The sequence below is a fragment of the Aeromonas sp. FDAARGOS 1418 genome (genome assembly GCF_019048585.1).
GTDB classification, from domain to species: Bacteria; Pseudomonadota; Gammaproteobacteria; order Enterobacterales; family Aeromonadaceae; genus Aeromonas; species Aeromonas caviae.
The window spans coordinates 72,624-185,234 of record NZ_CP077387.1; the positions used below are offsets into that span (position 1 = coordinate 72,624).

General features: G+C 63.1%; 109 protein-coding genes and 1 tRNA gene (2 of these 110 running past the window's edge). 43 read left to right on the forward strand and 67 right to left on the reverse strand.

The features are described from left to right. On the forward strand, positions 1-431 hold the 3' portion of the coding sequence (gene hemW / locus I6L48_RS00365; RefSeq protein ID WP_216987681.1) for a radical SAM family heme chaperone HemW. The gene continues 715 nt to the left of window position 1, outside the view; only the last 431 of its 1,146 coding nucleotides appear in the window; the start codon falls outside the window, past its left edge; its stop codon occupies positions 429-431. 116 nt (positions 432-547) lie between these two features. Here hemW and I6L48_RS00370 read toward each other — a convergent pair whose 3' ends face one another. The 3 genes from I6L48_RS00370 to zntR form a co-directional block, all read right to left on the reverse strand. Continuing rightward, positions 548-766: an alternative ribosome-rescue factor A gene (locus tag I6L48_RS00370; protein ID WP_010675607.1), complete on the reverse strand. Its 219-nt coding sequence runs from the start codon at positions 764-766 to the stop codon at positions 548-550. A 107-nt stretch (positions 767-873) separates the two neighbouring features. After that, a complete protein-coding gene (locus I6L48_RS00375) occupies positions 874-1,410 on the reverse strand; it encodes a dihydrofolate reductase family protein (protein WP_113068956.1) in 537 nt (178 codons plus the stop codon). Continuing rightward, positions 1,400-1,837, reverse strand: a complete 438-nt coding sequence (gene zntR / locus I6L48_RS00380; RefSeq protein WP_113068957.1) for a Zn(2+)-responsive transcriptional regulator — start codon at positions 1,835-1,837, stop codon at positions 1,400-1,402. Before zntR ends, I6L48_RS00375 begins: the two co-directional genes overlap by 11 nt. A 432-nt stretch (positions 1,838-2,269) precedes the next feature. Here zntR and purH point away from each other — a divergent pair, with 432 nt between their 5' ends. The 6 genes from purH to I6L48_RS00410 all read left to right on the forward strand — a co-directional run bounded on the left by purH (position 2,270) and on the right by I6L48_RS00410 (position 10,022). Beyond that, complete coding sequence (purH, locus tag I6L48_RS00385; protein ID WP_113068958.1) at positions 2,270-3,862, forward strand: bifunctional phosphoribosylaminoimidazolecarboxamide formyltransferase/IMP cyclohydrolase; 1,593 nt, start codon at positions 2,270-2,272, stop codon at positions 3,860-3,862. A gap of 104 nt (positions 3,863-3,966) precedes the next feature. Further along, entirely contained in the window at positions 3,967-5,256 is a 1,290-nt protein-coding gene (gene purD, locus I6L48_RS00390; RefSeq protein WP_041211074.1) for a phosphoribosylamine--glycine ligase, read from the forward strand. A 405-nt stretch (positions 5,257-5,661) separates the two neighbouring features. Further along, positions 5,662-6,036 carry a cytochrome b562 gene (locus I6L48_RS00395; protein ID WP_039040825.1) on the forward strand — a complete coding sequence of 125 codons (375 nt, stop codon included), beginning with the start codon at positions 5,662-5,664 and terminating at the stop codon, positions 6,034-6,036. Continuing rightward, positions 6,017-6,571: a cytochrome b/b6 domain-containing protein gene (locus I6L48_RS00400; protein ID WP_113068959.1), complete on the forward strand. Its 555-nt coding sequence runs from the start codon at positions 6,017-6,019 to the stop codon at positions 6,569-6,571. Before I6L48_RS00395 ends, I6L48_RS00400 begins: the two co-directional genes overlap by 20 nt. 256 nt (positions 6,572-6,827) lie before the next feature. Further along, positions 6,828-9,404, forward strand: coding sequence for an alpha amylase C-terminal domain-containing protein (locus tag I6L48_RS00405; RefSeq protein ID WP_113068960.1), 2,577 nt, complete (start codon positions 6,828-6,830; stop codon positions 9,402-9,404). A 147-nt stretch (positions 9,405-9,551) separates the two neighbouring features. Continuing rightward, the gene (locus I6L48_RS00410; RefSeq protein ID WP_113068961.1) at positions 9,552-10,022 is read left to right on the forward strand and encodes a tetratricopeptide repeat protein; all 471 of its coding nucleotides are present in this window, start codon (positions 9,552-9,554) and stop codon (positions 10,020-10,022) included. A gap of 47 nt (positions 10,023-10,069) precedes the next feature. Here I6L48_RS00410 and I6L48_RS00415 read toward each other — a convergent pair. The 5 genes from I6L48_RS00415 to rpsU form a co-directional block, all read right to left on the reverse strand. After that, a tRNA-Ile gene (locus I6L48_RS00415) sits at positions 10,070-10,146 on the reverse strand. A gap of 194 nt (positions 10,147-10,340) precedes the next feature. Then, positions 10,341-12,197 carry an RNA polymerase sigma factor RpoD gene (gene rpoD, locus I6L48_RS00420; protein ID WP_010675616.1) on the reverse strand — a complete coding sequence of 619 codons (1,857 nt, stop codon included), beginning with the start codon at positions 12,195-12,197 and terminating at the stop codon, positions 10,341-10,343. 222 nt (positions 12,198-12,419) lie between these two features. Beyond that, positions 12,420-14,207 carry a DNA primase gene (gene dnaG, locus I6L48_RS00425; protein ID WP_113068962.1) on the reverse strand — a complete coding sequence of 596 codons (1,788 nt, stop codon included), beginning with the start codon at positions 14,205-14,207 and terminating at the stop codon, positions 12,420-12,422. 89 nt (positions 14,208-14,296) lie between these two features. Further along, positions 14,297-14,740, reverse strand: coding sequence for a GatB/YqeY domain-containing protein (locus I6L48_RS00430; protein ID WP_010675618.1), 444 nt, complete (start codon positions 14,738-14,740; stop codon positions 14,297-14,299). A 15-nt stretch (positions 14,741-14,755) separates the two neighbouring features. After that, entirely contained in the window at positions 14,756-14,971 is a 216-nt protein-coding gene (rpsU, locus tag I6L48_RS00435; RefSeq protein WP_005309452.1) for a 30S ribosomal protein S21, read from the reverse strand. A 179-nt stretch (positions 14,972-15,150) separates the two neighbouring features. On the opposite strand from rpsU, the gene tsaD reads away from it, so the two are divergent. Next, positions 15,151-16,164, forward strand: coding sequence for a tRNA (adenosine(37)-N6)-threonylcarbamoyltransferase complex transferase subunit TsaD (gene tsaD / locus I6L48_RS00440; RefSeq protein WP_010675619.1), 1,014 nt, complete (start codon positions 15,151-15,153; stop codon positions 16,162-16,164). A gap of 73 nt (positions 16,165-16,237) precedes the next feature. Here tsaD and rpoS read toward each other — a convergent pair whose 3' ends face one another. The 14 genes from rpoS to rlmD all read right to left on the reverse strand — a co-directional run bounded on the left by rpoS (position 16,238) and on the right by rlmD (position 31,122). Beyond that, a complete protein-coding gene (rpoS, locus tag I6L48_RS00445) occupies positions 16,238-17,221 on the reverse strand; it encodes an RNA polymerase sigma factor RpoS (protein ID WP_010675620.1) in 984 nt (327 codons plus the stop codon). Positions 17,222-17,267: 46 nt separating this feature from the next. Further along, a complete protein-coding gene (locus I6L48_RS00450; protein ID WP_010675621.1) occupies positions 17,268-18,338 on the reverse strand; it encodes a LysM peptidoglycan-binding domain-containing protein in 1,071 nt (356 codons plus the stop codon). A gap of 9 nt (positions 18,339-18,347) precedes the next feature. Further along, positions 18,348-18,929 (reverse strand): YqaA family protein, encoded by a 582-nt coding sequence (locus I6L48_RS00455; RefSeq protein ID WP_162726112.1) that lies wholly within the window; start codon positions 18,927-18,929, stop codon positions 18,348-18,350. Then, positions 18,926-19,543 carry a protein-L-isoaspartate(D-aspartate) O-methyltransferase gene (locus tag I6L48_RS00460; RefSeq protein WP_010675623.1) on the reverse strand — a complete coding sequence of 206 codons (618 nt, stop codon included), beginning with the start codon at positions 19,541-19,543 and terminating at the stop codon, positions 18,926-18,928. The genes I6L48_RS00455 and I6L48_RS00460 overlap by 4 nt, the downstream gene beginning before the upstream one ends. 4 nt (positions 19,544-19,547) lie before the next feature. Continuing rightward, positions 19,548-20,309: a 5'/3'-nucleotidase SurE gene (gene surE, locus I6L48_RS00465; protein WP_113068963.1), complete on the reverse strand. Its 762-nt coding sequence runs from the start codon at positions 20,307-20,309 to the stop codon at positions 19,548-19,550. Then, positions 20,290-21,348, reverse strand: a complete 1,059-nt coding sequence (gene truD, locus I6L48_RS00470) for a tRNA pseudouridine(13) synthase TruD (RefSeq protein ID WP_216987682.1) — start codon at positions 21,346-21,348, stop codon at positions 20,290-20,292. The genes surE and truD overlap by 20 nt, the downstream gene beginning before the upstream one ends. Then, positions 21,348-21,824, reverse strand: coding sequence for a 2-C-methyl-D-erythritol 2,4-cyclodiphosphate synthase (ispF, locus tag I6L48_RS00475; RefSeq protein WP_113068964.1), 477 nt, complete (start codon positions 21,822-21,824; stop codon positions 21,348-21,350). Before ispF ends, truD begins: the two co-directional genes overlap by 1 nt. A gap of 58 nt (positions 21,825-21,882) precedes the next feature. Continuing rightward, positions 21,883-22,614, reverse strand: a complete 732-nt coding sequence (gene ispD / locus I6L48_RS00480; RefSeq protein ID WP_042881527.1) for a 2-C-methyl-D-erythritol 4-phosphate cytidylyltransferase — start codon at positions 22,612-22,614, stop codon at positions 21,883-21,885. Continuing rightward, entirely contained in the window at positions 22,607-22,924 is a 318-nt protein-coding gene (ftsB, locus tag I6L48_RS00485; protein ID WP_010675628.1) for a cell division protein FtsB, read from the reverse strand. Before ftsB ends, ispD begins: the two co-directional genes overlap by 8 nt. Positions 22,925-23,101: 177 nt before the next feature. Continuing rightward, positions 23,102-24,403: a phosphopyruvate hydratase gene (gene eno, locus I6L48_RS00490; protein WP_005335583.1), complete on the reverse strand. Its 1,302-nt coding sequence runs from the start codon at positions 24,401-24,403 to the stop codon at positions 23,102-23,104. An 89-nt stretch (positions 24,404-24,492) separates the two neighbouring features. After that, the gene (gene pyrG / locus I6L48_RS00495; protein ID WP_039041042.1) at positions 24,493-26,130 is read right to left on the reverse strand and encodes a glutamine hydrolyzing CTP synthase; all 1,638 of its coding nucleotides are present in this window, start codon (positions 26,128-26,130) and stop codon (positions 24,493-24,495) included. 141 nt (positions 26,131-26,271) lie between these two features. Beyond that, on the reverse strand, positions 26,272-27,069 hold the full coding sequence (gene mazG / locus I6L48_RS00500) for a nucleoside triphosphate pyrophosphohydrolase (protein ID WP_103259552.1): 798 nt from the start codon (positions 27,067-27,069) through the stop codon (positions 26,272-26,274). Between the two features lie 170 nt (positions 27,070-27,239). Beyond that, a complete protein-coding gene (gene relA / locus I6L48_RS00505) occupies positions 27,240-29,450 on the reverse strand; it encodes a GTP diphosphokinase (RefSeq protein WP_216987683.1) in 2,211 nt (736 codons plus the stop codon). A gap of 349 nt (positions 29,451-29,799) precedes the next feature. Continuing rightward, the gene (gene rlmD / locus I6L48_RS00510; RefSeq protein ID WP_216987684.1) at positions 29,800-31,122 is read right to left on the reverse strand and encodes a 23S rRNA (uracil(1939)-C(5))-methyltransferase RlmD; all 1,323 of its coding nucleotides are present in this window, start codon (positions 31,120-31,122) and stop codon (positions 29,800-29,802) included. Positions 31,123-31,391: 269 nt separating this feature from the next. On the opposite strand from rlmD, the gene barA reads away from it, so the two are divergent. The 3 genes from barA to I6L48_RS00525 all read left to right on the forward strand — a co-directional run bounded on the left by barA (position 31,392) and on the right by I6L48_RS00525 (position 35,585). Then, positions 31,392-34,112, forward strand: a complete 2,721-nt coding sequence (gene barA / locus I6L48_RS00515; protein WP_216987685.1) for a two-component sensor histidine kinase BarA — start codon at positions 31,392-31,394, stop codon at positions 34,110-34,112. A gap of 64 nt (positions 34,113-34,176) precedes the next feature. Continuing rightward, a complete protein-coding gene (locus I6L48_RS00520; RefSeq protein ID WP_010675634.1) occupies positions 34,177-34,662 on the forward strand; it encodes a DUF1456 family protein in 486 nt (161 codons plus the stop codon). Positions 34,663-34,694: 32 nt separating this feature from the next. Continuing rightward, entirely contained in the window at positions 34,695-35,585 is an 891-nt protein-coding gene (locus I6L48_RS00525; RefSeq protein ID WP_216987686.1) for an N-acetylmuramoyl-L-alanine amidase, read from the forward strand. Positions 35,586-35,726: 141 nt separating this feature from the next. Here the strand turns inward: I6L48_RS00525 and pdxJ are convergent, their stop codons facing one another. The 10 genes from pdxJ to rpoE form a co-directional block, all read right to left on the reverse strand. Beyond that, positions 35,727-36,464, reverse strand: coding sequence for a pyridoxine 5'-phosphate synthase (gene pdxJ, locus I6L48_RS00530; RefSeq protein ID WP_010675636.1), 738 nt, complete (start codon positions 36,462-36,464; stop codon positions 35,727-35,729). Positions 36,465-36,621: 157 nt separating this feature from the next. Then, positions 36,622-37,332, reverse strand: coding sequence for a DNA repair protein RecO (gene recO, locus I6L48_RS00535; protein ID WP_039040537.1), 711 nt, complete (start codon positions 37,330-37,332; stop codon positions 36,622-36,624). Then, on the reverse strand, positions 37,333-38,232 hold the full coding sequence (gene era, locus I6L48_RS00540) for a GTPase Era (RefSeq protein ID WP_010675638.1): 900 nt from the start codon (positions 38,230-38,232) through the stop codon (positions 37,333-37,335). A 61-nt stretch (positions 38,233-38,293) separates the two neighbouring features. Further along, positions 38,294-38,965: a ribonuclease III gene (gene rnc / locus I6L48_RS00545; protein ID WP_010675639.1), complete on the reverse strand. Its 672-nt coding sequence runs from the start codon at positions 38,963-38,965 to the stop codon at positions 38,294-38,296. Beyond that, a complete protein-coding gene (gene lepB, locus I6L48_RS00550; RefSeq protein WP_010675640.1) occupies positions 38,966-39,889 on the reverse strand; it encodes a signal peptidase I in 924 nt (307 codons plus the stop codon). Positions 39,890-39,892: 3 nt separating this feature from the next. Further along, complete coding sequence (gene lepA / locus I6L48_RS00555) at positions 39,893-41,686, reverse strand: translation elongation factor 4 (RefSeq protein ID WP_010675641.1); 1,794 nt, start codon at positions 41,684-41,686, stop codon at positions 39,893-39,895. Positions 41,687-41,845: 159 nt separating this feature from the next. Next, positions 41,846-42,307 carry a SoxR reducing system RseC family protein gene (locus I6L48_RS00560; RefSeq protein ID WP_039040538.1) on the reverse strand — a complete coding sequence of 154 codons (462 nt, stop codon included), beginning with the start codon at positions 42,305-42,307 and terminating at the stop codon, positions 41,846-41,848. Between the two features lie 90 nt (positions 42,308-42,397). Beyond that, complete coding sequence (locus I6L48_RS00565) at positions 42,398-43,378, reverse strand: MucB/RseB C-terminal domain-containing protein (RefSeq protein ID WP_113068969.1); 981 nt, start codon at positions 43,376-43,378, stop codon at positions 42,398-42,400. Positions 43,379-43,399: 21 nt separating this feature from the next. Next, positions 43,400-43,987, reverse strand: coding sequence for a sigma-E factor negative regulatory protein (locus I6L48_RS00570; RefSeq protein ID WP_041211670.1), 588 nt, complete (start codon positions 43,985-43,987; stop codon positions 43,400-43,402). 22 nt (positions 43,988-44,009) lie between these two features. Beyond that, on the reverse strand, positions 44,010-44,591 hold the full coding sequence (gene rpoE, locus I6L48_RS00575; RefSeq protein ID WP_010675645.1) for an RNA polymerase sigma factor RpoE: 582 nt from the start codon (positions 44,589-44,591) through the stop codon (positions 44,010-44,012). Between the two features lie 181 nt (positions 44,592-44,772). On the opposite strand from rpoE, the gene nadB reads away from it, so the two are divergent. After that, positions 44,773-46,380 (forward strand): L-aspartate oxidase, encoded by a 1,608-nt coding sequence (gene nadB / locus I6L48_RS00580; protein ID WP_048208412.1) that lies wholly within the window; start codon positions 44,773-44,775, stop codon positions 46,378-46,380. A gap of 103 nt (positions 46,381-46,483) precedes the next feature. Here the strand turns inward: nadB and I6L48_RS00585 are convergent, their stop codons facing one another. Both I6L48_RS00585 and I6L48_RS00590 read right to left on the reverse strand, forming a co-directional pair. Further along, complete coding sequence (locus I6L48_RS00585) at positions 46,484-46,855, reverse strand: protein YgfX (RefSeq protein ID WP_109112035.1); 372 nt, start codon at positions 46,853-46,855, stop codon at positions 46,484-46,486. A gap of 58 nt (positions 46,856-46,913) precedes the next feature. Then, entirely contained in the window at positions 46,914-47,183 is a 270-nt protein-coding gene (locus tag I6L48_RS00590; RefSeq protein WP_010675648.1) for a succinate dehydrogenase assembly factor 2, read from the reverse strand. 113 nt (positions 47,184-47,296) lie between these two features. Here I6L48_RS00590 and ygfZ point away from each other — a divergent pair, with 113 nt between their 5' ends. Then, on the forward strand, positions 47,297-48,208 hold the full coding sequence (ygfZ, locus tag I6L48_RS00595; RefSeq protein WP_162726113.1) for a tRNA-modifying protein YgfZ: 912 nt from the start codon (positions 47,297-47,299) through the stop codon (positions 48,206-48,208). Between the two features lie 7 nt (positions 48,209-48,215). Here ygfZ and I6L48_RS00600 read toward each other — a convergent pair whose 3' ends face one another. Beyond that, positions 48,216-49,097 carry a LysR family transcriptional regulator gene (locus tag I6L48_RS00600; RefSeq protein WP_113068971.1) on the reverse strand — a complete coding sequence of 294 codons (882 nt, stop codon included), beginning with the start codon at positions 49,095-49,097 and terminating at the stop codon, positions 48,216-48,218. A gap of 124 nt (positions 49,098-49,221) precedes the next feature. Between I6L48_RS00600 and I6L48_RS00605 the strand changes: the two genes are divergently transcribed. Further along, on the forward strand, positions 49,222-49,659 hold the full coding sequence (locus tag I6L48_RS00605) for a PACE efflux transporter (protein WP_039040541.1): 438 nt from the start codon (positions 49,222-49,224) through the stop codon (positions 49,657-49,659). Between the two features lie 70 nt (positions 49,660-49,729). Here I6L48_RS00605 and I6L48_RS00610 read toward each other — a convergent pair whose 3' ends face one another. Continuing rightward, complete coding sequence (locus tag I6L48_RS00610; protein ID WP_162726114.1) at positions 49,730-50,071, reverse strand: hypothetical protein; 342 nt, start codon at positions 50,069-50,071, stop codon at positions 49,730-49,732. 183 nt (positions 50,072-50,254) lie between these two features. On the opposite strand from I6L48_RS00610, the gene cutA reads away from it, so the two are divergent. The 4 genes from cutA (at position 50,255) to I6L48_RS00630 (ending at position 53,375) form a co-directional block, all read left to right on the forward strand. Continuing rightward, the gene (cutA, locus tag I6L48_RS00615) at positions 50,255-50,572 is read left to right on the forward strand and encodes a divalent-cation tolerance protein CutA (protein WP_113068973.1); all 318 of its coding nucleotides are present in this window, start codon (positions 50,255-50,257) and stop codon (positions 50,570-50,572) included. Continuing rightward, positions 50,569-52,347: a protein-disulfide reductase DsbD gene (locus tag I6L48_RS00620; protein WP_113068974.1), complete on the forward strand. Its 1,779-nt coding sequence runs from the start codon at positions 50,569-50,571 to the stop codon at positions 52,345-52,347. The genes cutA and I6L48_RS00620 overlap by 4 nt, the downstream gene beginning before the upstream one ends. A 63-nt stretch (positions 52,348-52,410) precedes the next feature. Beyond that, complete coding sequence (locus tag I6L48_RS00625; RefSeq protein ID WP_050498250.1) at positions 52,411-52,863, forward strand: GNAT family N-acetyltransferase; 453 nt, start codon at positions 52,411-52,413, stop codon at positions 52,861-52,863. Positions 52,864-52,949: 86 nt separating this feature from the next. Beyond that, positions 52,950-53,375, forward strand: coding sequence for a hypothetical protein (locus I6L48_RS00630; protein WP_039040544.1), 426 nt, complete (start codon positions 52,950-52,952; stop codon positions 53,373-53,375). Positions 53,376-53,393: 18 nt separating this feature from the next. Here the strand turns inward: I6L48_RS00630 and I6L48_RS00635 are convergent, their stop codons facing one another. From I6L48_RS00635 to I6L48_RS00675, 9 genes are all read right to left on the reverse strand, one after another. Further along, the gene (locus tag I6L48_RS00635) at positions 53,394-54,695 is read right to left on the reverse strand and encodes an FAD-binding oxidoreductase (RefSeq protein WP_113068975.1); all 1,302 of its coding nucleotides are present in this window, start codon (positions 54,693-54,695) and stop codon (positions 53,394-53,396) included. A 153-nt stretch (positions 54,696-54,848) separates the two neighbouring features. Continuing rightward, positions 54,849-55,928 (reverse strand): class II fructose-bisphosphate aldolase, encoded by a 1,080-nt coding sequence (gene fbaA / locus I6L48_RS00640; RefSeq protein ID WP_010675658.1) that lies wholly within the window; start codon positions 55,926-55,928, stop codon positions 54,849-54,851. Positions 55,929-56,043: 115 nt separating this feature from the next. Then, positions 56,044-57,207: a phosphoglycerate kinase gene (locus I6L48_RS00645; protein WP_039040546.1), complete on the reverse strand. Its 1,164-nt coding sequence runs from the start codon at positions 57,205-57,207 to the stop codon at positions 56,044-56,046. A 66-nt stretch (positions 57,208-57,273) separates the two neighbouring features. Continuing rightward, on the reverse strand, positions 57,274-58,284 hold the full coding sequence (gene epd, locus I6L48_RS00650; RefSeq protein ID WP_041211676.1) for an erythrose-4-phosphate dehydrogenase: 1,011 nt from the start codon (positions 58,282-58,284) through the stop codon (positions 57,274-57,276). 50 nt (positions 58,285-58,334) lie between these two features. Next, entirely contained in the window at positions 58,335-59,264 is a 930-nt protein-coding gene (locus tag I6L48_RS00655) for an ROK family protein (RefSeq protein WP_113068976.1), read from the reverse strand. 151 nt (positions 59,265-59,415) lie between these two features. Beyond that, a complete protein-coding gene (hemE, locus tag I6L48_RS00660; protein ID WP_113068977.1) occupies positions 59,416-60,483 on the reverse strand; it encodes a uroporphyrinogen decarboxylase in 1,068 nt (355 codons plus the stop codon). A 139-nt stretch (positions 60,484-60,622) separates the two neighbouring features. Next, a complete protein-coding gene (gene nudC / locus I6L48_RS00665; RefSeq protein ID WP_113068978.1) occupies positions 60,623-61,402 on the reverse strand; it encodes an NAD(+) diphosphatase in 780 nt (259 codons plus the stop codon). Between the two features lie 165 nt (positions 61,403-61,567). Next, a complete protein-coding gene (locus I6L48_RS00670) occupies positions 61,568-62,173 on the reverse strand; it encodes a TIGR04211 family SH3 domain-containing protein (protein ID WP_010675664.1) in 606 nt (201 codons plus the stop codon). Between the two features lie 152 nt (positions 62,174-62,325). Continuing rightward, positions 62,326-63,078: a potassium channel family protein gene (locus I6L48_RS00675; RefSeq protein ID WP_029314808.1), complete on the reverse strand. Its 753-nt coding sequence runs from the start codon at positions 63,076-63,078 to the stop codon at positions 62,326-62,328. Positions 63,079-63,178: 100 nt separating this feature from the next. On the opposite strand from I6L48_RS00675, the gene I6L48_RS00680 reads away from it, so the two are divergent. From I6L48_RS00680 to glnE, 3 genes are all read left to right on the forward strand, one after another. Further along, entirely contained in the window at positions 63,179-64,429 is a 1,251-nt protein-coding gene (locus tag I6L48_RS00680) for a methyl-accepting chemotaxis protein (RefSeq protein ID WP_010675666.1), read from the forward strand. A gap of 118 nt (positions 64,430-64,547) precedes the next feature. Next, a complete protein-coding gene (locus I6L48_RS00685) occupies positions 64,548-64,988 on the forward strand; it encodes a GNAT family N-acetyltransferase (RefSeq protein ID WP_113068979.1) in 441 nt (146 codons plus the stop codon). Positions 64,989-65,123: 135 nt separating this feature from the next. Then, positions 65,124-67,997: a bifunctional [glutamate--ammonia ligase]-adenylyl-L-tyrosine phosphorylase/[glutamate--ammonia-ligase] adenylyltransferase gene (glnE, locus tag I6L48_RS00690; protein ID WP_225159571.1), complete on the forward strand. Its 2,874-nt coding sequence runs from the start codon at positions 65,124-65,126 to the stop codon at positions 67,995-67,997. Between the two features lie 56 nt (positions 67,998-68,053). On the opposite strand, the gene I6L48_RS00695 is transcribed toward glnE, so the two are convergent. The 3 genes from I6L48_RS00695 to I6L48_RS00705 all read right to left on the reverse strand — a co-directional run bounded on the left by I6L48_RS00695 (position 68,054) and on the right by I6L48_RS00705 (position 73,429). After that, a complete protein-coding gene (locus tag I6L48_RS00695; RefSeq protein WP_113068981.1) occupies positions 68,054-68,788 on the reverse strand; it encodes an SDR family oxidoreductase in 735 nt (244 codons plus the stop codon). A gap of 139 nt (positions 68,789-68,927) precedes the next feature. Beyond that, complete coding sequence (locus tag I6L48_RS00700) at positions 68,928-71,078, reverse strand: AsmA family protein (RefSeq protein WP_113068982.1); 2,151 nt, start codon at positions 71,076-71,078, stop codon at positions 68,928-68,930. Positions 71,079-71,281: 203 nt separating this feature from the next. Next, positions 71,282-73,429, reverse strand: coding sequence for a prolyl oligopeptidase family protein (locus I6L48_RS00705; protein WP_113068983.1), 2,148 nt, complete (start codon positions 73,427-73,429; stop codon positions 71,282-71,284). A 215-nt stretch (positions 73,430-73,644) separates the two neighbouring features. Here I6L48_RS00705 and I6L48_RS00710 point away from each other — a divergent pair, with 215 nt between their 5' ends. The 10 genes from I6L48_RS00710 to I6L48_RS00755 all read left to right on the forward strand — a co-directional run bounded on the left by I6L48_RS00710 (position 73,645) and on the right by I6L48_RS00755 (position 81,323). Further along, positions 73,645-74,856 (forward strand): threonine synthase, encoded by a 1,212-nt coding sequence (locus tag I6L48_RS00710; RefSeq protein ID WP_048208437.1) that lies wholly within the window; start codon positions 73,645-73,647, stop codon positions 74,854-74,856. Beyond that, entirely contained in the window at positions 74,853-75,518 is a 666-nt protein-coding gene (locus I6L48_RS00715; RefSeq protein WP_113068984.1) for an amino acid ABC transporter permease, read from the forward strand. Before I6L48_RS00710 ends, I6L48_RS00715 begins: the two co-directional genes overlap by 4 nt. Before the next feature lie 74 nt (positions 75,519-75,592). After that, on the forward strand, positions 75,593-76,255 hold the full coding sequence (locus tag I6L48_RS00720; protein ID WP_113068985.1) for an amino acid ABC transporter permease: 663 nt from the start codon (positions 75,593-75,595) through the stop codon (positions 76,253-76,255). Continuing rightward, entirely contained in the window at positions 76,252-77,013 is a 762-nt protein-coding gene (locus I6L48_RS00725) for an amino acid ABC transporter ATP-binding protein (RefSeq protein ID WP_113068986.1), read from the forward strand. Before I6L48_RS00720 ends, I6L48_RS00725 begins: the two co-directional genes overlap by 4 nt. Further along, positions 77,010-77,846 (forward strand): transporter substrate-binding domain-containing protein, encoded by an 837-nt coding sequence (locus I6L48_RS00730; protein WP_039040560.1) that lies wholly within the window; start codon positions 77,010-77,012, stop codon positions 77,844-77,846. The genes I6L48_RS00725 and I6L48_RS00730 overlap by 4 nt, the downstream gene beginning before the upstream one ends. Before the next feature lie 220 nt (positions 77,847-78,066). After that, positions 78,067-79,326, forward strand: a complete 1,260-nt coding sequence (locus I6L48_RS00735) for an MgtC/SapB family protein (RefSeq protein WP_113068987.1) — start codon at positions 78,067-78,069, stop codon at positions 79,324-79,326. A gap of 89 nt (positions 79,327-79,415) precedes the next feature. Then, complete coding sequence (locus I6L48_RS00740) at positions 79,416-80,006, forward strand: sugar O-acetyltransferase (RefSeq protein ID WP_104453223.1); 591 nt, start codon at positions 79,416-79,418, stop codon at positions 80,004-80,006. After that, positions 80,003-80,332, forward strand: coding sequence for a DUF1294 domain-containing protein (locus I6L48_RS00745; protein WP_113068988.1), 330 nt, complete (start codon positions 80,003-80,005; stop codon positions 80,330-80,332). Before I6L48_RS00740 ends, I6L48_RS00745 begins: the two co-directional genes overlap by 4 nt. 94 nt (positions 80,333-80,426) lie before the next feature. Next, entirely contained in the window at positions 80,427-80,639 is a 213-nt protein-coding gene (locus tag I6L48_RS00750; protein ID WP_041211694.1) for a hypothetical protein, read from the forward strand. Positions 80,640-80,861: 222 nt separating this feature from the next. Then, entirely contained in the window at positions 80,862-81,323 is a 462-nt protein-coding gene (locus tag I6L48_RS00755; protein WP_113070584.1) for a hypothetical protein, read from the forward strand. 73 nt (positions 81,324-81,396) lie between these two features. Here I6L48_RS00755 and I6L48_RS00760 read toward each other — a convergent pair whose 3' ends face one another. From I6L48_RS00760 to I6L48_RS00775, 4 genes are all read right to left on the reverse strand, one after another. Next, positions 81,397-82,032, reverse strand: a complete 636-nt coding sequence (locus I6L48_RS00760; RefSeq protein WP_113068989.1) for an FMN-binding negative transcriptional regulator — start codon at positions 82,030-82,032, stop codon at positions 81,397-81,399. A 234-nt stretch (positions 82,033-82,266) separates the two neighbouring features. Next, on the reverse strand, positions 82,267-82,791 hold the full coding sequence (locus I6L48_RS00765) for a DUF4865 family protein (RefSeq protein ID WP_113068990.1): 525 nt from the start codon (positions 82,789-82,791) through the stop codon (positions 82,267-82,269). After that, a complete protein-coding gene (locus tag I6L48_RS00770; protein ID WP_010675683.1) occupies positions 82,788-83,180 on the reverse strand; it encodes a tautomerase family protein in 393 nt (130 codons plus the stop codon). Before I6L48_RS00770 ends, I6L48_RS00765 begins: the two co-directional genes overlap by 4 nt. Next, positions 83,171-83,497 (reverse strand): carboxymuconolactone decarboxylase family protein, encoded by a 327-nt coding sequence (locus I6L48_RS00775; RefSeq protein WP_113068992.1) that lies wholly within the window; start codon positions 83,495-83,497, stop codon positions 83,171-83,173. Before I6L48_RS00775 ends, I6L48_RS00770 begins: the two co-directional genes overlap by 10 nt. Positions 83,498-83,593: 96 nt before the next feature. Here I6L48_RS00775 and I6L48_RS00780 point away from each other — a divergent pair, with 96 nt between their 5' ends. Further along, positions 83,594-84,487: a LysR substrate-binding domain-containing protein gene (locus I6L48_RS00780; protein WP_113068993.1), complete on the forward strand. Its 894-nt coding sequence runs from the start codon at positions 83,594-83,596 to the stop codon at positions 84,485-84,487. Between the two features lie 107 nt (positions 84,488-84,594). Here the strand turns inward: I6L48_RS00780 and argH are convergent, their stop codons facing one another. The 5 genes from argH to argC all read right to left on the reverse strand — a co-directional run bounded on the left by argH (position 84,595) and on the right by argC (position 90,228). Continuing rightward, on the reverse strand, positions 84,595-85,980 hold the full coding sequence (argH, locus tag I6L48_RS00785) for an argininosuccinate lyase (protein WP_113068994.1): 1,386 nt from the start codon (positions 85,978-85,980) through the stop codon (positions 84,595-84,597). A 202-nt stretch (positions 85,981-86,182) separates the two neighbouring features. Continuing rightward, on the reverse strand, positions 86,183-87,418 hold the full coding sequence (locus I6L48_RS00790) for an argininosuccinate synthase (RefSeq protein WP_010675687.1): 1,236 nt from the start codon (positions 87,416-87,418) through the stop codon (positions 86,183-86,185). A gap of 56 nt (positions 87,419-87,474) precedes the next feature. Further along, on the reverse strand, positions 87,475-88,392 hold the full coding sequence (locus I6L48_RS00795; RefSeq protein ID WP_010675688.1) for an ornithine carbamoyltransferase: 918 nt from the start codon (positions 88,390-88,392) through the stop codon (positions 87,475-87,477). Between the two features lie 25 nt (positions 88,393-88,417). Next, positions 88,418-89,197, reverse strand: coding sequence for an acetylglutamate kinase (gene argB, locus I6L48_RS00800; protein ID WP_010675689.1), 780 nt, complete (start codon positions 89,195-89,197; stop codon positions 88,418-88,420). A gap of 23 nt (positions 89,198-89,220) precedes the next feature. Then, positions 89,221-90,228, reverse strand: a complete 1,008-nt coding sequence (gene argC / locus I6L48_RS00805; protein ID WP_113068996.1) for an N-acetyl-gamma-glutamyl-phosphate reductase — start codon at positions 90,226-90,228, stop codon at positions 89,221-89,223. Between the two features lie 261 nt (positions 90,229-90,489). On the opposite strand from argC, the gene argE reads away from it, so the two are divergent. Together argE and ppc are read left to right on the forward strand one after the other, a co-directional pair. Then, positions 90,490-91,635, forward strand: a complete 1,146-nt coding sequence (argE, locus tag I6L48_RS00810; protein ID WP_113068997.1) for an acetylornithine deacetylase — start codon at positions 90,490-90,492, stop codon at positions 91,633-91,635. A gap of 213 nt (positions 91,636-91,848) precedes the next feature. Then, positions 91,849-94,482, forward strand: a complete 2,634-nt coding sequence (gene ppc / locus I6L48_RS00815) for a phosphoenolpyruvate carboxylase (RefSeq protein ID WP_010675692.1) — start codon at positions 91,849-91,851, stop codon at positions 94,480-94,482. 166 nt (positions 94,483-94,648) lie between these two features. Here the strand turns inward: ppc and I6L48_RS00820 are convergent, their stop codons facing one another. Next, the gene (locus tag I6L48_RS00820) at positions 94,649-96,130 is read right to left on the reverse strand and encodes a sensor domain-containing diguanylate cyclase (protein ID WP_113068998.1); all 1,482 of its coding nucleotides are present in this window, start codon (positions 96,128-96,130) and stop codon (positions 94,649-94,651) included. A gap of 181 nt (positions 96,131-96,311) precedes the next feature. On the opposite strand from I6L48_RS00820, the gene ybaK reads away from it, so the two are divergent. Beyond that, entirely contained in the window at positions 96,312-96,782 is a 471-nt protein-coding gene (gene ybaK / locus I6L48_RS00825) for a Cys-tRNA(Pro) deacylase (RefSeq protein ID WP_010675694.1), read from the forward strand. 125 nt (positions 96,783-96,907) lie between these two features. On the opposite strand, the gene I6L48_RS00830 is transcribed toward ybaK, so the two are convergent. Genes I6L48_RS00830 through I6L48_RS00840 form a run of 3 tightly spaced genes read right to left on the reverse strand, consistent with a single transcriptional unit; the run spans position 96,908 to position 98,588 of the window. Further along, entirely contained in the window at positions 96,908-97,675 is a 768-nt protein-coding gene (locus I6L48_RS00830; protein WP_225159573.1) for a GNAT family N-acetyltransferase, read from the reverse strand. Next, entirely contained in the window at positions 97,665-98,102 is a 438-nt protein-coding gene (locus I6L48_RS00835; RefSeq protein ID WP_042878345.1) for a rhodanese-like domain-containing protein, read from the reverse strand. Before I6L48_RS00835 ends, I6L48_RS00830 begins: the two co-directional genes overlap by 11 nt. A gap of 18 nt (positions 98,103-98,120) precedes the next feature. Beyond that, complete coding sequence (locus I6L48_RS00840; RefSeq protein WP_113068999.1) at positions 98,121-98,588, reverse strand: OsmC family protein; 468 nt, start codon at positions 98,586-98,588, stop codon at positions 98,121-98,123. 252 nt (positions 98,589-98,840) lie between these two features. On the opposite strand from I6L48_RS00840, the gene I6L48_RS00845 reads away from it, so the two are divergent. From I6L48_RS00845 to I6L48_RS00855, 3 genes are all read left to right on the forward strand, one after another. Beyond that, positions 98,841-100,268 carry a PLP-dependent aminotransferase family protein gene (locus I6L48_RS00845; RefSeq protein ID WP_113069000.1) on the forward strand — a complete coding sequence of 476 codons (1,428 nt, stop codon included), beginning with the start codon at positions 98,841-98,843 and terminating at the stop codon, positions 100,266-100,268. A 153-nt stretch (positions 100,269-100,421) separates the two neighbouring features. Then, complete coding sequence (locus tag I6L48_RS00850) at positions 100,422-101,255, forward strand: hypothetical protein (protein ID WP_080767875.1); 834 nt, start codon at positions 100,422-100,424, stop codon at positions 101,253-101,255. Next, positions 101,239-102,069, forward strand: a complete 831-nt coding sequence (locus tag I6L48_RS00855; protein WP_225159575.1) for a transporter substrate-binding domain-containing protein — start codon at positions 101,239-101,241, stop codon at positions 102,067-102,069. Before I6L48_RS00850 ends, I6L48_RS00855 begins: the two co-directional genes overlap by 17 nt. Positions 102,070-102,084: 15 nt before the next feature. On the opposite strand, the gene I6L48_RS00860 is transcribed toward I6L48_RS00855, so the two are convergent. Next, the gene (locus tag I6L48_RS00860; protein ID WP_113069002.1) at positions 102,085-102,960 is read right to left on the reverse strand and encodes a LysR family transcriptional regulator; all 876 of its coding nucleotides are present in this window, start codon (positions 102,958-102,960) and stop codon (positions 102,085-102,087) included. Positions 102,961-103,088: 128 nt separating this feature from the next. Between I6L48_RS00860 and I6L48_RS00865 the strand changes: the two genes are divergently transcribed. After that, positions 103,089-103,490 (forward strand): CidA/LrgA family protein, encoded by a 402-nt coding sequence (locus I6L48_RS00865; protein ID WP_039040574.1) that lies wholly within the window; start codon positions 103,089-103,091, stop codon positions 103,488-103,490. Next, on the forward strand, positions 103,483-104,172 hold the full coding sequence (locus tag I6L48_RS00870) for an LrgB family protein (protein ID WP_010675703.1): 690 nt from the start codon (positions 103,483-103,485) through the stop codon (positions 104,170-104,172). Before I6L48_RS00865 ends, I6L48_RS00870 begins: the two co-directional genes overlap by 8 nt. Before the next feature lie 67 nt (positions 104,173-104,239). On the opposite strand, the gene I6L48_RS00875 is transcribed toward I6L48_RS00870, so the two are convergent. After that, positions 104,240-106,693, reverse strand: coding sequence for a bifunctional aspartate kinase/homoserine dehydrogenase II (locus tag I6L48_RS00875; RefSeq protein WP_113069003.1), 2,454 nt, complete (start codon positions 106,691-106,693; stop codon positions 104,240-104,242). Beyond that, the gene (gene metB / locus I6L48_RS00880) at positions 106,693-107,871 is read right to left on the reverse strand and encodes a cystathionine gamma-synthase (RefSeq protein ID WP_010675705.1); all 1,179 of its coding nucleotides are present in this window, start codon (positions 107,869-107,871) and stop codon (positions 106,693-106,695) included. Before metB ends, I6L48_RS00875 begins: the two co-directional genes overlap by 1 nt. Positions 107,872-108,094: 223 nt before the next feature. Between metB and metJ the strand changes: the two genes are divergently transcribed. The 3 genes from metJ (at position 108,095) to I6L48_RS00895 (ending at position 109,635) form a co-directional block, all read left to right on the forward strand. Beyond that, positions 108,095-108,418: a met regulon transcriptional regulator MetJ gene (gene metJ, locus I6L48_RS00885; RefSeq protein WP_005327165.1), complete on the forward strand. Its 324-nt coding sequence runs from the start codon at positions 108,095-108,097 to the stop codon at positions 108,416-108,418. A gap of 35 nt (positions 108,419-108,453) precedes the next feature. Further along, positions 108,454-109,212 (forward strand): AraC family transcriptional regulator, encoded by a 759-nt coding sequence (locus I6L48_RS00890; RefSeq protein WP_052815545.1) that lies wholly within the window; start codon positions 108,454-108,456, stop codon positions 109,210-109,212. 84 nt (positions 109,213-109,296) lie between these two features. Next, complete coding sequence (locus I6L48_RS00895; protein WP_010675707.1) at positions 109,297-109,635, forward strand: tRNA-binding protein; 339 nt, start codon at positions 109,297-109,299, stop codon at positions 109,633-109,635. 84 nt (positions 109,636-109,719) lie between these two features. Here the strand turns inward: I6L48_RS00895 and I6L48_RS00900 are convergent, their stop codons facing one another. From I6L48_RS00900 to nudE, 3 genes are all read right to left on the reverse strand, one after another. Next, positions 109,720-110,988 carry an aromatic amino acid transport family protein gene (locus tag I6L48_RS00900; protein WP_180898658.1) on the reverse strand — a complete coding sequence of 423 codons (1,269 nt, stop codon included), beginning with the start codon at positions 110,986-110,988 and terminating at the stop codon, positions 109,720-109,722. Positions 110,989-111,399: 411 nt separating this feature from the next. Continuing rightward, positions 111,400-112,212, reverse strand: a complete 813-nt coding sequence (cysQ, locus tag I6L48_RS00905) for a 3'(2'),5'-bisphosphate nucleotidase CysQ (protein ID WP_010675709.1) — start codon at positions 112,210-112,212, stop codon at positions 111,400-111,402. A 44-nt stretch (positions 112,213-112,256) separates the two neighbouring features. After that, on the reverse strand, positions 112,257-112,611 hold the 3' portion of the coding sequence (gene nudE, locus I6L48_RS00910) for an ADP compounds hydrolase NudE (RefSeq protein ID WP_039040577.1). Its footprint extends 254 nt past the window's final position; only the last 355 of its 609 coding nucleotides appear in the window; its start codon lies beyond the right edge, outside the window; its stop codon occupies positions 112,257-112,259.

The window sequence follows — 112,611 nt, forward strand, 5'->3', positions numbered from 1 at the left end:
CGGCCTATGCCAAAGAGGGGTATCAGTGCCGCCACAACCTCAACTACTGGCGCTTTGGCGACTATCTGGGGATCGGCTGCGGCGCCCACGGCAAGGTGACGGATCTCGCGAGCCAGCAGATCCTGCGCACCGCCAAGGTGAAGCATCCGAAAGGTTATCTGGATCCGAGCCGCCCCTATCTGGACAGCCAATGGCAGGTGAGCGCGGACGATTTGCCGCTCGAGTACTTCATGAACCGGTTCAGATTGTTTGAACCCGCCCCCAAGGCGGAGTTCGAGGCCTTCACGGGGCTACCGCTGGAGCGGGTAGAGACCATGCTCGCCATCGCCCGGACCAAGGAGCTTATCGAGGATCTCGGCGACAGCTGGCAGCTCACGTCCCTGGGGCATCGCTACCTCAACGTGCTGCTCGAACTCTTTATGGACGAGTGAGCACGGGTTCACTCTCTTGCGTCAAGACCGCAAGTCAGCACCAGCGAATAGAAAAACAATCAGGGCGCCATTGGCGCCCTGATTGTGTTAGCTGATGCCTTGCGGCAGAAACCCGCTCAGCAGCAGACGCTTGCCATCTGCTGTTGGCCGGGCTCCCACCGCTTGCCGTGCTTGGCCTTGCGCTGATAGCTGCCCTTGCCCTTCTTGCTCGGCTCGACCCGGGCCTGGAACAGGGGGGAGGTCACCAGTGCCTTGAGGTGGTTGTCCTGAATGATGCCGCGCTGATGTTCGCAGGCGGGTTCGGCGGTGACACAGGTCACCTTCTTCTTGGCCATATGGGCTCCTTGATGGGGTTGTCGTGTTTGCCTGTCGTCCCTGTCTGGAAGGGCAGGTGGCGAAAAACGCGCCGATTGTGCACCTCTTGCCTCCCCCGTGCAAGCAGTCAGGCGGGGTGATAGATAACCCGCACCAGGCCGCTTGGCAGCACGGCGCTCGACACCGGTCTCAGCGCGCCGGGCAGGGATCCTGCAAAGAGCGGCACCCCGCGTCCCAAAGTGACCGGCACCCAGAACAGGGTCAGCTCGTCCACCAGGGCACCCTGCAGACCCTGCCTCACCAGCTCTCCGCCATCCAGATAGAGGTGACGGCTTCCCCCCTGCCACAACTCGTCCAGCACCTGCGCCAGCGCCCCCTGCCGAAAGGAGACCCGAGGACGGGGGTCGGCGGGCCTGTGGGTCAGTACCACCAGCGGCTTGTCCCCGTAGGGCCACTCGGGAAAGGCGCTTACGATATCGTAGGTGTTGCGCCCCATCAGCAGGGTGTCCGCGCTCGCCATCAGGGCGCTGTAGCCTGTCTCCTCCGGCCCGTCGCCACCATAGGGGGCCAGCCATGCCAGATCGCCCCCCTCCCCGGCGATGAAACCGTCGAGGGAGAGGGCGAGAAAGGCGGAGACCCGGGGCCGGCGCAGCTCAGTGCTCATGGTCGTGGTGCTCGTGGCGGAAAGGGGCGCCGGACTCCAGGGTCTCGAGGATGGCGCAGTGCTCCGCCGAGCGCGGGCCGCCGCAGCAGATGTCGGAGAGAGCCTTCAGGTTCTCGCGAAAACGGGTCAGCTCCAGGAGCTTCTGCTCCACCTGTTCGAGCTTGGTGTCGGCCACGGCCTTCACCTCCTGGCAGGTGACCTTGGCCTTGTTGGTGTCGAGGGCGAGCAGCTCGCCGATGTCCGCGAGGGAGAACCCCACCGACTTGGCGCGGATGATGAACTCCAGCCGCCGCTTGTCCTGCTCGCCGTAGAGGCGATAGCCGGATTCGTTGCGAATGCCCGGCGAGATGAGGCCGTTCTTCTCATAAAAGCGCAGGGTGTCGGCCTTCACTCCGCACGCCTTGGCCAGTTCACCGATCCGATACATGGTCCTCTCCCCCCGCATGACATTCCCGACATGGTACTCAATATAAACCGGCCTCCACTATCACCCCTTTGCCCGGCGATTGCCAGTCAAAGGCAGGAAAGCAGCAGCTAACCCTTCACTTGCCGGCCATTTATCCCCAAAACACTGAAAAGACAAACGTTTCACAAAAATTCACCAGAAAACGTTTAACGCCGCATCCCACAAGGGTTTGTCTCTTTAAAAAATCCACCACAGGTCACATTTTTTGTGTAGAATACGCGCCCACAAGAGAGCGTCGCGTCAAGCGGGCATTTCCTAAAACGCTTTTGCCAACGGCCGCCCCGGGCGAGAGTGGTTTGCGAAATCCCCCACTTCCATTTATTTGGGGACTCTCTGTGTGTTGAGCCTCGCCTCCCATGGAACGGTCCCCGTTATGCTGAGGACGATAGTGTGATGGAACAAGCTCGACCCATTCGCCGTGCACTGCTGAGTGTGTCTGACAAGACTGGCATCTTGGAATTTGCCAAGGCACTCGACGCGCGTGGTGTGGCCCTGCTCTCCACCGGTGGTACCGCCAAGCTGCTGGCCGATGCGGGCCTGCCGGTGACCGAGGTGTCCGACTACACCGGATTCCCCGAGATGATGGACGGCCGGGTCAAGACCCTGCATCCCAAGGTACACGGCGGCATTCTCGGCCGTCGCGACCGGGATGACGCCATCATGGCCGAGCACGCTATCTCCCCCATCGACATGGTCGTCGTCAACCTCTATCCCTTCGCCGCCACCGTGGCCAAGCCCGGCTGCACCCTGGAAGACGCCGTCGAGAACATCGACATCGGCGGCCCGACCATGGTCCGCTCCGCTGCCAAGAACCACAAGGACGTCACCATCGTCGTCAAGGCCTCCGACTATGACCGCGTCATCGCCGAGATGGATGGCAACGGCAACAGCCTGACCCTCTCCACCCGCTTCGATCTGGCCATCGCCGCCTTCGAGCACACCGCCGCCTACGACGGCATGATCGCCAACTACTTCGGCACCCTAGTGCCCTCCTACGGCGAAAACAAGGAAGGCGACGAAGAGTCCCGCTTCCCCCGCACCTTCAACAGCCAGTTCATCAAGAAGCAGGACATGCGCTACGGCGAGAACAGCCACCAGGCTGCCGCCTTCTACGCCGAAGAGCAGGCCGCGCCGGGCTCGGTGGCAAGCGCCATCCAGCTGCAGGGCAAGGCCCTCTCCTACAACAACATCGCCGACACCGATGCGGCGCTGGAGTGTGTGAAGGAGTTCAGCGAACCGGCCTGCGTCATCGTCAAGCATGCCAACCCCTGCGGTGTCGCCATCGGTGACGACCTGCTGGCTGCCTACGATCGCGCCTACCAGACCGACCCCACCTCGGCCTTTGGCGGCATCATCGCCTTCAACCGCGAACTGGACGGCGAGACCGCCGCGGCCATCGTCGCCCGCCAGTTCGTGGAAGTGATCATCGCCCCCAGCATCAGCCAGGCAGCCCGCGAGGCGGTCGCCGCCAAGCAGAACGTGCGCCTGCTGGAGTGCGGCCAGTGGACTGCCCCGGCGCAAGGCTTTGACTTCAAGCGCGTCAACGGCGGCCTGCTGGTGCAGGAGCGCGATCTGGGCATGGTGACGCTCGGGGATTTGACCGTGGTCAGCAAACGTCAGCCCACCGAGGCCGAGCTGCAGGATCTGCTGTTCTGCTGGAAGGTCGCCAAGTTCGTCAAATCCAACGCCATCGTCTACGCCAAGAACGGCCAGACCATCGGCGTCGGCGCCGGCCAGATGAGCCGCGTCTACTCTGCCAAGATCGCCGGCATCAAGGCCGAGGATGAAGGGCTGACCGTGGCGGGCTCCGTCATGGCCTCCGACGCCTTCTTCCCGTTCCGCGATGGCATCGATGCCGCCGCTGCCGCGGGCATCTCCTGCGTCATCCAGCCAGGTGGCTCGATGCGCGACCAGGAGGTGATCGACGCCGCCAACGAACACGGCATGTGCATGGTGTTCACCAACATGCGTCATTTCCGTCACTGACAGCCCAGGGCCGCCGATGGCGGCCCTGCCTCTTTAGCACCGGACCCTTTCCACTGGCAGTGCCACCGCAGCGCCAGTGAACTCAGACAGAAGCGAGCGAGACGATGAAAGTACTGATCATTGGCAATGGCGGCCGTGAACACGCCCTGGCCTGGAAGGCCAAACACTCCCCCCTGGTGACCCAGGTCTTCGTGGCACCGGGCAATGCGGGCACCCAGCTTGAGCCGGGCATCGAGAACGTCGCCATCCAGGCCACCGACATCGAGGGCCTGCTGGCCTTCGCCAAGGCGAACCAGATCGGCCTCACCATCGTCGGACCGGAAGCCCCCCTGGTGAAAGGGGTGGTCGATGCCTTCCGCGCCGCCGATCAGACCATCTTCGGCCCGACCGCCGCCGCCGCCCAGCTGGAAGGCTCCAAGGCCTTCACCAAGGACTTCCTGGCCCGCCACGCCATCCCCACCGCCGATTACCAGAACTTCACCGAGGTGGAGCCGGCGCTGGCCTATCTGCGCGAGAAGGGCGCCCCCATCGTCATCAAGGCCGACGGTCTGGCCGCCGGCAAAGGGGTGATCGTCGCCATGACCCTCGACGAGGCGGAAGCGGCGGTGCGTGACATGCTCTCCGGCAATGCCTTCGGCGATGCCGGCGCCCGGGTGGTGATCGAGGAGTTCCTGGACGGGGAAGAGGCGAGCTTCATCGTCATGGTGGACGGCGAGCACGTGCTGCCTATGGCCACCAGCCAGGATCACAAGCGCGCCTTCGACGGTGACACCGGCCCCAACACCGGCGGCATGGGGGCTTACTCCCCGGCGCCCGTGGTGACCGACGAAGTGCACCAGCGCGTGATGGAACGGGTGATCATGCCGACCGTGCGCGGCATGGCGGCCGAGGGCAACGTCTACACCGGCTTCCTCTACGCCGGCCTGATGATCGATGCCGAGGGCAACCCCAAGGTGATCGAGTTCAACTGCCGCTTCGGCGACCCCGAAACCCAGCCCATCATGCTGCGGATGCAGTCCGATCTGGTGGATCTCTGCCTCGCCGCCTGTGCCGGCCAGCTGGATCAGAAGGAAGCCGTCTATGACCCCCGTGCCGCCATCGGCGTGGTGCTGGCGGCGGGTGGCTATCCCGGCGACTACACCAGCAACCACCCCATCAGCGGCCTGCCGGTGGACGAAGTGGCAGGGGAGAAGGTGTTCCATGCAGGCACCCGCCTGGAAGGGCACACCAGCCTGACCCAGGGTGGCCGCGTGCTGTGCGCCACCGCCCTCGGCCACACGGTGCAGGAAGCCCAGCAGCGGGCCTATGCCCTGGCTGGTCGCATCCAGTGGGACGGCATCTTCTATCGCAAGGACATCGGCTGGCGTGCCATCGAGCGCGAGCAGGCCGAATAAGGGCCGGATCCCGATCACTCAAAGGGCCTGCGGGCCCTTTTTTTGTTGCACGGCGTCTGTACGGGCAGTGAAATCGTCCACGGGATGTGGCTTTCAAAAACAAAAACACCTGAAAAACTCACCTGACTTTAAAAAACCGATGTGTGATAAAAAATGGCAGCATGATTCACTGCCTGCGGGCTCCTTCCCGGGCCAGATGCGCGCCCTTGTATCCCTGCCGGAGGCGAGATCCGGTGGCCGTTCTCTTTCGGCTACATTCCCACAGCAATCCCCTGCACAATTCGTCACAATTGGTCGCACTTTCTTCATACAATGATCGTCCTTTCATGGCATCATGATGCGTGAAACCGCACTCAAATGAGTGCTATAACAACCTGCAATCTCGTCGTCTCATAAGGAAATCCCATGCTGAAAACTGTGCGTCCCCTGCTGCTGCCCCTGATGTTCGGCCTGATGGCCCTGCCTGCCATGGCCGGCGATCTGGAGCAGCCGATGAAGAAGATCGGCTTCAACTACAAGCAGGCCGTCAAGGCCGACGACGCGGCCACCATGGAGAAATACATCAAGGAGATGAAGGCCCAGCTGGACGTCGCCAAGGGCAAGAACATGCCCGCCGCCAAGAAGGAGAAGTTCCTGGAAGGCATGACCGAAGTGCAGACCGAGCTGGATGCCAGCCTGGCAGCCCTCCAGGCCGGTGACGAGGCCAAGGCGCGCGAGCACCTGGCCAAGGTCAACGACCTGAAGAAGGAGTACCACAAATATGCCAAGCAAAAAGGCTGATCCCTTCCACTGGGATGCTCTGGTGCGCCTAACCCACTGGGGTGTGGCGGCCATCTGTATCGGCAACCTCTGGCTCAACGAGGCGGGCGAGGAGTGGCACGAGCGGATGGGATACGCCGTCATGGTGCTCATCGGCATACGCCTGCTGTGGGGGCTCACCTTCGCTCGCGGCCACGCCCGCCTGCGCGCCCTCCTCCCGAGCCGGGAGGATTTTCGCCATCAGGCCGACGCCCTGCGCGAACGGACCCCGCCCACCCCGGGCCATCACGGCAGCGGCAAGCTGGCGGTCTGGGCACTCTGGCTGCTGGTACTCGCCACCGCAGGGACCGGCTGGTTCCAGAACACCGAGACTGGCTTCGATCTGGGGGCGGACGACTGGCACGAGTGGTGCACCTGGGCACTCCAGGGCATGATCGCCCTGCACCTGTGCGCCATCGCCTACACCTCCTGGCGCCAGCGCAGCAACCTGGTCACCCGCATGCTGCCAGGGCGTCGTGCCCGGGCCAGTACCGGGCAGCAGGAACCCAACGTCTGAACGTTCACGGGGCCCTGCGGGGCCCCTGTTCATCCCCTTCGCTACCCGCTTGACGGGATCTCGCACCGATCTGCCCCCTCCTGCTGCCACCGAATGGCATGAAAGCATTTTCATTCACATTTCTTAATTAATTCAGCTTGTTCGATTTTCAACCACGTCGATTTCATGAATGCTACGGAGCTGAACGAGGTTGTTTGTTGTCCGTTCGACTACACGACAGTGATACGTCAATAACAAGATCGAAGGGAAAATCGTCATGCACAACACACTGTTTCGAACCGCCCTGCTGGCGGCGGCACTCGGCTCTTTCAGCCACACTGCCAGCGCCGAAGGAGTCATGGTTCACCTGTTCCAATGGAAGTTCAACGACATCGCCAACGAGTGCGAGACCGTGCTCGGGCCCAAGGGGTTCGGTGGCGTCCAGATCACCCCACCCGCCGAGCACAAGCAGGGTAGCCAGGTCTGGTGGACCGTCTATCAACCGGTCAGCTTCAAGAATTTCAACAGCTTCGGCGGTAGCGAGGCAGAGCTCAGGAGCATGATCGCCCGCTGCAACGCGGCCGGGGTCAAGGTCTATGCCGACGCCGTCTTCAACCAGCTGGCATCGGGTTCGGGCACCGCCACCGGCGGCGGCAGCTACAACTCGGGGCAATACCAATATCCCCAGTTCGGCTACAACGACTTCCATCACAGCGGCGACATCACCAACTACGGTGACAGCAACAACGTCTGGAACGGCGCCCTCTACGGTATGCCGGACCTCAACACCGGCTCATCCTACGTCCAGGATCAGATCGCCACCTACATGAAGACCCTGCTCGGCTGGGGCGTGGCGGGCTTTCGCATCGATGCGGCCAAGCACATGGCGCCGGCCGATGTGAAGGCCATCCTCGACAAGGCGGGCAGCCCCAGGGCCTACCTGGAGGTGATCGGCGCAGGCGGGGAGTCCCCCGACATCCAGCCGGGCCGCTACACCTATATCGACACCGTCACCGACTTCAAATACGGCACCGATCTCGCCGCCAACTTCAACGGCCAGATCAAGAACCTCAAGACCCTGGGCGAGAGCTGGGGCCTGCTCCCCTCCAACAAGGCCTTCGTCTTCGTGGTCAACCACGACCGCGAACGCGGCCACGGCGGTGGCGGCATGCTCACCTTCATGAGCGGTGCCCGCTACGATCTGGCCAACACCTTCATGATGGCCTGGCCCTATGGCTGGAAACAGGTGATGTCGGGCTATCGCTTCGAAAACATGGGCACCTATGAAACCGACAAGGGGGCGCCGGGTAGCACGCCCTGCACGGACAGCCAGTGGAACTGCGAACAGCGCCGACCGACCATCATGAACATGGCCCTGTTCCACAACCGGACCGAAGGCCAGCCCGTCAGCAACTGGTGGGACAACGGCAACAACCAGATCGCCTTCAGCCGCGGTAACAAGGGCTTCGTCGCCATCAACAACGAAAGCGGCAGCCTGGTGGCCTCGGTGCAGACCGGTCTGCCGGCCGGCGAGTACTGCAACCTCCTGGGGGGCAATGACTACTGCAGCGGCGGTTATGTCACCGTCGACGGCAGCGGCAAGGCCAGCCTGAACGTCCCCGGCATGAAGGCGGCCGCCATCATCGCCGGTTGCACCAAGGCCAGCCCCTGCGGCGGTTCCGTCCTGCCGGGCAACAAGTTCAGCAGCATGAACCTGCGCGGCACCCACAACGCCTGGGGCAACACCCCCATGACCGTCGATGCCAACCGTGTCTGGTCCGCCACCCTCACCCTGACCGGCAACGGTGACGCCACCGGTGCCCAGCGCTTCAAGTTCGACGTCTTCGGCAACTGGGCCGAGAACTACGGCGACAACGAAGGGGATGGCATCGCCGACAAGGGCAGCAGCAAGGATATCCTGGTCAGCGGGGCGGGCACCTACCGCATCACCCTGAGCGAGAGCGATCTGCGCTACACGGTCACACCCCTCACCAGCAACCAGGCACCGGTCGCTACCCTCTCCCCCAAAACCCTCAGCGTCAAGGCGGGGGAGAGCGTGGTGTTCGACGCCTCCGCTTCCAGCGATGACGGCGGCGTGGTGAGCTACAGCTGGTCCAGCGGGGGCACCGCCGCCACGGAGACAGTCCGGTTCGATACCCCGGGTACCCATACCGTGACGGTCACCGTGACCGATGCGGAAGGGTTGACCGCCAGTGCCAGCGCCACCGTGACCGTCACCGATGACAACGGCACCTACGCCAGCGTATTGCCCACCCTGAACTTCCGCGGCACCCCCAATGCCTGGGGCTCCCTTGCCATGACACTGGTCGCCGACAATCAGTGGGAAGCCCTGGTCACCTTCAACGGTCAGACCAACCAGCGCTTCAAGTTCGACGTCAAGGGGGACTGGACCCAGAACTACGGCGACACCAACAAGGACGGCGTGGCCGAACTGACCGGCAGTGACATCCTCACCCCGGTCATCGGCCAGTACCGGGTACGTTTCAACGATCAGACCCTGCAATACAGCCTGACTCCGGTGAGCGTCATCTATGCCAAGAATGTCGCCAGCCTCAACATTCGCGGCACCACCAACAACTGGGGCACCACCCCCATGTCCCTGGTCGGGGATCACCTCTGGCAGGCCAGCGTCACCTTCACCGGCAGCGGTGATGGCAACGGCAGCCAGCGCTTCAAGTTCGACGTCAAGGGGGACTGGACCCAGAACTACGGCGACACTAACAAGGATGGCGTGGCCGAGCTGGCCGGGGCAGACATCACCACGGCAGTGGTCGGTGCCTATGTGGTGCGCTTCAACGACCAGACCCTGGCCTACAGCCTGAGCGCCCAGTAGGGCTGGACACACGCCAGGGCCATTGCGCCCCGGCGCCGAACCAGGCCTCCCGCCATCGGCGGGAGGCCTTTTTCATGGCCCCATGACCCGTTCCCCGCCAGCCTGCCGGCAGGCATACTGATCCTTCATCCCCATGCAGGAGCGCATATGAAACAGTTGAACACCCTCAAGGCCGAGGGACGGCTCGAGGAAGCCCGTCAGCACGGTCTGCTGCAACTCATCGCGCACCCAACCCACGCCGAGCTGCATTACGAAGTGGCCGGACTGCACGACATGCTGGGGCGAGAGGCCGAGGCCATTCCGCTCTATCAGAAGGCCGTGTCGCTGGGGCTTGGCGAGGCGTCGCTGCGCGGGGCCCTGCTTGGACTAGGCAGCTCCTATCGCACCACGGGCCGTCATGCCGAGGCGCTGGTCACCTTTGACGAGGCCCTGTCCCGCTTCCCCGATGCCATGGAGTTCAAGGTGTTTCGTGCCATGACCTGCTACAACCTGGGGCGCAGCAAGGAGGGGATGGAGACGCTGCTGGGGATCCTCGCGACCACCACCACGGATCCCGCCCTGCTTCCCTACCGGCGCGCGATGGCACTCTATGCCGAGGATCTGGACAGACGCTGGTGAGCGCCAGAAACGACAAAGCCGCTCAAAAGAGCGGCTTTTTCTGAAAATGGTGGCCCCTGGGGGACTTGAACCCACGACCAATCGATTATGAGTCGACTGCTCTGACCAACTGAGCTAAGGGGCCATTGATGCTGGTTAGCGGCGTGGATTATAGGGGATGGCGGATACCCCGTCCATAGTCAGATCAACCACTTGGCGAGATTTCATCCATATTCAAGCGGTTCCATGACCCCTCTTCACGCCCATGCCTGCACGGATAAAACAAAGCCCCGCATGGCGGGGCTTTTTGTTGCTATGTCAGGCTGACAAAACCCGGGACTACTCGTCCAGGAAACTGCGCAGCACTTCCGAGCGGCTCGGATGGCGCAGTTTGCGCAGGGCCTTGGCTTCGATCTGACGGATACGCTCACGGGTGACGTCGAACTGCTTGCCCACTTCCTCGAGGGTGTGGTCAGTGTTCATGTCGATACCGAAGCGCATGCGCAGTACCTTGGCTTCCCGTGCGGTCAGACCGGCCAGCACTTCACGGGTCGCGTTGCGCAGGCTCTCGCTGGTGGCCGCATCCGCTGGCAGAGCCAGGGTGGTATCTTCGATGAAGTCACCCAAGTGGGAGTCTTCATCATCACCGATGGGCGTCTCCATGGAGATGGGCTCCTTGGCGATTTTCAGTACCTTACGGATCTTGTCTTCCGGCATGCCCATGCGCATGGCCAGCTCTTCCGGGTTCGGTTCACGACCCATCTCCTGCAGCATCTGGCGGGAGATACGGTTGAGCTTGTTGATGGTCTCGATCATGTGCACCGGGATACGGATGGTACGGGCCTGATCCGCGATGGAGCGGGTAATGGCCTGACGGATCCACCAGGTGGCATAGGTCGAGAACTTGTAGCCGCGACGATATTCGAACTTGTCGACCGCCTTCATCAGACCGATGTTGCCCTCCTGGATCAGATCCAGGAACTGCAGACCGCGGTTGGTGTACTTCTTGGCGATGGAGATAACCAGACGCAGGTTGGCCTCGACCATCTCTTTCTTGGCACGACGGGCTTTGGCCTCACCAATGCTCATGCGGCGGTTGATGTCCTTGATCTGGGCGATGGACAGACCGGTCTCTTCTTCGATCTGCTGCAGCTTGCCGATGGAACGCAGTACTTCTTCGTCCATCTCGAGCAGGCGGGGAGACCACGCCTTGCCGGCCTGCTTCTGGTATTCGAACCAGGCAGTTTCGCACTCGTTGTTGGTGAAGGCCGCGACGAAGGTCTTCTTCGGCATCTTGGCCTGCTCAACGCAGAGCTTCATGATGATGCGTTCCTGCACGCGGACACGCTCCATCATCTCCCGCATGTTGTTGACCAAGCGATCGAACTGCTTGGGCATCAGGCGGAATTGACGGAAGACATCGGCCAGCTGGGCGATGGCATTCTGGGTGTCGTCGTGGGCACGGCCATTCTGCTGAATGGAGAGACGAGTCACCTCGTACTGGGCACGCAGTTCGCCGAATTTCTCGCGAGCGACTTCCGGATCCGGGCCACCGTCGCCATCATCGTCGGAGTTGTCGCCGTCTTCGTCTTCGTCTTCGTCCTCATCTTCATCTTCGTCGGCGAGGTCGTCCTCGCTGAGTTCGGAGCCGATATGAGTGGCGGTCGGCGCCACATCATCCACTTCGTTCGGATCGATGAAGCCGGAGATGATGTCGGACAGGCGAAGCTGCTCGGCTTCGTACTTGTCGTACTGTTCGAGCAGATAGGTGATGGCTTCAGGGTACTCGGCGACGGAGCTTTGTACCTGGTTGATACCGTCTTCAATCCGCTTGGCGATGTCGATCTCGCCTTCGCGGGTCAGCAGTTCGACGGTACCCATTTCCCGCATGTACATGCGGACGGGATCGGTCGTGCGACCAATCTCAGATTCAACAGATGCCAGAGCCTGGGCCGCTGCTTCGGCAGCGTCCTCATCGGCGGTACCACCTTCAGCCATGATAAGGTCATCGGCATCCGGAGCGTTTTCAACCACTTGAATGCCCATATCGTTGATCATCTGAATGATGTCTTCGATCTGGTCTGAATCGACAATGTCTTGCGGGAGGTGATCGTTCACCTCGGCATAGGTCAGGTAGCCCTGTTCTTTACCTTTGGCAACGAGGAGTTTAAGCTGAGACTGCGGGGTTTGCTCCATAGAACTCATCCGGTTGGTGTTGCTAGGTTGCGCGTACAGTGCGCTGCTGCGCAAATAGCCAATTCTAATAGAAAACCGCCAGACATGCTATGTCTGGTTGCGGCGTCGGTCATGAGAAACCCCTGCCCGCAGTGTTGTCGGGGCCAGGTGGTTATAAAGTGTTTGCTTTCAATCCCGTCTATTCGGGCAACGCTATTCATATTGGGACTGCTCACTCAAATATCAAGCCCCACTCTCATTTCTTTTCTCAATCTGCACCTCTCTGATCAGCATCATCAGCTCCTGAGTTTCCTCAGAGCTTAGCCCTTCCTGCGCCACCTTGGCCTGCAATTCTTCGATCCGTTGCTTCAGGAAAAGGTTGATGAAACCGACAAAGGTATCCTGCAATTCTCCCAGAATATCGGGCTCCTGGTCGAGCTTTACCTCTTCAAACAGGTCATGCATCGCCAGTTGGGCAAGTATTTCTCCCTCTTTTGTGCCACGCCAATGCTCCAGCAGGATACCCGTTGTCACTCCCGGCTGGATCAGGATCTGCTGGTGCAGTTGCAGCAGGAAAGGGATCCCCTGCAGGCGCAGCCCGGCCAACTCGGGCATGGCCGGCAGCTCGGCGGTGATCGCCGGATACTGCACCATCAGGGCCAGAGCCCTGCGGATCGGCGTCAGCTTGGTCGCCTTGGGTTTGTTGACTTCCACCTTGGGCTGGCTGTTGCGGGCAAACAGCTCGGTAATCCGCTGCTTGTTTTCTCCCCAGCGCATCATGCTGGAGAGTCGGGTAATCAACCCCTCGCGCGTGAAACCTTCCGGTACCCGACGAATCAGCTCAGCGGCCTTGTTTGCCACTTCAAACTTGCCTGCCTCACCGGAAAGAGCCGCATCGCGCCCGAGGCGTTCGAACATGAAATCCGCAAACGACTGGGCCTTGTCGAGCAGCGCTTCGAACCCCTCCTTGCCGATCTGGCGTACCAGCGAGTCGGGATCCTCGCCATCCGGCAAAAAGACGAACTTGAGTTCACGGCCGTCCTGCAGGTGGGAGAGCGCGTTATCCAGCGCCCGCCAGGCCGCTTCCCGACCGGCGTTGTCGCCGTCGTAGCAACAGACCACCTCTGCCGTGGTACGGAACAGGGTGTGGATGTGATCGCTGGTGGTCGCAGTCCCCAGTGCCGCCACCGCATAGTCGATGTCGTACTGGCCGAGCGCCACCACATCCATGTAGCCTTCCACCACCAGGATCCGGCGCGGATCCTTGTGTGCCTGCTTGACCTCATAAAGGCCGAACAGCTCTCGCCCCTTGTGGAAGATGGGGGTTTCGGGGGAGTTCAGGTACTTGGGCGTGCCATCCCCCAGCACTCGGCCACCGAAGCCGATGACCCGGCCGCGTTTGTCCCGGATCGGAAACATGATGCGATCGCGGAAACGATCGTAGCTGCCCGGGCCGCTGTCACGGGGGATCAGCATACCGCCCGAAATCAGCAGTTGTTCGTGATCCCTACTGGCGCCAAAGCGGCGACGCACCTGATCCCAGTCCCCAGGGGCATAACCGATGTTGAAGCGCTTGACCACCTCGCCAGTCAGGCCCCGGCCTTTCAGATACTCCACCGCCTGAGGCGCGTTCTTGAGATTGCTCTCGTAGAAGCGCGCAATCTGGTTCATCAGCTCGAACAGATCCTTGCTGACGGCTGGTTGGCTATGGCTTGATCCACCCGCCGTTTGCTCACGGGGGACCTGCATACCGTGCAGGCTTGCCAGCTCTTCGATGGCATCGGGGAATTCCAGGCCGTCGTACTCCATGACAAAGCCGATGGCATTGCCGTGGGCACCACAACCGAAACAGTGATAGAACTGCTTCTCCTGGCTGACGGTAAAGGAGGGGCTTTTTTCGTTATGAAAAGGGCAGCAAGCCTGGTAGTTCTTACCGGCTTTCTTCAACCGCACACGGGAGTCGATCAACTCGACTATGTCCGTGCGTACAAGCAGATCATCGATAAAGGATTGCGGGATCCTGCCAGCCATAACCGTCCTGTTTCATTGCATAGGAAATAAAAAAGCCGCGCATTCCAATGGGAAGCACGGCTTCTTCGACCAAACAAGAGAGTTGCCTGTTACGCCAAGCGGGTTTTCACCTGAGCACTGACGGCGCCGACATCGGCACGCCCCTGAATTTTTGGCTTCAAGACAGCCATGACTTTACCCATGTCAGCCATGACGGCAGCACCACTTTCAGTGATGGCTTGCTCGATCAGGGCGGCAATTTCGTCTGCGGTCAGCTGTTGTGGCAGGAACTCCTGCAGCACAACGATCTCGGCGGACTCTTTGTCGGCAAGATCCTGGCGACCGGCAGCTTCAAACTGGCTGATGGAATCGCGACGCTGTTTGACCATTTTGGTCACGACAGCGAGGATCTCTTCATCATTGAGCTCGACACGGGTATCGACTTCACGCTGCTTGATTTCTGCCATCAACAAGCGGATAGCACCCAACCGAGGCTTGTCTTTGGCAAGCATGGCGAGCTTTTGCTGATCCTTGAGTTGATCCTTCAGAGACACGGCATGATCCCTTGATTAGTACAGGCGGATACGACGTGCGTTTTCGCGGGACAGCTTCTTGGCGTGACGCTTGACAGCGGACGCTTTGGCGCGCTTGCGAATGGTAGTCGGCTTCTCGTAGAACTCACGGCTACGAACTTCGGACAGGATACCGGCCTTTTCGCAAGAACGCTTGAAGCGACGCAGAGCAACGTCAAACGGCTCATTTTCACGGACTTTGATTACTGGCATGTGCCTTTCACCTCAGTGATAAATTGTTAGCTGACCTTCAATCGATCAGCATGTCTTAAAATGGTGCGAAATTATACTCTGGACAGGGAATGAAAGTAAACCCGCAGAGATCGCTCTGGTTTAAAAAACCCGCGAAGGTTACCATAGCCGTCTCATTTTAGCAGTGAAATTTTTTAGCAATGCGTGTATTGGGCATAGAGACATCCTGTGACGAAACCGGGATCGCGATCTTCGATGATCAAAAAGGGATCCTTTCCCACCAGTTGTACAGCCAGGTCAAGCTGCATGCGGACTACGGCGGCGTTGTTCCCGAGCTCGCCAGCCGGGACCATGTACGCAAGACGATCCCCTTGATCCAGGCCGCCTTGAAAGAGGCCGGACTTGGCAAGGATGACATCGATGGCATCGCCTATACCGCGGGGCCAGGTCTGGTTGGCGCCATCCTGGTCGGGGCGACCATAGGCCGCTCGCTGGCCATGGCTTGGGACAAGCCAGCCATCGCCGTGCACCACATGGAAGGTCACCTGCTGGCCCCCATGCTGGAAGAGCGAGCCCCCGAGTTTCCCTTCGTGGCGCTGCTGGTCTCCGGCGGCCACTCCATGCTGGTCCGGGTCGATGGCATCGGCAGCTACCAGCTGCTGGGCGAATCGATCGACGATGCCGCCGGTGAGGCGTTCGACAAGACCGCCAAGCTGATGGGTCTGGACTACCCCGGTGGTCCGCTGCTCTCCCGGCTGGCGGAGAAGGGCACCACTGGACGCTTTACCTTCCCCCGTCCCATGACCGACCGTCCCGGGCTCGACATGAGCTTCTCCGGTCTCAAGACCTTCGCCGCCAACACCATTGCCGCCAACGGTGATGATGAACAGACCCGTGCCGACATCGCCCGGGCGTTTGAGGATGCGGTGGTCGACACCCTGGCCATCAAGTGCCGCCGTGCCCTGAAGGAGACCGGTCTCAATCGTCTGGTCGTGGCAGGCGGCGTCAGTGCCAACCGTCATCTGCGCGCCCAGCTGGCCGAGCTGATGGAGAGCCTCAAAGGTGAAGTCTTCTACCCGCGCACCGAATACTGCACCGACAACGGCGCCATGATCGCCTATGCCGGCATGCAACGCCTTAAGGCGGGAGTCTTCGAACCCCTGGTCGTCAAGGCCGTGCCGCGCTGGCCGCTGGATACCCTGGATCCGGTGTGATCCTGACGATCCACGACAAAAAGAAAGGGGCCTGTGGCCCCTTTTTCATCTTGATGACGGTATTCATACCCGTTTAGTTGGTGCGGAACAGCGCCTCAATGGACAGCCCCTGCCCCAGCAGGATTTCCCGCAGACGGCGCAACCCTTCCACCTGGATCTGGCGCACCCGCTCGCGGGTCAGACCAATCTCGGCGCCCACGTCTTCCAGGGTGGCCGGTTCATAGCCGAGCAGACCGAAACGGCGGGCCAGCACTTCACGCTGCTTGGGATTCAGCTCCTCCAGCCAGTGCACTATGCTGCTGCGCATGTCATCTTCCTGGGACTCCAGCTCGGGTCCCATGCCGCGCTCGTCGGAAAGCACGTCCAGCAGCGCCTTGTCGCGATCGCCACCAATGGGAGTATCCACCGAGGTGATCTTCTCGTTGAGCTTGAGCATGCGATTCACATCGTCCACAGAGCGATCCAGTGCAGAGGCGATATCCTCGGCGGTCGGCTCATGGTCGAGACGATGGGAAAGCTCGCGCGCAGTGCGCAGATAGACGTTCAGCTCCTTGACCACATGGATGGGCAGACGAATGGTGCGGGTCTGGTTCATGATGGCCCGCTCTATGGTCTGGCGGATCCACCAGGTGGCATAGGTGGAGAAACGGAAGCCTCGCTCGGGGTCGAACTTCTCGACGGCGCGGATAAGGCCGAGGTTGCCCTCTTCGATGAGATCCAGCAGCACCAGGCCGCGGTTGTTGTAGCGCCGGGCAATCTTGACCACCAGGCGCAGGTTGGATTCGATCATGCGCTTGCGCGCCGCTTTGTCGCCACGCAGGGCACGGCGGGCGTAGTAGACTTCCTCTTCGGCCGTGAGCAAAGGGGAGAAGCCTATCTCCCCCAGATAGAGCTGGGTGGCGTCCATTACCTTGTTCAGCTCGGGCGCCATCAGTTCATCGGAAATGGTCTCTTCGGCTTCGGCCGCCACTTCCTGAACCTCTTCTTCCTCCTGAACCTCCAGCTCCTCGTCGAACTCTAACTCTGCATCCTGCATTACCAGTTGTTCTTGGCTCATGATATCTCTCCCTGACCTACACCAGAGTAAGACTCAGCTCTCTGAGTTAACGCTTTGGCAAATAGCCCATCGGGTTGATCGACTTGCCTTTGTACCGGATTTCAAAGTGCAAGCGCACATCCGGCGCATCCGTGCTACCCATATTGGCGATAACCGCTCCGCCCTTCACGGTGTCTCCCTCCTTGACCCTCAACTCATCGTTGTGAGCGTAGGCGGAGAGGTAGTCATCGTTGTGCTTGAGAATTATCAGCTTGCCATAACCTCGCAGTGCACTGCCCGCATAGACCACTTTGCCGCTGCTCGCAGCGTAAATGGGTTGGCCCTTCTGGCCGGAAATGTCGATGCCCTTGTTGCCTTGTTCCGCAACGGAGAAGCCTTCAACGATCCGCCCTTTGGTCGGCCAATGCCAGGAGAGTGTTGACGAGGAACTGACGGTTTTTTGTTCTTTCGCCTGAGCGTATGCTGTTGACGAGGCAGGAGCAATCGTTTTCTGAGCAATAAATGGTGTGGTCGTACCTGCCGGAGCCGTGGCCAGGGGTTTGGGCCCCGTGCTGGTCACCACCGGTGTGGTTGCTGCAACCATCTGACCACCCGAGGAACCCGCGCCCCCCACATTGAGCACCTGACCCACGTGCAATGCATAAGGAGCCTGGAGGTTGTTGCGCTGGGCCAAGGCCTGGTTGGAAAGACCGAACTGGCGACCGATGCTGCTCAAGGTATCGCCACGGCGCACCTCGTAACTGCCAGACCCCGTCACGCTGCCACGACTGACAGGGCTGCCGACGGTTGCCACCGCCATGGGGGCGGAAGCGCCATCGAGCCTGAGCTGCTGGCCGGGATAAATGTTATAGGGGGGAGTGATGCCATTGATGCTGATAAGCGAAGCCACATCCATGCCAGAACGAAATGCAATGGAGTAGAGAGTGTCTCCTTTGACCACGGTGTACCCGTTGCCTGCAATGCCGGGCTTGGTCATACCTTGACGCACGGGGATGGTCGAAGCGACCTGATCATTGCCCAGGCTGTGCACCGGAGCCGCAGTCTTGCTGGAGGAACAGGCAAGCAGCAGCCATGACAACACGACGACACCGCTACCTTGCCAAACACGCGAACACATAGTGGATCCTTAACGACTAAACCAGAAATAGGCCGCAACGGCCAAACCAATACAGAGCCAGCCCAGCACATCCACATAGTGCATCAGCTTGCGCTCCATCTTCTCGCCGCCCCAGCGCATCAGACCTGCAACCAGGAAGAAGCGCATGCCACGACCGATCAGCGAGGTCAGGATGAAAGGCAACAGTGCCATGTGGAGCAAGCCAGCCGTGACGGTAAACACCTTGTAGGGGATCGGCGTGAAGCTGGCAATAAAAATAACCCAGATGCCCCACTGCGCGAACCACTGCTGGGCCAGGGCAATCTTGTCCTCATAGCCAACCGAGGTCACCAGCGGCTGCACCACTGGCTCCCACAGGGCATAGCCGAGCAGATAACCAAACAGGGCGCCCAGCACAGAAAAGAGAGTGGCCAGCGCGGCATAGTGCCAGGCGCGATGAGGTTTGCCGAGCGCCATGGGCGCCAGCATCACATCCACCGGGATGGGCCAGAAGATGGATTCAATAAAGGCGGTGATGGCCAGATACCAGGGGGCATACTTGTGGCGTGCCCACTGCATCACCAGAACATAAAGGCGGGAAAACAACTTCACTCGACATCTCCGTCAATCAGAGGAACGAAACGTACCGGCTCCAGGATCCGGCTGGTGAGCTGGGAGCCCGATCGCTCGATGAGCTGCAGGGTCTGCTGGCCATCACCCACCGGCAACACCAGACGACCACCGTCAGCCAGCTGATCGGTCAGGGCCTTGGGGACCTCACTGGCCGCCGCCGTCACCAGAATGGCGTCGAAAGGGCCCTTGTTGGGCCAACCTAGCCACCCATTGCCGTGCTTGGCCGACACATTGTGCAGATCGAGCTGGCGCAATCTGCGCCGGGCCTGAAACTGCAGCGACTTGATCCGCTCCATGGTGTAGACATGCTCCACCAGGTGGGCCAGTACCGCCGTCTGGTAGCCCGATCCCGTCCCGATCTCCAGCACATGGGCCGGATCGTTCTGGATCAGCAGCTCGGTCATGCGCGCCACGATGTAAGGCTGGGAGATGGTCTGCCCATGGCCGATGGGCAGGGCAGTATTGTCCCAGGCCTTGTGGGCCATGGCCTCATCCACGAACAGCTGGCGCGGCACCTTCGCAATCGCCGCCAATACGCGGAAATCGCGGACATCCTGGGCAATCAGTTGATTCAACAGGCGCTGTACTATCACAACGTCATCCCTGCAGATCCAGCCACGCGCCCAGGGTCGACAGACTGCCGTAGGCCGTCATGTCGATGGTCAGGGGAGTGATGGAGACATAACCCTGCTCGATGGCGGCAAAGTCCGTTCCCTCTCCTGCATCCTGCTGGTTGCCGGGGGGGCCAATCCAGTAGACGGGCTGACCACGGGGATCCTCGGTGCGGATCACCGACTCCGCCCGGTGGCGATTGCCAAGACGCGTCACCCTGATCCCCTTGATCTGCTCGAGCGGCAGATCCGGCACATTCACGTTGAGGATCTGATCCGCAGGCAACGGATGCACCATCAGCCCCCGCACCAGCTTGGCGGCGTAGTGGGCCGCACTGGCGAAATGGGTCTTGCCCACCAGCGATACGGCGATGGAGGGGAAACCAAGATGACGCCCTTCCGTCGCGGCCGCCACCGTCCCCGAGTAGATGACGTCATCCCCCAGGTTGGCCCCGTGATTGATACCGGCCACCACCATGTCGGGCTCAGGGCGCAGCAGTTCGTTGACCGCCAGATGAACGCTGTCGGTCGGCGTCCCCTTGACCGCATAACTCTTGATGCCGTGAAAACTGGACGCATCGAGGCGGGTGACCCGCAGCGGCACTTCCAGCGTCAGGGAGTGGCTGGCACCGCTGCGGTTGCGATCCGGCGCCACCACCACGACCTCGCCACAGGCACGCAACGCCTCGCTGAGGGCGCGAATGCCCTCGGCGTGTACCCCATCGTCATTACTGACCAGAATTCGCATCGGTTGAGTTCCTGAAACCGTGATCGGCCTCTTCGGCCTGCATTAATTCTCGTACCACGCTGGTGGCAAAGGCGCCGGCCGACAGGAAGAACGACAGGGTCAGCACCTCGTCCTCCCGTTGCCAGCTCATCTGCTCCGGCTTGAGCAGCAGCGGGCGCCTGTCCTGATCCAGCCCGGCTTTTTCCAGTCCTTCGCACCAGTCGCCATAAGAGGCCAGCACTCCTTGCTCGAACTCGGCGGCTGCCCCCTGGCTCGCCAGACGGCCACGGCCCCACTGGGGAGCGGTCAGTTGCACGTCTCCGGAGGCAAGGCGCGCCTCGAGCTCGGGCGTCACGCTCTCTTCGCTGAAGATGGAGTGGCTGCCCTTGAGCATCACGCAGTCGCCAGCCAGCAGCTGATGGGCCAGCCCCTGCTCGATGCGGGCGCTGACGATGGCATTGAACAGCATGCTGCGGGCGGCGGACAGATAGAGGGAGCGCTTGTTGCGATCCTTGACCCGCTTGCCGGCGAACATCGCCTTGGCGGCCTCCAGGTTGTTGCCACCGCGGCCGAAACGCTGCTCGCCGTAGTAGTTGGGCACCCCCTGGGTTGCAATCGCCTGCAGACGGGATTCCAGTCCGTCGGCCTGCTCCAGCCCGGTGAGGCGCAGGGTGAAGTGGTTGCCCTTGAGATAGCCGACCCGCAGCTTCTTGTTGTGGCGCTTGACCTCAAGGATCCGGATGTTGTCGTTCTCGATGACCGAGAGATCCGGCTCGCCCTTGCCCGGCAGATGGATGCCGAACCACTGTTCGGTCACCGCATGGCGATCTTTCAGACCAGCCCAGGTCACCGCATTGCGGGCAACCCCGGCCGCATCGGCCAGCAGGCCAGCCACCCAGGCGGTATTCTCGCCGGTTTTGCGTACCCGGACGAAGATGTGTTCCCCCTCGCCGCAAGGTGCAAACCCGAGATCTTCATTGACCACGAAGTCGGCGGCCTCGGCCTTGAGGATGCCGCGAGCAGTGGGCGTCCCGTGCAGATAGGCAAGTTGTTCAAGCATCATTGTTTCACCAGCAAGACAACGGCTTCGGTGGCGATCCCTTCCTTGCGCCCCGTGAATCCAAGTTGTTCGGTGGTGGTCGCCTTGACGTTCACCCGGTCCAAGTCACATTGCAGATCCGCGGCCAGCACGGCGCACATGGCGTCGATATGGGGGGCCATCTTGGGGGCCTGGGCGATGATGGTCACATCCAGGTTGCCGATGGCATAACCTGCGAGCTGCACGCGGGCAAAGACATCCCGCAGCAGGGTGCGGCTGTCGATGCCCTTGAATTCGGCGGCGGTATCGGGGAAGTGGCGGCCGATGTCGCCGGCGCCGATGGCCCCCAGCAGGGCATCGCTCACCGCATGCAACACCACGTCGCCATCGGAGTGGGCCAGCAGGCCCTGTTCATAGGGCACCGCCACCCCGCCCAGCATGCAGGGGCCGACCCCGCCAAACTTGTGAACATCAAAACCATGTCCGATCCGCATCATGCCTGCGCCCTCCTCAATACACGGAAATCTGTCTCATCAAAACCATGTCCGGTGCGGATCATGCCTGCTCCTCTGGGGATGAATCGGGTCGTGCCGACCGGCACGCACGTTGTTGCTGTAAATAGAGCCCGGCCAGGGAGAGATCTTCCGGCCGGGTCACCTTGATGTTGTCGGCCCGCCCTTCCACCATGCGCACGGGGAAACCGGCGCGCTCCATGGCGGAGGCTTCATCGGTGATGGCGGCGCCGAGCGCCAGCCCCTCCTCCAGCGCCCGCTTGAGGGGGCGGACCAAAAACATCTGGGGCGTCAGGGCATGCCAGAGCTGCTCGCGATCCACGGTGGCGAGGATATTGCCGGCCGCATCGGTGCGCTTCATGGTATCGCGCACCCGGCTGCCGAGGATGGCACCGCCAGAGGCCATGGCGGCAGCAATGAGCGCATCGAGATCCTCGTGGGTCAGACAGGGCCGGGCGGCGTCGTGCACCAGTGCCCACTCCCCTTCTGCCATGTGCAACGCATTGAGCACGGAGAAGGCGCGCTCGCTTCCCCCTTCCACTCGCAACACCCGCGGATCGGTTGCCACGGTCAAGGTCTCAAACCAGCTGTCGTGGGGCGCCAGCGCCACGATCACACGGGCGATGGCGGGATGGGAGAGCAAACGCTCCAGGGTGTGCTCCAGAATGCATTTCCCTGCCAGGGACAGGTACTGCTTGGGGCAACTTGCCCCCATGCGACTGCCAATACCGGCAGCCGGGACGATGGCGGTCAGGCCGCTCAGGCTATCAGTCATCGTAGGGGGCACCATCAGGCTCCGTCACCTGATCCTTTTCTTTGGGAATGATTCGGTAGAAGGTCTCGCCCTGCTTGATGTAGCCAAGATCGTTGCGCGACAACTCCTCGATAGCCTCAAGGCCAGAAGTAAGATCGTCGATTTCCCGGTAAATCAGACTGTTGCGATCCTTGAGTACCAGGTTGTCCTGTTGCTGCCGCTCGATGGCGGTGGAGAGTTCCCGATAGTCGGAGAGGCCGTTTTTCCCCAGCCAGAGGTCATATTGCAGCCCTCCCAACAGGAGGAGCAGGATAAGAGTGAGTAGCCGCATGCACTGAGTCTCCTTCAAGCGGCCTAGTTTCCCATATTCGCAGGCAAGACAAAAGAAAGCCTGTGTGCCGGATGGGTTGGTCGGAATAAAAAATGCAGGTCGCACACGCCCATAAGCGCAGAACGAAAAAGCCCCGCCAGATGGCGGGGCTTTGTGAAGCATGAACGCAGGCGAAAATTAAGCCTGGTTCTTCACTTCTTTCAGACCACGGAACGGAGCCTTGGCACCCAGGGCTTCTTCGATACGGATCAGCTGGTTGTACTTGGCAACACGGTCAGAACGGCTCATGGAACCGGTCTTGATCTGGCCAGCAGCGGTACCCACAGCCAGGTCGGCGATGGTCGCGTCTTCGGTCTCACCGGAGCGGTGGGAGATGACGGCAGTGTAGCCAGCGTCTTTGGCCATCTTGATGGCAGCCAGAGTTTCGGTCAGGGAACCGATCTGGTTGAACTTGATCAGGATGGAGTTGGCGATGCCGTTGTCGATACCGCGCTTCAGGATCTTGGTGTTGGTTACGAACAGGTCGTCACCAACGATCTGGATTTTCTTGCCCAGTTCAGCAGTCTGGTAGGCGAAACCTTCCCAGTCAGATTCGTCCAGGCCATCTTCGATGGAGACGATCGGGAACTTGGTGGTCAGGTCAGCCAGGAAGTCGGAGAAACCGTTGGAGGTGAAGACACGACCTTCGCCTTTCAGGTTGTACTCTTTCTTCTCTGCGTCGTAGAACTCGGAAGCAGCGCAGTCCATGGCCAGGGTGATGTCGGTGCCCAGTTTGTAACCAGCAGCGGCAACGGCTTCAGCGATAACTTCCAGCGCTTCGGCGTTGGATTTCAGGTTCGGAGCGAAACCACCTTCGTCACCAACTGCAGTGTTGTAGCCCTTGGACTTCAGCACTTTGGCCAGGTTGTGGAACACTTCTGCGCCCATGCGAACGGCTTCTTTCAGGGTCTTGGCGCCAACCGGCTGGATCATGAACTCCTGGATGTCGACGTTGTTGTCGGCGTGCTCACCACCGTTGATGATGTTCATCATCGGCAGCGGCATGGAGTAAACACCCGGGGTGCCGTTCAGCTCGGCGATGTGGGCGTACAGCGGCATGCCTTTGGCAGCAGCGGCAGCTTTGGCGTTGGCCAGGGAAACAGCCAGGATGGCGTTGGCGCCGAACTTGGATTTGTTCTCGGTACCGTCGAGGTCGATCATGATCTGGTCGACAGTGGCCTGGTCCTTGGCATCTTTACCCAGCAGAGCCTGAGCGATCGGGCCGTTGACGGCTTCGATGGCTTTCAGCACGCCTTTACCCAGGAAACGGCTCTTGTCGCCGTCACGCAGTTCCAGCGCTTCGCGGGAACCGGTGGACGCGCCAGACGGAGCGGCTGCCATACCAACAAAACCACCTTCCAGGTGAACTTCGGCCTCAACGGTCGGGTTACCACGGGAGTCGATGATTTCACGACCGATCACTTTAACGATCTTGGACATGTGTATTTCCTCAGGTTTCGTAAAAAAACAACAAAAATATGCCAAAAAAAGCGGCTGTGGCACAGAGCCCCAACCGCATTTATTTTCAATTACTTCAAATTACGCTTCTGATACTCGCCCGCCGCCTTCACAAAACCGGCGAACAGGGCGTGGCCATCACGGGGAGTCGAGGTGAACTCCGGGTGGAACTGCGCGGCCACGAACCAGGGGTGATCCGGGATCTCGATGATTTCCACCAGCTTCTTGTCGGCGGAGAGACCGGTCACCTTCAGACCTGCCGCTTCAATCTGCGGCAGCAGCTTGTTGTTCACTTCATAACGGTGACGGTGGCGCTCGTAAATGGTCGGGCTGCCGTACATCTGACGCACCTTGGAATCTTCCACCAGGTGGCAGAGCTGGGAGCCCAGACGCATGGTACCGCCCAGATCGGACTTCTCGGTCCGGGTCTCGACGTTGCCTTCGTCATCCACCCACTCGGTGATGAGACCGACCACGGGGTACGGGCTGTCTTTCTTGAACTCGGAGGAGTGAGCCCCTTCCATGCCCGCAACGTTGCGGGCGTATTCGATCAAGGCAACCTGCATGCCCAGGCAGATACCGAGGTACGGGATCTTGTTCTCGCGGGCATATTTGGCGGCCAGGATTTTGCCTTCCACACCGCGCTCGCCGAAGCCACCCGGCACCAGAATCGCATCCAGACCTTCCAGCAGCTCGGCGCCACGGGTCTCGATGTCCTGGGAGTCGATGTACTTGATGTTGACGGAGAGACGGGTCTTCAGGCCACCGTGCTTGAGCGCTTCGTTGACGGACTTGTAGGCGTCCGGCAGGGAGACATACTTGCCCACCATGCCGATGGTGACTTCGGCAGTCGGGTTGGCCTCTTCATAGATGACCTGTTCCCACTCGGCCAGGTCGGCTTCTTTGCACTCGATGCCGAAGCGCTCGGTGATGTAGCCGTCCAGACCCTGGGATTTCAGCAGCGCCGGGATCTTGTAGATGGAGTCGACATCCTTCATGGAGATGACGGCGCGCTCGGGCACATTGCAGAACAGGGCGATCTTGGCACGCTCGTTGGCCGGAATGGCGCGGTCGGAGCGGCAGATCAGCACATCCGGCTGGATACCGATGGAGAGCAGCTCCTTCACGGAGTGCTGGGTCGGCTTGGTCTTCACCTCGCCGGCGGCGGCCAGGTAAGGAACCAGGGTCAGGTGCATGAACATGGCATTGTTGCGACCCACGATGGCCGCCAGCTGACGAATGGCTTCAAGGAACGGCAGGGACTCGATGTCGCCCACGGTACCGCCCACTTCGACGATGGCAACCTGATGACCTTCGGCGCCGGCAATCACCCGCTCCTTGATGGCGTTGGTGATGTGCGGGATCACCTGGATGGTGGCGCCCAGATAGTCACCACGACGCTCCTTGCGCAGCACGTCTGCATAGATGCGGCCGGTGGTGAAGTTGTTGCGGCGGGTCATCTTGGTGCGGATGAAACGCTCGTAGTGGCCCAAATCCAGATCGGTTTCGGCCCCGTCCTCGGTTACGAACACTTCACCATGCTGGGTCGGGCTCATGGTGCCCGGATCCACGTTGATGTACGGGTCCAGTTTCATGATGGTCACATCCAGACCACGGGCTTCCAGAATGGCTGCCAGAGAAGCTGCGGCAATGCCTTTGCCGAGGGATGAAACAACGCCACCAGTCACAAAAATATATTTGGTCGTCATGCTGAACCTGAAAGAAGTTTAGGGAATTTTAAGGGGTGCTTCGGGGATGAAGCAGGACGGGGAAACAGTATACCAAAACCCCCACTCCCAAACAATGAACAAAAATCTATCAGGCTCCCCGCCGCCCCGTCTTGCGCCAAATCAACTTTGTTCGGTTTCCTTGGCCTTGTTCCAGGCCTCGTCCAGCCTCTCCAGGGAGCAATCCGTCATTTTCAGACCTTCTGCGGCAATAAAGTGTTCAACCTGACGAAAACGACGCTCAAACTTGGTGTTGGCAGCCCGCAGCACCTGCTCGGGATCCTTGCCCAGATGACGCACCAGATTGACAGTGGCAAACAAGAGATCGCCGAGCTCGTCGCTCACCCGAGCCTCGTCCACGTCGACCATCAGCGCCTCTTCCATCACCTCCTCGATCTCCTCGTGGATCTTGTCCACCACAGGCCCCAGCGTCTTCCAGTCGAAACCGACGGTGGCGCAGCGCTTCTGGATCTTGGCTGCCCGGGTCAGGGCAGGCAGGGAGAGGGGGATATCGTCCAGCACGCTCTCCTTGTCGAGCGCCGCACGCTCTTTGGCCTTTTCCGCCTCCCAGTTCGCTTTGACCGCCTGCTCGTCACCCAGGTCGGCATCGGAGAAGACATGGGGGTGGCGGCGAATGAGCTTCTCGCTCACGGTATCGACGATGTCGGCAAAGTCGAACAACCCCTGCTCCTTGCCGAGCTGGGCATAGAACACCACCTGGAACAGCAGATCACCGAGCTCCCCCTTCAGCCCTTGCCAATCTTCGCTCTCGATGGCATCCGCCACCTCGTAGGCCTCCTCCAGGGTGTGCGGCACTATGGTCTGGAAGCTCTGCTTGAGATCCCAGGGACAGCCCCCGTTCGGGTCACGCAATCTGGCCATGATGTCGAGCAGTTGGGGAAGGTCGTAGCGTTGGGACATGGGCAACTCACTTTCGATTCAGTAAATGGGTTCATGAATATCCGCTCACGCCACTGCTCCACATGATGTGGCGCCATGGCGGCCGGAGATGGGGCGCGTGATATCCGTCTTCAATGCTCTACAAGGAGGGAGAAAATGCAGACCGGCCACTGGGGCCGGTCGGTTGAGCATTACAGCCGCTTGGCGCTGATCACGTCGTTGAGCTGACTGAGCTTGGCCAACGCCCGGTTGAAGGCGTTGATGTTGTAAATCTCCAGCTCCATGTCTATTTCGGCGGTCTGCTCGCGCACGTTGGAGCGCGAACGCACTCCCATCACGTTGATCTTCTCGTTGGCGAGCACGGTGGTGATGTCGCGCAGCAGGCCGGATCTGTCGTTGGAGAGAATGCGGATGGTGAGACCGTAACCGCCGGAGTAGTTCTCCCCCCAGACCGCATCGATCAGACGCTCCGGGTTGCGACGCGACAGCTCCTTGAGCTGATCGCAATCCTCCCGGTGGATGGAAACCCCCCGTCCCATGGTGATGAAGCCCTGGATGGCGTCCCCCGGGATGGGCTGGCAGCAGCGGGCGATGTGAGTCATCAGGTTGCCCACCCCTTCCACTACGATGTGATCCTTGGGTTTGGGGCGGAAGGGCACATTGGCCTTCTGCTCCAGCTTCTCCAGCAGACGGCGATCTTCTTCTTCCGCCGTCGGCTTGTTGTAGCGGGTGTCGAGGTAGTTGAGCAGCTGGTTGATGCGGATGTCGCCGCTGCCGATACCGGCCAGCAAATCTTCCAGCTCCTCCGCATGGAAACGCTCCAGCACCACCTTGTCCACCTTCGAGAGAGTGAGGTTGTGTCTGTCCAGCTCTTTCTCCAGCAGCTCCTTGCCAGCGGCGATGTTCTTGTCCCGGTCCAGCTTTCTGAACCAGGTGGCCACCTTGGCCCGCGCCCGGCTGGAGCGCAGGAAGCCGGCGTTCGGGTTCATCCAGTCGCGGCTCGGGTTCGGCTCCTTCTGGGTGATCACCTCCACCTGGTCGCCGGTCTGCAGCGTATAGGTGAAGGGCACGATACGACCGTCGATCTTGGTGCCTATGCAGCGGTGACCGATCATGCTGTGCACGTGATAGGCGAAGTCGAGCGGCGTCGCCCCTGCCGGCAGGTCGATGACATCGCCCTTGGGAGTGAAGACATAAACCCTGTCCTCGAACACCTGACTGCGCAGATCGTCCAGCAAGGAGCCGCTCTCCGAGAGATCCTCCTGCCAGGCGAGGAGTTTGCGCAGCCATTCGATCTTGTCTTCGAAGGTGCTGGTCTTGGCAGCGGCCTGGGCCCCTTCCTTGTAGCGCCAGTGCGCAGCGACACCGAGCTCCGCATCCTGATGCATCTGCTCGGTACGGATCTGGATCTCCACCGTCTTGCCCTCCTCCCCCACCACCACGGTGTGGATGGACTGGTAGCCATTGGGCTTGGGGTTGGCGACATAGTCGTCAAATTCGCGGGGAATATGGTGGAAATGAGTGTGAACGATACCGAGCGCCGCGTAGCAATCCTGCAGCCGCTTGGTGATCACCCGCACCGCGCGCACATCGAACAGCTCGTTGAATTCGAGGTGCTTCTTCTGCATCTTGCGCCAGATGCTGTAGATGTGTTTCGGTCGGCCATAGACCTCGGCCTCGACGCCGGCCTCGGCCAGGGCATCGCGCAGAGACTGCACGAATTCACGGATGTAGCGCTCGCGGTCGAGCCGTTTCTCGTCCAGTTGCTTGGCGATCTGCTTGTAGGTGTCCGGGTGCAGGTAGCGGAAGGCGAGATCCTCGAGCTCCCACTTGAGCTGACCGATACCGAGGCGGTTCGCAAGGGGGGCATAGATGTTGGTGATCTCCTGGGCCATCAGCACCCGGGTCTCCTCATCCGCCTTCTTCGCCTCACGCAGGCAGGCGATGCGCTCCGCCAGCTTGATGACCACGGCGCGCACGTCCTCGACCATGGCGAGCAGCATGCGGCGCACGTTGTCCACCTGCTCTGGCGAGGTTTCGCTGCGGTGAAGGGTTTGCAGGGAGCGGATGGCCTCCATCTCCAGCACCCCTTCCACCAGCTTGGCGATCTTGGGGCCGAAGTCCTCGTTCACCTTTTCCTGGCTGATGAGACCGGCTTCGACGAAGGGATAGAGAATGGCGGCCTTGAGGGTGGCGAGATCCATGCTGAGCATCAGCAGGATGCCCACCATCTCAACCCCGCGTACCAGCAGGCGGTTGGTGAGCGCTTCGTCACCCAGGGTCAGGCAATACTGGTAGACGGTTCGCAGCTGATTCTTGTCACTTTCACTCAGGGTAAGGGAACTGACCCACTCATCCAGAGTGAAATTGTCTTTCAAATGAATATCGCGCACCGCAACCATGGTATCAATCCTTAAAAGTGTGGGGTCGAAAGCCAATGCTCTCCTTATCCCCTCATCAACTGATGACTGCCTCAAATGGGGATGCATGAAAGAGTTTTCAAGGCATGTCACCGCGCAAGGTGACAGGGCTCTTCCCCGCATCCGATCCACTATCGACGACCTAGATTACCCTAATCACTCCCGCTCAAACAGCGCTGCCGCCGCTGGAAAACCAAGATAACCGCATGCTGCCCTGCCCGTTGAAGGCAGCGAGAAACACCTGTTTTACCTCACTCTGGCAGCATCATGCACATCGAAAAATCATCACGACCGCATCTTGATTCATCCAGAATAATGCGGTCGCCTCGACTCAGCCCCGTTCGAACAGCGCCATGGACTCCAGATGACCGGTGTGGGGGAACATGTCCAGCATCCCCAGACGGGTCAGCTTGTAGCCCCCCTGCACCAGCACCTGACTGTCACGGGCCAGGGTGACCGGGTTACAGGAAACATAGACCACCCGTTTGGGGGAAAGTGCCACCACGTGGCTCATCACCTCCAGCGCCCCGGGTCTGGCCGGATCCAGCAGTACCAGATCGAACCCTTCCCGGGCCCAGGACATGCCCACGATGTCGCCGCTCAAGTCCGCCTTGTAGAAGCGGGCGTTGTCGATGCCGTTGCGGCGGGCATTCTCCTGTGCACGCGTCACCATGGCGAGCTCCCCTTCCACCCCCACCACTTCGCGGGCCTGACGGGCCAGCGGCAGGGTGAAGTTGCCGATGCCGCAGAAGAGGTCCAGCACCTTGTCATCCTTGCCCGCGTCGAGCCAGCTCAATGCCTGCTCCACCATGCGCTGGTTGACGGGCCCGTTGACCTGGATGAAGTCGCCGGGAGCGAATGCAAGAGACAGGCCATCAAGCGTGTAACTTGGCTGAGACTGTTGACGCAGAGGTTCGATCTGCTCGTCCGCCGCCTGCAGATAGAGGTCTATCCCCTGGGCGGTGGCAAACTCGGTCAAGTGCGCCCGATCTGCCTCGGTGGGGCGACCGGTGTGGCGCAGCAGCATCAGAATGCCCTGCTCCCCCTGAATGAGTTCCGCATGGCCCAGTTCGCGCTGGCTCTTCAGCCGATTGAGGCATTCGCGCAGAGGGGCGATAAGGGCGGAGAGGGGCTCGGCCAGCACAGGACAGCCAGCAATCTCTACCAGATCGTTCGACTGGCGACGACGAAAGCCCACCCGGGTGCAGCGACCGTTCTTGTCAAACTTGATGGCCAGACGGCAGACCCGGCGGTAGGCGCGGGACTCCCCCGTCAGCGCAGGTGCCAGCGCCGGCGCCTGGATGTTGCCAAGGCGCTCGAACAGGCTGACCAGTCCCGCCTCCTTGGCCGCCAGCTGATCTCCCTCTCCCAGGTGCTGGGCACTGCAACCGCCACACTCGCGATAGTGGTCGCAGAAGGGGGCTACCCGGTTGGCCGCCGGGGTCACCACCTGTTGCAGGGCGGCGTGGGCATAGTGCTTCTTGTCGTCGATGATGCGGGCCTTGATGGCCTCGCCGGGCAGCGCCCCTTCGATGAAGATGGCCTTGCCCTGATGACGGCCGACGCCGACACAGTGGTGATCCAGACTGTCTACCGTAAATTCAATACGTTGGGGCTGGGTGGATTTCTTTTGGGGCTTGAAAAACTGGGCCATAAAACTTGGTGCCTATAGGTGGCTATGTCATGATTGTGGAATCTGCGGCAGACCATTGTCCCACAAGAATAATCGTATGACCAAATACGGCCTGAGGACCCCAGCCGCGGCATCCGCCCCATCGTCCATTCTGACCAAAAGTGGCCCATTGATATGACCGGATACGGCCTGAGACCCCGTACAGCGACAGTGACTGTATTGCCTGCCCGACCCCGGTGCCTGCATGCGCCCCGGATCATGGCTTCTCTTGCGAAAGGCGGGTCGGCGGCATGACCAAGTACGGTCTCAGGGCCCGGGTGCTGGCCTTCACCATCTTGCCGACCCTCATCATCGGCGGCCTCATCGCTGGCTATTTCACCTTCCACCGCTATCAGCAGCTGGAAAACAACCTCATCGATCAGGGCATCAACATCATCGAGCCCCTGGCCATCGCCAGCGAATACGGCATGACACAGCACAGCCGAGAATCCCTCAAGCGGCTGATCGGGCTCACCCATCGCAAGAACTCGCCCTTCATCAAGTCCATCGCCGTCTTCACCCAGGAGAACCAGCTGTTCGTGACGTCCAACTACCACAGGGACTTCAGCCAGCTTCGTCTGCCGGACGGCAGCGTCATCCCGGCCCTGACCAGCGTCTCCGTCAACGGCGATGACATCATACTGCGCACCCCCATCCAGGCAGAGACCAGCCTGGACGGCTTCCCGCTGCCAAGCGATCTGGAGCCGCCGGTCATCGGCTACATCTCCATGCAGCTCGCCACGGACAGGGCCATCGTCCTTCAGTACCGCGACGCCTTCTTCGCGGTCATCATCGTGCTCATCGGGCTGGCCATCAGCGCCCTGTTCGGCTTCCGTCTGGTCAAGAGCGTGACCCAGCCCATCACCGACATGGTGCAGGCGGTGCACCGGATCAGGGAGGGGCGACTCGATACCCGGGTCAGCGGCCAGCTCACCGGCGAGCTGGACATGCTGAAAAACGGCATCAACGCCATGGCCAAGGCGCTCTCCGAATATCACGAGGAGATGCAACAGAACATCGATCAGGCGACGTCGGATCTGCGGGAGACCCTCGAGCAGATCGAGATCCAGAACGTCGAGCTCGACATGGCGAAGAAGCGCGCCCAGGAGGCGGCCAGGGTCAAGTCCGAGTTCCTCGCCAACATGTCCCACGAGCTGCGCACCCCTCTCAACGGGGTCATCGGCTTCACCCGCCAGCTGCTCAAGACCAGCCTGACCCCGAGCCAGACCGACTACATGCAGACCATCGAGAAGTCGGCACGCAACCTCCTTGGGATCATCAACGACATCCTCGACTTCTCCAAGCTGGAAGCGGGCAAGCTGCAGCTCGAGCACATCCCCTTCAGCCTGCGGGACACCCTCAACGAGACCATGCACCTGCTGGGGCCGAGCGCCCACGACAAGCAGCTCGAACTCTCCCTCCAGGTGGATGCCGCCGTGCCGGACTACCTCACCGGCGACCCCATGCGCCTGCAGCAGGTGCTCACCAACCTCACCGGCAACGCCATCAAGTTCACCGAGCGCGGCAACGTGGACGTGCGTGTCGAGCAGACCGGGGAATCCAGCGGCAACAAGGTGCGCCTGCGGGTACTGATTCGCGATACCGGCATCGGCATCTCGGAAGAGCAGCAGCGCCAGTTGTTCCAGGCCTTCAACCAGGCAGACTCCTCCATCTCTCGCCGCTATGGGGGCACCGGGCTCGGGCTCGTCATCACCCAGAAGCTGGTGCAGCAGATGGGGGGCCAGATCCGCTTCGAATCCGAACTCGGCAAGGGGTCGGTCTTCTCGTTCCACCTGGATCTGGATGTCTCTCCCCTGCCACAGAGCGAGCGGCTTCCGCTGGATCGCATCCAGGGCAAGCGGGTCTGGCTGCTGGAGCCGGATCCCTTTACTCACGCCTCCCTGCTCGCCCTCCTGGGAGAGTGGCACCTGGATGTGCACTCCCTGACGGTGGACGAGGAGTGGCCCCCGATGAGCAGCCAGGACATGGTGCTCATCGGCAGCAGCACCCTGCACAGCCCACAGCAGGTGATTGCCCGTCTCGACGGACTGGACGGCCAGCAGAACACCATAGTACTGCTCAGCAGCCACGAGCCGGCCCTCTACGACGCCATGCTGGCCCACGGCGCCGTCCACTGCCTCTCCAAGCCCATCAACCATCGCAAGTTGCTGCACGCCCTGCTCTCCCCCGAGGCGGTACGCCGTGCCCCCCTGCCCGCGCCGACGCCGCGCAGCGTGCAGGCGGTCAAGGTGCTGGCGGTGGATGACAACGCCGCCAACCTCAAGCTCATCGCCGCCATGCTCAAGGAGATGGTGACCGAGGTGGTGGTGTGCAAGAACGGCAAGGAGGCGGTCAACCTGGCCCAGAGCCAGCCGTTCGACATCATCTTCATGGATATCCAGATGCCCGTCATGGACGGCATCAGCGCCACCCAGGCGATCCGCCACCACTCCCTCAACACCGAGACCCCCATCGTCGCGGTCACCGCCCATGCCATTCCCGGTGAGCGGGAGCGCCTCATTCGCCAGGGCATGGACGACTACCTGGCCAAACCTATTGACGAGGGGATGCTGGCACAGCTCATCACCGACTTCGCCCACCGGCGGCACCAGAATCACGGGGATCAGCAGATAGACTGGCCCCTTGCCGTGCGTCAGGCCGCCGGCAAGCCGGCCCTCGCCCGGGAGATGCTGACCATGCTGCTGGCCAGCTTCGACGAGGTGGAGCCCATTCTGGCGGCGGCGCTGGAAGGGAGTGCCGACGATGCAGACGTGCTGGCCCAGCTCCACCGCCTCAACGGTGGCTGCGCCTACTCCGGGGTGCCGGGTCTGCAACGCCTGCTCTCCCAGCTCGAGCAGCAGCTGCGCGACGGGGTCGCCGTGAGCGATCTGGAACCCGAATTGCTGGAGCTGCAGGATGCCCTGGCGCAGGTGAGGCAGGAGGCTCCCCGCTACCTGGCCCTGACCGACTGAGGCGCTTTTTCTGACTGGACAGGCGGCAGGTGGTAACATCTGCGCCGTTTCCACAGGAGTCAACATGACCAACAACGATATTCTACGCCGCCTGCGCTATGCCCTCAGCATCAGCAACGACCAGATGGTCGAGATCTTTGCCAAGGGCAATCTGGCCATCACCCATGCCCAGTTGCACGGCTGGCTGATGAAAGAGGCCGAAGAGGGCGAGGCACAGGAAGCGGGCTTCGCCGCCTGCCCGGACTCGGCACTGAGCCAGTTCCTCGACGGCTTCATCGCCCTGCGCCGCGGTGTGCGGGAAGATGCCCCGCCCCAGGTGATCCCGAACCGGATCAACAACAACCTGATCCTGCGCAAGCTGCGCATCGGCCTCAACTACAAGGAAGAGGAGATGCTGGGCACCCTCAAGCTCGCGAACTTCAACCTCTCCAAGTCCGAGCTGAGCGCCCTGTTCCGCGCCAGGGATCACAAGCACTATCAGGATTGCGGGGATCAGATCCTGCGCAACTTCCTGATTGGCCTCACCGCCAAATACAGGCCCGGGCCCTGATGACCGCCTCCGGCCAGGTGCGAGGCTAGACCATGGCCTGGCGCCGCCTGCTGACTCCACGCCCGTCGGCGAGCGGCGGTGCGTGTCGGTTCGCGGCGCGCTGGTTCTGGTCACTGCCCCTCATCCTGCTGCTCGGCGCCTGCCAGCCTGCACCCTATCGGCTCAATCAGGAGCATCAGAGCGCCAGCCAGAACGAGCGCATCGCCTTTCTCATCCTGCACTACACGGATGAAGAGGATGCCCGCTCCCTGCGCCTGCTGACCGAGCCGGAGCACAAGGTGAGCGCCCACTACCTGATCCCCCGCGACACCGACGAGCAACCGTTCCCGGTCTACCAGCTGGTGCCCGACAGCCAGCGGGCCTGGCACGCCGGACGCAGTCGCTGGCATCACTACGCCGGGCTCAACGCCAGTTCGCTCGGCATCGAGATAGTGAATCTCGGGTATGACGAGAAAGACGCGGCCCTGCCAGCCCATCTGAGACACTGGCAACCCTATCCCTCTGCCCAGATCGCCGCCCTCGGCGCACTCGCCCGGGATCTGGTCGAACGCTACCAGATCCCCCCCACCCAGGTGCTGGCCCACAGCGACGTCGCCCCCGAGCGCAAGCAGGATCCCGGCCCCCGGTTCCCCTGGCGCGAGCTAGCCCTGCGCTACGGTGTCGGCGCCTGGCCCGACGAGGCCCGGGTGGCCGAGCTGCGCCAGACGCAGCTCAATCCCTGGGATGCGCTGCAATGGCAGCAACAGCTTGCCCGTTACGGCTACGGCCTCCCCCAGCACGGCGCCTGGGATGAGCAGAGCCGCGCCGCCCTGCGCGCCTTCCAGCTTCACTTTCGCCCCGCCCTGGTCACCGGCGAGCCGGATGCCGAGTGCCAGGCCATCCTCACCGCCCTGCTGGAGCGCTACTTCCCGGAACCAGGCTGAGACGCCCCTTCCCTTTCGCCTTCTGCACACGGATGCCCGGCCCCATGCCAGATGAGCACGGGGTTCACCCCGCCTTCCACTCCTGAAAACCACAAGGGACGCCGAAGCGTCCCTTGTGGTTGCGATACCTGCGAAGCGGCATCAGATCCCCTGACGGGCTTCCTGCATCAGCGCACGCATGTCGCTGACCGCCTTGGCCAGACCGTCGAAGGCGGCGCGACCGATGATGGCGTGACCGATGTTGAGCTCATAAAGCTCGGGGATGGCGGCGATAGCCTTGACGTTGTGGTAGTGCAGGCCGTGGCCCGCATTGACCTTCAAGCCCTTGCCAGCGGCGTAGGAAGCACCGGCGGCGATGCGCTTGAACTCGGCGTTGCGCTCGGCATCCGTGGTGGCATCTGCGTAGCGGCCGGTGTGGATCTCGATGAAGGGAGCACCGCTCGCGGCGGCCGCATCGATCTGCAACGGATCCGCATCGATAAAGAGCGACACCTGGGCGCCCACGGCGGCCAGGCGGGTCACCGCATCGGTCACCTTGTCCAGCTGGCCCGCCACGTCCAGACCACCCTCGGTAGTCACCTCGGTGCGCTTCTCCGGCACTAGGCAGACGAAGTGGGGCTTGATGCGGCAGGCGATGCCGATCATCTCCTCGGTCACCGCCATCTCCAGGTTCATCCTGGTCTGGATGGTCTGGCGCAGGATCTCCACGTCCCGGTCGGTGATGTGGCGGCGATCTTCCCGCAGGTGGACCGTGATGCCATCGGCACCGGCCTGCTCGGCCACGAAGGCGGCCTGTACCGGATCCGGATACTGGGTGCCGCGGGCGTTGCGCAGGGTGGCGATATGGTCGATGTTCACACCCAGGTAGATCTCGCTCATTGCTTACTCCTTGATACAGGTCATCTGTGAATGCCGGGACGGGTGGAGCCCGCCCCTCTGTCCATGTGCCGCCGCAGGCCGGTTCTGGCCACGGCGACAGCATTATTGTTCATGAAAGGCGATGTCATAAACACAAAACATCACCAGATAATAAAAATCAGCTTGAAACACTGCCTTTTCGCTTCAAAAAGAGCTCCCTGCTCTTCAGTTGACGCTTGCCGAGATAGGGCTGCAGCGCCAGCCGGCTGAAACGCTTGGCCGCCTGCAGCAAGGGAGGCGTGTCGAAACGCCCCTCGGCGAAGGCCAGCAGGTGGGCGCCGAGGAACAGGGTACGGGGATCCGGCGCCCGCTCGCAAGCGACAAAGCCGAGCTCCCGCTCGAAGCCGTAAAGCAGGGTGGGGTCGATGGGGGAGTCGTCGTCTGCGGCATATTCGAAGTCCACCGCGTAGCCCAGGGCCTGCAGCAGCAGGAACTCGAAGCGGCGCAGGGGCAGCTCCGGGGTCTCGCCGTCCGCCAGGGCCATGATGGCGCGGGCATAGGCGTCGAACACCTCGGGGAAGGGGGTGTGCGCTTCCAGCAGGTAGTAGACCAGCTCGTTGAGATAGAGGCCGTAGAAGAGACGATCCCCGCCGAGGCGCAACGAGTGATCCGGGCACTCCACCTGGGTGAGGTTCTTGAGATCCCCCTTGCCGCGCCAGGCAATGGTGAGCAGGGTAAAGGGCTGAAGCAGCCCCTTCAGAGAGGAGCGTGGCCCGCGGGAACCGCGAGCCACCAGGGTGAATCGACCGCTATCCTGGGTGAAGACCTCGACCAGCTGGCTGGTCTCCCGATAGGGCCGACTGTGGATGACGAAAGCCGGGGTCAGCAATCAGTCGTCGCCATACCCGAGGCTGCGCAGGGCCCGCTCGTCGTCGGCCCAGCCGGACTTGACCTTGACCCACAGCTCGAGATGCACCTTGTTCTGGAACAGCCGTTCCATGTCGATGCGCGCCTCTGTGCCGATGGTCTTGATCTTCTCGCCCTTGTTGCCGATGACCATCTTTTTCTGGCCTTCGCGCTCCACCAGGATGAGCCCGTGGATGTGGTAGAGACCGTTTTCCTCGACCTTGAAACGCTCGATCTCCACCGTCACCGAATAGGGCAGCTCCTCGCCGGTGAAGCGCATCAGCTTCTCGCGGATGATCTCGGAGGCCATGAAGCGGGAAGAGCGGTCGGTCACGTAATCTTCCGGGAAGAAGTGGACGTTCTCCGGCAGCAGATCCTTGGCCCACTCGCGGATCTTCTCCACGTTGGTGCCCTTCTCGGCGCTGATGGGCAGGATGTGGGCAAAGTTCATCTGCTGACCCAGCCACTCGAGGTGCGGCAGCAGATCCTCTTTTTCCTTGACGTTGTCGATCTTGTTGACCGCCAGCACCACGGGGCACTTGAGGTGGCGCAGCTTGCCCAGCACCATCTCGTCATCCTTGGTCCAGTGGGTGCCGTCCACCACGAACACCACCATGGCCACGTCCCCGAGGGAACTGGTGGCGGCGCGGTTCATCAGGCGGTTGATGGCCCGCTTCTCCTCGATGTGCAGACCCGGGGTATCCACATAGATGGTCTGATGGTTCTCCTCGGTGTCGATCCCCAGGATCCGGTGACGGGTAGTCTGGGGCTTCTTCGAGGTGATGCTGACCTTCTGGCCGAGCAACTTGTTGAGCAGGGTGGACTTGCCCACGTTGGGGCGGCCCACGATGGCGACAAAGCCGCAATAGGTGGTATCTGTCATGACCGCGTTCCCAATGCTGATGGAGTGAAAAGAGCGCACAGTGCCGGATCCGTCATGGTGCTCATGACAGCCGTTCCAGTGCTTGCTGCGCCGCGGCCTGTTCGGCCTTGCGGCGGCTGGAGCCGATCCCGACCAGGGGGCCATCCAGCCCATCCACTTCGCACTGGACGGTGAACTCCTGGTTGTGGGCCTCGCCCTTGACGTTGGTCACCGTGTAGGTCGGCAGGGATTTGCGGCTGCCCTGCAGGATCTCTTGCAGACGGGTCTTGGGATCCTTCTGTTCGATCCCGGGCTTGATCTCGCCAAGGCGGCTGGCATACCAGCCGAGCAGGAGGCTGCGCACCCGCTCCAGATCCGTGTCCAGATAGATGGCGCCGATCACCGCCTCGACGGTGTCGGCCAGGATGGACTCGCGGCGAAAACCACCGCTTTTCAGCTCCCCCGGCCCCAGGATCAGGTGATCCCCGAGGTCGAATTCCCGGCCCAGCTCGGCCAGCGTCTTCTCGCGCACCAGAGTGGCGCGCATCCGGCTGAGATCCCCTTCCGCCGCCTGCGGGAAGCGGTGGAAGAGATCATCGGCAATCACCAGACTCAGGATGGAGTCCCCCAGAAATTCCAGGCGCTCGTTGTGACGAGACCCTGCGCTGCGATGGGTCAGAGCCCGGGTCAGCAGCTCAGGATCCTGAAAGACATGCCCGAGACGGGACTGCAGTCTGTTCATCTTGATATTCATTTACTTGATTCCGCCAATGCGGTTGAAGCGCACACCGGTCGGCACCCAGCTCGGCAAGCTGGACCCTTCCTCGCGCTCGAATTCGAAACTGATCCAGATGGCGACCGCCTTGCCCACCAGGTTCTGCTCGGGCACGAAGCCCCAGAAACGACTGTCGGTGCTGTTGTCGCGGTTGTCACCCATCACGAAATAGTGGCCTTCCGGCACCACCCACTCGTCGGGGTAGGTGCCGGGCTGGCGATAGTAGCGGTCCACCAGGTCCGGCATCAGCGGGTTGCGCAAGGTCTCGTGGGAGACATCGCCCAGCTGTTCGGTGTAGCGATCCAGCGGGATCCCCATCTGGCTGAACTCGCCGCGCTGCTCGAACTTGACGTCCAGCTTCTGGAAGCCAGGGCACGTTTTCCCTTCCTGCTCATCGCACTTGGGCCGGATCATCAGCTCCTTGTTGCGATAGATGACCCGATCGCCGGGCATGCCGACCACCCGCTTGATGTAGTCCACCCGGGTATCCAGCGGATACTTGAAGACCACCACATCACCGCGCTTCGGCTCACCGGTCTCGAGGAACTTGGTGTTGGTCACCGGGTCCTTGAGGCCGTAGGCAAACTTCTCCACCAGGATGAAGTCGCCCACCAGCAGGGTCGGCATCATGGAGCCGGACGGGATCTGGAACGGCTCGAAGATGAAGGAGCGCAGGATCAGCACCAGCGCGATCACCGGGAAAACCCCGCCGGTCTGTTCGATCCAGACCGGCATGGGGGCCACCTTGGCCAGTGTCTTCTCGTCCACATCCGGACCGGCATTGGCACGGGCGGCGGCAATCTTGGCCGCCCGCTGCTTGGCCCAGACCAGCTTGTCGAGCGTCCAGATGATGCCGGTCAGCAGGGTGACGACGACGAGGATCAGGGAAAAGGTGCTTGCCATCGATTAATCCTTTCCGACGTGGAGAATGGCGAGGAAGGCCTCTTGCGGCACGTCCACACGGCCCAGAGACTTCATCCGCTTCTTGCCTTCTTTCTGCTTGTTCAACAGCTTCTTCTTCCGGCTCACGTCACCACCGTAGCACTTGGCGGTGACGTCTTTACGCAATGCCTTGACGGTGCTGCGGGCGATGATCTGGTTGCCGATGGCGGCCTGGATGGCGATGTCGAACATCTGGCGCGGGATCAGCTCGCGCATCTTCTCCACCACCTGGCGACCGCGATACTGGGCGTTCTCCTTGTGGGTGATGATGGCCAGGGCGTCGACCCGCTCGCCGTTGATCATGATGTCCAGACGGACCATGTCGGAGGTTTCGAAACGCTTGAAGCCGTAGTCCAGGGAGGCGTAGCCGCGACTGGTGGACTTCAGACGGTCGAAGAAGTCGAGCACCACTTCCGCCATCGGGATCTCGTAGGTCAGCGCCACCTGCTTGCCGTGGTAGACCATGTTGGTCTGTACGCCGCGCTTCTCGATGCAGAGGGTGATGACGTTGCCCATGTACTCCTGCGGCAGCAGGATGTGGCACTCGGCGATGGGCTCGCGCATCTCCTTGATGTTGTTGATGGCGGGCATCTGGGCCGGGCTGTCGATGTGGATGGTGGAGCCATCGTTCAGCTCGATCTCGTAGACCACGGTCGGTGCGGTGGTGATGAGATCCAGATCGTATTCACGCTCCAGACGCTCCTGGATGATCTCCATGTGCAGCATCCCGAGGAAGCCGCAGCGGAAGCCGAAGCCCAGCGCCGTGGAGCTCTCCGGTTCGTAGAACAGGGAGGCATCGTTGAGGGAGAGCTTCTCCAGCGCATCGCGGAAGGACTCGTAGTCATCGCTGGAGATGGGGAACAGGCCCGCATAGACCTGGGGCTTCACCTTCTTGAAGCCGGCCAGCGCCTTCTCGGCACCGTGCTTGGCCAGGGTCAGGGTATCCCCCACCGGCGCACCGTGGATGTCCTTGATGCCGCAGACGACCCAACCTACCTCGCCACAACCCAGGCCGTCGGTGTCCACCTGCTTCGGCGTGAAGATACCGATGCGATCCACACCCCACACCTGACCGGTGCTCATCACCTTGATCTTGTCGTTCTTCTTCAGGGAACCGTTCTTGATCCGCACGAGCGACACGACCCCGAGGTAGGAGTCGAACCAGGAGTCGATGATCAGCGCCTGCAGCGGCGCCTCCGGATCCCCTTCCGGGGACGGGATCTTGGCGACGATCTCTTCCAGCACCAGATCGACACCGAGGCCGGTCTTGGCGGAGCAGCGCACCGCGTCCACCGCGTCGATGCCGACAATGTCCTCGATCTCCTCGGCAACCCGCTCGGGCTCTGCGGCCGGCAGGTCAATCTTGTTCAGCACCGGCACCACTTCCAGATCCATTTCCATGGCGGTGTAGCAGTTGGCCAGAGTCTGTGCCTCAACCCCCTGACCGGCATCCACCACCAGCAGTGCCCCTTCACAGGCAGCCAGGGAGCGAGAAACCTCGTAGGAGAAATCCACGTGGCCCGGGGTGTCGATAAAGTTCAGCTGATAGGTGTTACCGTCTTGTGCCTGGTAGTTCAGGGTCACACTCTGTGCCTTGATGGTAATGCCGCGCTCGCGCTCCAGATCCATGGAGTCCAGCACCTGGGCCTGCATCTCGCGATCGGACAGGCCGCCGCAAGTCTGGATCAGACGGTCCGACAGGGTCGACTTACCGTGGTCGATGTGCGCAATAATCGAAAAGTTACGAATGTGTTTCATCGAGCAAGAATCACTCAAAATTAAGTTAGGGTCGGATATGAGGGCAGGATTTTACTGGATAACCCGGTCGACGGCCAATCTTTAGTCGGCGGGCCCCACAAATAGCGCCTTGTCTGGCGGGCGTTGGGCACCTGGATGCCCTCCGCCAGACCCGGCCCCTCAGGAGAGATGACGGGTATTGAGCACCACCCCGAGCATGCGGGGACCGTATTCCCCCTGCTCGAGCCGGTCAGAAAAGTAACGAACCAGTAAAAATCCGATGGCGCCGCCCAGCAGACAGCAGAGGATGGTCACCCCCTCTCCCGCCGACAAGAGCGGCACCAGCCAGAGCTGGCCGAGCAGGGCGCCCAGCAGCAGACAAAAGAGCGGCAGCACGTACACCAGAGCCGCACCGCGCAGGATGCTGGCCTGAGGGATGCCCAGGCGGATCTGCTGGCCCACCGCCACATCACCGGTGAGGGCGACCCGCAGCCGCTGCGCCTTCATGGGAAAGGCCTTGGCGACGGTGCCGGTCCCGCAGCTGGATTGTTGGTGGCAACCGCTGCAGGCGGATCGCCGCTCGCACTCCACCCAGGCGTGATTGCCGTCGATGGCCACTACTGTGGCCAGCTCTTCACTCATGTTACTCACCTGATGACTCCTCACAGGGGGCGGTGGATGCTCCGAATCTCAGCACGGCGGCACCCTCAGGGCAAGTCTCACGGCAAAGACTCACTGCACCGCCTCGTTGCGGGCCAGGGGCTGCACTGCCTCGGCGATGCGCTTGGCGGTTTCGGCGGGCACCTCGCCCACCACGGTGATCTCCACCCCGACCTCGTTGACGAAACTCACCAGCGAGGTGGCCCCCTGGCGAATCAACTGCTGGCGCACCGCCTGCTTGGGATCGACCCGGGAGACGTAGACGGAGAGATCCACCAGCCCGTCGGAGAGCATCATGTAATCCACCGGCAGACTGGTGCTGACCAGCTGATGCCGATCCTGAGAGAGCACCTTGAAGCCATCGGGCAACCAGGTCAGGTGCCAGTTGAGGGTCTGCTGGGGAGCGGGATAGGCATCTTCCAGCGCCAGCGCATCCGGCAGCTTGCTGCGTGCCAGGGTGACCAGCCAGGGGGCTGGCGCAGATTGCCTGTCCAGATCCACCCCCAGCACCTGCTCCACCAGATTGCCCTCTCGATCCACCATGTCCACCCGTAGCAGCAGATGGCTCTGTTCATCAATCCAGAGCACGAAGCCGTACTTGTCCGCCTCCTTGGGCACCAGCCGCACCACTTGTGCCACCAGGCCGGCCACCCGGCTGCGGCCCGCCAGCACGGGGTCATAACTCTCCATCACCCGGGGCAGCGGCATCCTTACCAGGCTCGACCACACCCCGGGGAAACGCGCCCCCTTGAGGGTGTAGGGTTCATGGGTGTTTTCGAAGAAGGTGTATTCGTTCTGGCGTTGCAGGAACTCCACGGCCTTGCCGTCGAGATAGCTCAGGTGAGCCACCTCCTTGCCATCGATGATCCCGTGGCTGAAACGGATAGGCTCGAGGCGCCCCTGGCGGGCCTTGACCATGGACAATTCGAAGTTTTGTTGCGAAACGGCACTCTGCATCTGCTGCAACAAGGCCTCGGCCGACAGATCGTCGGCCGAGGCCTTGGCACAAATCAACAGGAGAGAGGCCAGCAGGATAAGGCTGGACTGGCGCACGATCTGATCCCTAAAAATGCGTTATTCCTGAATCTGCTTGTCTTGCAGCAGACGCTGTTGCAGTTGATGGTCGCGCAGGAAGGCATTGATGCGCTCGCGCTGCTCCTGCATCTGCTGCTCGCTCAGACCTTGCTGACGCACACCGGTCCGGCTGCCATCCTGGGGATAGTGCACGCTCACCGGCGCAGCACTGCCACCCACGGGTATGGTATTGAGCACCGGGCTGGTCGGTACACCATCCTTGCCCTGGTACTGCTGCACGCCGAAGATGACGGCGGCAGCCACGGAGGCGGCAATGGCATACTGCCCCACTTGCTGGCCAAAGCGGCGAACGAAGGGGATCACCTTGCCGGCGGGCTGCACCTGGGGCGCAGCAGGCTGAGCCGGCTTGGGCGCCAGTATGGCGGGTTCATCCTCCAGCGCCAGCATGATGCTGTCGCTGAGATCCAGTTGCAGATTGACCGGCAGGTCACCCCGCATGGCATCACCGATCAGATGGTAACGCGACCAGGTATCCTGCAGAGCGGGATCCGTTCCCAGCTCGTTCAGTACCTCGATTTCGCTGAGGTCGCCATCCATCAGGGCTGAAAGTTGCTCTTTATTTGCCATAAGTTTGCCTGTCTTTCCCCAGTTAATGCTCGATCAGAGGTTGCAGCTTTTTATCGATTGCTTCCCTCGCCCGGAAGATGCGGGATCTCACCGTACCCACAGGGCAATCCATGATCTCCGCAATCTCCTCGTAGCTCAGCCCTTCCATTTCACGAAGGGTGATCGCCGTTCTCAAATCTTCTGGCAAGGCTTCTATGGCGGTAAACACGGTTCGCTTGATCTCGTCGGTCAGCGCCAGGTTTTCCGGGGTGGCCACCTCTTGCAGGGCTTCACCACCACCATAATATTCAGCCTCGTCCGCTTCGACATCACTGCTGGGCGGTCTGCGCCCCTGTGACGTCAGGTAGTTTTTGGCCGTGTTGACGGCGATCCGGTACAACCAGGTGTAAAACGCGCTCTCGCCACGGAATGTCGGCAACGCACGGTAGGCCTTGATGAATGCCTCCTGCGCCACATCCGGTACATCGCCCGGATTGTTGACATACCTGGCCACCAGGTTGACCACCTTGTGCTGGTACTTGCGTACCAACAGGTTGAATGCATTTTTATCGCCACGCTGGACCCGTTCAACCAGCTGTTCGTCCAGTAGATTCTGGTCGCTCATCAGAGCCGTAAAACCCCCATCAGGTTATCGTTTTTCTTTTCCGGCCCCTTCTAAGCGCACAAGTTCAGACAGGAGGAATCAGGGAAAGTTCGCTTGCATTGAAAAAAATGTGATGCGGGCTGCATCACAACCCCCCTTGGGCTACCATGGGGCCAGTTCTTAATCCAGGCCAATGATACTTATGAAAGCAAGTGTTGAATACCTTTGCGACGTACTCATCATTGGCAGCGGTGCCGCCGGTCTGTCCCTCGCGTTGCGATTGGCAGACCAGGCCAAAGTCCTGGTTCTGAGCAAGGGGCCCATCAGTGAGGGGGCCACTCTCTATGCGCAAGGAGGCATCGCTGCCGTGTTCGACGAGACCGACAGCATCGAATCCCACGTGAGCGACACGCTCAACGCCGGCGCCGGGTTGTGCGACCCGGCGGTGGTGGAGTTCACCGCCCGCAACGCCCGCGACTCCATCCAGTGGCTCATTCAGCAGGGGGTCCCCTTCGATCAGGAAGAGGATGCCGAGGGGGAATCCCACTATCACCTGACCCGGGAAGGGGGCCACAGCCATCGCCGCATCTTCCACGCGGCCGACGCCACCGGCAAGGCGGTGCAGCTCACCCTGATCGACCAGGTGCGCGCCCACCCCAACATCCAGCTGATGGAGCGCTTCAACGCGGTCGATCTCATCACCACCCGCAAGCTGGGTCTGCCGGGCAACAAGGTACTGGGAGCCTATGTCTGGAATCGCAACGCCGAGCAGGTCGAGGTGATCCGCGCCCGCTTCGTGGCGCTGGCCACCGGCGGGGCCTCCAAGGTGTACCAGTACACCTCCAACCCCGATGTAAGCTCCGGCGATGGCATTGCCATGGCGTGGCGCGCCGGCTGCCGGGTGGCGAACTTGGAGTTCAACCAGTTCCACCCCACCAGCCTGTTCCACCCGGACGACCCCAACTTCCTGCTGACCGAAGCGCTGCGTGGCGAGGGGGCCTATCTGCGCCGCCCGGACGGCAGCCGCTTCATGCCGGAGTTTGACGAGCGGGCCGAGCTGGCCCCGCGGGACATCGTCGCCCGCGCCATCGACCACGAGATGAAGCGCCTCGGGGCGGATTGCATGTATCTGGACATCAGCCACAAGCCGGCGGATTTCATCATCAAGCACTTCCCGACCATTTATGAGCGCTGCCTCGCGGTCGGTATCGACATCACCAAGGAGGCGATGCCCATCGTCCCGGCGGCCCACTACACCTGTGGCGGCGTGATGATCGACAACAACGGCCAGACCGACATCCCCGGCCTCTATGCCATCGGCGAGGTGACCTATACCGGGTTGCACGGCGCCAATCGCATGGCCTCCAACTCCCTGCTCGAATGTGTGGTCTATGCCCACCAGGCGGGGGCCGACATCCTGGCCAAGCTACCCACCAGCGTGGCGCCCCCCAGCCTGCCGGCCTGGGACGAGAGCCAGGTGGATGACTCGGACGAGCAGGTGGTGATCCAGCACAACTGGCACGAGCTGCGGCTGATGATGTGGGACTACGTGGGCATAGTGCGCACCAACAAGCGCCTGGCCCGGGCCAAGCGTCGCATCGATCTGCTCAAGCAGGAGGTGCAGGAGTACTACGCCAACTTCCGGGTCTCCAACAACCTGCTGGAGCTGCGCAACCTGTTGCAGGTGGCCGAGCTCATCGTCAACTGCGCCCTGGAGCGCAAGGAGTCTCGCGGTCTGCACTACAACCTGGATTATCCGGACATGCAGCCGGACTCCAAGCCGACCGTGCTGACCCCGGATCGGGAATAAGGCCGTTGCGTTCGATTCGGGCGTATGCCCTCTCCCAGATGACCCCGCCCAGGCGGGGTCATCTGCTATGAGCGGCAGATGTGGCAGGTAGAGAGAGACGCTCCTAGCGGACAGCGAGGTGGATGGCGCGGGCCAGGGCGCGGTAGTGTGCAGGGGCCAGGGCATCGGAGAAGAGCCAGAGCTGCCCCTCGGAGCCCTCCACCGTCTTCAGCCGCAACCAGAGCACCCCGGGCAGGATGCGGCTGCGGGGATCCAGCCGATGGCGCCCCCCTTGCCACTCGAGCCACTCCCCGTCCCAGACGAGCACGCCGCTCGCCGCCGGATGGCGACGCAACGCGCGCCACAGGCCCAGCCCCCAGACAGGGAGGAACAGCCCCCATTGCCAGCCCTGGATCAGGCTGGCGACGGGCAAGAGCAGCAACAGAAACAGGATGCACAGCAGCAGACGCTGCTGGCGGGAGGCGATCACGGGCATCACTACCCGCTGGGGAGACGCGAGGCTGGCCATGAGGGGTGGCGGTCGCGAGTCGGGCTCAGCGCAGGCTGTCGTGACGGGCCTGGTTGCGCTCGAGGATCAGGGGGATCATGGCGGCAAAAGCGGGATCCTCGGGCACGCCGTGACCCATGCACCAGCGGAACAGCTCGGGATCCTCGCACTCCAGCAGGCGGATGAAGGTGCGCTGTTCGGCCTCGCCGAGGCCATCGAACTCGTGCTCAAAGAAGGGCATAAAGATCACATCCAGCTCGAGCATGCCGCGACGGCAGGCCCACTTCAGGCGGGACTTCTCACTTGGGTTCAACATGGAACTCTCCTTACAAAGACCGGGGAATGGTAGCAGCAGGATTTTCCGGCTGACAAACATTCCTTACGTCTTTACCATGCAGGTCACATACTTTCTGTCTCTGGAATCCCATCGTGAGCCTGCCGACCCCTCTTCTTCCTGCCGAGCCGACCCTGTTTTCCCTGACCAATCTGGCCATCACCCGCCTCGGCGGCCCGGATCGCGCCAAGTATCTGCAAGGTCAGGTCACCTGCGACGTCAACGCCCTGCAACCGGGCCAGAGCACCCTCGGCGGCCACTGCGATCCCAAGGGCAAGCTGTGGAGCGATTTTCGCCTGCTCTGCCTGGAAGACAGCCTGCTGATGCTGACCAAGCCCTCGGTGCTGGCCCGCCAGCTGCCGGAGCTCAAGAAGTTTGCGATCTTTGCCAAGGTCGAGATCGGCGAGTTTCAGGGCAGCCTGACCGGACTGGCCGGTCAGGGGACGGACGACTGGATGGCACAGCACTTCGCGCTGACCGGCACCGGTCTGGTGGAGGGCGGCATGGCAGTCAGGGTGGAGGCGGACCGCTGGCTGCTGGCGAACGCATCCCCGCTGGCCCTGAACCTGCCGGTGGGCGACGAAGGACTCTGGTGGGGGCTGGAAATCAAAGCCGGTCTCCCTCATCTGGAAGCGGTCCATCAGGGGGAATACATCCCCCAGATGCTGAACCTGCAAGCCCTTGATGGCATCAGCTTCAACAAGGGCTGCTACATGGGGCAGGAGACGGTGGCGCGCGCCAAGTATCGCGGCGCCAACAACCGCGCCCTCTTCGTGCTGAGCGGCACTGCCGCAACGCAGGTGGCCAGCGGTGACACCCTGGAGATCCAGCTCGGTGACAACTGGCGCCGCAGCGGTCTGGTGCTCAACGCCTGGCAGCAGCAGGGTCAGGTGTGGCTCACCGCAGTGCTGCCCAAGGACACCGAGGCCGACGCCCGCTTCCGCCTCAAGCTGGAAGAGGGCTCCAGCCTCGGTCTGCAACCCCTGCCCTATGCGTTGATCGACTGAATCCCCCCTAACGAGGCACCCGCGCCAGCAGTGCCTCCTGCAACCAGCGCCCCGCCTGCCCGAGCGGGCGGGCGCGATACCACTGCAACTCCAGCGCCAGTTCCGCCTCGGCGATGAAGTCTGGCTTGAGCACCACCAGCTCCCCCCGCGCCAGGGGCCGGTGCAGCAGAAACTCGGGCACCGCCGCCCATCCCAGCCCCAGTTTCACCAGCTCCAGGATCCCGAGATCCCCCTCCACCCACCACACTTGCGCCGAGAGGCGGAAGCGATGGCGCTCCGTCCCCTCCCGCCGTCCGGTCACCATCAACTGGCGAGCCCCTTGCAGGTCACTCTCCTTCAACGGCGTCTTGTGGGCCAGGGGGTGATCCGGAGAGACCACCAGGGGCATGGTGACCGTCCCCAGGGAGCGGGAGACCAGCTCCCGCTCGGGGTGCGCCTTCTGATAGCTGATGCCGAGCTGGGCGCGGCCGCTCTTGAGCAGCTCGGTCACGTCCTCCATCAGCGGGAACAACAGCTCCAGCTCCACCGCCGGGTAGCGGCTGGCGAACTCCTCCAGCAGGGAACCAAGCCAGGGCAGGTGGGAGTCATCGTCGATGGCCAGGGTGAGGCGCGACTCGACGCCGTTGGCCAGCTCGCCGGCGATGGCCTGCAGTCGCTCGCTCTGGGCCAGCAGCACCCCCACCTCCTGACAGATGCGGGCCCCCGCCTCGGTCAGCACGGGATAGCGGCCGCTGCGATCGAACAGCGCAAGGCCGAGATCGATCTCCAGGTTGGCGATGGCGGCACTCACCACCGACTGGGCCTTTCCCAGCCTGCGCGCCGCCGCCGAGAACGACCCGGTCTCGGCCGTCGCCAGCAATGCCTTGAAGTGTTCCAGTGAAGGGGTCATGAGCCTGCTCCGCCGTGCTGTTGTGTCGTCACATCTATCTATTTTAGCGATAGATACCAACGTGAATCTATCCGCTTTTGGCGATACATTGCCGCCATTCCCTGACCAAAGAGAGAGACAGACCATGCGTACGACCCGTGACCGCCTGCGCCACGCCATCGGATTCGAATTGATTGGCCTGCTGATCGCCGCCCCGCTGGCCAGCTGGGTGACCGGCGTCGGGCTCAACCACATGGGCCCCCTGGCCCTGTTCTTCTCGGTGGTCGCCACCGTCTGGAACTATGTCTACAACATCGGGGTGGACAAACTGCTGCTGCGCTATCAGGGCCACACCCACAAGGCGCTGTGGCAGCGGGTGCTGCACACCCTGGGGTTCGAGGGGGGCCTGCTGATCGTGGCCCTGCCGGTGATGTCCTGGTGGCTCGACATCGGCCTGCTGGAGGCGCTGGTGCTGGATATGGGCTTCGTGCTCTTCTACCTGGTCTATGCCTTCGTCTACAACTGGAGCTACGACAAGGTGTTCCCCATTCCCATGGGACAGGTGCAGAAGGCGCTGGGATAAGCGATTCGAGGGGTAAGGGCGAGGCACCATCATGCGATGGCATGATGGTGCTGAAGAGGGCCTCGCGGGGTCAGGCCTGGGCCTTGACCTCTTCCGGCGGGGTGTCGTCCTGCCTGGCTTCCTGGCGCATCATGGCTTCGAGGTCGCTCTGGTACTGGTTCAGCATGCGCTGGGCCGCCACCATGTCCCCCTTGTGCAGGCGCTCGAACAGATGATGCTGCACCACGCCGTTGAGGTACTCCACCGTGATGGGTTGCTCCAACGCCGACAACAGCTCCTCTTTTTCCAGCTCCGCATTGATCTCGTCGACACTGGTACGCAGCAGACCGGCCAGTTGCACCAGCATGCGGCGCTCCCCTTCACGCAACAGGCTCAACATGCGGTTTCTCTGCTGCTCATTCTGTTGGGTCATACATTTCCTTACGTAGAATTGGAACAAGCCCGCTCATTCTGCCCTGTCCTTTTCACAGCGTCCATCTCGGGCGCATGACTTATTCCGGGTGCGGGGGGCCGGGTGCTATTTGCCCCCCGGCCCGGTATAGTAACGGCTGATCCAGGGGGCCCGTGCGCCCCGTTGCCGAGACCGTCCATCCCCATGACCGACGCCATTCTGGTGCTCTGCACCTGCCCCGACGAGACCAGTGCAGACCACCTCTGCGAGCAGCTGCTCGACCAGCGCCTCGCCGCCTGCATCAACCAGCTGCCCGGGGTCACCTCCGTCTATCGCTGGCAGGGCAAGACGGAACGAACCCGGGAGATCCAGCTCGTCATCAAGAGTCGGGCCGCTCTGTTCGAACCCCTGCGCCAGTGCATTCTCGCCCACCATCCCTACGAGGTACCGGAGATCCTGGCGCTCCCGGCAAGCCAGGGCCACCCTGCCTATCTCGACTGGTTGACACAGGAGACCTCATGACCGCCTCTCGCCCCCTCTCCTTCCTGCTGATGCTGCTGGGCCTGCTCTGCGTCCTGACGACGGCCCCTGCCCGGGCCAGCAGCCAGGATCTGCTCGGCAGCCTCGGCATCGAGACCCAGCCCAGATTCCTCAAGGTGGATCAGGCCTTCGCCCTTGAGAGCGAACAACAGGGTGATCGGCTGCTGCTCCGGATACGCATCGCCGACGGCTACTACCTCTATCGCCACAGCATCCGTGTGAAGGGAGAGAACCTCGCCTTTGACGAGCCCGTCCTGCCCCCCGGCACCGAGCACGAGGATGACTTCTTCGGCAATAGCCGGGTCTATTACCAGGAGGTGCAGATCCCCGTGGCGCTGACCCGGGTCGGGGACGCGGCCAGCCTCACTCTGAGTTACCAGGGCTGTACCGAGGGACTCTGCTACCCACCGACCGACAAGCGGATCGCCGTCGAGCCCCTCGCCGCCCCCGCCCGGGCGGAAGCGGCGGCCAGCCTTCAGGGCACAGACGTGCCGGGCAGCCAGCAGGACAGGCTGGCGGCCGCCCTCGGCAGCCAGGGGTTCTGGATCAGCGTCGCCGCCTTCTTCGCCCTGGGTCTCGGCCTCGCCTTCACCCCCTGCGTCTTCCCCATGTATCCCATCCTGACCGGGATCATCGCCGGGGCCGGGCATCGCCTCTCCACCCGTCGCGCCTTCCTGCTCTCCTTTGTCTATGTGCAGGGGATGGCGGTCACCTATACCCTGCTCGGGCTCGTCGTCGCCTCGGCGGGCCTGCAATTCCAGGCGGCCCTGCAGCACCCCTATGTGCTCATCGGCCTCTCGGTGATGTTCGTGCTGCTCGCCCTCTCCATGTTCGGGCTCTACACCCTGCAACTGCCGAGCAGCCTGCAAACCCGTCTCTCGGGCTTCTCCAACCGCCAGCAGGGCGGATCCGTGGCCGGCGTCGCCATCATGGGCATGATCTCGGGACTGGTCTGCTCCCCCTGCACCACGGCGCCGCTCTCCGGGGCCCTTATCTACGTGGCCCAGAGTGGCGATCTCTGGCTCGGCGGTGCGGCCCTCTATGCCCTCTCCCTGGGCATGGGGCTGCCGCTGCTCTTGCTCGGCACCTCTGGCGGCAAGCTGCTGCCCAGGGCCGGCGCCTGGATGGATGTGATCAAGCAACTCTTCGGTTTTGCGCTGCTGGCGGTACCCATCCTGCTGCTCTCAAGGCTCCTGAGCGACCTCGTCGCCACCCTGCTCTGGCTCGGCTGGGGGCTGGTGCTGTGCGGTTATCTCTATCACCACAACCAGCATCGCGCCCATTCGGTGGGCAAGAGCCTCGGCGGCTTCGTCCTGCTGCTGGCGATGATGGGTCTGGTGGTGGTGGGCAAGGATCTGCTGCTGCCACCCGAGGGGGCCAATGCCGCCGCCCAGACCCAGGCCCCCCGCTTCATTCGCATCAAGACCCTGGACGATCTCAAGGTGCAGCTTGTCGCCGCCCGCGGCAAGCCGGTGTTGCTAGACCTCTACGCCGACTGGTGCGTGGCCTGCAAGGAGTTCGAGCACAAGACCTTCAGCAACCCCGATGTGCAGGCGCGCTTCAGCGAGATGGTGCTGCTGCAGGCGGACGTCACCGCCAACGACGACGCCGACGTGGATCTGCTCAACGGCCTCAACGTGCTGGGATTGCCGACCCTCATCTTCTTCGATCGCGATGGCAACGAGGTGAACGGCCAGCGGGTGACCGGCTTCATGGGGCCTGCCGAATTTCTCGGCCAGCTGGACAAGCTGCGCTAGATGGAGCTTCGGCGACTGTCAGCGTTTCACCCAGAGCACAGGGGCTGGCTGGAGGAAGTTGTCATGGCAGCCCCAGCCTACAGCTGGCTGACCGAAAGCAAGGGGCCTGCCCCTGCGGATGCCGAAGAGATACTCAAGGTCTGTCCACCGGGGATGGGGCAAGAGGACAAGTTTGTGCTGGCCGTGCTGGAGGGGGAAGAATTGCTTGGCTGCGTCGATCTCATCCGTGGCTATCCCACACCGGATACCGCCTATCTCGGTCTGCTGCTGTTGAAGGAGTGCAGGCAAGGCCGTGGCATCGGCAGCCAAGTCGTCCTACGGCTCATGGAGATGGCGGCAAACTGGGGTTGCACCAACATGCGGCTCGGGGTCATAGAAACCAACCTGCCAGCCCTGCATTTTTGGACCAAGCACGGCTTCCAGCAAGTAGATCGCAAACAGATCGCCGGGTTCAGCGGCGATACCCTGGTCATGACCTGCATCGTTCGCCGTCCCCTTCCCTCGGACCTGCCATAGACTGCTGATTTTTCTGGCTATCCCTTGTATCTGGCCCGTACCGTGGCAAACTTTGCCCCTCCTGTCTCGCATCATCCGGAGTTTTGATGAAAAAGTGGTTCATCCCCCTGCTGGCCCTCTGGCTTTATGGCTGCAACGCAGGTCCCGGTGAAGAGACCATCCAGAGCCAGGTCACCGCCAGGTTGCAGGCGGGCACAGATGCTGACCTGTTCGACATCCGCGACTTCGCCGTGCTCGGCAAGGAGGAGCGGATGGAGGGGGTCTATCTGGTCAAGGTGAGCTACCAGCTCCACTTCAAGCAGGGACTGGATCAGTTGCAGGTGCTGCACGACGAGGATCTGGTCTATGACAGGGTCGGCCCCTTCCAGCAGGAGATGGGACTGATGGAGCTCGAGCGCAAATATGGCGACTTCGAGGCAGGCCAGGCCCTGGCGCAGGAGACCCAGGTCTGGATGATGAAGACGGAGCAGGGCTGGCGCCTGGCCGAGCCAGACGCGACGCAGCAGGGATAATCCCGAGCCCCCCTCCCCCTAGAGCAGATCCTTCAGCCGATACCAGAGCATCCCGAGCGCCAGCAGCGGAGAGCGCAACGCCGGGCCACCCGGGAAAGTCATGTGAGGGACGCGGCTGAAGAGATCGAAGCCCCGGCTCTCCCCCTTGATCGCCTCCGCCACCAGCTTGCCCGCCATGTGGGTGGCATTGAGGCCATGGCCCGAATAGGCCTGGGCATAGAAGACGTTGGGATGCTGCTCGAGGCGGCCTATCTGGGGCAGCCTGTTGGCGCCTATGCCTATCATGCCCCCCCACTGGAACTCGATGGCGGTACCCGCGAGCTCGGGGAAGACCCGCAGCAGCTTGGGCAGCATGAAGGCCTTGATGTCGCGGGGGTCACGGCCCGAGTAGTTGCAGGCCCCGCCAAACAGCAGGCGACCGTCCGCCGACAGCCGATAGTAGTCGAGCGCCACATTCTGATCGCACACCGCCATGTTCTGTGGCAGCAAGCGCTGGCGCAGGCGCTTCTCCAGCACCTGGGTGGCGAGAATGTAGGAGCCCGCCGGCAGCACCTTGCCCCCGAGATCGGGCTGGAGGTCGCCCAAGTAAGCGTTGCAGCCGATCACCAGGTAGTCCGCGCTGACCCGGCCGTGGGCCGTGGTCACCTCGACCCGCTCGCCGTATTCGATGTGGGTCACCCTTGAGTGTTCGAACAGGGAGGCCCCGAGACTGGCTGCCGCACGCGCTTCGCCGAGGGCCAGGTTGAGAGGATGCAGGTGACCGGAGCCCATGTCGATCATCCCGCCGATATAGCGATCCGATCCGACCACGGTGTGCATCTCCTCCCGCGCCACCATTTTCAGTGCGTGCCGGTAACCCAGGCTCGCCAGGTGCTCGGCATCCTCCTCGAACCCCTTCAGGTGGCGCGCCTTGGTGGCGAGATCGCAATAGCCCCAGGTGAGATCGCACTCGATATTGAAACGCTCGACCCGCTCGCGCACCAGTTGCACCGCTTCGATCCCCATGAGATCCAGCTCCCGCACGCCCGCCTCGCCAATCCAGCGGGCGAACTGGCTGGTATCGTGGCCGATGCCGCGGATCAGCTGGCCTCCGTTGCGCCCCGACGCTCCCCAGCCGATGCGGTTGGCCTCCAGCAGCACCACCTTGTAACCGGCATCGGCCAGGTTGATGGCGGTGTTGAGGCCGGTGAAACCACCACCGATGACGCAGACGTCCGCATCCAGCTCACCACTGAGCTCGGGCCACTGCCGATGGTCGTTGCGAGTGGCCGCGTAATAGGAGGCCGTGTGTTCCTGATGTCCCTGTCTTCCTGTCTGCATGCTCAGCATCCTGCCTGGTTGCATTCGTTTACTAAATTAAACGGGTGTCATCGATAATACCCAGCCCCCCATCCCCAATCCAGCCCGTCAGGATCACAGAAATGCAAAAGGCGCCCCGAAGGGCGCCTTTTCATGCAATCAAGGTGCTGCGAATTACAGTACGTCGATGGCGTTCAGGTCGGAGAAGGCCTTCTCCAGACGTGCGATCATGGAAGTCTGACCGGCACGCAGCCATACGCGCGGATCGTAGAACTTCTTGTTCGGCTTGTCGGCACCTTCCGGGTTGCCCAGCTGGCCTTGCAGGTAGGCTTCGTTGGACTTGTAGAAGTTCAGCACGCCTTCCCAGGTCGCCCACTGGGTGTCGGTGTCGATGTTCATCTTCACCACGCCGTAGGAGATGGATTCGCGGATCTCTTCCAGGGTAGAGCCGGAGCCACCGTGGAACACGAAGTCCAGGGACTTGGCAGGCAGACCGAACTTCTCGGAGACGTACTTCTGGGAGTTGTCCAGGATCTTCGGAGTCAGCTTGACGTTACCCGGCTTGTACACACCGTGCACGTTGCCGAAGGAGGCAGCGATGGTGAAGCGCGGGCTGATCTTGGACAGACGCTCGTAGGCGTAGGCCACGTCTTCCGGCTGGGTGTACAGGGAGGATTGGTCCAGATGGCTGTTGTCCACGCCGTCTTCTTCACCGCCGGTGCAGCCCAGTTCCAGTTCCAGAGTCATGTTCATCTTGGCCATGCGAGTCAGGTACTCGCAGCAGATGTCGATGTTCTCTTCCAGAGACTCTTCGGACAGATCCAGCATGTGGGAGGAGAACAGCGGCTTGCCGGTTTCGGCAAAGTGCTTCTCACCGGCATCCAGCAGACCGTCGATCCACGGCAGCAGCTTCTTGGCGGCGTGGTCGGTGTGCAGGATCACCGGTACACCGTAGGCTTCGGCAACGGCGTGCACGTGCTTGGCACCGGAGATGGCACCCAGGATGGCAGCTTGCTGGCCTTCCAGCTTCAGACCCTTGCCGGCGGTGAACACGGCACCACCGTTGGAGAACTGCACGATAACCGGGGCTTTGACCTTGGCAGCAGCTTCCAGCACGGCGTTCACGGAGTCGGTACCGACGCAGTTGACGGCCGGCAGAGCGAAGCCGTTTTCCTTGGCGATGGCGAACACTTTCTGAACGTCATCACCAGTGATCACGCCGGGTTTTACGAAGTCGAAAATTTTCTTAGACATGTTTAATCGTCCTGTCTCGTATGCCGTTAATAAAAAGTGGGGGGTTCATCATGAACCGGCACAGCGGCCACATGATAAACGAAACGGGAGGCTTTTGCCCCCCGTCCCGGGTCAATTAGGCTTTGGCGCGCTCTTCGAGAATCGCGACAGCCGGCAGTACCTTGCCTTCTACGAACTCCAGGAAGGCGCCGCCGCCGGTGGAGATGTAGGAGACCTTGTCGGCGATGCCGAACTTGTCGATGGCCGCCAGGGTGTCACCACCGCCAGCGATGGAGAAGGCCGGGGAAGCGGCGATGGCTTCGGCGATCACCTTGGTGCCTTCAGCGAACTGGTCGAACTCGAACACGCCGACCGGGCCGTTCCACAGGATGGTCTTGGCGTTCATGATGATGTCGGCCAGGGCCTTGGCGGAATCCGGACCGATGTCGAAGATCATGTCGCCGTCAGTCACGTCGGACACGGACTTGATGGTGGCCGGGGTGGATTCGGAGAATTCGCTACCCACAACCACGTCGGTGGTCACCGGAATGTTGGTCTCGGCAGCCAGTTTCTTGGCGGTGTCGATCAGGTCGTGCTCGCACAGGGACTTGCCGACGTTGTGACCGGCAGCAGCGATGAAGGTGTTGGCGATGCCACCACCGACCACCAGCTGGTCAGCGATCTTGGAGAGGGATTCCAGTACGGTCAGCTTGGTGGAGACCTTGGAGCCGCCAACGATGGCAACCATGGGGCGCTCGGGCTTCAGCATGGCTTTGCCCAGGGCTTCCAGTTCACCGGCCAGCAGGGGGCCTGCACAGGCAACCGGTGCGAACTGGGCCACACCGTAGGTGGAACCTTCGGCGCGGTGAGCAGTACCGAACGCATCCATTACAAAGACGTCACACAGGGCGGCGTATTTTTTGGCCAGCTCTTCGGTGTTCTTCTTCTCGCCTTTGTTGAAGCGGCAGTTTTCCAGCACAACCAGCTCACCGGCGGCGACGTCTACGCCATCCAGGTAGTCTTTGGCCAGACGAACCGGGCAGGACAGTGCGTCTTTCAGATAGTTGACAACCGGAGCCAGGGAGAATTCTTCGTTGTATTCACCCTCGGTCGGACGACCCAGGTGGGAGGTGATCATCAGCTTGGCGCCCTTTTCCAGAGCCAGCTTGATGGTCGGCAGAGTCGCAACGATACGTGCATCGGAAGTGACCTTGCCGTCTTTTACCGGCACGTTCAGGTCAGCACGGATCAGAACGCGTTTGCCCGCCAGATCCAGGTCGGTCATCTTGATAACAGACATATTCAGTCCTCTATATATTTTCAGGTAATGTTAAAAAAACAGTAACCTTGCGCCCGGTGCAGACTTTCAGCCTGCGGCCATCATGGCCCGGGTGGTATCCAGCATGCGGTTGGCGAAGCCCCATTCGTTATCGCACCACATCAACATCTTGACGAGGTTGGCATCGCTGACCCGGGTCTGGGTACCATCAATGATGCAGGAGTGTGCATCATGATTAAAGTCTACGGAGACCAGTGGCTCTTCCGTGTAGTCCAGAATACCGTGTAATGTACCTCTGGATGCCCGTTGCAGGGCTTGATTTACGTCACTAACTGTCACTTTTTTACGAACAGTAATGCTCAGATCCATGGCGGTTACATTGATGGTGGGTACCCGCACCGCGATCGCCTCGAACTTGCCGGCGAAGTGGGGAAGGATACGTTCCAACCCCTTTGCCAGCTTGGTGTCCACCGGGATGATGGACTGGCTGGCTGCCCGGGTTCTGCGCAAGTCGCCGTGATAGGCATCGATGACTTGCTGATCGTGCATGGCCGAATGAATTGTCGTAATAGTACCACAATTTATCTCGAATTCTCGATGCAATGTTTCGATAACGGGGACCACGCAGTTGGTAGTGCAGGAGGCGTTGGAGACGATCCGCTCGCGCCCCGTCAGCACCTGGTGGTTGACCCCGTAGACAATGGTGGCGTCCACGTCCGCGTCCGCCGGATGGGAGAAGAGCACCTTGCCCGCTCCCGCCCCCAGATGCAGCTCGGCATCGGCCCGGGAGCCGAACACCCCAGTGCAGTCCAGCACCACGTCCACCCCCAGCGCCCGCCACGGCAAGTTCGACGGATCCCGCTCGGCAAACAGGGCGATGAGATCCTCCCCCACCTGCATGCTGTTGCCCGCCAGTTGCACCGGATAGCGGAACCGGCCGTGACTGGTGTCGAAGCGGGTCAGGTGCACCATGGCCTCGGGGGCCGCCAGCTCGTTGATGGCCACTATCTTGATGGTCTTGTCGCGGCCGCTCTCGTAGAGGGCCCGCAGCACGTTGCGGCCGATGCGGCCATAGCCGTTGATGGCAATCTTGATCATGGAAACGTTGTGTCCTTAGCTGCGACAAAGGGATGGGAGGAAGGGTCGACTCACGAGAGCAGTGCCTCGCGAAAGACGCCGCGGGCCAGCAGTGCGGCACCGAATACCCCGGCGCTGTCCCCCAGGGCCGGCGCTATCATGGGGGTGGCGAAACGGGGGTTGAACAGAAAGGGCAATACCGTTTCGCGCCCGGCGCGATAGAGGCTCTGCACATTGCCCACGCCACCACCGATGACGATGACGTCCGGATCGAGAATATTGATCACGTTGGCGAGGGCCTGGCCGAACAACAGGTGCAACCGGTCCATGGTGAGCCTGGCGACATGATCATGGGCACTGGCCGCAGCAATCTGGGCGAGCGAGAGACGGCGTTTGGTCCTGGCCTCGTACCAGGCCTCCAGCGCCGGGCCGCTGATGAGGGTTTCGACGCAGCCGCGCTTGCCGCAGTAGCACTCTGGCCCCTCCGGCAACAGGACGTTGTGCCCCCACTCCCCGGCGATGCCGTGGTGACCGTTGAGGATCTGGCCGTTGATGACGATGCCGGCCCCGACTCCGGTGCCCATGATGATGCCGAACACCACGCGTGCAGAGGGGTGATGCTGGCGCACCGCCCCCAGATGGGTTTCCGCCAGGGCGAAACAGTTGGCGTCGTTGGCGATGAGCACGGGGACGCCCAGCCTGCGCTCCAGATCTTCCTTGAGCGGCTTGCCGTTGAACTCGGTGGTATTGCTGTTTTTCAGCAGCCCGGTCTGGGGGTCCCGGGCCCCCGGCGTCCCCATGCCGATGAGTACAGGACGCTGACCGAGTTTGGCGGCACACTCGTCCACCAGTTTGGCGATCTGGCCCAGCATGTGCTGGTAGCCGCCGTGCCGTTCAGTGGGAATGCGGTGGCGCAGCAGCACCTCGTCGCCATCGAGCACCACGCACTCGCACTTGGTCCCGCCAAGGTCGATCCCCCAATCCCACACCCGCTTCTCCATCCAGCCTCCTGCCCCTCAACGACCCCATCCCGGCCACGACTGCCAACATGGGGGTGCAGTGTAACCCGAGCCGCGACCAGGATGCAGCCCCCTGTGTCACGGACAGCAAAACGGGGCCCGCAGGCCCCGTTCATCACGCTGTATGCCGCCCTCAGCGACCGTGGTATCGGGCGGAGAGCTCATGCACCGCGTTGACGAACACGCCGGCATGTTCCGGGTCCACATCCTGATGGATGCCGTGCCCCAGGTTGAAGATATGACCGTTGCCATGACCGAAACCGGCCAGAATGGTGGCGACCTCTTCGCGGATCCGCTCCGGGGTGGCGTAGAGCATGGAGGGGTCCATGTTGCCTTGCAGCGCCACCTTGTCGCCGACCCGGCGTTTGGCGTCCGCGATGTCGGTGGTCCAGTCCAGCCCCAGGGCATCACAGCCGGTGGCGGCGATCTGCTCCAGCCACTGGCCGCCGTTCTTGGTGAACAGGGTGACCGGCACACGGCGGCCCTCATGTTCACGGATCAGGCCATCGACGATCTTGTGCATGTACTGCAGGGAGAAGTCGCGGTAATCCCGCGGGGTGAGCACGCCGCCCCAGGTGTCGAATACCATGACCGCCTGGGCACCCGCCCTGATCTGGGCGTTGAGATAGCTAATCACGCTGTCCGCCAGCTTGTCGAGCAGCAGATGCAGGGTCTGCGGCTCTGCATACATCATCTTCTTGATCTTGGTGAAGGCCTTGGAGCTGCCCCCCTCCACCATGTAGGTGGCCAGGGTCCAGGGGCTGCCGGAGAAGCCGATGAGCGGCACGTCGCCCTTGAGCTCGCGGCGGATGGTGCGCACCGCATTCATCACGTAGCCGAGCTCGTCTTCCGGATCCGGGATGGGCAGGGCCTGCACGTCGGCCATGGAGGTGATCGGGCGCTCGAAGCGCGGGCCTTCCCCCTGTTCGAAGTAGAGGCCCAGCCCCATGGCATCGGGCACGGTCAGGATGTCGGAGAAGAGAATGGCGGCATCGAGTGGATAGCGGCGCAGGGGCTGCAAGGTGACTTCACAGGCCAGCTCGGCGTTGCGACACAGGGACATGAAATCCCCCGCAACGGCGCGGGTCGCCTTGTATTCCGGCAGATAACGGCCAGCCTGACGCATCATCCATACCGGGGTCATGTCCACTTCCTGGCGCAGCAGGGCACGCAGGTATCGATCGTTTTTCAGCTCTTTCATCCCAGTTCCTGAGTCATGTCACGCATAAAATGGCGGACATGATACCACTTTGTGCAAGGCTGAGGGCGACCCTGACGCCGCACATCGCCGCAGGAGTGCAAAGATGTGAGGGGGCGCATACAAGCGCCCCCGTTTTCCCTCAACGCGCCTCGGCGAGACACTGTTCGATGAGCCGGCGCGCTATGGTGCCATGAGGGGGCAAGCGCGGCAGCCGGTCAGCCTCAAAGAAGCCTGCCGCCACCAGTTCGTCATCCTGCACCCGGATCTCGCCGTTCTCGTAGTCGGCGGTGAAGCCCATCATCAGGCTGTGGGGGAAGGGCCAGGGCTGGCTCGCCACATAACGCACATTGGTCACCCGGATGCCGCTCTCCTCGAACACCTCCCGCGCCACGCACTGCTCCAGATTCTCCCCTGCCTCCACGAAGCCGGCTAGCACGGTATACATGGGATCATCCGCCTGATAGTGACGGCGGTGGGCTGCCAGCAAGATGGCCGGTCCCTTGCGCACCGCGACGATGATGCAGGGGGAGATGCGCGGATAGACGACATGGCCGTGATGACACCCCTGGGCCCACTCCCCTTCCCTCGGGGTCATGGGGGCGCCGCACTCACCGCAGAAACGATGGGTACGGCGAAAAGTGGCGAGCTGCCAGGCCCGCCCTGCGAGGCGAAAGCCCTCTTCGTCCCCCGCCACCATAAGCTGGCGCAGCGGGGCCATGGCCTCGGTCTCCGCCTCCGCCCCCAGATCCAGCAGATGGCAAGGCAGGCCGTCCCACTCGTCGAAGCGCTCGAAGGAGGCGGTGTGCAGATGGGTGGGCAAAACGGCGCGGGGCCCTTGTGGAATGCGCCCCTGTTCATCCAGCAGGACGAGGTGATCGCCCCCCAGCACGAACCAGAAGGCCTGTTCAGTTGATGACATATGATGAAGGCTCTTGTTGAGAATGCGCGCGGCACAGGATCGTTCGCCTCATCTTACGAGCGGGAAGGGCCGATGGCGACCCCCGACATGGCCCTCTTCTCGCCAGACACACCATGAAAAAAGGCCGCCTCTGGCGACCTTTCATCCTGTTGACCGCCCGGGCGATCAGTTCATCCAGCGCTCGCTGCTCTTGCGACGGCGCGGGAGCATGGGCAGAAGGATCCCGAGCAGGATGCCGCCCCCCACCATGGCACCACCGCGGATGAACCAGTCCATCTGCATGTCGTGCTCACGGTTGTCATAGCTCTGGGTCAGGGCGTCGTTCTGTTCCTTGAGGCTGCTCATCTCGGCGCTCTGGCTGTCCAGACGGGCTTTGAGGCTGGCGATCTCCTTGCTCTGCTCGGCGATCTTGCCATCCTTCTCGGCGAAGCGTTTCTCGTTGTCGCCATTGAGGTTCAGCAGACGGGCCTTGGCTTCGTCCAGCTCTTTCTGAACCTGGGGAAGGCGTTCACGCAGGCTGATCTCCCCCTGCAGCTCGCTGTTCTTGATCCAGCCTTCGCGGCCACGACCGTCCACCACCTGGGTGAATCCGGCCTCCTGGTTCACCGCCTTGACCTCCAGCGGCTCACCGGCCTTGACGCTGCCGAGGATCCGGTACTGGGTACCCGGACCGTTGTGGATATAGGTAAAGATGTTGTCTGAAACATAGCGGGTATCGGCCAGTGCCTGTTGGGCACACAAGCAGATCAGGATCCCGAGAAGGGCGCGCATGGTCGATCGATTCTCTTCGTTGGATTAGGTTGCAGGCCGAATGTTAAGCCGCCTGCGGGTCAAAGGACAAGCAAAGAAAAGCGCCATCCCCCCGAGTGAGAGCTGTCTCGCCGCGCCGCCGGTTTGCCACGCGACCATTCCAGACGTCGCACCTACTTCTGTTTCAGCGCCTGCACCTCGGCGCGCAGGGCCTTGAGCTCTTTGAGCAGTTGCGCCTGCTGCTCGCTCTGTTGGCGTCGCCACACAGCGGTGTCGTCGTTGGTCTTGCCGGGATGGACGAACAGGCTGGCCATGAAGCCGCTGAGGGCGCCAAACAACCCCACGCCAAAGAGGATCAGCAGGCTGGCGACGAAGCGCCCCTCCTCCGTCTTGGGCACCAGATCCCCGTACCCCACGGTAGAGAGGGTCACCAGCGTCCACCAGAAGGCATCGTAAGGAGTCTGGATCTGGCTGCCGGGTTGCCCCGTTTCCAGCCAGTACATGACGCCGGAGCCGACCCCCAGCAACAGGAAGAAGAGGAAGAGAATGCCGGAGAGGGTGGTTTCGTTGCGTTCACGACGGAACATGGCCAGCAGATCCGGTCTGTCCCGGAGCAACTGGTAGACCCGCCACAGCTGGATGAGCCGCGCCCAGCGCAGTTGTTCCACCATGGGCAGGCTGCCGGGCAGATAGAACCAGTTGCTCTTGAAGAAGGCCATCCTGTCGGAGGCGCGCGCCCAGCCATAGGCGAAGTGAGCGAGGAAGAAGTAGCAGATCAGGCTGTCGACATCATAAAAGAGCTGCAAAGTCTGGGGGCTCAGTTCACCGTGCCCCAGCCAGCGAGCAGCCACCAGGCAAACCGAAATCACGGAGAGAAACCCCATCAGCAGATCCATGGTACGCAAATGAGTTAAGTGATGTCGCATACATTTTCCAACTTTAAGCACGGTGCAAATTAATAAAAAGGAAGATAATGCCGATAGCTATGACGGCAAAGGAATAATGGACGTTGAAAGGAGAAAAATTATGCAGTTGAACCCGCTGGAGAGGCGCATGAGCAACATCCGACTGGTGCCCAAGGTGGTGCTGCTCATGGTGTTCAGCACCCTGCTGCTGCTGGCCAAACTCTGGTTCGATGCCAGCAACCTGGAAGCGACCCTGCTCAGCGAGGGCATTGATGCCGCCATGGCCAACACCATCGCCGATCGCCTGCTCTGGACCGGGCTGGTGGAGACGGCGCTCATGGGGGTCGTCTTCGTGGTGCTGCTGCTCACCGGCTCCCGCCTCATGGTCAAGCAGGTCCACTACCTGGTGGGGCTGCTGGAGCGTTTCGCCAACAAGGATCTCAGCCACAGCGTGCTGCTCAAGTCCCGGGACGAGTTCGGCGACATCGCCAAGGCGGTGGCCCACTCCCAGGAGAACCTCAAGGAGGTGTTCGGGACCCAGCGTGCCGCCTGCAAGGAGCTCAACGAGATCGCCTCCCAGGTGACTCTCTGCATGGATGAGGCGAACGAGGCCATCAACGAGGAGTTCACCCAGATTGAGCAGCTTGCCAGCGCCATGAGCCAGATGGTAGGTGCCATTCGAGAAGTGGCCAACCACGCGGAGCAGGCGTCCCACGCCACCGCCGAAACCAGCCAGCTGGCCGAGGAGGGCAGCCGCTGCGTGGCGGCTACCGTCAACACCATCGACACTCTCTCCGGCAACATCCAGCGCTCCTCCACCGTGGTCAACGAAGTGGAGCACGGGGTCGATCGCATCGGCTCCGTGGTGGACACCATCCGCAGCATCTCCGAGCAGACCAACCTGCTGGCCCTGAACGCCGCCATCGAGGCCGCCCGCGCCGGTGAGGCGGGTCGCGGTTTTGCCGTGGTCGCCTCCGAGGTGCGCGAACTCGCGAACCGTGCCCAGGCGGCCACCGTCGAGATCCAGAAGATGATCGAGCAGCTTCAGGGCAACGCCCGCCAGGCCGTCGGCCTGATGGCCGAGAGCGTGCAGCAGGCGGACAAGGGGGTGGAGCAGGTGACCCAGGCTGGTACCCAGCTCGACACCATAGTGCAGCGGGTGCAGGGAGTGGCCGACATGAACCGCCAGATCGCCGCCGCCTCCGAGCAGCAGAGCTCGGTCGCCGAGGAGATGAATGCCAACTTGGAGCAGGTCAAACAGGTGGTGGAAGGCTCCGTCGTGGTGCTGCGGGAGCTGAAAGATGCCTCCGAACTGGTGGAACACCACAGCCAGACGCTGGACAGCCATATCCAGGCCTTCAAGCTGGCCTGATGCTGGCCTGATGCTGGCGCCCATCGTCAAACCTTCAGGCTGGCCTGAGGTCGTGATTTGAGTACACTGGAAGGCCCCCTTAGGGGCCTTTCTTTTTTCATCACGGCAAGGAGCCAGGATGCAGACCACAGAACGTGCGCTTGAGATAAGCGACGACAAGGGGCGCCTCGACGTCCCGCTCATTCACCGTTTCCTCAGTGAAGAGGCCTACTGGTGCCTCGGCATTCCCCTCGCCACCCTGCAGCGGGCCATCAACCACTCCCAGTGCTTCGGAGCCTATCTCGACGGCCAGCAGGTCGCCTTCGCCCGGGTCATCACCGACAAGGCAACCTTCGGTTATCTCGCCGACGTCTTCGTGCTGCCCGAACATCGCGGGCGCGGTCACAGCAAGGCCCTGGTGGCAGCCATCCTCGCCCACCCGGAGCTGCAAGGGCTGCGCCGTCTCTCCCTCGCCACCTCCGATGCCCACGGCCTCTACGCCGGTTTCGGTTTTGTGCCGCCGAGAAGCCCCGGCAGCCTGATGGAAATCTACGACCCCGAGATCTACCGGCGTCCCTGAGCCCGGCCGATCGCCAGATCCGTCGCCTGATCACCTTCCGGGCAGCGGCGCTGTGACGCCAGCGCCCGGGAGTGCTAGATTGGCAGCCGGCATTTCACTCTCCCTGCAGACTCGTCAACCACAAGGATGGCAACCGTGGCCCAGCACTCTCCCTCTTTCTCCGCCTTCTCTCCCTTGCTGCAGGAGCAGGCCCTGCGCCACTGGCAGCGGCTGCTCGCCCAGGCGCCCCAGTATGACGCACTGCCCGAGCCCACCCGCCAGACCCTGCTGACCCTGCTCGGCCTCTCCGACTTTGTCGCCGACTCCCTCATCAAGCAACCGGGGCTGCTGGCCGAGACCCTGGCATCGGACGCTCTGACCCGGGCCGAGCGCTGGCCCGCCTATGAACCTGAACTCGCAGCCCTGCTCGCCGAGGTCGCGGACGAGGAGGCGCTCAAGCGCATCCTGCGCCAGTTCCGCCGCAGCCGCATGCTGGTGATCGCCTGGCGCGAGCTGCTCGGGGAGTCCGAGGTCGAAGAGAGCTTCATCCATCTCACCAAGCTGGCGGATGCCCTCATCTGTGGAGCCCGCAACTGGCTCTATGCCAAACAGTGCAGCGAGCTGGGCACCCCCATGGACGGCGATGGCAACCCCCAGCCGCTGCTCATCCTCGGGATGGGCAAGCTCGGCGGCGGCGAGCTCAACTTCTCCTCGGACATCGACCTTATCTTCACCTTCCCCGAGAACGGCTACACCGTTGGCGGGCGGCGGGAGCTCGCCAATCAGCAGTTCTTCATCAAGCTCGGGCAGCGTCTCATCAACGCCCTCCACCAGCCCACCCAGGATGGTCAGGTGTTCCGGGTCGACATGCGGCTGCGCCCCTTTGGCGATGCGGGGCCGCTCGCCATCTCCTTCGCCGCCATGGAGGACTACTACCAGCATCACGGCCGCAACTGGGAGCGCTACGCCATGGTCAAGGCGCGGGTGCTGGGCCCCCAGTGTGAACATGCCACGGCCCTGACCGAACTGCTGCGCCCCTTCGTGTTCCGCCGCTACATCGACTTCGGCGTCATCGACGGCCTGCGCCAGATGAAGGCGATGATCGCCGCCGAGGTGCGCCGCAAGGGACTGGAGGGCAACATCAAGCTGGGGGCCGGGGGCATTCGCGAGGTGGAGTTTATCGCCCAGGCGCTGCAACTCATCCGTGGCGGGCGCGAGCCCGCCCTGCGGGTACGCCACCTGCCCGAGGCGCTGGCCGCCATCGCCCAGGGGGGGGCCCTGGAGGGGAGCCAGTGCGAACGCCTGCTCACCGCCTATCGCTTCCTGCGCCGGGTGGAAAACATCTTGCAGGAGATCGGCGATCAGCAGACCCAGACCCTTCCCACCGAGGATCGGGATCGCCAGCGGCTCATCGCCACCCTCGGCTTTACCGACTGGGACGCCTTCATGGCCCACCTCGATGAGGAGATGGCCGCCGTCCATCAGGAGTTCGTCGCCGTGGTGGGGGAAGAGAAGGAGGCCCCCGCCCACCTGGAACAGCTCTGGCTCGATCTCTGGCGCACCGAGCTTGATGCCGCCGAGCTGGAAAAACTGCTGACCACGCAGGGAGTGGTGGAGCCCGCCCCCCTCTGCGCCGCCCTGCTGCGTTTCAAGGAGGAGTACAAGCGCCGTCAGGTGGGGCCCCAGGGGCGCATCGCCCTGGACTGGCTGATGCCGGAGCTGCTGCGCCTGGTGGTGGCGAGCCGCGAGCCCGCCCGCCTGTTCGAGCGGGTCTGCACCCTGCTGACCCGCATCTTCACCCGCAGCGCCTATCTGCAACTGCTGGCGGAAAACCCCGCCGCCCTGCGCCAGCTGGTGCGCCTGTGTGACGAGAGCAACCTGGTGAGCGAGCAGCTGGCCCGCTACCCCATCCTGCTGGACGAGCTGCTGGATCCCCAGCACCTCTACCACCCCACCCCGCTGGATCAGTACAAGCCCCAGCTGCGCCAGTTCCTGCTGCGCATCCCCGAGGAGGACGTGGAGCAGCAGATGGAGGCGCTGCGCCAGTTCAAGCAGGTGCAGCTCCTGCGCATCGTCGCCGCCGACATCGCCGGCGCCCTGCCGCTGATGAAGGTGAGCGACCACCTCACCTGGCTGGCGGAGGCGATCACCGAGGAGGTGGTCAATCAGGCGTGGGCCCAGATGAGCGAACGCTACGGGGTGCCGCCCGAGGTGGCGGTGAGCGGCCAGCGCGGCTTTGCGGTGGTGGCCTACGGCAAGCTGGGGGGCATCGAACTCGGCTACGGCTCGGATCTCGATCTGGTGTTCCTGCACGGCGGCGACCCCAACAGCTACACCGACGGTCGCAAGCCCATCGACAGCCGCCAGTTCTACCTGCGCCTGGCCCAGCGGATCCTGCATCTGTTCAGCACCCGCACTCCGTCCGGCATCCTCTACGAGATCGACATGCGGCTGCGCCCCTCCGGCGACGCAGGCCTGCTGGTCTCATCGCTGTCGGCCTATGAGCAGTACCAGCAGCAGGAAGCCTGGACCTGGGAGCATCAGGCCCTGGTGCGAGCCCGTCCCATCTATGGTGATGATGCCGTGGTCGCCGAATTTGCCCGCATCCGCCGCGACGTGCTGGCCAAGGAGCGGGATCTGCCCACCCTGGCCCGCGAAGTGCGGGAGATGCGCCAGAAGATGCGGGATCACCTGCTCAAGGCGGGAGAGGGAGAGTTCGATCTCAAGCAGTCCCCCGGCGGCATGGTGGACATCGAGTTCATCGCCCAGTACCTGGTGCTGGCCCATGCCTGCGGTGAGCCGGACGCCCTCACCCGCTGGTCAGACAATGTGCGAATCTTCGATGAGTGCGTGATGGCGGGAGTGCTCACACTGGAGCAGGCGGAGGGGCTCAAGCAGGCCTATCTGGAGATCCGCAACCTCGGCCATCGCCTCAACCTCTCGGAGATCTCCCGCAAGGTGGGGGACGATCAGTTGCCGCGAGAGCGGGGCCATGTGCTGGCGGTCTGGCAACAGCTGCTGGGAGAATAAGCAGAAGGGGCGCCATGGCGCCCCTTCTCGTTGACGAAAGGCTTGTTGAAGATGACCTAGCGCCCGCCTGCCACATCGATAAAGGTGCCGGTGGCATAGGAGGCCTCGTCCGACAGCAGCCAGGCGATGGCGGCCGCCACCTCACGGGGTTCGCCGCCCCGTTGCAGCGGAATGGCCCCCTTGATCCTGTCCACCCGGCCGGGCTCGCCGCCGTCGGCATGCATGTCGGTGTAGATGAAACCCGGGCGCACCCCGTTGACCCGGATCCCCTGGGCCGCCAGCTCCAGCGACAAGCCTCTGGTCAGCACGTCGACGGCCCCCTTGGCGGCGGCATAATCCACGTACTCCCCGGGGGAGCCCAGCCGGGCAGCGGCGGAAGAGACGTTGACGATGGCGCCCCCCGCCGTCATGCGGCGCACCGCCTCGCGGCAGCAGAGAAAGCAGCTGGTGACATTGGTGGTCAGGGTCTGGTTGATGCGCTCGGCGCTCATCTCCAGCACCTTCATCTGGGGCTGCAACCTGCCGGCGTTGTTCACCAGATGAGTGACGGGGCCGAGCCGCGCGTCCATCTCCTCGAACAGGCGCACCACTTCGGCCTCCACGCTGACATCGGCCTGCACCGCGATGCACTCGACCGGATGGGTGGCCAGGATCTCGGCCACCACCGCCTCGGCGGACACCCTGTCCTGACGATAGTTGAGACAGAGATGGTAACCCTGCGCCGCCAGATAGCGGGCTGTCGCGGCCCCGATACCTCTGCCGCCGCCGGTGATCAGCACCCGTTTTTTCATGAACCCTCCTGGTTCCCGGTTTCGAAGACTGTTTCGCATAGTACCTCATGTTGCCGACCACACCTCGTTCCGTGACGCCCGGCACCACAACAAAGAGCCCGCACGGGGCGGGCTCTTGATGGCAACAAGGGGAAGTTGGCTATTTGAACAGGCCCTTGAGCAGCTGGTCCGCCACCCCCTTCACCCCTTCGTTGTCGGCCTTGTCACCCAGCAGCTTCTTGAGACCGCGCTCGGCCTCCTTGCGGGCCTTCTCCTCCAGCACCTTGTTGTTGCTGAGCAGTGCCTTCACGTCGAGCTTGTAGCTCGGCGCCTGCCAGTGGCCGCCGATGCGCACCGGTATGGTGATGTCCTTGAGCTCATCCACCGTCTTGCCCCCCTGCCCCTTGCTGCTCTCCACCACGGAGGTGAGGAACAGGAAGTCGAGGGTCTCCGGCACCAGGGCGGTCTGGCCCTGCCCCTTCACCCGCAGGGCGGGGGCAAAGAGCTGGATGTCGTTGCTCCTGGCAATCCCGTTGGCAATCTGGAAGCTGGCGGTGAGGGCGCTGAAGTCGGTCTTGCGCACCTCCTTCACCTGATCCGCCCCCTTGCCGGTCAGGGTGGCCCGCGCCTCGCGGATCATCTCCGCCAAGTTGATGCCGTGCAGGGCGCCATCGCTCAACTTGAGGTTCACCTTGCCCTGCATCCGGCTGCGCAGCGCCTGCTCGGAGAGTCCTGAGCCCTGCGCCTCGACCTCCAGATCCCCCTTGCCTTCCAGCAGGTCGGTCTGGGCCAGGGTCTGCAGCAGCGGCCGCACTTCGACTCCCTGCACCCGCTTGTGCACCTGATAGCGGGCCGGCTGCTGACGGGCATCGAGCAGACCGCTCGCGGTCACCTGGCCGCCGGCCACCCCGGCGCTGAACTGCTTGAGGGTGAGCTGACCACCGGCCAGGGCCAGTTGCAGATCGACGGCGCTCAGATCCAGCCCCTTGAGGCGCAGGCTGCCCAGTTGCAGGCGGCCAGCCAGGTCCACCGCCTTGAGGACGGTCAGATCCGGTTCGTCCGTGGAGAGCGCCTGGGCGGCGGTCTGTGCCGGTGCTCCGGCCGAGGCTGCGGCGCCCGACATGGCCGCAGCGGGCGCGGCTTTGGCCGATTGACCGAGCCAGGCGTCGAGATCCAGCTTCTCCCCCTTGAGGTCAAAGTCCACTTTGGGTACGGCCCCCAGACGAACGGCGCCGCTGCCGCTCAGCAGAGCATCATCGACCCCCATCACCAGGTTGCTGAGGGCGACGCTCTGCTTGTCCAGCTCGGCGCGGGCAAAGCCCGCCAACTTCACCTGCATCTGCGGGCGCGGCAGAGAATCACCACTCAGCTTGGCGGCCAGCACGGCATCCGACAGCTCCAGCAGTTGCCGGTTTTCATCGAGCCGCGCCTTGAGGGTCCCCTCCAGCGTACCGGCCAGGGTCGGCTTGTCCGCCGCCCCCTGTGCCCCGCTGAGGCTAAGGCTCAGACTGCTCCACTCCCCCAATGCCAGCCGATCGGCCTTGAGGGTGAAGGCATCCAGCCGCTGGGCCGGCTGGTTCAGGCTGCCGCTGAGATTGAGATCCTTGAGCTCGCTCTTCATGGCCTCCCGGGCCAGCTTGAGCTGGGCCGACCCCTTGAGATCAAACGCCAGCTCACCCTGGGCCCCCTTGGCGGCCAGGGTCACCGGTACCCATTGATCGACCGCCAGCTGGCCCAGGTTCAGGTCCAGCTGTTCGAGACGAGAGACGGTACCGTTGCGATCGTCCCGCACCAGGGCGCTGGCATCCACCAGCGCGATGCCTTGCAGGCTGATCTGCCAGGGCTGCTTGTCACTGGCGGCTGGGGGCGTCGTTGCGGCAGGCTCGGAGGTCGTCGCCTCCCCCTTGGGGTCGGCGGAGGCCTTGAGCAGGTCACTCAGGTTGGAGCTGCCGTCAGCCTTGGTCTGGATAAAGAGATGGGCGCCGCTTAGGGTCACCTTGCCTATCTCAAGCCGATGGGAGAGCAGCGGCAGCAAGCCTACCGAGGCCTCACCCTGCTCGAATCGCACCAGGTCGGGCTCGGCGAAACCGGCGGGGTTGCGCAGCGCCACCTGCTCGAGGGAGAGGCCGAGGCTCGGCCAGAAACGCCAGCCGATATCCCCTTGTATCACCAGCTCGCGGCCGGTGCTCTTGCGCACCTGTTCCGCCAGCTGAGGCTTGAACTGGTTGGGATCGATGAGGGACACCAGGGCGGCGATGGCCACCACGGCCGCCAGCGCCAACCCCAGCAGGATGTAGATGATCTTCTTCACGATGGACTCCTTGAATGCGGATCTTGTGGCTGACTATACCACCGGGGGGATGACAGATGGGGCCCGTCTGCCAAAACGGGCCAGCAGCGAGACAGGGATGGTCGCAGCTATTGCTGCCAGCGCAGCTCTTACAACGCGCGGCAATAAAAAGGGCCCCGCAGGGCCCTGATGATAGTGGATGGCTGGCGCCCCTCTCGCCCGGATCAAGGCTGACGCGGCAGCTCCCTGTAGCCCATCTCGTACAGGGTGAAGGCATAGATGTCCGCACTCTGCTCGATAAGCTTGGCCACCGGCGTGCCCGCCCCGTGCCCGGCATTGGTCTCGATGCGGATGAGCTGGGGATGGGGGCCGGCATTGTCGGCCTGCAGGGTGGCGGCAAACTTGAAGGAGTGGGCCGGCACCACCCGATCGTCGTGATCCGCCGTGGTCACCAGGGTCGAGGGGTAGCTGACCCCGGGCCGGACGTTGTGCAGGGGCGAGTAGCCCTTCAGGTAGTCGAACATCGCCTCGCTGTCGGCGCTGGTGCCGTAGTCATAGGCCCAGCCCGCCCCGGCGGTGAAGGTGTGGTAGCGCAGCATGTCGAGCACCCCCACCGCCGGCAGGGCGACCCGCATCAGATCCGGCCGCTGGGTCATGACCGCCCCCACCAGCAGACCGCCGTTGGAGCCACCACGGATCGCCAGCCGATCGGTGCGGGTGTAGCCCTCGGCCTTGAGGTACTCGGCCGCCGCGATGAAATCGTCGAACACGTTCTGCTTGTTCTGCTGGGTGCCCGCCAGGTGCCAGGCCTGGCCATACTCGCCGCCCCCGCGCAGGTTGGCCACCGCATAGACGCCCCCCAGATCCAGCCAGTTGGCCACCGACACGCTGAAGCTCGGGGTCAGGCTCACGTCGAAACCGCCGTAGCCGTAGAGGATGGTCGGGTTGCTGCCATCAAGCTTGAGCCCCTTGCGGTAGCTGATGATGAGCGGCACCCGGGTGCCGTCCTTGCTCTGGTAGAAGCGCTGTTCGGAAACGTAATCCTCCGGTTTGAACGGCGCAGCCGAGGCGCGATAGAGGCTGATGGCGCCGCTCTTGGGCTCGAACCGGTAGAGAGTCGGCGGCTGGGCATAGTGCTCGAAGCCGAAGTAGAGGGCGGGGTCGTCGTGCTTGCCGTTGAAGCCACTGACGCTACCAAGGCCGGGCAGCGCCACCTCGCGCACCCGCTTGCCTTCGTAGTCGAACTGCTCGACCCGGGCGGTGGCATCCACCATGTACTCGGCGAACAGATAGCCGCTGCCGCTGTGCACCGTCAGCACCTGCTGGCGCTCGGGGATGAGATCCCGCCAGCGGGCCGGGCCCGGGTTGGCGGCATCCACCGTCACCAGCCGGCCGTTGGGGGCGTCCCGGTTGGTCAGCAGATAAAGGGTGCTGCCCTTGTTGTCCACCAGGCTCACGTCCGCATCCAGATCCCCCTGCACCGTCAGCAGCGGCGCGTTCTCCTGGCTCAGATCCTTCACATAGAGGCGGTTGCCCGAGGTGGAGTTCGCCGCCGAGATAAGCAGGAAGCGGTCATCTTCGGTGACGGTCGCCCCCACGTAACGGTGGTGCTGGGCCGGGATGGCGCCGAACACCAGCCGGTCATCCTCCTGCGCCGTGCCGAGCCGGTGGAAATAGACCTTGTGCTGATCGGTCCTGGCCGACAGCTCGCTGCCATCCGGCTTGTCGTAGCTCGAGTAGAAGAAGCCCTCGTTGCCGAGCCAGCTGATACCACTGAACTTCACGTCCTTGAGGGGCGCCTCCAGCGGCTGCTTGCTCTCTACGTCCATCAGGTGGATCTCGCGCCAGTCGCTGCCGGCCAGCGACAAGGAGTAGGCCAGGATGCGGCCATCGCGGGAGAAGCTCAGCTGATCCAGCGCCGTGGTGCCGTCGGGGCTGAGGGTATTGGGATCGAGGAACACCTCGGCCGGCTTGCCCTCCAGCTGGCGCCACAGCACGTTCTGGTTCTGCAGACCGTCGTTCTTGAAGAAGTAGTGGTAGCGTCCCTCGCGAAACGGTGCCCCCTCCTTGGCGTAGTTCCAGGAGGCGGCCAGCTTCTCCTTGATGGCGGCGCGATACGGGATCTGCGCCAGGTAACCCTGAGTCACCCGGTTCTGGGCCTTGACCCAGGCCTCGGTCTCGGGGCTGCGGTCATCCTCCAGCCAGCGATAGGGGTCGGCCACGGCCTGGCCGAAATAGTGATCCACCTGCTCACCCTGGCGGGTGACGGGGTAGTGAAGGCGCGTATTCCCTGACATGGCATCCTCTCTGGTTGGCTGGCCGCTGCACGCACAGAGCAGTGACAGGGCCAGCAGGCTGACAATGGCTCGCATCGAGGCGGCTCCCTGCGGTTTGAATGAGCGGGCAGGTTAACAAAGCGCGCCGGATGGCCCAACCCCCCGACCGGTGACAGAGGGTGGCCCGCCGACACGGGGGAGCCATATGAATTTTTTCGCTTAAGTTTGCCGCTTTATTTTGTTTGTTATCCGGCCCCTGGGTCACAGGATGGAATAAGACACCAGCCAACGTGAGCCATTCAGGATAAAGCATGCCGTACAGCTACCTATCACATCTGCGTTGCAGCAAGACCGGCGAGATAGTGGATGCCGATCAGCCCCAGCAGTTGAGCCCGGTAGGTGCCCCCTTGCTGGCCAGCTACGACCTCGAGGCCCTGAAACAGGCCTGGCACCCGGCCGCTCTGCTGGGCCGCCCCGCCAGCCTGTGGCGCTACCACGAGCTGCTGCCGGTGCGCGACCCCGCCCAGGTGATCACCCTGGGGGAAGGCTTCACTCCTCTGCTGCCCCTGCCCGCTTTCGGCAAGCAGATTGGCATTCCGGATCTCTGGATGAAGGATGAGAGCATCATCCCCACCGGTTCTTTCAAGGCCCGCGGCGCCGCGGTCGGCGTCTCCCGCGCCCGGGAGCTCGGCATCACCCACTTCGCCATGCCCACCAACGGCAACGCCGGTGCGGCCTGGGCGCTTTACGGCGCCCGCGCCGGGCTGCGCAGCACCATAGTCATGCCCCAAGCAGCCCCCGCCATCACAAGACTGGAGACCTCGCTGGCCGGTGCCCGCCTCTATCTGGTGGACGGCCTCATCAGCGACGCCGGTCGCCAGGTGGCCGAGGCGGTGGCCGAGCAGGGGCTGTTCGATGCCTCCACCCTCAAGGAGCCCTATCGCATCGAGGGCAAGAAGACCATGGGGCTGGAGATCGCCGAGCAGCTCGGCTGGACCCTGCCGGACGTCATCCTCTACCCCACCGGCGGCGGGGTTGGTCTCATCGGCATCTACAAGGCGCTGCGGGAGTTGCAGGAGCTGGGCTGGGTCAAGGGGCCGCTGCCGCGACTGGTGGCGGTGCAGGCGAGCGGCTGCGCCCCCATCGTCCAGGCGTGGCAGCAAGGGGAGCGCGAATCGCGCTTCTGGCCCGATTCCCAGACCCTCGCCTTTGGCATCAACGTGCCCAAGGCGCTGGGGGACTTTCTGGTGCTGGACGCCCTCTATCGCACCGAGGGGTGCGCCATCGCGGTGGACGATAGCGCCATCCAGCGCGAGATCCGACAGCTCGCCGCGCGCGAAGGCAGCTTCGTCTGCCCGGAAGGGGCGGCCGCCTTCGCCGCCGCCCGCCAGCTGCGGGAAGCGGGCTGGATACAGGGGGGCGAGCGGGTGGTGGTGCTCAACACCGGCGCCGGCATCAAGTACCCTGACGCCATCACGGTCGTGCCCCAGCGGCTGCGCCGCGATGGGAGGATCCCGGCATGAGCTTCGACTGGTCCTTTGTTCTCACCACCCTGCCGGCGTTCTGCCAATCGGTCTGGGTCACCCTGCAGCTCGGCGCCATCGTGATCCTCACCTCGCTCACTGTGGCGATGCTCAACGTGACGCTGCAAAGCCTGCACAAGCCCTGGCTGAACGGGGTGATCCGCGCCTATGTGGAGCTGGCCCGCAACACGCCGCTCTTGATCCAGCTGTTCTTTCTCTACTTCGGGCTGCCGGCGCTCGGCATCTCGCTCTCCGGCTTTGCCACGGCAGTGATCGCCATGACCTTCCTCGGCGGCGGTTACCTGACCGAGGCGCTGCGGGCAGGCGTTCAGGCAATCCCCCCCAGCCAGTTGGAAGCGGGCCGGGCCATCGGCCTCTCCCGCTGGCAGCTGCTGCGCCACGTCCAGCTGCCCCAGGCCTGGCTCGCCAGCCTGCCGGCGCTGTTTGCCAACTTCATCTTTCTGCTCAAAGAGACCACGGTGGCCTCGGCGGTGGCGGTGCCCGAGCTGCTCTACACCACCAGGAACTATATCGCCCTCTACTACAAGACCTACGAGATGCTGGCGGTACTGACCTTGATGTGCGTGCTGATCTTTCTGCCGCTCTCCCTTGCCCTGCGCGTCGTTGAAAGGAGGCTGCAACATGGTCAGTTCGGTCATTGAACAACTGATGAAGGCACCTATTGTCCTGCAGCCGCCGTCACTCGCCACCCATGCACAAGAAAGAAGGGATCACGATGGCCAGTCAGGTCACTGAACAGTTGGCGCAGGCGCTGCCGCTGCTGGCGGTGGGCGCGGGTCAGACCCTCGCCATCTCCCTGCTCGCCATCCTGTTCGCCACCCTGGGCGGGGTCGGTTACGGCGTGCTGGCCCAGCAGGGGGGAAGGCTGACTCGGGGTGTGCTGCGGGTCTATCTGGAGCTGTTTCGGGTGGTGCCCGTGCTGGTCTGGCTCTACCTCTTCTTCTTCGGGCTGCCGATCTTCTTTGGCCTGGATATCCCGGCCTTCTGGTGCGCCGTGCTGGTGCTGGCCCTGTGGGGGGCCAGCGAGGTGGGCGAAGTGGTGCGCGGCGGCCTGGGATCCCTCGCCCGCGGCCAGCAGGAGGCCGGCCTGGCGCTCGGGCTCTCCCGCTGGCAGCTCTATCGCCACGTGCTGCTGCCCCAGGCGCTGCAACGGCTGACGCCGCCGACCATCAACATCTACACCCGCATCATCAAGACCAGCTCGCTGGCGGTGCTGATCGGGGTGGTGGAGGTGATCAAGGTGGGCCAGCAGATCATCGAGCGTACCTATGGCTCGCTGCTTATCTACGGTCTGCTGTTCCTGTTCTTTTTTCTGGTCTGCTATCCGCTCTCGCTCGCCTCGCGCCGGCTGGAGCAACAATGGGGTAATGCGGTATGACACCTCTGCTTGAGCTCAATGCTGTCAGCAAACAATTCGGCCAAAACCGGGTACTGGATGAGGTCAGCCTCACGGTGAACCCGGGGGAAGTGATCGTCATCCTGGGGCCGAGCGGCTGCGGCAAGAGTACCTTGCTGCGCACCCTCAACGGGCTCGAACCCATTCAGGGGGGCGACATTCGCTTCGACGGAGAGTTGCTGGATGCCAGCACCGACTGGCAGCGGCTGCGCCAGCGCATCGGCATGGTGTTCCAGAGCTATCACCTCTTCCCCAACCTGACGGTGTTGGAGAACGTGCTGCTCGGCCCCTTTCAGGTGCAAAAACGAGAGCGGCAGGAGGCCCTGCTGCAGGCGGAACAGCTGCTGACCCGCATCGGCCTGTGGGCGCGGCGCCATGACTATCCGCGCCAGCTCTCCGGCGGCCAGCAGCAGCGCATCGCCATCGTGCGGGCCCTGTGCATGAACCCCCAGGTGATGCTGTTTGACGAGGTGACCGCTGCGCTGGACCCCGAGATGGTGCAGGAGGTGCTGGAGGTGATCCGGGATCTCGCCGGCAGCGGCATGACCCTGCTTATCGTCACCCACGAGCTGGCGTTCGCCCAGGCGGTGGCGGATCGCATCGTCTTCATGGACGGCGGCCACATCCTGGAGCAGGCCGCTCCCTATCAATTTTTCGACAATCCCAGGAGCCAGCGTGCCCGCCAGTTCCTCGCCAAGTTTTCTTATACAACTGTCAGCAAACGAAAGGAGTCAGCATGAAGATAATTACCTCGGTCCTGTTTAGCGCCCTCATCGGCCTGGGCCTCGCCAGCGGCGCCGCCCAGGCAGAAGACGGTTCCCTCGCCAAGATCAAGGCGCGGGACAAGCTCATCGTCGGCGTCTTCACCGACAAGCCGCCGTTTGGCTATGTGGACGAGAAGGGCAACTACGTCGGCTTTGACACCGATCTCGGCCGCCGCTTCGCCAAGGATCTGCTGGGGGACGAAAACAAGGTCGAGTTCGTGGCGGTGGAGCCCGCCAGCCGCATCCCCTTCCTGCAGAGCGACAAGGTGGATCTCATCCTCGCCAACATGACGGTGACCCCGGAGCGGCGGCAGGTGGTGGACTTCACCAACCCGAACCTCAAGGTCGCGGTGCAGGTGCTGGTGCCGGAAGGCAGCGACGCCAAGAAGCTCGACGATCTGGCCGGCAAGCGGCTTATCGTCACCACCGGCACCACGGCCGACATCTGGCTGACCCGCAACCACCCGGACTGGAAGGTGCTCAAGTTCGAGAAGAACACCGAATCCCTGCAGGCCCTGGCCCAGGGCCGCGGCGACGCCTATGCCCAGGACAACCTGGTGCTGTTCAGCTGGGCCAAGGAGAACCCGGGCTATCGGGTGCTGCCCGAGAAGCTGGGCTCGGAAGACCCCATCGCCCCGGCGGTGAAGAAGGGCAATATCGAGCTGCGTGACTGGGTCAACGACCGTCTCGCCAAGCTGGGGGAAGAGAAGTACCTGCTCAAACTCTACGACCAGTATGTGCGCGACAAGCTTAGCGCCGATACCGATCCCAACGACGTGATAGTGGAAGGAGGCAAGTGGCAGGGTTGAGCCCTGCCCCCACAGCAGTGCTGAGTGTGAAGTGTGTGATCTTTGGTTCCGTTGGTCTGCAAACCGCAAGGTTTGACCTTTCCAGGCGCCCCCTCCAGGTGGCGCCTTTTTTTTGTTTGCAAGACCCCGGCAGGCGGGACACCCGCTCTGTGAGCCAGCTCCCCCTGCCCCGGGATGCCCTGTGCCATCCTCACTGAAACGGCAGCGGGAGGAGAAACCCATGTGGATAGAGGCCGAGCCCGTCTACGGCGCCCTGGTGTCCCTGGCCATCGGGCTCATCATCGGGCTGGAGCGGGGCTGGCAGGTGCGCCAGCTCGGAGACAACCAGCGCATCGCCGGGATGCGCACCTATGGCCTCATCGGTCTGCTCGGCGGGGTGTGCGCCCTGCTGCTGCCCACCCTGGGCGCCTGGCTGGCCCTGCTCGGTCTGCTGACCGTGGTGACGGGGTGCGGCCTCTCAGTCTGGCTGGCCCAGCGCTGGCAGGGGGAGTTCGGCCTCACCAGCTCGGTAGCCATGGTGCTCACCTACCTGCTGGGGCTGATGTCGGTGCTGCAGAGCCCGAGCGAGGCGGTGGCCTGCGCCGTGCTCGCGGCCCTCCTGATGGGGCTCAAGGGCAAGATCCAGCAGGGGATGCTGTTCTTGAGCGAAATGGAGTTTCACGCCACCCTGCGCTTTCTGCTCATCTCCCTGGTGCTGCTGCCGGTGCTCCCCGATACCGAGATGGGTCCCCTCAATGCCTTCAATCCCTTCAAGATCTGGCTCATGGTGGTGGTGATCGCCGGCATCTCGTTCTGTGGTCACTTCGCGGTGCGCCTGCTCGGCACCCGCTCCGGGCTGGTGCTCACCAGCATGCTGGCGGGGCTCGCCTCCTCCACCGCCCTCACCCTGCAATTTGCCCGCCTCAACAAGGAGCAGGGAGGGCTGGAGCGGCTGCTGGCCACCGGCATTCTGCTGGCGGGAGCCACCATGTGGCTCAGGCTGCTGGCACTGGTGCTGATCATCCACGGAGAGCTGGCGCTGCGTCTGGCTGTCCCCCTGCTGCTGCTGGCAGCCATCGTCTACGGCTTTGCCTTCTGGTTCTGGCGCCAGCGGGAAGAGATGCCGGACGGCCCGGTACAGCCCGAAACCCGCAACCCGCTGGATCTCGCCACCGCCATCAAGTTCGGTCTGCTGCTCGCCCTCATCGGCTTCATGGCCACCCTGCTGCAAAGCAAGGTGGGCAACTCCGGGGTCTATCTGCTGTCGCTGGTCTCCGGCATCACGGACGTGGACGCCATCACCCTCTCCCTCTCCCAGCTCGCCCAGAAGGAGCTGGCCCTGGAGGTGGCGGCCAGGGGCATACTGCTCGCCGGGCTGGTCAACTCCCTGGTGAAAGGAGTGCTGGCACTGGTGATTGGCGGACGCAGCCTGGGGCGGCGGGTCTTGCTCCCCTACCTCGTCTCCATCCTGCTCATCCTGCCCCTTGTCCTGATGACATGATGACGGGGATCACCTGACGGGCCCGGCACTCTGACACCCCCTCCCCTTGTCGCGTATACTGCCCCCTCTTGCAGCAGGAGGAGATAACCATGGCAAGCGACTGGGACAAGGTATTGGCTGGGGGCGCCCTGGACAGCCAGAGCGAGGAGATAGCGAACGACCGCATTCGCGGCCAGGCGCTGCTGAGCCGACTCAACGCCTCACCGGCGGGGGATCACGTCCTGCGCCAGCAGATCTGCCGCGACCTCTTCGCCCACTGTCCCGACTCCTGCTGGATCAGCACCCCCTTCACCTGCGAATTCGGCCGCAACATCCACATCGGCGAGAAGACCTTCTTCAACTTCAACGTCACCATACTCGACGTGGGCGAGGTGCACATCGGCAACCATGTGTTGCTGGCCCCCAACGTGCAGATCTACACCGCCACCCACACCATGGACTATCTGGAACGACGCAACTGGACCGCCTACAACAAGCCGGTGCGGATCGGCGATGACTGCTGGATTGGCGGCGGGGCCATCATCTGCCCCGGCGTCACCATAGGGCCGCGCTCCATCATAGGGGCTGGCGCCGTGGTCACCCGGGACATCCCGGCGGACTCCCTGGCGGTGGGCAATCCGGCCCGGGTGATCCGCACGCTACAACCGGGCGAGACTCGGGATCCGGCGTGCCTGTCATGATGGCCCTTGCCCTGCTGCCTTTGGGTTGGGCAGGCTGGCTCGGGGTGCGGGACGCCAACTGGTGGCCGCTGGCCCTGATCCTGCTGATGAGCCTGCTGACCCTGGCTGCCTACGCCTGGGACAAACGCCAGGCCATTCGTGGCGGCTGGCGCGTCCCCGAGGCCCGCCTGCATCTGCTTGAGCTGTGCGGCGGCTGGCCTGGCGCCCTGGTCGCCCGCCAGTGGCTGCGCCACAAGACCCAGAAAGGGAGCTACCGCCTGCGGTTCTGGGCCATCGTCTGGGGGCAGTTGCTGCTGCTCGGGATCTGGCTCGGCTGGCCGCTCTGAACAACCAGGCGGGCATTGCCGCCCAAGGTCGGGTATGAGACAACGACAGCGCGGGAGACAGATCCTCTCGTTCAAATCTTGAAAGGAGTCATTCATGACCATGTGGACAGGTATCGTCCTGATCGTCTTTATCAGCGTGTCGTTCAGCTATCTCACCAAGCGCGCCCGCTACCAGATGGGGGATGCCCGCATTACCGACCGTCTTGGCAAGCAGGACATGATCATCAAGGAGTTGCAGGAGCGCATCGCCAATCTGGAGGCCATCGTCATCGAGGAGGAGAAGCGCCGCCCGTTCAAGGAGCTCTGATCCGGCAAGCCGGGCGGCAAACCGGCCAGCCCCCGGGCTGCAAGGGTTTGCCGCCGCCCCCGCTCGCCCCCGCCCGTCCTCCGCCCGTCCTCCGCCCGTCCTCCGCCTGGCAAAAACGAAATTCACAGCAGGATCAATCCCCTGCCATTTTTCGGTTGAATGTTCGCCAAGCTGGCCCGATCCCTGCTCCGTCATGACATCAGTCGTACGGAGAATGACATCATGATCGCCATCGGCACCCTGCTTCCCCTCGCCTCCCTTGCCATCAAGCTCGGCAGCAAGCTGCTGGGCGACAGCATGCAGCCCACCCAGACCGAGCCTGCCGTGCAGGAAGCGCACCTTGCCCCCACGGTGCAGAGCCTGTTCCAGCGCCTCGGCATCCAGGAGGCTGACAGCGAGCAGAACCGCCCCGCCATCAACCACTTCATGGGGGTGCTGATGCAGACCCTGGGTCAGGAATCCTCGGGTCAGCCCCTGCCCCAGGCCATCGATGCCGCCCGCACCCAGTTGGCAGACGGCACCCAGAGCACCCGCCTCGACGCGCTGCAAAGCGAGCTCGACACCCTCAAGGGCTCCCTCGGCAACAGCGACCTCAACCTCGATCAGCTGCTTTCTGCCTTCAAGCAAACCCTGCCCCAGGGCCCGGGGGAAGGCGTCGGCAAGCTGCTCAATGCCAGCGCGTGAGCGGGAGTGGAACCATGAAAAACGGCAACCAGACGGTTGCCGTTTTTGTCGGGCCGAATCTCAAGGTGTCACGCTAGGGCTGTGAAGGAGGCGGGCTCAGCATGGCGCCGGCCAGTGCGGTCTGCCCGCGCTCCTGCAGGGCATTGGCCGCTCCCAGGCGATCCGCCGCCTCTTTGTTCTGACCCAGCTTGAACTTGCCGACCAGCCCGGTTATCTCGATTTCGATGCCGACGACCGCCTGCACCATGGTCTCGAGATAGTCTCGCGGCGCATCAGCCATCTTCCATGGGGTCGGCTCTGCGGCCTCATGGTGGCGAGTCAGATTTGCCAGCAGACGACGCACGAAGCGGGCATCGTCCCTCACCCGGATACGGCCATGGGCGTGCACCACGGCATAGTTCCAGGTGGGCACCTGCTTGTGATGCACCTGCTTGCCCGGATACCAGCTGGGGGAGATATAACCCTCGGCGGCGCGGAAGATCACCAGCACTTCATCGCCGTCTTTCACCTCCTGCCAAAGCGGGTTGTTGCGAGCCACATGGGCCCGCAGCACACCGTGGGCCCCCTGCGCCCCATCGAACTCGAACGGCAGGTGGTTGGCATCCAGCCCCCCTTCACCACAGGTGATCAGGGCCCCCAGGGGGTGCGCCTGCATCAGCTGGTGCAGCGCCTCGGGGTCGGTAACGGCGAAATGGGGTGGCAGGTACATGGGAACTCCTTGATCCGGTTGACGCGTCCATACGCATTGCAGCGGGATCATGCCCTGCCCGGCGCGGGCCGTCACCCCGAATGTGCCCACTGAGCCAGTTCATTGCCGCAGGTGGCCGCAATGCCACACCATCATCCACAAGCGAGATATAACACCCTATGTTCACGGTTCGAATATCACTTCCACAGCCAAAATGAATGGAAAAACAGCCTCAATGACAAAGATAATTCCGCTTCACCCCCCTCTCCCCTTCGCCAGATAGCCGATACGGTAGATCTCGCCCCCGCCAGGCAAGGGCGATGAGAGGGACGGGAGAAAATCCGCCTCCAGCCATTCCCATCGGGTGAGATCCCAGCCGCTCACCATGGCCTCGCCGTGCAGGTCGGCAAGCTCGCCGTGGGAAGCGACCTTGGTGCGCCGCAGCATGGCCATGCAAGCCCCGTCGAGGGAGGCCGGATCCGGCGCCCGCAGCAGATGCCAGGTCTCGATGCGGGGCCAGCCGAAATGCCGGGTGAGCGCCGCGAATCCCTCGCTTGCCAGGAATCGGTGCATCGCCTCGGCGCTGTGCCACACATAGAAGGGGGCATAGCGGTTCTCCTGCCCCGGCAGGGCCCCATCGTCCTGACGGCTGTAGAGATAGGCCTTGAACAACAGACCGGGAAAGCCGTCCAGTCTGGCGCCATTGCTGGCGATCCGCTGCTCGATCTGCGCCATGTCGTAGTCTGCGGGCAGGGTGAATCGGTAGTGCATGGCGATCATGAGGCCACCTCCTGTCTGAACATCCGGCCCTGGCCGAAACTCCACGCCTCGGCATCGGTCTGCTGGATCACCACCATGAGGTTGTCGGGATGGATCCCAAGCTCGGCCTCAAGGCGCTCGGCGAGACGTGCATAAAGCCGCTCCCTGGTCGCGGTGCTGCGCACCTTGCCCGCCAGGATCTGGAAGAGGATGAAACCCTGATCCCGGCGGCCGGTCTGGTAGTGGGGGTCATAGATGAGCGCACTGGCAGGCAAGATCTCGAGGATCTGGAATTTATCCTTCGGCGGCACCTCGAACACCTCCACCAGGGTCTGGTGGTAGAGGGCGCTGAGTTGTTGCAGGTGTGCGTCGCTCATCCCCTCGCACAGGGTGATACGGGTCAGCGGCATGGGGTCACCTCCTCGCGGGGGGGCAGATAGCTCACAGCCGTCACTGCGGCGGGCAAACCGGCGTAGAAGGCAAGATGGGTGAACAGCTCTTCCAGCTCATCCCGGGACAGGCCGTTTTGCCGGGCGAATGCAATATGCCAGGGCAGTTGTTGCACCCGGCCCAGTGACGCCAGGATGGCCAGGGTGATCAGGCTGCGCTCGCGGGCCGAGAGGGTGGGGCGCTGCCAGATATCGCCAAACAGCGTCTCTTCCGCCAGTCGGGCGAGTCGGGGAGCAAGCTGCGCCAGGGTGGCGCGATCGGGAACATCGGGTGTCATGGCAATCTCCTTGGTGGATGAAGCCACTCTCCCTCACTGCTACAATTTAAAAAATCGAAATATTCAAGACCAATCATCCCGATTATAAGGATAGTTATGTCACCCCTTCCCCCCAGCCTGGATCTCGATGCCCTGCGCAGCTACGTGCTGGGGCTGGAGTGCAGCAGCTTTGCGCTGGCGGCGCAGCGGCTGTGCCGCTCCACCTCGGCGGTCAGCGCCCAGTTGAAAAAACTCGAACAGCAGTGCGGCACCAATCTGGTCATGAAGCAGGGACGTCACCTGGTGCCGACAGCCAGCGGTGAGCGCCTGCTGGGCTACGCCAAGCGGCTGCTGGCGCTCAATGACGAAGCAGTGCTCGCCCTCAAAGGGGAATTGCTGCAAGGGGAGATCCGGCTCGGGGTGCAGGAGGACTTCGGCGAATCTTTGCTCCCCGCCGTGCTGGGACCCCTCTGTCGCCAGCACCCGGCCCTGCGCATGACGACCCGCATCGATCGCAACGGGGCCCTGGTGCAGGGGATCAGGGAAGGCACCCTCGATATGGCTCTCGCCTGGCAGCCACAGGGAGAGCGGGAGGATCTTCCCCTCATCGAGGTGGTGCAACTGGCCTGGATTGCCCACCCCGAGTGGGACCTCGCCCCTTTGCTCGCGCGCGGGGAGCCCCTGCCCCTGGTGCTCTTCGATGCCCCCTGCCTGATGCGGGCGCGGGCCATCCGCGCCCTCGACGATGCCGGGATCCCCTGGCGGATCGCCTTCACCAGCCAGAGCCTGGGCGGGATCTGGGCCGCCGTGCAGGCCGGGCTCGGGATCACGGTGCGTTCCCCCATCGGCATGCCGGCCAGTCTCGCCACCCTCGGCGGCGTACTGCCCTCACCGGGTACCCTGGGGGTGGTGCTGCTCGCCGCCAGCCATGAAACCGACGAGGCCAGATGCCAGTTGCAACGACTGCTCACGGACGCAGTGCATCAGGCCAGCGCCGGACGCAGAGGCTGAACAGCGCCTGGTCAACGCGCCCCACGGCGCCGAGGCGTACCCATAAAAAAAACGGCAACCCTGGGGTTGCCGTTCTGCCTTCTTGTTCCCATGGCGAGCCGCTTGGCTTAACCCGCCCGTTTGGCCAGCCAGGCCTCGGCGGCGGTGAGGGCTGCCTCTATCTGCTCGCGAGCGACGCCTCCCTTGGCAACCCGCTTGGCCAGAGTCGCTTCCAGCTCCAGGTTCGGGTAAACATCCTCCCCCACCACGGGGCTGAAGCGCTGGAACTCGGGGAGGGAGAGTTCTTCCAGGGGCTTTTTCACCTGGATCGCATAGACCACAGTCTCGCCGACGATATGGTGCGCCTCGCGGAACGGAATGCCCTTGGCCACCAGATAGTCCGCCAGTTCGGTGGCATTGGCGTAACCGCCCTGGGCCGCCGCCTTGGTACGCTCGCCATTGACCTTCAGATCGATCAGCACCAGCGCCGCCATGTCGAGGCAGTCGTGCCAGGTGTCGAGGGCGTCGAACAATCCTTCCTTGTCTTCCTGCATGTCCTTGTTATAGGCCAGCGGCAGCGCCTTGAGGCTCATCAGCATGCCCATCTGGGCCCCGACCACCCGGCCAGTCTTGCCACGGATCAGCTCCAGCGCGTCCGGGTTCTTCTTCTGGGGCATCAGAGACGAGCCGGAGGTGACGGCGTCAGACAGCTCGACAAAGCCCGCCTCGCCGGTGTTGTAGAAGATAAGGTCTTCGGCAAACCGCGACAGGTGGGTCATGGAGAGGGACGCCACGTGCATCAGCTCCACCACGTGATCCCGGTCGGACACCGAATCCAGGCTGTTGCGGGTCGCGCCGCTAAAGCCCATGTCGAGCGCCAGCGCCTCCCGGTCGATGGCGTAGGCGGTGCCCGCCAGGGCGCCGCAGCCGAGCGGGCTGGTGTCGAGGCGCTTGAGGGCATCCTGCAGACGGGAGTGATCCCGCTCCAGCATCTCCACATAGGCCAGGGCCCAGTGGGCGTAGGTGACCGGCTGGGCCCGCTGCAGGTGGGTGTAGCCCGGCAGCACGGCGGCCTGGTTGGCACGGGCGGAGGCCACCAGCCCCTGTTGCAGGGCGGTGATGGAGCCGAGCAGCAGTTCACCCTGTGCCTTGCACCAGAGTTTCAGGTCGGTGGCGACCTGATCGTTGCGCGAGCGGCCGGTGTGCAGCTTCTTGCCCAAATCGCCGACGGCGGCGATGAGCTGGCTCTCGACCCAGGAGTGGATGTCTTCGGCGTCCGAGTTCAGGATCTGCTGGGGATCCTGCTGCACGGAGGCGAGCAGCACCTCCATCGCCTGCTGCAACTGAGCCTGTTCACCCTCGGTCAACACGCCCACCTTGACCAGCGCTTTGGCCCAGGCCATGGAGCCCTGAATATCCTGCTCCGCCAGACGGTAGTCGAACCGCAGCGAATCGTTGAACTGCTTGAACCGGCTATCGGCTCCCTGACTGAAGCGTCCACCCCAAAGTGCCATACTGCTCTCCTTGAATGCGTTGTCGGCGGCGCCTTGCGCCGTCGAACTTGAAATCTTGCCCTGTTTTTCTGCGAGCCTGTTATCTCACAGAAGCGGCCAGGGCGCAGCCGCTCTCGTCACACCCGATGAGGATGGCAAAGGGCCTCTCTGCCTGTAAAAGAGGGGGCCATGCCCCCTCGTATCAACGGGTGATAGCGCTTGCTTAGCCGTGGGTATGGTCGCCACCGATGGCTTGATGCTGCTCTTTCATGGCGCGGATCCGGCTCGCCAGGGTGTAGAGACGGATGAAGCCTTCGGCATGGCTCTGGTCGTACACTTCGTCGGCACCGAAGGTGGCGAAGTCTTCGGAGTAGAGGCTGTTCGGCGACTTCTTCTGCACCGCGGTGACCTGACCCTTGTACATCTTCAGCACCACTTCACCGTCGAGCTCCTCGGCGATGGCGTTGGCGGAGGCGACAATGGCCTTGCACAGCGGGGTGAACCAGCGACCGTCATACACCAGGTGGGAGAACTCGGCGCCGAGTTTTTCCCGCCAGGCGCGGGTCGGTCTGTCCAGTACCAGCTCTTCCACGGCGCGCAGTGCGGCAACCATCACGGTACCACCCGGGGTCTCGTAGCAGCCACGGGACTTCATGCCCACCATCCGGTTCTCGGTGATGTCGATCCGGCCCACGCCGTGCTTACCGGCACGCTCGTTCAGGGTGGTCAGGATCTGGTGCGGGCTGAGCGGCTGGTCGTCAACGGCGACCACTTCGCCCTTGGCCACGGTCAGCTTGACGTATTCCGGCTCGTTCGGGGCATCCTCTGCAGAGACGGTCCACTGCCAGACGGCTTCGGACGGCTCGTTCCAGGTGCTCTCCAGCTCGCCACCCTCGGTGGAGATGTGCCAGGCGTTGGCGTCACGGCTGTAGATCTTCTTCAGGGTCGCCTTGCAGGGGATGTTGCGGGCTTCCAGATAGGCCAGCAGATCTTCCCGGGAGCGCATGTCCCACAACCGCCAGGGGGCGATCACTTTCAGTTGGGGCGCCAGGGCAGCCACCGCCCCTTCGAACCGCACCTGGTCGTTGCCCTTGCCGGTGCAACCGTGGGAGATGGCATCAGCCCCTTCTGCCAGGGCAGCCTCGACCATCGCCTTGGCGATCACCGGACGGGCCATGGAGGTACCCAGCAGGTAGGTGCCTTCATAGACGGCGCCGGTCTTCAGGGTCGGGTAGACATACTCTTTGACGAACTCTTCCCGCAGATCCTTGACGATGCACTTGACCGCGCCGGAGGCGATGGCCTTCTGCTCGATACCTTCCAGATCGTCACGCTCCTGGCCCACGTCGGCGACGAAGGCGATGATTTCAGCGTCATAGTGCTCCTTCAGCCAGGGAATGATGGCCGAGGTATCCAGTCCGCCCGAGTAAGCCAGTACGATCTTGTTGATTCCGCTCATTTACTTCTCTCCGTGATGATTCGATAAAAAGGGGTGATTCCGGGTCGGTTGCCGGATTACTTCTGGCCCTGTCCGAACAGGGTCAGCAGCACGGCGTTCTGGATATGCATCCGGTTTTCTGCCTCATCCATGATGAGGGAGGCTGGGCCGTCCATGACCTCCGAGGTGATCTCCAGCTCCCGGTGGGCCGGCTGGCAGTGCAGCACGTGCTGGATGCCGGTCCGATCGAGCAGGGCCTGGTTGATCTGATAAGGCATGAAGATATCTTTTACCTGCTCCATTGGTGTGTTGTCACCCATGGAAACCCAGGTATCGGTATAAACCACGTCAAAGCCTTCGATATCCGCGACATCATCGCTGATATGTATGGTCGCGCCAGATTGAGCTGCCAGCGCCTGGGCCTGCAGGAAGATCTGGGTATCCGGGCCATGGCCTTTCGGGCAGACCAGGGTCACATCGGTGCCGAGGGTCGCCCCCAGCAGCAGCAGGGAGTGACTCACGTTGTTGCCATCGCCGAGATAGGCCAGCTTCACCTTGGACAGATCGCTGTAGTGCTCGCTGATGGTCATGAAATCCGCCAGCCCCTGGCAGGGATGGTAGAGGTTGCACAGGCTGTTGACCACAGGCACCGAGCCGAACTCGGCCAGCTCGACCAGGGTCTGGTGATCGAACACCCGGGCGACGATGGCGTCACACCAGCGGGACAGGTTGCTGGCGAAATCCTTCACCGACTCCCGCTTGCCGAGCGCCCCGTTCTGCTGATCCAGATAGACACTGTGACCACCCAGTTTGGCGATGCCGATGTCGAAGGTGACCCGGGTACGCAGGGAGGGCTTCTCGAACAGGGTGACCACGCTCTTGCCCGCCAGGGCCTGGCTGTATTTCTTCGGATCGGCCTTGACCGCCTTGCCTAGCGCCAGCAGCGCCTCGATCTGGGCCTTGCTTAAATCACTGTCTTTCAGAAGATGTTGCATCGGATGTTCCTTTTTCCGGCCAGGGTTAGAGGGTGACTTGGGTGCCGACCGCGCCGCCAGCCAGCAGCTTGAGCAGCTGATCCGGGTAGCGCCAGCTGGCGACACAGACCGGCTTGCCCAGGGTTTCGGCGGCGTGCAGGGCGGCTTTCACCTTGACGGCCATGCCGTCCGTGATAACCCCCTTCTCCATCAGGTCCAGCGCGCTCTGCTTGTCCAGTTGCGGCACCAGCTTGCCCTTGCCATCCAGAATGCCGCTCACATCCGACAGCATCACCAGATCGGCGCCCAGCGCTTCGGCGATGGCGGTGGCCGCCTGATCCGCATTGACGTTCATCATCTGTCCGTCGGCGGTAATGCCGATGGAGCTCACCACCGGCAGGAAGCCCTGCCCCAGGATGCCGGCCACCAGCGCCGGGTTGCCGGGTTTGCAGTCACCGACCGCACCGAGATCCGGATCGAGCTGGGTCACCTGGCACAGACCGCCGTCGGCGAGGCACAGACCCACAGCAGGAATGCCGGTGGAGATGGCCTTGGCCATCATCATCTTGTTGGCGGTCCCGGCCAGGGCACCGGCAATCACGGGGATCTGCTCGAACGGGGTGACCCGCAGGCCGTTCTTCTTGGTGGAGGTCATCCCCAGCCCCTTGAGCAGGTCGTCCACCAGGCAGCCACCACCGTGCACCAGCACCAGAGGACGGTGCTGATCATCCAGGAAGGTCTTCAGGGTGGCGAACAGGGCGGTCAGGGCCTCGTCGTTCTCGATCAGGGCACCACCCAACTTGATTACCAGCGTCTGCTTGTCCATCTTCTCGATCCTTTCTTAAAGCGTTAAATCAGGCCGGTGGCCGGTTCAAAACCAAACTTGATATTTATGCACTGCATGGCTTGCGAGGCGGCCCCCTTGAGCAGGTTGTCGATGGCAGAAACCACCACCAGCATGTTGCCCTGCTGCTGCCAGGCTATGTCGCAGTAGGGCGTGCTCGCCACGCCGCGGATGGAGGGCATCTGGCCGGTGAGGCGTACCAGCGGCTTGCCTTCGTAGGCCTTGAGGTAGACCTGATCGACCTGGGTCGGCGTCACCCCTTCCGCCAGTTGCACATAGATGGTGGCCAGGATGCCCCGCACATAGTTGCCGAGGTGGGGCTGGAACAGCACCTCCTTGCCGAGGTGGTGGCTGATCTCCGGCTGGTGCCTGTGATTGAAGGTGCCGTAGGGATTGAGGCTCACTTCGCAGAAACTGGTGTTGATGGCGGCCTTGCGACCGGCCCCGGAGACGCCGGAAACCGCATTGATGATGGGCTGCCATCCCTGAGCAATCAGCCCGGCCTGTTGCAGCGGCTTGAGGGCGCACAGGGAGGCGGTCGGGTAGCATCCCGGCACGGCAATCAGCTGGGCGGCCTTGACGGCATCGGCATTCCACTCGGCCAGACCGTAGGCGGCCTGCTCCAGCCACTGCTCATTCTCGTGAGTGAAGCCGTAGAAGGAGGAGTAGAACTGCTGATCGTTGACCCGGAAGGCACCGGAGAGATCGAACACCGGCAACCCCTTGGCCAGGAACTTGGGCGCGAGTTCCGCACTCACCTCGTGAGCAGTAGCCAGCACCACCAGATCGGCCTGGGTCAGGATCCGGGTCATGCCGTCTTCGTCCAGGGGCAGCAGCGGCTGATCCAGCTTACCCACCCATTGGGGATGCAGGGAAGAGAAGCGCTTGTGGGCGTCCTGGCTGCCGGCGGAAACATAGAGGCCGAACAGCTCGAGTTGTGGATGGTTCTGGACCAGAGCGGCCAGTTCGGCCCCCGCGTAGCCACTGGCACCGACGATAACGGTCTTAAGCATGTTTGAGTATTCCAAGTCTGGGTTCGAAATTCACAGCATGGTGCTGCGGTGCAAGGGGTCGGCTATCGCCCCTTTGATGCAACGAGTGCGGAGGGGCAATTCAGGCGGATATGCGTCGTCGGTTACAGATCAGGTGACAGAACATTAACTTTCCCTTACAACTAGAGGCCTTGTCGATGAGCACTCGAACAGAATATTCATGCACTCACTTTGCATTTGTATTTTCTAACAGAAACACTCCGGGGACGCAAGGAGGAGCTGATGGCCAAACTGGATTTTTTTTCACTTTATAAGAATATTATTGCGATTCCCTCTATCAGCAGCACGGATACTCGCTGGGATCAGAGCAACGAGGCGGTGATCCGGCTGCTGGCCGACTGGTTCGGCCAGCTTGGGTTCCAGTGCGAGGTCACGGCCCTGCCGGATCTGCCGGGCAAGTTCAACCTGGTGGCGACCTATGGTCAGGGAGAAGGGGGGCTGCTGCTGGCGGGCCACACGGATACGGTTCCCTTCGATGAAGGAGCCTGGACCAAAGACCCCTTCAAGGTGACCGAAGAGGGCAACCGCCTGTACGGGCTCGGCACCATCGACATGAAGGGCTTCTTCGCCTTTATCGTGGAAGCGCTCAAGGAAGTCGACCTCAAGACCCTGAGCAAGCCGCTGCGCATCCTGGCCACCGCCGATGAAGAGACCACCATGGCCGGGGCCCGCGCCATCGCCGCCGCAGCCGAACTCAAACCCGACTATGCGGTGATCGGCGAACCCACCGGGCTGGTGCCCGTGGTGGCCCACAAGGGCCACATGTCGGAAGCCATTCGCATCACAGGCCGAAGCGGCCACAGTTCGGATCCCGCCAACGGCGTCAACGCCATGGAGATCATGCACAAGGCCATGGGTCAGGTGCTCAGGCTCCAGCAGGATCTGAAGGAGAAGTTCGCGGATCACCGCTTCGCCGTGCCCCAGCCCACCCTGAACCTCGGCTACATCCAGGGGGGCGACAGCCCGAACCGCATCTGCGGCTGCTGCGAGCTCCACATCGACATGCGCCCCACCCCGCAGGTGGGCCCCGACGAGCTGATGGGCATGTTGAAAGAGGCGCTCTCCCCCATCGAGATCCACCAGCCCGGCTGCCTGCACCTGCAGCACCTGCACGAACCCATTCCGGCCTATGCCTGCCAGGATGATTCCGAGCTGGTGCGGGAGGCGGAAAAGGCGAGCGGCCGGGCCGCCGAGTCCGTGAACTATTGCACCGAAGCCCCCTTTATCCAGCAGCTGGGTTGCGAGACCATAGTGATGGGCCCAGGCCATATCACCCAGGCCCACCAGCCCGATGAATACCTGGATCTGTCGTTCGTCAAACCGACCACGGCGGTGCTGCAGCACCTGATCCGGCGCTTCTGCGTCTAGCCAAACAGGGATGTAAGTAAGTTACATGACAGGCGCCTTGGGACAGGTGAGGGAAATACATGTTCTGAATCGGCTTGTTATTTGACCTTGCGCAGACAATCTGGGTAGATTGTCCCCCTAAGATGACGGAGCATATGTTGTAATCGCACAACAATAAGTGAGGTCGCCTCCCGCCTGGAAGGTCAGGAGGCACCAACAAAATAAGGATGTGGAATGAACGAAAAGTACGCCGCACTACGGGCCAACGTAGGCATGTTGGGCCAACTGCTGGGTAAATCCATCAAGGATCATCAGGGGCAGGCCTTCCTCGACAAGATTGAGACCATTCGCCAACTGGCCAAGTCTTCCCGCAAGGGAAACGAGGCAGACAGAGAGCGCCTGCTCGACACCCTGCGTACCCTCTCCGATGACGAACTGCTGCCCGTGGCCCGTGCCTTCAGCCAGTTCCTCAACCTGGCGAACGTGGCGGAGCAGTTCCACACCATCTCCCGTCGCTGCGAAGAGCAGGTCTGCACCCCGGACCCGCTGGAGCAGATGTTCGACAAGCTGAAAGCCTCCAACCTGTCCCAGGAGGCCATCATCCAGGCCGTGCGCGAGCTGGACATCGATCTGGTGCTGACCGCTCACCCCACCGAGGTGACCCGTCGTACCCTGATCCACAAGCACGTGCAGCTCAACGACTGCCTCGAGGCCCTGGAACTCTCCGATCTGCTGCCCCGCGAGCGGGACAAGATCCAGAGTCGCATCGAGCAGCTGGTCAACCAGGCCTGGCACACCAACGAGATCCGCGAACAGCGCCCGACCCCGGTGGACGAAGCCAAGTGGGGCTTCGCCGTGGTGGAAAACAGCCTGTGGCCGGCCATCCCCGAATTCATGCGCAATCTGGACGAGCGCCTGCAACACCATCTGGGTGTGCGGCTGCCGCTGGACGCCGCGCCGGTCAAGTTCACCTCCTGGATGGGCGGTGACCGCGACGGCAACCCCTTCGTCACCGCCAAGGTGACCGCCGAAGTGCTGGAGCTGGGCCGCTGGATGGCGGTGAGCCTGTTCTACAAGGACATCAAGGAGCTCACCTCCGAGCTCTCCATGGCCGATTGCACTGACGCCGTGCGTGCCCGGGTCGGTGATAACCCGGAACCCTATCGCGCCCTGGTACGCGAGCTGCGCGAGCAACTGCGCGAGACCCAGGAGTACCTGACCGCCAAGGTACAGGGCCAGGCGAGCGAGAGCCGGGATCTGGTCAAGAGCACCGCCCAGCTGCGCGAGCCCCTTGAGCTCTGCTACCACTCCCTGCATGCCTGCGGCATGGGCAACATCGCCGACGGCATGCTGCTGGACGTGCTGCGCAAGCTGGCCTGCTTCGGCATCCACCTGGTCAAACTGGACATCCGTCAGGATGGCGAGCGTCACGGCCAGGTCTTCTCCGAGCTGACCCGCTACCTGGGTGTGGGCGACTACGCCGAGTGGAGCGAAGAGGACAAACAGGCCTTCCTGCTGCGCGAGCTGAACTCCCGCCGCCCCCTCATCCCGAGCGACTGGGATCCCAGTGCCGAGACCCGCGAGACCATCGACACCTGTCGCGTCATCGCCCAGCACGACCCCGATGCATTCGGCATCTACATCATCTCCATGGCCGGTGCCCCGTCCGATGTCTTGGCGGTCCAGCTGTTGCTGAAGGAAGCCGGCTGCAAGTTCCGCATGCCGGTGGCCCCGCTGTTCGAGACCCAGGAAGACCTGATGGCGGGCACCGCCGTGATGGAACGCCTGCTGTCGGTGGACTGGTATCGCGGTTACATTCAGGGCCGTCAGTACGTGATGATCGGCTACTCCGACTCCGCCAAGGATGCGGGCATGATGGCCGCAGGCTGGGCCCAGTACGCCGCCATGGAATCCCTGGTGGCGCTGGCTGAAGCCAACAACATCCGCCTCACCCTGTTCCATGGCCGCGGCGGTACCGTCGGCCGTGGCGGCGCCCCTGCCCATCAGGCGATCCTGTCGCAACCCCCGGGATCCCTGCGCGGCGGCCTGCGAGTCACCGAACAGGGGGAGATGATCCGCTTCAAGTTCGGCCTGCCGAAAGTGGCCATCCAGAGCCTGAACCTCTACACCAGCGCCGTGCTGGAGGGGAACCTGCTGCCGCCGCCCAAGCCGAAAGAGAGCTGGCGCGCCGTGATGGAGCAGCTGGCGTCTGTCTCCTGTGATCACTACCGCAGTATCGTGCGCGGTCACCCGGACTTCGTGCCCTACTTCCGTGCTGCCACCCCGGAGATGGAGCTCGGCAAGCTGCCGCTCGGTTCCCGCCCCGCCAAGCGCAAGCCCAACGGCGGTGTCGAGAGCCTGCGCGCCATCCCCTGGATCTTCGCCTGGACCCAGAACCGGCTGATGCTGCCGGCCTGGCTCGGCGCCCACAAGGGGTTGCAACAGGCCATCGACGACGGCCAGAAGAGCGTGCTGGACGAGATGAGCCGCCAGTGGCCCTTCTTCCGCACCCGTCTCGAGATGCTGGAGATGGTGTTCCTCAAGGCCGACCTCTGGCTGGCGGAATACTATGACACCCGCCTGGTGCCGGAGAACCTGTGGGCACTCGGCAAGCAGCTGCGTCAGGAGCTTGCCGACTCCATCGAGGTGGTGCTGAAACTGCGCCCGCAGGGCGACCTGCTGGACGATCAGCCCTGGATCAAGGAGTCCATCAAGCTGCGCAACCCCTACACCGACCCGCTCAACGTGCTGCAGGCCGAGCTGCTCAATCGCTCCCGCAACCACCCGGAGACCCTGCACCCCGAGCTGGATCAGGCGCTGATGGTCACCATCGCCGGCATCGCCGCCGGCATGCGCAACACCGGCTGATTCCGGACCGTTGCAAACAAGGGCGCCCCGGCGCCCTTTTTCGTCCCTGCCGGGCACGGGGATCCCGATATTGCCGCCAGCACAGCCCCCTCTAAGGGAAAAAAACATCCACAACAATCAGGGCGCCATGATGGCGCCCTGTTTTATTTCGCGATATGGCCTCTCATCAGGAGACCTGGTTGCGACCACGACGTTTTGCCTCATAAAGCCGCTGGTCCACACACTGAAGCCAGTCATCCATGCGCCTGTAACTCATCTGATAGGGTGTGAGCCCCACGCTGATGGTGACGGTGATCGGCTGGTGCTGGTACAGGAAGGTGTGCTGCTCCACCTGGCGCCGGATGCGTTCCATGATGCTGTGGGCCTCCTCCAGGGTCGTGCCCCGCAGCAGCAGGATGAACTCCTCCCCGCCAAATCGCGCCACCAGATCCTTGCTGCGTACCGCCTGCATCAGGAGCCCCGCCAGCGACGCCAGCACGGCATCTCCGGCAAGGTGTCCATATACATCATTGATTTGCTTGAAGAAGTCGATATCTATCAAGGCCAGGCAGCAGGCCTCCCCTTCGGCGGGATGGTGCTGGACGTGATCCAGCAACACGTTGGCCTGCTGGAAGAAGCTGCTGCGGTTGGGCAGCTTGGTCAAGAAGTCGTGCTCGGCGTTGAAGCGCAGCACCCGCTCCATGCGGCTGCGTTCGTCCTCCAGGTTGCGGGCGTGGATAAGGGTGCCAAGGGCCGTGGTGAGGGGCTCGAGCAGGCTGACATGGGTCTCGTCAAAGCCACCCGGGCGGTTGGCCAGGGCGATCATGCCGATCGCCTCTCCCTTGTGGCGGATGGGAATGCCGAGGAAGCTCTCCAGGTGCGGATGACCACGGGGGGAGACACCGCGACTGGCTGGATGGCTCGGCAGATCGTTGCAGCACACCAGGGTATTGTGGGTCACCACGTGCCCAAACAGGTTGTCGAGCTTGCTGAAGATGAGCCCGCCCCGACTCTGGCGCTGCTGCTCATACCAGGCGTGGGTCGCCTCGTCCCAGGAGACATTGGAGATGGAGGGGACATAGAGACTGGGACGACCATCCTCGTACTGGATGATGCCGATGAAACCATAGGAGCTCTCGCTCACGCTCAGCAGGCGCTCGAAGACGGTATCGCAGGCGGAGCCGAGATTGCGATCGAGCAGAAAACTCTGGTGCGCGGCCACCACGATGTCAAACAGCTGGCTCTGCTGCTCGACCCGCTGCTTGGCCATCACAGCCGAGGTAATGTCGTGCGCCAGCTTGACCACCCCCAGCAGGGTGCCGCCCTCGTCGCTCACGGGCATGTAGGTGGCATGGAGCCAGAGGGGGCTGCCACCTTGCCTGACCCGGCGAAACTCCCCCGACTGGATCTCGCCACCCAATACCTTCTGCCAGAAGAGATCATGCTCCGCCTGCAGATCCGGCGGCAAGAGCATGAGATGGGACTGGCCCACCAGCGCTTCGGGGGGATAGCCCAGCATGTCGCAAAACAGGGGGTTGACCGACACCATGCGACCATCGAGATCGAACTCGACCATGCCATAGGCCCGATCAAGGGCGGTCAGCCTGGCGAGGGTCTCATATCGATCCACCGCGTCGATATCGCGAGCGCAAAGTGCTGTGGTATTCATGGCTACGATTCCTTTCGATCGCCGGCGCATTGCATTGGAATGCGGGGACAAGTGCCCAAATCATAGGATCCGGCACCCGGTTACGCTAACACAGGCCCCGATTGGGTGTGAAGACTGGTTCTTGCCACATCCGGCTCCCGGGCGCAGACTGTCTGGCCTTGCCACGGTTCGAGGAGACCCCATGACACCCGCCATCAACTTGCTGAAAAAGCTCAAGATACCTCACAGGCTCTACCCCTACGAGTGCGAAGCCCACGACGACTTCGGCAAGCATGCCGCTACCCAGCTGGGTCTGCCTGAGGCGCAGGTGTTCAAGACCCTGCTCGCCCATCACGACAAGCAGGCGGTGGTGGCCATCGTGCCCTCCTCGGGCATGTGCAGCCTCAAGCAGCTCGCCAAGGCCACCGGGCTCAAGAAGGTGGAGATGATGAAGCCGGCGGAAGCCGAAAAGCTGACCGGCTACAAGGTGGGCGGCATCAGCCCCCTGGCCCAGAAGAAGCTGCTGCCCACCGTGCTGGACGACTCCGCCATGGCCTTCGACGAGATCCTGGTGAGCGGTGGCAAGCGGGGGCTCTCGGTCGGCGTGGCCCCCGGGGACATGGTTCGGCTGATGAACTGGATTGCGGCCCCCATCGGCGATCACCACGACTGAACAAACAAAAGAGGCGCCATGACTGGCGCCTCTTGCGTCTGGATGTCGGATCTGGCGCCTTGCGGGCGAAGCGCCCAAGGAACCCGACCGGAAACCGCCCCGTCCCCGCGGGTGATCTGCCGCCCTCAACACGCCGCAGAGCGGCAGGCGGCGGTCAGTTCGGAGAGTCGGCGACGCTGACGCCCGGCATGGTCGAAGTTGCCGTCCTCCAGCCAGCGCTCGAAGCACCCTTTCAGGGCGGGCCACTCGCTGTCGATAACGGAGAACCAGGCCGTATCCCGGTTGTGTCCCTTGTCCACCCGCGTCTGACGGAAGGTCCCCTCATAGTGAAAGCCCAGGCGCAGGGCAGCCTGGCGCGAAGGCAGGTTCAGGGCATTGCACTTCCACTCGTAGCGCCGGTATCCCAGAGCAAAGGCATTGGCCATCATCAACACCATGGCCGCCGTCGCCAGCCGTGACTGCTGCATGGCGGGGGAGAAGTGCAGCCAGCCCACCTCGATGCTGCCCGCCAGGGGATCGATGCGCAGGTAGCTCGCCAGTCCCAGCGCCCGTCCGCTCCCCTCGTCGATGATGCCGTAGAACTGGGGATCCCGCTTGGTGGCCACCTCCCGCAGCCAGACCCCCATGGCGGCCTCGTCCGCGAAAGGGCCGCTGGTCAGGTAGGTCCACATGGCCCCGCTGTCGGCACCGAACGCCTGCCACAGATCCCCCAGGTGGCGCTCGGGATCAAGGGGCTCGAGACGACAGCCCCAGCCATGCAGGGCGCGGTGGGGAGGGAACTCGGCGCCGCGCCATTCTGGCAGCGCACGCCCCAGAGGCTGCCCAAAGTCGTTGAAAAGGGCGGCGCCGGACAGGGAGGCGTCGCCCCCCTCATTGCAACGTTCAACAGGCACAGGCAATTCCCCCTTCCAGCAGCACTCCGGGCTCGCTGCCCGTGGCGACGGCGAAACCGTCCTGACGCCACCAGTGCAGACCCCCTATCAACTCCTTGACCTCAAACCCGAGGGACGCCAGCTTGTAGGCCCCCTGGGTCGAACCGTTGCAGCCGATGCCGTCGCAATAGCAGACATACACCAGGTTCCGGTCCAGTACCGCCGTGGTCGACGCCGTCATGGTCCTGTGGGGGAAGGAGATGGCGCCGGGAATGTGCCCCTCGGCATAGTGTGCGGGGGAGCGGGTATCGATGACCACGATCCCCGCCGCCCCGGCCAGCAGATCGGCGGCCAGATCCGCCGGATCGGTACGAAACTTCAGTTGGGCCTCGAAAAAGGCGCTGGCTTCGGCGGCCCCTGCCACCCCTGTGCTCAATACATGACTCATCCTGAACGCTCCTGATGACTAGATGACGATCTCTGTGGTGACGACGGTGTTGACCGAGTTGGCGATGAAGCACTCCTCATGGGCCTGGTGGTGCAACTGCTCCAGATCCGCCAGAGCGGGCTCCCGCTCTCCCCCGAAGATCACCCTGGGACGCAGGGTGACCCGGGTCATGGCGAGGCGACCTTGCCCGTTTTGCGCCATGATGCCGACCGCTTCGTCCCGGTAGCTCTCTACCCGATAGCCCGCCTTCGCCGCCAGCCAGAGGAAGGTGAGCATGTGGCAACTGGAGAGGGCCGCCACAAACGCCTCTTCCGGGTCCACATGTTCCGCCACCGAGTAAGGCAGCGGCACCATATGGGGAGAGGAGGAGGCCGGCACCCTGACCCCGCCATCAAACGCCCACTCATGGGCCCGGCTGTAACGCTGATCGACGAAGGGCTCGTGCTCCCCCCGCTGCCAACTGATGGTGGCACTGTATTCCGACATGCAGACTCCTTGTGTTGCCAATCCGTGCCGCCCGCTGGCGCCACCCTGTGACCACCAATGTAGCGACAAAATGGCCTTGCCACGCCGACCAATTTTGCCAATATGGGCAGACCAATTTCATCGAGCCGCCACCATGACCATCCACCCCACCCGCTCTGCCCGTCGGTCGCCAGCCCCACAGCCGCGCCATGCCCTGCGGGCAGGATCCCTGCCTCGAAAGGGGCGCAACCCCCGCGCCAACGGGAGCGCATCATGACCGTTCTGCCAACGCTCTTCGCCAGCCAGCAACAAGGGGATCTGCCCCTGCACGAACAACTGGTGCGTACCCTGCGCGAGGCCATCCTGGCGGGCCACCTGCCCCTGCACAGCCGCCTGCCCGCCAGCCGTCTCCTGGCCCGGGATCTCGGGATCTCCCGCAGCACGGTGGAACTGGCCTATGGCCGGCTCGAGGCGGAGGGGTATCTGGTGCGCAAGGTGGGCGCCGGCAGCTTTGTCGCCCTGGCGGCGGTGCGCCCCGCGCCGCGCCCGCCCCAGTCAGCGGCGGGCCTCTCCCGCCGCGGCCAGGAGATGGCCCTGGGTGGCGCCTGTCATGACGTGCCCGAGGTGGGCACCACCTTTGCTTCCAGCCAGCCGGATCCCCGTCTCTTCCCCCAGGCACTCTGGGGTCGGCTGATGCAGCAACAGTGGCGCCAGCGCGCCAGCGACTGGATGAACTACGGGGATCCTCAGGGGCTTGGGGAACTTCGCGCCGCCATCAGCAGCTATCTGGTGCAGTCACGCGGCGTGGTGTGCGAGCCGGATCAGATCCTGATCCTCACCAGCTCCCAGCAGGGGATCCTGCTGGCAACCCAGTTGCTCATCGATGCCGGTGACACCGTCTGGGTGGAAGACCCCGGTTATCCCGGGGCTCGCACCGCCATGGAGAGCGCCGGTGCCCGGGTGCATCCGGTGCCGGTGGATGAAGAGGGGCTCAACCCTCATGGGGATCATCCTGCACCGCGCCTCATCTACTGCACCCCGGCACACCAGTATCCCCTTGGCGTCCCCATGAGCCTGCCCCGCCGCATGGCGCTGCTGGCCGAGGCAGAGCGTCACGGCGCCTGGATCCTGGAGGACGATTACGACGGGGAGTACCAGTATGATCAGCGTCCCCTGCCCGCCCTGCAGGGGCTCGACGGCCAGGGGCGGGTGATCTATGTGGGCACCTTCAGCAAGGTGCTGTTCGGCTCGCTGCGCCTCGCCTACCTGGTGCTGCCCAGGCCGCTGATGGACTCCTTCTGCCGCGCCCGGGCCGCCGTCGACGGCCACAGCAACCAGTTGCAGCAAGCGGTCACGGCAGACTTCATCCGGGGCGGGCACTTCGCCACCCACCTGCGCCAGAGCCGCCTCCTCTACCAGAGCAGACGGGATCTGCTGCTGGCGGAACTGGCCGAGCACTGCCCGGGGCTCACCCCCATCCACAGCGGCGCCGGCCTGCAGTGCGCCGTGCTGCTGCCCCCCGGTGGCGAGGCGCGCTGGACCGATGCCGCCAACGCCTGCGGGCTGGGGCTGCGTCATCTGGGCCAGTTCTACCTGGGACCGCCGACGCTGGAGGGGTGGCTGCTCGGCTTCGGCTGCCTCGACAACCAGACGCTGCGCCAACTCTGTCGCCGCCTGGGTCTCTTGATGCAATCCGCATGACCCCCTTCTCAAGAGGTCAGATCTGCCAGAGCCTGATAGCGCTGTGTCGACGGGTATGGCCCGTCTATACTGGGCACAATCCCGTTGCCGAACCCGGTCAAGATGCATCGAATCCTGCTCCTTTTGCTCGCCCTCTCCCTCCCGTCCCTCACGATGGCGGCCACCCGCTTCACCCTGATCACCGGGGAAACCCAACAGGATGTCCGCATGAATTATTACCGGGCGGCGATGCGGCTGGCGCTGGAGAAAACACGGCCCGATTACGGCGACTATGAACTGCTCGATGCCATCAGGATGAACAAGGCGAGGATGCGGCTCGAAGTGCAAACGCCGGGCAAGAATGCCCTCTTCATCGTCGACAGCTGGCCCCAGGAGATCCCTCAACCCGGCGTCAGCCTGGTCCCCTTCCCCATCGATCTGGGCGTGCTCGGCTACCGGGTCTGTTTTGTCGGCAGCGCCCGTGCCCGGGCACTTGCCGGGGTTCACACCCTGTCCCAGTTGCAGCAGTTCACGCAAGGGGTGGGCACAGGCTGGCGGGATGCCGACATCCTTCGCTACAACGGCTTCAGGGTGCAGGAGGTGGATAACTATGAGTCACTGTTTCGCCTGGTGGCCCGTGGCCGGATCGATCTCTTCTGCCGTGGTGCCAACGAGATATTGAGCGAGTGGAAAAACCACAGACCCGGCCTGCCGGGGCTGACCGTGGATAGCCATGTCGCCCTCTTCTATCCGCTCATCCACTCCCTCTATAGCCACGCCACCTACAGCAAGGAGCGCGAGCGCCTTTTGCGCGGCCTGCAACTGGCCTGGAAAGATGGCTCCCTGCAGCGCCTCTGGCGCCATCATTTCCAGCCTTCCCTGGTCTTTGCCCGGCTCGATTCACGCCAGATCTTCCGGCTGACCAACCCGCAGTTGCCCGACGAAAGCACCGACTACCGCGCCTATCTCTATGACCCGATGAGGGATGACTTTGGCATCGCTCCCTGACTGGCTCGCCGGTTCTCCCCTGTCAGGCAGGCTCCCCTTGCGCACTCTCTGCCTGGCGCTGCTGTTCTGGTTGCTGCCGACCTGCGTCATGGCCGCCCCAGGCAGCATTCGTGCCTGCATGGAGAACAGCGATTCGCCTCCCTGGTTGCTGATGTCCGGCGAGGGGATAGTGCAGTTCCACCTCAAGGAGGTGGCAAACCGGATCGGGCATCCCATCATTCTCACCCCCCTGCCCTGGAAACGCTGCCTCTCCCTCGTCAGCCAGGGCCAGCTCGATGCCGCCGTCAAGCTGAGCTACAGCGAAGAGCGTGCTCGCACCATAGGGGTCTATCCCATGCGACACGGGGCACCTGATCCCGCCAAGCGCCTGCTCACCGAGAGCTACAGCCTCTACCAGCCACAAGGCGGACAGGTTCGCTGGGATGGCCGGCAGCTCGTCGCCCATGGCGTCATTGCGGCGCAGTCCGGTTTCTCCATCGTCGCCCAGTTGCAGGAGAGCGGTGTCAGGGTGGATGACTCCAGCAGGGAGCCACTGATCCTGCTCAAGAAGGTCGCGATGCAGCGCGTCGTTGCCGCCGCCCTGCAAACCGGGGTCGCAGAACGGACCCTGGCCGCCCACCCGCAGTTGCAGGCCACACTCGAGCGGATCACCCCTCCCCTGGTCGGAAAACCCTACTACCTCATCTTCTCCCACCCCTTCCATCAGGCTCACCCCGATCTCAGCCAACAGGTGTGGGACGAGATTGAGGAGGTGCGACACTCCGCAGCCTATGCCCGCTTCGTCACAGGCATGGCGTCACCGGGGACCCCCTAACCCCAGACCCGCTCCTCAGCCCTGCTCGCGGCACAGGGCAAGCCAGGCCTCGGCGGTGCGGGAGAGGTAGCGATCCCCTGGCCAGATCACCCCGAGCCGCCAGCTCAGCGCCGGGGCCAGAGGGCGCAACACCAGCCCATCCGGCGTCAGCCGCCGGCAGATGGGCTCTGGCAGGAAGGCGACCCCCATGCCGCTTCGCACCATGGCGGTAAGAAAGTCCCACTGGCTGCTGCGGGCCGCCACCTGGGGCACGAACCCGGCTTGCTCGCAGGCCTGCTCCAGCCGCTCGCTCAAGGTGAAGGCCTGGGTATAGAGCAGGAAGGGTTCGTCCCGCAGAGCCTCCAGCCGGATCTCGCCACCCTCGCGCCAGCGGGGCAGGTCCGGTAGCACCACCCGGATGGGGTAACTGTCCAGATCCAGGGCGCAGAGGGCCCCCTCTTCCCTGGTCGGCAGCATGGTGATGGCGAGATCCAGCTCCCCCGCCAACACCGCCTGCTCGATGCGCCGCCCGCCATATTCGACGATGGAGAGCTCCACACCGGGGTAGCGGCTGCGATAGGTACGAATGAGATCCGCATAGACATGACCCACCATGGGCGGGATGCCGAGGGCAAGACGCCCGGATTGCAGGCTCTGCAGATCCGCCAGCTCCGCCTCCAGCTGCTGCATCTCCTCCAGGATGGTCTGGGCCCGATTGAACAGCACCTGGCCGCTGTCGGTCAGGGTGAAGCGGCGGCCGACCCGGCTCAGCAGGGGCTGGCCCAGCTCCTCTTCCATGTTGCGGATCATTTTGCTGATGGTGGGCTGGGTGACGAACAGCTTCTCGGAGGCGCGGGTGAAGCTCTGCTCCCGCACCAGCTCGACGAAGTAACGCAGGGCTCGAATATCCATGGTGCTCTCTTGACGGGGATGGCTGGCTAAATCATGCCTCTTTGGCATGATTTTGATAATTTAAATTCATTTTTTGCAGGTTTGGTCCCTCTCTATACTGTGAGCAGGTTCACAGAAAGATGCTTGCCATGAAAACCCTCTGCCTTCGCTGGTTGCAAACCCCCTTCCAAATCGCCCTGCTGGCGGCCATCTGGTTGCTGGCCGACATCGCAGTGCGCACCTTGCACCTGCCCCTGCCCGCCAACCTCACCGGCATGTTGCTGCTGCTGGTCTGCATCCTGCTCGGGGTGGTCAAGGCCCAGTGGTTCAGTGCCGGGGCCCGCTGGCTGCTGGCGGAGATGCTGCTCTTCTTCGTCCCTGCCGTAGTGGCCGTGGTCAACTATCAGGAGCTGCTGCTGCAGGAGGGGTGGCGCATCATGGTGGTCCTGATCGTCAGCACCGTGCTGGTGCTCGGCACCACGGCGCTGGTGGTGGACAGGGTCTATCGCCTCGAGCTGAAGCTGGCCCGCCGGAGTCGCCGCCATGTCTGACACCCTGCTCGGCCTGCTCTGCTTCGCCCTGACCCTGCTCTTCTACTACGCCAGCAAATGGCTCTATGGCAAAAAGCGCATCCTGCCCCTGATGCCGCTGCTGCTGGCCCCCACCCTGCTGGTGGCCGTGGTGATGCTGTTCCACATTCCCTACCGGGACTACATGGCCGAATCCCACTGGCTGCTCTGGCTGCTGGGCCCTGCCACCGTCGCCTTCGCGGTGCCCGTCTACGAGAATCGCCAGCTGATGCGCCGCCACTGGCTCTCCCTCTCGGTCGGGGTCGTGGCGTCCGTGGTAATGGCGGTGGGCAGCACAGTGCTGCTGGCCCGCTGGCTCAATCTCTCCGAGCTGTTGCAGCGCAGCATGGCCATGAGATCCATCACCACCCCCTTCGCGGTGGAGGCGACCCGTTCCGTGGGTGGCAACGCCGATCTCACCGCCCTGTTCGTGGTGCTGACCGGCGTCATCGGCATGGCGGTGGGAGAAAGCGTGCTCACCGTGCTCGCCATCCGCAGCCGCCTTGGCAAGGGCGCGGGCTTTGGTGCCTCGGCCCACGGGGCCGGGACAGCCAGGGCCTATCAGATGGGCAACGAGGAGGGGGTGGTCTCCAGCATGGTGATGATGATCGCCGGCATGGCCACCGTGCTGCTCGCCCCCCTTCTGGGCAGGCTGTTCTGGTAACTCCGCCACCCGATAACAGAAGAGGCGCCCTGGGGCGCCTCTGCTCATTGCATCGTGTCACGCAGCCTCAGAGGCTGGCGCAGATCTGCCAGAGATCGTACTGGATGGCGGCGGCCGTCACTTCCCGGCCCGCTCCCGGCCCCTGGATCACCAGGGGGTTGGTGCGATAGCTGTCGCTCTCGATGGCGAACACGTTGTCGCAGGGCAAGAGGTTGGCAAACGGGTGATGGGGCTCCAGCGCCTCCAGCCCGACGCGGGCCTTGCCGTCGTGCTCGAAGCGGGCGACATAGCGCAGCACCTTGCCGACCCGGCGCGCCCCCTCGAAGGCGGTCTGGATAGGGTCATCCAGCTCCTTGAGCCTGTCCATGAACTGATCCGCACTCACCTTGCGCAGGGCCACCGGCACCAGGTTCTCCAGCTCGATGTCGGCGGAGTCGAGCTCGAAGCCCGCCTCCCGCGCCAGGATGAGCAGCTTGCGGCGCACATCCTGACCGGAGAGATCCTCCCGGGGATCCGGCTCGGTCAGGCCGTGTTGCCACGCCTCGTCCACCAGCTCGGAGAAGGGGCGAGTGCCGTCATACTGCTGGAACAGCCAGGAGAGGGTGCCGGAGAAGATGCCGGAAACCCCCTGGATGCGGTCGCCGCTCTGGCGCAGCATCTGGATGCTGGACTGGATGGGCAGCCCGGCCCCCACGGTGGCGTTGTAGCGCCACTGCACCTGGTGGTCGCGACAGGTCTGTTTGATGCGCTGGTAAAACTCGCTGTCGGCGGCACCGGCAAACTTGTTGGCGGCGATGATGTGGATGCCGAGCTGGGCAAAGTCCGGGTAGTAGCGGCTCACCGTCTCGCTGGCGGTCATGTCGAGCGCGATCAGGGAGTCAAAACTGTGCTGCTCCAGCTGGGAGAGCAGCTCCGGCCAGATGAGCGGCTTGGGATGGAAGTTGTCCTGTACCTTGAGGGGATCCAGCCCCTCTTCGTCCAGCAGCCCGCCCTTGGAGTCGAAGACCCCGTAGAGGGTGAGCGCCAGATTGAGCTCATGCTCGAGGCGCGCCTTCTCGCGGGCGTAGAGCCCCAGCCAGTGACCGCCGATATTGCCTTTGCCGAACACCACCAGCCCGACCCGGGTCGGGCGGCTGAACAGGGCACTGTGCAGAGCGATGAGCAGCGGCTCCAGCACGATCTGGCGCAGCACGGCCACCAGGCTCAGGCCGTCTTTGGCCACCTGCACGAACTCGAGAGGCTGATCCGCCAGCAGCTGGTAGAAGCGATGGCACTGCTCGGCATTGTCGGTGACGCCGGCCCCCACCAGGGCGACCAGGCTGAACCCCTCCTTCTGGATGAGGCCGGTAAAGTTGCCCTGCAACTGGAAGTCACGGAGCACCTCGAAGGCCCCTTGTGCCACCTCCAGGGTGTAGGCAAGACGCAGGACCCGCCGATCCGGCTGGCGCTGCAGGGTGAGCGGATGGAGGCGATGGCGGGCCAGATGGGCCTCGATGGCCGCCACTGTCTGCTCAAAGTCAGTCTGCGGCAGCACCTTGAGCTCGATGAGGGCTATCTGATCCACCGAGGAGACGATGCGGGCACCGCCGGAGCGGGGCGCACGGCGCAGGATGTGGGTGCAGCCTTCGTCCGGATTGTAGCTGCAGCGCAGGGTGAGGCGCTGGCGGCTGTCGGCCACCGGCTGCAGGGTACGCGAATGCAGCACCGAGGAGCCCAGGCGCGCCAGCTCGTTGGCCTCGGCCAGGCTCAGGCGCTCCAGCAGACGCGCCTCTTTCACCCGGCGCGGGTCGGCACTGTAGACCCCGGCCACGTCACTCCAGATGGTGGTGGACTCGCCGTCCGCCAACGCCGCCAGGAGGCTGGCACTGTAGTCGGAGCCGTTGCGCCCCAGCAGCAGGGAACGCCCCTCCATGTCGGCGGCGATGAAGCCGGTCACCACGATGCGACCGGCGTGCTCGGCCAGCCGAGCCTTGAGCAGCTCGCTGGAGAGGGCGGTATCCACCTTGATGAGGGCGCCGTCTTCTGCGCGCAGGAAGCTGCGGGCATCGAGCCAGGCGGCCGCCTCACCCCGGCTGGTGAGCAGGGCAGCCAGCAGACGGGCGGACCACACCTCGCCAAAGGCGAGCAGGCCGTTGCGCTCGAAGCGGTCAAACTGCCCCTCCAGGGTCTTGGCGATCAGCTGCATGTCGTCCGTCAGTTGCTGGCTCAGATCGAGGTGAAGATCCCCTTCCAGCAGGCCGTCGATCAGGCTCTGCTGATAGGCGTGCAGGGCGGTGATGGCTTCGCCTGCGGCCTCATCCCCCGCTTCCGCCAGCTCCACCAGCTGGATCAGCCGGTTGGTGGTCTTGCCCGCGGCGGAGACCACCACCAGCTCGTTGCCCCCCACCTGTTGCTCGACAATGCTGGCGACCCGGCGATAACAGACCGGATCCGCCAGGCTGCTGCCGCCGAACTTGTGTACATGGCGCCGCTTGAAGACTGCCTCTGTTGCCACCACACACTCTCCTTGTTGTTGTTCCATTACTTCACCTGCTCTGCCTGTTGTGCCAACTGCGCCTGTTCAAACCCCTGGGCCAGATCGGCCACCAGATCCTCACCGTGTTCGATCCCCACCGACAGGCGCAGCAACTGGGCACTGATGCCCGCCGCCTGCTGGGCCGCCGGGGTCATGGCCCTGTGGGTCATGCTGGCCGGATGGGCCACCAGACTCTCCACCCCGCCGAGGGACTCCGCCACCGAGAAGAGGCGCAGCCCCGCGAGGAAGGCGCGCAGCCCCGTCTCGTTGCAATCGAGCTCAAAACTTAGCATGGCGCCAAAGCCGGACTGTTGACGGCGCGCAATGTCGTGGCCCGGATGGCTCGGCAGGCTGGGATGATAGATCCGCTTGACCAGCGGCTGCTGCTGCAAGAAGGCGAGGATGCGATCCGTGTTCTCCTGATGGGTGCGCAGGCGCGGGGCCAGGGTGCGCAGGCCCCGCAGGGTGAGGTAGGAGTCAAAGGCACCGGAAGTGAGCCCCAGGCAGTTGGCCCACCACACCAGGGAGTCGGCCAGAGCCTGATCCTTGGCGATCGCCACACCCCCTACCACGTCGGAGTGGCCGTTGATGTACTTGGTGGTGGAGTGGACCACCACGTCGGCACCAAGGGCCAGGGGCTGTTGCAGCAAGGGGGAGAGGAAGGTGTTGTCCACCACCACCTGGGCCCCCACCCCGTGGGAGGCCTCGGCGATGGCGGCGATGTCCACCACCCGCAGCAGCGGATTGGAGGGGGTCTCCACCCACACCAGTGCGGGTTTCTGGGCCAGCGCGGCGGCCAGCGCCACCTCGTCTCCCTGATCCACGAACTGCACCTGGTAGTGGCCCTTGGCCGCCAGATACTCGAACAGGCGCCAGGTACCGCCGTAGCAGTCGTGGGGGGCGATCAGCAGATCCCCCGCCTTGAGCAGAGCCGTGGTCACCAGGTGAACGGCCCCCATGCCGGTGCCGGTCACCACGGCGCCGGCCCCCCCTTCCAGGGCCGCCAGGGCATCCGCCAGATTGGTGCGGGTCGGGTTGCCGGAGCGGGCATAGTCGTATTGACGGGGCTCGCCAAAGTCGGCAAAGGTGTAGTTGCTGGAGAGGTAGATGGGGGGCACCACGGCACCGTGCTGCGTGTCTGTCTCAATCCCGGTGCGTACCGCCAGGGTGGCCTTGTGGGTCATGTCACTCTCCTTGATGGGTTGCCGGAGCCGGTCCGCCTCGTGGGTCGTCCAGCCCCGCTCTCATTTTCGCTGGCCGGACTGCCGGCCCATGGTGCACCACACTACGCCACCTTAAAAAAGCCGTCAACACTTCTAGACGTCTAAATGGCTTTGCTGTTGGATTGCCATTGAATTCCTTAAGGGTTAAAATCCGCGCTCACGGCCAAACGACTACAGGTGGAACATGGGTACAGAGTGGAACGGCGACTACGTCAGCCCCTATGCAGAGCACGGCAAGAAGAGCGAACAGGTCAAGAAGATAACCGTCTCGATCCCGCTCAAGGTGCTGAAGGTGTTGACCGATGAGCGCACCCGTCGCCAGGTGAACAACCTGCGTCATGCGACCAACAGCGAGCTGCTCTGCGAAGCCTTCCTGCACGCCTTCACCGGCCAGCCGCTGCCCTGTGACGACGACCTGCGCAAGGATCACCCGGACAGCGTCCCCGCCGAGGCCCGCGCCATCATGGAAGCCCTTGGCAAAGAGATCGAAGACTTCGACGCCGAGTAATGCGGCTGCCCATGGCGAACGATGCATCCCTTTCAATGACGCGGCCCGGTGCCGCGTCATGCTTATCTGCCGCCTCCCCCTTCAGCCTGCGTCACTACCAGAGCGACATGCAGAGCCACAGTCATGACCACGCCCAGCTGGTGATCCCCCTCGTCGGCCCCCTCGAGATCGAGGTGCAGGGTCGGGGATGTCGCCTCGCGCCCGGCTTTGCCTGCATCATCGCCCCTGGCCTTCGCCACGACTACGCCGCCGATCCGGCGCACGTGTTTCTGGTGCAGGAGAGTCACTGGCTGCCAGCCGCCCTGGGGGACCACCCCTTCGTCGAGCTGGATGAGGCCCAGCGCCACTACCTCGCCTTCCTGCACCGCATGGTGGCCGAGGGGCGCCACGTGGCCGGCATGGATCAGGTGTGGCTCGGGCTGCTGACCGAGGGACGCGGCATGGGCCCCGCCGTCGCTCCCCGCATAGCCCCTCGTATCGCCAAGGTGCAGCGTCATATGGAAGCCCACCTCGCAGACCCCCTCACCAACGAGGAACTTGCCGCCATCGCCTGCCTCGGCCTGAGCCAGTTCAAACACGCCTTTCGCCAGCAGGTGGGCACGAGCGTCTCCCACTACCTCAGGATGCGGCGCATGGCGCTGGCCCGCACCCTGCTCGCCCGCACCCGGCTGCCAGTCGGCGAGGTGGCCAGCCGCTGCGGCTACCAGAACCAGGGGGCCTTTGCCGAGCGTTTCCTGGCCGAGACCGGACTGACCCCTTCCCTCTGGCGCCGGCAAAACGGCTGCCTGCCGTAATCGGTCGGCTCTTTGCCGAAGACAATTCCCGGGCACTCGAGGCATGCTGAGGCTCATGCAAGGTATGGGCAACGAGGAGCCAAGATGCAGACCATAAGCTGGCAGGATTTCGAGATGGTGGAGCTCAGGGTGGGCACCCTGGTGCGGGTCGAGCCCTTCCCCGAGGCGCGCCGCCCCGCCTACAAGGTGTGGGCGGATTTCGGCCCCGAGCTCGGGGTGCGCAAGAGCAGCGCCCAGATCACCGACCTCTATCGACCGGAGGATCTGGTGGGCCGCCAGATCGTCGCTGTGGTGAACTTTCCCCCCAAGCAGATAGGCCCCATCCAGTCGGAGTTTCTGCTGACCGGCTTCTATCGCCCGGATGGCGCCGTGGTGATCGCCATCCCCGAGCAGGCGGTGGAGAACGGCGCCAAGCTGGGGTGAGACGACGGCAAGGCAACCAGAGAGCAGAAGCAAGAGAGGCGACCCCCGGGGGTCTCCTCTCTTGCTTGATGCTGACGGCCTGGCTTATTTCAGCAGGCTGAACAGCAGGGCCGAGACCGCCAGGGCACCGGTCAGCAGGATGAAGCCGTTGACCCAACGGTGACGGAAGCCGGCCAGCGCCTCCACCTTGTAGATGGCCACCACCGGCATGATGAAGAGGATCATGGCGATGACAGGGCCGGAGAGGGTCTCCATCAACCCCAGAATGCCCGGGTTGATGATGGCGGCGCCCCAGATGGCGAAGAACATCAGGGCGATGCCGAGCTTGTCCGCCTTCGCCAGCGGCAGGCCGGTGGGCTTGGCGATCAGGCTTTTCAGGCTCTCGCGGGCACCGAGGAAGTGGCCGAGGAAGGAGGAGCTGATGGCGATGAAGGCGATGAGCGGCCCCAGGGTCACGATCACCGGGTTGTCGGTGATGTTGGCGAGATAGGAGAGCACGGAGACGTTCTGGGCCTTGGCCTCGGCCAACTGGGCCGGGGAGAGGCTCAGCACGCAGGAGAAGACGAAGAAGAGCACGAATCCCACCAGCATGACGGTGGTGTTGCGCAGGATCAGGCCGCTCTTGGTTTCGGCCTGCTCCCCGTACTCCCGGCGCTGCACGTTGGCAAAGCCCGAGATGGCGGCGGCGTGGCTGAAGGCGAACACGGTGACCGGCAGCGCCAGCCAGACGGTGTTGAGGAAGCTGGCGCCTTCAAAGGCGGTCACTTCCGGCCACTGCCACTGGGGAATGAGGTAGCAGGAGAGGGCCAGCAGGATCGCCGCCAGCGGGTAGACCATGACGGCGAAGGCCCGCAGCATCGCCTTCTCGCCGGCCAGCATCACGGCGATCATGGCGAACACCAGCACGCCGGAGAGCATCACTCGATCCGGGGAGGCTAGGCCGAGCTGGTTGACCATGAAGCTCTCCACCGTGTTGGTCAGCCCGACGCCGTAGATGAGCAGGATCGGGAAGATGGAGAGGAAATAGAGCGCCGAGATGAGGCGCCCGGCCATCTTGCCGAAATGCTCCTCGGCCACCTCGGTGAAGTCGGCCTGGGGGCGCGACGACGAGAGCACGAAACGCGCCAGCCCGCGGTGGGCCAGGAATGTCATGGGACCGGCCAGCACGGCGACGATGACGAGGGGCCAGATCCCCCCCAGACCCAGGTTGATGGGCAGGAATAGAATGCCGGCGCCGACGGCGGTGCCGAACAGGCTGATGACCCAGTGGGTGTCGTGGCGACGCCAGCCGGTGCTGGCCATGGTGGAGGGGGAACCGGACAGCTCCCGTGAGACGTCTGCAGATAAACTCATCGATAAATCACTTCTACGTAGTATTAAAATCTAAAAATATTGTGCTCCTTTAGCATTTAATTCTCAAAAAGGGAGGTTGGCAGATCTCACTGGCAAAGCCCTGTTCCACCAGTGAGATTGGGAGGAAATTTCACCCCGGATTATTCAATTAATCCTGACATTAACCAAAAGTTAGGAATATAAAACCAAAATCAAAATCGACGTCGATTTTTTGTTTCGATGAAATGCATGTTTTCAGAATTTACTGAAATTTATGCCAGTGCAGCCAGATTGGATGTGATGATCCACTGCCGTTATCGCCATCACTAGCGAATCTCCCTGAAATCCCCGTAACCAGCCAGTGGATCACACCAATGCAATCAGGCGACCCTGTGGTCGCCTGATTGCATTCCCTGCGAGCTGGTCGACCCGTCAGTGGGCCAGAATGCGACCCCAGGCGAGATCCGGGTCCCCCATCACGATGAAGTCCGGGTTCTCCAGCGACTCGGTCTCGTTGTAGCTCAGCGGTTGCAGCGCCAGGCTGAGGATGCGCCCCCCTGCCGCCTCCACGATGCACTGGGCGGCAGCGGTATCCCACTCCCCGGTAGGGCCCAGGCGCACGTAGCAATCCGCCACGCCTTCCGCCACCAGGCAGGACTTGAGGGAGCTGGAGCCGAGCGGGATCAGCTCGTAGTGGATGGCCGGGTTGAGGCGACGGGTCAGGTTCTCCAGTTTCTGGCGGCGGCTGATGGCCACCACCAGGGAGTCTGGCTGATCGTGTTCATGATGGATGGCGCTGATGGGACGGCTCTCGCCGTTCGCCTCCTTGAAGGCGCCGTGACCACGCACCGCCCAGTAGAGCAGATCGGATTCGGGGGCATAGATGACCCCGAGCACCGGGACATTGTCCCGCACCAGGGCGATCAGGGTAGCGAAGTCGCCGCTGCCTGCGATGAACTCACCAGTGCCGTCCAGCGGGTCCACCAGCCAGTACTGGCGCCAGTTCGCACGCTGGCTGAAGGGGATGTCGGCCGCCTCTTCGGTCAGCACGGGGACATGGGGAGTGAGCGCTGCCAGCGCCTGTTTGAGGTAGGCATCGGCAGCAAGATCGGCACTGGTGACCGGGGTCGCATCCTCCTTCAACTGGCGTTCGAACTGACCGCCGCGATAGATCTCGTGAAGGATCCTGCCCGCCTCACGGGCGATCTCCTTGACCTCGGGTATCCAGGCCAACAACTCCTGCATGGTGCTTACCTCTGCCTCTGATTACCAAACAGACCCTCTGCGGGCTAATTTCCCTGCTCCGCCAGCCATTTGCTGGCCAGCAGCAGGGCACTGATGCTGCGCGACTCGGTGAAGTCCGGTCGTGCCAGCAACTCGTCGATCCGGTTGAGGGGCCAGGGGATCACCTCGAGAGGCTCGGGCTCGTCACCGACCCGCTGCTCGGGGTAGAGATCCCGCGCTAGCAAGATGTCCATCCGGCTGGAGAAATACCCCGGCGCCAGCGACACCTGCTTGAGCAGGGTCAGGCTGCTCGCCCCGAAGCCCGCCTCCTCCATCAGCTCCCGGTTGCCCGCCTCGAAGGCATTTTCACCGGGGTCTATCAATCCCTTGGGGAAACCCAGCTCGTAGGAGTGGGTGCCC

Excerpts from the sequence above, each read along its gene's own strand:
- I6L48_RS00370 (WP_010675607.1), bottom strand. The coding sequence starts at position 766 with ATGGCCAAGAAGAAGGTGACCTGTGTCACCGCCGAACCCGCCTGCGAA.
- I6L48_RS00375 (WP_113068956.1), bottom strand. The coding sequence starts at position 1,410 with ATGAGCACTGAGCTGCGCCGGCCCCGGGTCTCCGCCTTTCTCGCCCTC.
- zntR (WP_113068957.1), bottom strand. The coding sequence starts at position 1,837 with ATGTATCGGATCGGTGAACTGGCCAAGGCGTGCGGAGTGAAGGCCGAC.
- purH (WP_113068958.1), top strand. The coding sequence starts at position 2,270 with ATGGAACAAGCTCGACCCATTCGCCGTGCACTGCTGAGTGTGTCTGAC.
- purD (WP_041211074.1), top strand. The coding sequence starts at position 3,967 with ATGAAAGTACTGATCATTGGCAATGGCGGCCGTGAACACGCCCTGGCC.
- I6L48_RS00395 (WP_039040825.1), top strand. The coding sequence starts at position 5,662 with ATGCTGAAAACTGTGCGTCCCCTGCTGCTGCCCCTGATGTTCGGCCTG.
- I6L48_RS00400 (WP_113068959.1), top strand. The coding sequence starts at position 6,017 with ATGCCAAGCAAAAAGGCTGATCCCTTCCACTGGGATGCTCTGGTGCGC.
- I6L48_RS00405 (WP_113068960.1), top strand. The coding sequence starts at position 6,828 with ATGCACAACACACTGTTTCGAACCGCCCTGCTGGCGGCGGCACTCGGC.
- I6L48_RS00410 (WP_113068961.1), top strand. The coding sequence starts at position 9,552 with ATGAAACAGTTGAACACCCTCAAGGCCGAGGGACGGCTCGAGGAAGCC.
- rpoD (WP_010675616.1), bottom strand. The coding sequence starts at position 12,197 with ATGGAGCAAACCCCGCAGTCTCAGCTTAAACTCCTCGTTGCCAAAGGT.
- dnaG (WP_113068962.1), bottom strand. The coding sequence starts at position 14,207 with ATGGCTGGCAGGATCCCGCAATCCTTTATCGATGATCTGCTTGTACGC.
- rpsU (WP_005309452.1), bottom strand. The coding sequence starts at position 14,971 with ATGCCAGTAATCAAAGTCCGTGAAAATGAGCCGTTTGACGTTGCTCTG.
- tsaD (WP_010675619.1), top strand. The coding sequence starts at position 15,151 with ATGCGTGTATTGGGCATAGAGACATCCTGTGACGAAACCGGGATCGCG.
- rpoS (WP_010675620.1), bottom strand. The coding sequence starts at position 17,221 with ATGAGCCAAGAACAACTGGTAATGCAGGATGCAGAGTTAGAGTTCGAC.
- I6L48_RS00450 (WP_010675621.1), bottom strand. The coding sequence starts at position 18,338 with ATGTGTTCGCGTGTTTGGCAAGGTAGCGGTGTCGTCGTGTTGTCATGG.
- surE (WP_113068963.1), bottom strand. The coding sequence starts at position 20,309 with ATGCGAATTCTGGTCAGTAATGACGATGGGGTACACGCCGAGGGCATT.
- truD (WP_216987682.1), bottom strand. The coding sequence starts at position 21,348 with ATGCTTGAACAACTTGCCTATCTGCACGGGACGCCCACTGCTCGCGGC.
- ispF (WP_113068964.1), bottom strand. The coding sequence starts at position 21,824 with ATGATGCGGATCGGACATGGTTTTGATGTTCACAAGTTTGGCGGGGTC.
- ispD (WP_042881527.1), bottom strand. The coding sequence starts at position 22,614 with ATGACTGATAGCCTGAGCGGCCTGACCGCCATCGTCCCGGCTGCCGGT.
- ftsB (WP_010675628.1), bottom strand. The coding sequence starts at position 22,924 with ATGCGGCTACTCACTCTTATCCTGCTCCTCCTGTTGGGAGGGCTGCAA.
- eno (WP_005335583.1), bottom strand. The coding sequence starts at position 24,403 with ATGTCCAAGATCGTTAAAGTGATCGGTCGTGAAATCATCGACTCCCGT.
- pyrG (WP_039041042.1), bottom strand. The coding sequence starts at position 26,130 with ATGACGACCAAATATATTTTTGTGACTGGTGGCGTTGTTTCATCCCTC.
- mazG (WP_103259552.1), bottom strand. The coding sequence starts at position 27,069 with ATGTCCCAACGCTACGACCTTCCCCAACTGCTCGACATCATGGCCAGA.
- relA (WP_216987683.1), bottom strand. The coding sequence starts at position 29,450 with ATGGTTGCGGTGCGCGATATTCATTTGAAAGACAATTTCACTCTGGAT.
- rlmD (WP_216987684.1), bottom strand. The coding sequence starts at position 31,122 with ATGGCCCAGTTTTTCAAGCCCCAAAAGAAATCCACCCAGCCCCAACGT.
- barA (WP_216987685.1), top strand. The coding sequence starts at position 31,392 with ATGACCAAGTACGGTCTCAGGGCCCGGGTGCTGGCCTTCACCATCTTG.
- I6L48_RS00520 (WP_010675634.1), top strand. The coding sequence starts at position 34,177 with ATGACCAACAACGATATTCTACGCCGCCTGCGCTATGCCCTCAGCATC.
- I6L48_RS00525 (WP_216987686.1), top strand. The coding sequence starts at position 34,695 with ATGGCCTGGCGCCGCCTGCTGACTCCACGCCCGTCGGCGAGCGGCGGT.
- pdxJ (WP_010675636.1), bottom strand. The coding sequence starts at position 36,464 with ATGAGCGAGATCTACCTGGGTGTGAACATCGACCATATCGCCACCCTG.
- era (WP_010675638.1), bottom strand. The coding sequence starts at position 38,232 with ATGACAGATACCACCTATTGCGGCTTTGTCGCCATCGTGGGCCGCCCC.
- rnc (WP_010675639.1), bottom strand. The coding sequence starts at position 38,965 with ATGAATATCAAGATGAACAGACTGCAGTCCCGTCTCGGGCATGTCTTT.
- lepB (WP_010675640.1), bottom strand. The coding sequence starts at position 39,889 with ATGGCAAGCACCTTTTCCCTGATCCTCGTCGTCGTCACCCTGCTGACC.
- lepA (WP_010675641.1), bottom strand. The coding sequence starts at position 41,686 with ATGAAACACATTCGTAACTTTTCGATTATTGCGCACATCGACCACGGT.
- I6L48_RS00560 (WP_039040538.1), bottom strand. The coding sequence starts at position 42,307 with ATGAGTGAAGAGCTGGCCACAGTAGTGGCCATCGACGGCAATCACGCC.
- I6L48_RS00570 (WP_041211670.1), bottom strand. The coding sequence starts at position 43,987 with ATGGCAAATAAAGAGCAACTTTCAGCCCTGATGGATGGCGACCTCAGC.
- rpoE (WP_010675645.1), bottom strand. The coding sequence starts at position 44,591 with ATGAGCGACCAGAATCTACTGGACGAACAGCTGGTTGAACGGGTCCAG.
- nadB (WP_048208412.1), top strand. The coding sequence starts at position 44,773 with ATGAAAGCAAGTGTTGAATACCTTTGCGACGTACTCATCATTGGCAGC.
- I6L48_RS00585 (WP_109112035.1), bottom strand. The coding sequence starts at position 46,855 with ATGCCCGTGATCGCCTCCCGCCAGCAGCGTCTGCTGCTGTGCATCCTG.
- I6L48_RS00590 (WP_010675648.1), bottom strand. The coding sequence starts at position 47,183 with ATGTTGAACCCAAGTGAGAAGTCCCGCCTGAAGTGGGCCTGCCGTCGC.
- I6L48_RS00600 (WP_113068971.1), bottom strand. The coding sequence starts at position 49,097 with ATGACCCCTTCACTGGAACACTTCAAGGCATTGCTGGCGACGGCCGAG.
- I6L48_RS00605 (WP_039040541.1), top strand. The coding sequence starts at position 49,222 with ATGCGTACGACCCGTGACCGCCTGCGCCACGCCATCGGATTCGAATTG.
- I6L48_RS00610 (WP_162726114.1), bottom strand. The coding sequence starts at position 50,071 with ATGACCCAACAGAATGAGCAGCAGAGAAACCGCATGTTGAGCCTGTTG.
- cutA (WP_113068973.1), top strand. The coding sequence starts at position 50,255 with ATGACCGACGCCATTCTGGTGCTCTGCACCTGCCCCGACGAGACCAGT.
- I6L48_RS00620 (WP_113068974.1), top strand. The coding sequence starts at position 50,569 with ATGACCGCCTCTCGCCCCCTCTCCTTCCTGCTGATGCTGCTGGGCCTG.
- I6L48_RS00625 (WP_050498250.1), top strand. The coding sequence starts at position 52,411 with ATGGCAGCCCCAGCCTACAGCTGGCTGACCGAAAGCAAGGGGCCTGCC.
- I6L48_RS00630 (WP_039040544.1), top strand. The coding sequence starts at position 52,950 with ATGAAAAAGTGGTTCATCCCCCTGCTGGCCCTCTGGCTTTATGGCTGC.
- I6L48_RS00635 (WP_113068975.1), bottom strand. The coding sequence starts at position 54,695 with ATGCAGACAGGAAGACAGGGACATCAGGAACACACGGCCTCCTATTAC.
- fbaA (WP_010675658.1), bottom strand. The coding sequence starts at position 55,928 with ATGTCTAAGAAAATTTTCGACTTCGTAAAACCCGGCGTGATCACTGGT.
- I6L48_RS00645 (WP_039040546.1), bottom strand. The coding sequence starts at position 57,207 with ATGTCTGTTATCAAGATGACCGACCTGGATCTGGCGGGCAAACGCGTT.
- epd (WP_041211676.1), bottom strand. The coding sequence starts at position 58,284 with ATGATCAAGATTGCCATCAACGGCTATGGCCGCATCGGCCGCAACGTG.
- I6L48_RS00655 (WP_113068976.1), bottom strand. The coding sequence starts at position 59,264 with ATGGAGAAGCGGGTGTGGGATTGGGGGATCGACCTTGGCGGGACCAAG.
- hemE (WP_113068977.1), bottom strand. The coding sequence starts at position 60,483 with ATGAAAGAGCTGAAAAACGATCGATACCTGCGTGCCCTGCTGCGCCAG.
- nudC (WP_113068978.1), bottom strand. The coding sequence starts at position 61,402 with ATGTCATCAACTGAACAGGCCTTCTGGTTCGTGCTGGGGGGCGATCAC.
- I6L48_RS00670 (WP_010675664.1), bottom strand. The coding sequence starts at position 62,173 with ATGCGCGCCCTTCTCGGGATCCTGATCTGCTTGTGTGCCCAACAGGCA.
- I6L48_RS00675 (WP_029314808.1), bottom strand. The coding sequence starts at position 63,078 with ATGCGACATCACTTAACTCATTTGCGTACCATGGATCTGCTGATGGGG.
- I6L48_RS00680 (WP_010675666.1), top strand. The coding sequence starts at position 63,179 with ATGCAGTTGAACCCGCTGGAGAGGCGCATGAGCAACATCCGACTGGTG.
- I6L48_RS00685 (WP_113068979.1), top strand. The coding sequence starts at position 64,548 with ATGCAGACCACAGAACGTGCGCTTGAGATAAGCGACGACAAGGGGCGC.
- I6L48_RS00695 (WP_113068981.1), bottom strand. The coding sequence starts at position 68,788 with ATGAAAAAACGGGTGCTGATCACCGGCGGCGGCAGAGGTATCGGGGCC.
- I6L48_RS00705 (WP_113068983.1), bottom strand. The coding sequence starts at position 73,429 with ATGCGAGCCATTGTCAGCCTGCTGGCCCTGTCACTGCTCTGTGCGTGC.
- I6L48_RS00710 (WP_048208437.1), top strand. The coding sequence starts at position 73,645 with ATGCCGTACAGCTACCTATCACATCTGCGTTGCAGCAAGACCGGCGAG.
- I6L48_RS00715 (WP_113068984.1), top strand. The coding sequence starts at position 74,853 with ATGAGCTTCGACTGGTCCTTTGTTCTCACCACCCTGCCGGCGTTCTGC.
- I6L48_RS00720 (WP_113068985.1), top strand. The coding sequence starts at position 75,593 with ATGGCCAGTCAGGTCACTGAACAGTTGGCGCAGGCGCTGCCGCTGCTG.
- I6L48_RS00725 (WP_113068986.1), top strand. The coding sequence starts at position 76,252 with ATGACACCTCTGCTTGAGCTCAATGCTGTCAGCAAACAATTCGGCCAA.
- I6L48_RS00730 (WP_039040560.1), top strand. The coding sequence starts at position 77,010 with ATGAAGATAATTACCTCGGTCCTGTTTAGCGCCCTCATCGGCCTGGGC.
- I6L48_RS00735 (WP_113068987.1), top strand. The coding sequence starts at position 78,067 with ATGTGGATAGAGGCCGAGCCCGTCTACGGCGCCCTGGTGTCCCTGGCC.
- I6L48_RS00740 (WP_104453223.1), top strand. The coding sequence starts at position 79,416 with ATGGCAAGCGACTGGGACAAGGTATTGGCTGGGGGCGCCCTGGACAGC.
- I6L48_RS00745 (WP_113068988.1), top strand. The coding sequence starts at position 80,003 with ATGATGGCCCTTGCCCTGCTGCCTTTGGGTTGGGCAGGCTGGCTCGGG.
- I6L48_RS00750 (WP_041211694.1), top strand. The coding sequence starts at position 80,427 with ATGACCATGTGGACAGGTATCGTCCTGATCGTCTTTATCAGCGTGTCG.
- I6L48_RS00755 (WP_113070584.1), top strand. The coding sequence starts at position 80,862 with ATGATCGCCATCGGCACCCTGCTTCCCCTCGCCTCCCTTGCCATCAAG.
- I6L48_RS00760 (WP_113068989.1), bottom strand. The coding sequence starts at position 82,032 with ATGTACCTGCCACCCCATTTCGCCGTTACCGACCCCGAGGCGCTGCAC.
- I6L48_RS00765 (WP_113068990.1), bottom strand. The coding sequence starts at position 82,791 with ATGATCGCCATGCACTACCGATTCACCCTGCCCGCAGACTACGACATG.
- I6L48_RS00770 (WP_010675683.1), bottom strand. The coding sequence starts at position 83,180 with ATGCCGCTGACCCGTATCACCCTGTGCGAGGGGATGAGCGACGCACAC.
- I6L48_RS00775 (WP_113068992.1), bottom strand. The coding sequence starts at position 83,497 with ATGACACCCGATGTTCCCGATCGCGCCACCCTGGCGCAGCTTGCTCCC.
- I6L48_RS00780 (WP_113068993.1), top strand. The coding sequence starts at position 83,594 with ATGTCACCCCTTCCCCCCAGCCTGGATCTCGATGCCCTGCGCAGCTAC.
- argH (WP_113068994.1), bottom strand. The coding sequence starts at position 85,980 with ATGGCACTTTGGGGTGGACGCTTCAGTCAGGGAGCCGATAGCCGGTTC.
- I6L48_RS00790 (WP_010675687.1), bottom strand. The coding sequence starts at position 87,418 with ATGAGCGGAATCAACAAGATCGTACTGGCTTACTCGGGCGGACTGGAT.
- I6L48_RS00795 (WP_010675688.1), bottom strand. The coding sequence starts at position 88,392 with ATGCAACATCTTCTGAAAGACAGTGATTTAAGCAAGGCCCAGATCGAG.
- argB (WP_010675689.1), bottom strand. The coding sequence starts at position 89,197 with ATGGACAAGCAGACGCTGGTAATCAAGTTGGGTGGTGCCCTGATCGAG.
- argC (WP_113068996.1), bottom strand. The coding sequence starts at position 90,228 with ATGCTTAAGACCGTTATCGTCGGTGCCAGTGGCTACGCGGGGGCCGAA.
- argE (WP_113068997.1), top strand. The coding sequence starts at position 90,490 with ATGGCCAAACTGGATTTTTTTTCACTTTATAAGAATATTATTGCGATT.
- ppc (WP_010675692.1), top strand. The coding sequence starts at position 91,849 with ATGAACGAAAAGTACGCCGCACTACGGGCCAACGTAGGCATGTTGGGC.
- I6L48_RS00820 (WP_113068998.1), bottom strand. The coding sequence starts at position 96,130 with ATGAATACCACAGCACTTTGCGCTCGCGATATCGACGCGGTGGATCGA.
- ybaK (WP_010675694.1), top strand. The coding sequence starts at position 96,312 with ATGACACCCGCCATCAACTTGCTGAAAAAGCTCAAGATACCTCACAGG.
- I6L48_RS00835 (WP_042878345.1), bottom strand. The coding sequence starts at position 98,102 with ATGAGTCATGTATTGAGCACAGGGGTGGCAGGGGCCGCCGAAGCCAGC.
- I6L48_RS00840 (WP_113068999.1), bottom strand. The coding sequence starts at position 98,588 with ATGTCGGAATACAGTGCCACCATCAGTTGGCAGCGGGGGGAGCACGAG.
- I6L48_RS00845 (WP_113069000.1), top strand. The coding sequence starts at position 98,841 with ATGACCGTTCTGCCAACGCTCTTCGCCAGCCAGCAACAAGGGGATCTG.
- I6L48_RS00850 (WP_080767875.1), top strand. The coding sequence starts at position 100,422 with ATGGCGGCCACCCGCTTCACCCTGATCACCGGGGAAACCCAACAGGAT.
- I6L48_RS00860 (WP_113069002.1), bottom strand. The coding sequence starts at position 102,960 with ATGGATATTCGAGCCCTGCGTTACTTCGTCGAGCTGGTGCGGGAGCAG.
- I6L48_RS00865 (WP_039040574.1), top strand. The coding sequence starts at position 103,089 with ATGAAAACCCTCTGCCTTCGCTGGTTGCAAACCCCCTTCCAAATCGCC.
- I6L48_RS00870 (WP_010675703.1), top strand. The coding sequence starts at position 103,483 with ATGTCTGACACCCTGCTCGGCCTGCTCTGCTTCGCCCTGACCCTGCTC.
- I6L48_RS00875 (WP_113069003.1), bottom strand. The coding sequence starts at position 106,693 with ATGGAACAACAACAAGGAGAGTGTGTGGTGGCAACAGAGGCAGTCTTC.
- metB (WP_010675705.1), bottom strand. The coding sequence starts at position 107,871 with ATGACCCACAAGGCCACCCTGGCGGTACGCACCGGGATTGAGACAGAC.
- metJ (WP_005327165.1), top strand. The coding sequence starts at position 108,095 with ATGGGTACAGAGTGGAACGGCGACTACGTCAGCCCCTATGCAGAGCAC.
- I6L48_RS00890 (WP_052815545.1), top strand. The coding sequence starts at position 108,454 with ATGACGCGGCCCGGTGCCGCGTCATGCTTATCTGCCGCCTCCCCCTTC.
- I6L48_RS00895 (WP_010675707.1), top strand. The coding sequence starts at position 109,297 with ATGCAGACCATAAGCTGGCAGGATTTCGAGATGGTGGAGCTCAGGGTG.
- I6L48_RS00900 (WP_180898658.1), bottom strand. The coding sequence starts at position 110,988 with ATGAGTTTATCTGCAGACGTCTCACGGGAGCTGTCCGGTTCCCCCTCC.
- cysQ (WP_010675709.1), bottom strand. The coding sequence starts at position 112,212 with ATGCAGGAGTTGTTGGCCTGGATACCCGAGGTCAAGGAGATCGCCCGT.